The 115343-nt window shown below is 42.0% G+C and carries 89 protein-coding genes and 1 pseudogene (1 of these 90 only partly in view); 18 read left to right on the top strand and 72 right to left on the bottom strand.

The window, feature by feature from the left end; all coding sequences use genetic code 11:
* Positions 1–27: 27 nt before the first annotated feature.
* The 4 genes from FPZ44_RS00705 to FPZ44_RS00690 all read right to left on the bottom strand — a co-directional run bounded on the left by FPZ44_RS00705 (position 28) and on the right by FPZ44_RS00690 (position 5406).
* Positions 28–1854 carry a HEAT repeat domain-containing protein gene (locus FPZ44_RS00705; protein ID WP_144986463.1) on the bottom strand — a complete coding sequence of 609 codons (1827 nt, stop codon included), beginning with the start codon at positions 1852–1854 and terminating at the stop codon, positions 28–30.
* A 12-nt stretch (positions 1855–1866) separates the two neighbouring features.
* Positions 1867–3312 carry an SWIM zinc finger family protein gene (locus tag FPZ44_RS00700; RefSeq protein WP_144986461.1) on the bottom strand — a complete coding sequence of 482 codons (1446 nt, stop codon included), beginning with the start codon at positions 3310–3312 and terminating at the stop codon, positions 1867–1869.
* 281 nt (positions 3313–3593) lie between these two features.
* On the bottom strand, positions 3594–4526 hold the full coding sequence (locus FPZ44_RS00695; protein WP_144986459.1) for a manganese-dependent inorganic pyrophosphatase: 933 nt from the start codon (positions 4524–4526) through the stop codon (positions 3594–3596).
* 160 nt (positions 4527–4686) lie between these two features.
* Positions 4687–5406 carry an MOSC domain-containing protein gene (locus FPZ44_RS00690; protein WP_144986457.1) on the bottom strand — a complete coding sequence of 240 codons (720 nt, stop codon included), beginning with the start codon at positions 5404–5406 and terminating at the stop codon, positions 4687–4689.
* 190 nt (positions 5407–5596) lie between these two features.
* Between FPZ44_RS00690 and FPZ44_RS00685 the strand changes: the two genes are divergently transcribed.
* Both FPZ44_RS00685 and FPZ44_RS00680 read left to right on the top strand, forming a co-directional pair.
* Entirely contained in the window at positions 5597–5911 is a 315-nt protein-coding gene (locus tag FPZ44_RS00685) for a hypothetical protein (RefSeq protein ID WP_144986455.1), read from the top strand.
* 147 nt (positions 5912–6058) lie between these two features.
* Positions 6059–6361: a hypothetical protein gene (locus FPZ44_RS00680; RefSeq protein ID WP_144986453.1), complete on the top strand. Its 303-nt coding sequence runs from the start codon at positions 6059–6061 to the stop codon at positions 6359–6361.
* A 38-nt stretch (positions 6362–6399) separates the two neighbouring features.
* Here the strand turns inward: FPZ44_RS00680 and FPZ44_RS00675 are convergent, their stop codons facing one another.
* Together FPZ44_RS00675 and FPZ44_RS00670 are read right to left on the bottom strand one after the other, a co-directional pair.
* Complete coding sequence (locus FPZ44_RS00675; RefSeq protein WP_144986451.1) at positions 6400–6738, bottom strand: hypothetical protein; 339 nt, start codon at positions 6736–6738, stop codon at positions 6400–6402.
* Positions 6739–6752: 14 nt separating this feature from the next.
* Complete coding sequence (locus FPZ44_RS00670) at positions 6753–7367, bottom strand: HAD-IA family hydrolase (RefSeq protein WP_144986449.1); 615 nt, start codon at positions 7365–7367, stop codon at positions 6753–6755.
* Between the two features lie 158 nt (positions 7368–7525).
* On the opposite strand from FPZ44_RS00670, the gene FPZ44_RS00665 reads away from it, so the two are divergent.
* A complete protein-coding gene (locus FPZ44_RS00665) occupies positions 7526–8500 on the top strand; it encodes an aldo/keto reductase (protein WP_186785861.1) in 975 nt (324 codons plus the stop codon).
* Positions 8501–8678: 178 nt separating this feature from the next.
* Here FPZ44_RS00665 and FPZ44_RS00660 read toward each other — a convergent pair whose 3' ends face one another.
* The 4 genes from FPZ44_RS00660 to FPZ44_RS00645 form a co-directional block, all read right to left on the bottom strand.
* Positions 8679–9461 (bottom strand): thioesterase II family protein, encoded by a 783-nt coding sequence (locus FPZ44_RS00660; RefSeq protein ID WP_144986447.1) that lies wholly within the window; start codon positions 9459–9461, stop codon positions 8679–8681.
* A gap of 181 nt (positions 9462–9642) precedes the next feature.
* Complete coding sequence (locus tag FPZ44_RS00655) at positions 9643–10821, bottom strand: NAD(P)/FAD-dependent oxidoreductase (protein WP_144986445.1); 1179 nt, start codon at positions 10819–10821, stop codon at positions 9643–9645.
* A gap of 64 nt (positions 10822–10885) precedes the next feature.
* On the bottom strand, positions 10886–11320 hold the full coding sequence (locus tag FPZ44_RS00650) for a DUF1641 domain-containing protein (RefSeq protein WP_144986443.1): 435 nt from the start codon (positions 11318–11320) through the stop codon (positions 10886–10888).
* Between the two features lie 219 nt (positions 11321–11539).
* Positions 11540–11722: a hypothetical protein gene (locus FPZ44_RS00645; protein ID WP_144986441.1), complete on the bottom strand. Its 183-nt coding sequence runs from the start codon at positions 11720–11722 to the stop codon at positions 11540–11542.
* Between the two features lie 316 nt (positions 11723–12038).
* Here FPZ44_RS00645 and FPZ44_RS00640 point away from each other — a divergent pair, with 316 nt between their 5' ends.
* The gene (locus FPZ44_RS00640; protein WP_144986439.1) at positions 12039–13034 is read left to right on the top strand and encodes a phosphotransferase; all 996 of its coding nucleotides are present in this window, start codon (positions 12039–12041) and stop codon (positions 13032–13034) included.
* A 98-nt stretch (positions 13035–13132) separates the two neighbouring features.
* On the opposite strand, the gene FPZ44_RS00635 is transcribed toward FPZ44_RS00640, so the two are convergent.
* From FPZ44_RS00635 to FPZ44_RS00590, 10 genes are all read right to left on the bottom strand, one after another.
* Positions 13133–16936: an S-layer homology domain-containing protein gene (locus FPZ44_RS00635; RefSeq protein ID WP_144986437.1), complete on the bottom strand. Its 3804-nt coding sequence runs from the start codon at positions 16934–16936 to the stop codon at positions 13133–13135.
* 253 nt (positions 16937–17189) lie between these two features.
* Positions 17190–18389, bottom strand: a complete 1200-nt coding sequence (locus FPZ44_RS00630; RefSeq protein ID WP_144986436.1) for a response regulator — start codon at positions 18387–18389, stop codon at positions 17190–17192.
* Entirely contained in the window at positions 18386–21535 is a 3150-nt protein-coding gene (locus FPZ44_RS00625) for an ATP-binding protein (protein ID WP_186785860.1), read from the bottom strand. Before FPZ44_RS00625 ends, FPZ44_RS00630 begins: the two co-directional genes overlap by 4 nt.
* 533 nt (positions 21536–22068) lie before the next feature.
* Complete coding sequence (locus FPZ44_RS00620) at positions 22069–22875, bottom strand: VOC family protein (RefSeq protein ID WP_144986432.1); 807 nt, start codon at positions 22873–22875, stop codon at positions 22069–22071.
* Positions 22876–23091: 216 nt separating this feature from the next.
* Positions 23092–23793 (bottom strand): hypothetical protein, encoded by a 702-nt coding sequence (locus FPZ44_RS00615; RefSeq protein WP_144986429.1) that lies wholly within the window; start codon positions 23791–23793, stop codon positions 23092–23094.
* Positions 23794–23972: 179 nt separating this feature from the next.
* A complete protein-coding gene (locus tag FPZ44_RS00610) occupies positions 23973–25046 on the bottom strand; it encodes a hypothetical protein (protein WP_144986427.1) in 1074 nt (357 codons plus the stop codon).
* Between the two features lie 93 nt (positions 25047–25139).
* Positions 25140–25667 carry an RNA polymerase sigma factor gene (locus tag FPZ44_RS00605; RefSeq protein ID WP_144986423.1) on the bottom strand — a complete coding sequence of 176 codons (528 nt, stop codon included), beginning with the start codon at positions 25665–25667 and terminating at the stop codon, positions 25140–25142.
* A 201-nt stretch (positions 25668–25868) separates the two neighbouring features.
* Entirely contained in the window at positions 25869–26804 is a 936-nt protein-coding gene (locus tag FPZ44_RS00600; protein ID WP_186785859.1) for an MBL fold metallo-hydrolase, read from the bottom strand.
* Positions 26767–27399 (bottom strand): hypothetical protein, encoded by a 633-nt coding sequence (locus FPZ44_RS00595; protein WP_144986421.1) that lies wholly within the window; start codon positions 27397–27399, stop codon positions 26767–26769. The genes FPZ44_RS00600 and FPZ44_RS00595 overlap by 38 nt, the downstream gene beginning before the upstream one ends.
* 15 nt (positions 27400–27414) lie before the next feature.
* Entirely contained in the window at positions 27415–27786 is a 372-nt protein-coding gene (locus FPZ44_RS00590; RefSeq protein ID WP_144986419.1) for an alpha-helical endospore appendage domain-containing protein, read from the bottom strand.
* Between the two features lie 286 nt (positions 27787–28072).
* Between FPZ44_RS00590 and FPZ44_RS00585 the strand changes: the two genes are divergently transcribed.
* Together FPZ44_RS00585 and FPZ44_RS00580 are read left to right on the top strand one after the other, a co-directional pair.
* Complete coding sequence (locus FPZ44_RS00585) at positions 28073–28564, top strand: cation:proton antiporter regulatory subunit (RefSeq protein ID WP_186785858.1); 492 nt, start codon at positions 28073–28075, stop codon at positions 28562–28564.
* Positions 28565–28566: 2 nt separating this feature from the next.
* On the top strand, positions 28567–29793 hold the full coding sequence (locus tag FPZ44_RS00580) for a cation:proton antiporter (protein WP_144986417.1): 1227 nt from the start codon (positions 28567–28569) through the stop codon (positions 29791–29793).
* 85 nt (positions 29794–29878) lie between these two features.
* Here the strand turns inward: FPZ44_RS00580 and FPZ44_RS00575 are convergent, their stop codons facing one another.
* The 20 genes from FPZ44_RS00575 to FPZ44_RS00480 all read right to left on the bottom strand — a co-directional run bounded on the left by FPZ44_RS00575 (position 29879) and on the right by FPZ44_RS00480 (position 69625).
* Entirely contained in the window at positions 29879–31780 is a 1902-nt protein-coding gene (locus FPZ44_RS00575; protein ID WP_144986416.1) for a stalk domain-containing protein, read from the bottom strand.
* A 149-nt stretch (positions 31781–31929) separates the two neighbouring features.
* Positions 31930–32862 (bottom strand): EamA family transporter RarD, encoded by a 933-nt coding sequence (gene rarD / locus FPZ44_RS00570; RefSeq protein WP_144986414.1) that lies wholly within the window; start codon positions 32860–32862, stop codon positions 31930–31932.
* A gap of 162 nt (positions 32863–33024) precedes the next feature.
* Positions 33025–34335, bottom strand: a complete 1311-nt coding sequence (locus FPZ44_RS00565; protein ID WP_144986412.1) for an MFS transporter — start codon at positions 34333–34335, stop codon at positions 33025–33027.
* Between the two features lie 224 nt (positions 34336–34559).
* Positions 34560–35330 (bottom strand): ABC transporter ATP-binding protein, encoded by a 771-nt coding sequence (locus FPZ44_RS00560; RefSeq protein WP_144986410.1) that lies wholly within the window; start codon positions 35328–35330, stop codon positions 34560–34562.
* Positions 35331–35341: 11 nt separating this feature from the next.
* The gene (locus tag FPZ44_RS00555; RefSeq protein WP_144986408.1) at positions 35342–37681 is read right to left on the bottom strand and encodes an ABC transporter permease; all 2340 of its coding nucleotides are present in this window, start codon (positions 37679–37681) and stop codon (positions 35342–35344) included.
* Between the two features lie 33 nt (positions 37682–37714).
* Complete coding sequence (locus FPZ44_RS00550) at positions 37715–38461, bottom strand: thioesterase II family protein (RefSeq protein WP_186785857.1); 747 nt, start codon at positions 38459–38461, stop codon at positions 37715–37717.
* A gap of 202 nt (positions 38462–38663) precedes the next feature.
* On the bottom strand, positions 38664–39503 hold the full coding sequence (locus FPZ44_RS26280; protein WP_186785856.1) for a hypothetical protein: 840 nt from the start codon (positions 39501–39503) through the stop codon (positions 38664–38666).
* Positions 39500–39763 (bottom strand): acyl carrier protein, encoded by a 264-nt coding sequence (locus tag FPZ44_RS00540; protein WP_144986404.1) that lies wholly within the window; start codon positions 39761–39763, stop codon positions 39500–39502. Before FPZ44_RS00540 ends, FPZ44_RS26280 begins: the two co-directional genes overlap by 4 nt.
* A gap of 24 nt (positions 39764–39787) precedes the next feature.
* Positions 39788–40825, bottom strand: coding sequence for an HAD-IIIC family phosphatase (locus FPZ44_RS00535; RefSeq protein WP_144986402.1), 1038 nt, complete (start codon positions 40823–40825; stop codon positions 39788–39790).
* Positions 40826–40863: 38 nt separating this feature from the next.
* Positions 40864–41715 carry a 3-hydroxyacyl-CoA dehydrogenase family protein gene (locus FPZ44_RS00530; protein ID WP_144986400.1) on the bottom strand — a complete coding sequence of 284 codons (852 nt, stop codon included), beginning with the start codon at positions 41713–41715 and terminating at the stop codon, positions 40864–40866.
* Positions 41716–41735: 20 nt separating this feature from the next.
* Positions 41736–43073 carry an aspartate aminotransferase family protein gene (locus FPZ44_RS00525; protein ID WP_144986398.1) on the bottom strand — a complete coding sequence of 446 codons (1338 nt, stop codon included), beginning with the start codon at positions 43071–43073 and terminating at the stop codon, positions 41736–41738.
* Positions 43073–44032, bottom strand: a complete 960-nt coding sequence (locus FPZ44_RS00520; protein ID WP_144986396.1) for an ACP S-malonyltransferase — start codon at positions 44030–44032, stop codon at positions 43073–43075. The genes FPZ44_RS00525 and FPZ44_RS00520 overlap by 1 nt, the downstream gene beginning before the upstream one ends.
* Positions 44029–45180, bottom strand: coding sequence for an acyl-CoA dehydrogenase family protein (locus tag FPZ44_RS00515; RefSeq protein ID WP_144986394.1), 1152 nt, complete (start codon positions 45178–45180; stop codon positions 44029–44031). Before FPZ44_RS00515 ends, FPZ44_RS00520 begins: the two co-directional genes overlap by 4 nt.
* Positions 45181–45432 carry an acyl carrier protein gene (locus FPZ44_RS00510; protein ID WP_144986392.1) on the bottom strand — a complete coding sequence of 84 codons (252 nt, stop codon included), beginning with the start codon at positions 45430–45432 and terminating at the stop codon, positions 45181–45183. It abuts the gene before it with no gap.
* A gap of 2 nt (positions 45433–45434) precedes the next feature.
* A complete protein-coding gene (locus FPZ44_RS00505) occupies positions 45435–49778 on the bottom strand; it encodes a beta-ketoacyl synthase N-terminal-like domain-containing protein (RefSeq protein WP_144986389.1) in 4344 nt (1447 codons plus the stop codon).
* Positions 49771–66519, bottom strand: coding sequence for a non-ribosomal peptide synthetase/type I polyketide synthase (locus tag FPZ44_RS00500; RefSeq protein ID WP_144986387.1), 16749 nt, complete (start codon positions 66517–66519; stop codon positions 49771–49773). Before FPZ44_RS00500 ends, FPZ44_RS00505 begins: the two co-directional genes overlap by 8 nt.
* 32 nt (positions 66520–66551) lie before the next feature.
* Positions 66552–67031 (bottom strand): DUF6790 family protein, encoded by a 480-nt coding sequence (locus tag FPZ44_RS00495; RefSeq protein WP_186785855.1) that lies wholly within the window; start codon positions 67029–67031, stop codon positions 66552–66554.
* A 1142-nt stretch (positions 67032–68173) separates the two neighbouring features.
* Positions 68174–68488 (bottom strand): DMT family transporter, encoded by a 315-nt coding sequence (locus tag FPZ44_RS00490; RefSeq protein ID WP_144986385.1) that lies wholly within the window; start codon positions 68486–68488, stop codon positions 68174–68176.
* 4 nt (positions 68489–68492) lie between these two features.
* On the bottom strand, positions 68493–68849 hold the full coding sequence (locus FPZ44_RS00485) for a DMT family transporter (RefSeq protein ID WP_144986383.1): 357 nt from the start codon (positions 68847–68849) through the stop codon (positions 68493–68495).
* The gene (locus FPZ44_RS00480) at positions 68846–69625 is read right to left on the bottom strand and encodes a MerR family transcriptional regulator (RefSeq protein ID WP_144986381.1); all 780 of its coding nucleotides are present in this window, start codon (positions 69623–69625) and stop codon (positions 68846–68848) included. Before FPZ44_RS00480 ends, FPZ44_RS00485 begins: the two co-directional genes overlap by 4 nt.
* 190 nt (positions 69626–69815) lie before the next feature.
* On the opposite strand from FPZ44_RS00480, the gene FPZ44_RS00475 reads away from it, so the two are divergent.
* On the top strand, positions 69816–70679 hold the full coding sequence (locus FPZ44_RS00475) for a D-alanyl-D-alanine carboxypeptidase family protein (RefSeq protein WP_144986379.1): 864 nt from the start codon (positions 69816–69818) through the stop codon (positions 70677–70679).
* Between the two features lie 150 nt (positions 70680–70829).
* Here FPZ44_RS00475 and FPZ44_RS00470 read toward each other — a convergent pair whose 3' ends face one another.
* From FPZ44_RS00470 to FPZ44_RS00450, 5 genes are all read right to left on the bottom strand, one after another.
* A complete protein-coding gene (locus tag FPZ44_RS00470) occupies positions 70830–71843 on the bottom strand; it encodes a glutaminase (RefSeq protein WP_418789110.1) in 1014 nt (337 codons plus the stop codon).
* 129 nt (positions 71844–71972) lie between these two features.
* Positions 71973–73409, bottom strand: a complete 1437-nt coding sequence (locus FPZ44_RS00465) for a M20 family metallopeptidase (RefSeq protein WP_186785854.1) — start codon at positions 73407–73409, stop codon at positions 71973–71975.
* A gap of 86 nt (positions 73410–73495) precedes the next feature.
* Positions 73496–74752, bottom strand: a complete 1257-nt coding sequence (locus FPZ44_RS00460) for an MFS transporter (RefSeq protein ID WP_144991608.1) — start codon at positions 74750–74752, stop codon at positions 73496–73498.
* 142 nt (positions 74753–74894) lie between these two features.
* Positions 74895–76196 carry a hypothetical protein gene (locus tag FPZ44_RS00455; RefSeq protein ID WP_144986375.1) on the bottom strand — a complete coding sequence of 434 codons (1302 nt, stop codon included), beginning with the start codon at positions 76194–76196 and terminating at the stop codon, positions 74895–74897.
* Positions 76197–76467: 271 nt separating this feature from the next.
* Positions 76468–76878: a hypothetical protein gene (locus FPZ44_RS00450; RefSeq protein ID WP_144986373.1), complete on the bottom strand. Its 411-nt coding sequence runs from the start codon at positions 76876–76878 to the stop codon at positions 76468–76470.
* A 344-nt stretch (positions 76879–77222) separates the two neighbouring features.
* On the opposite strand from FPZ44_RS00450, the gene FPZ44_RS00445 reads away from it, so the two are divergent.
* The 4 genes from FPZ44_RS00445 (at position 77223) to FPZ44_RS00430 (ending at position 81004) form a co-directional block, all read left to right on the top strand.
* A complete protein-coding gene (locus tag FPZ44_RS00445; RefSeq protein ID WP_144986371.1) occupies positions 77223–79214 on the top strand; it encodes a bifunctional 2',3'-cyclic-nucleotide 2'-phosphodiesterase/3'-nucleotidase in 1992 nt (663 codons plus the stop codon).
* A gap of 219 nt (positions 79215–79433) precedes the next feature.
* Positions 79434–79967 carry a matrixin family metalloprotease gene (locus FPZ44_RS00440; RefSeq protein WP_144986369.1) on the top strand — a complete coding sequence of 178 codons (534 nt, stop codon included), beginning with the start codon at positions 79434–79436 and terminating at the stop codon, positions 79965–79967.
* 24 nt (positions 79968–79991) lie between these two features.
* The gene (locus tag FPZ44_RS00435) at positions 79992–80330 is read left to right on the top strand and encodes a HEAT repeat domain-containing protein (RefSeq protein ID WP_144986367.1); all 339 of its coding nucleotides are present in this window, start codon (positions 79992–79994) and stop codon (positions 80328–80330) included.
* 227 nt (positions 80331–80557) lie between these two features.
* Positions 80558–81004, top strand: a complete 447-nt coding sequence (locus tag FPZ44_RS00430) for an NUDIX hydrolase (RefSeq protein WP_144986365.1) — start codon at positions 80558–80560, stop codon at positions 81002–81004.
* 312 nt (positions 81005–81316) lie between these two features.
* Here FPZ44_RS00430 and FPZ44_RS00425 read toward each other — a convergent pair whose 3' ends face one another.
* From FPZ44_RS00425 to FPZ44_RS00405, 5 genes are all read right to left on the bottom strand, one after another.
* Entirely contained in the window at positions 81317–82054 is a 738-nt protein-coding gene (locus FPZ44_RS00425) for a TatD family hydrolase (RefSeq protein ID WP_144986363.1), read from the bottom strand.
* Complete coding sequence (qatC, locus tag FPZ44_RS00420) at positions 82047–83474, bottom strand: Qat anti-phage system QueC-like protein QatC (protein WP_144986361.1); 1428 nt, start codon at positions 83472–83474, stop codon at positions 82047–82049. Before qatC ends, FPZ44_RS00425 begins: the two co-directional genes overlap by 8 nt.
* Positions 83467–84180, bottom strand: a complete 714-nt coding sequence (locus FPZ44_RS00415) for a hypothetical protein (protein WP_144986359.1) — start codon at positions 84178–84180, stop codon at positions 83467–83469. The genes qatC and FPZ44_RS00415 overlap by 8 nt, the downstream gene beginning before the upstream one ends.
* A gap of 4 nt (positions 84181–84184) precedes the next feature.
* Positions 84185–86065 (bottom strand): KAP family P-loop NTPase fold protein, encoded by a 1881-nt coding sequence (locus FPZ44_RS00410; RefSeq protein WP_144986357.1) that lies wholly within the window; start codon positions 86063–86065, stop codon positions 84185–84187.
* A 436-nt stretch (positions 86066–86501) separates the two neighbouring features.
* Positions 86502–87062 (bottom strand): DNA-3-methyladenine glycosylase I, encoded by a 561-nt coding sequence (locus FPZ44_RS00405; protein WP_222429806.1) that lies wholly within the window; start codon positions 87060–87062, stop codon positions 86502–86504.
* Between the two features lie 229 nt (positions 87063–87291).
* Here FPZ44_RS00405 and FPZ44_RS00400 point away from each other — a divergent pair, with 229 nt between their 5' ends.
* Positions 87292–88821: an FAD-dependent oxidoreductase gene (locus FPZ44_RS00400; RefSeq protein ID WP_418789157.1), complete on the top strand. Its 1530-nt coding sequence runs from the start codon at positions 87292–87294 to the stop codon at positions 88819–88821.
* Between the two features lie 88 nt (positions 88822–88909).
* Here FPZ44_RS00400 and FPZ44_RS00395 read toward each other — a convergent pair whose 3' ends face one another.
* The gene (locus FPZ44_RS00395; protein ID WP_144986352.1) at positions 88910–89815 is read right to left on the bottom strand and encodes a DMT family transporter; all 906 of its coding nucleotides are present in this window, start codon (positions 89813–89815) and stop codon (positions 88910–88912) included.
* Positions 89816–89830: 15 nt separating this feature from the next.
* Positions 89831–90841: a serine hydrolase domain-containing protein gene (locus tag FPZ44_RS00390; RefSeq protein ID WP_144986350.1), complete on the bottom strand. Its 1011-nt coding sequence runs from the start codon at positions 90839–90841 to the stop codon at positions 89831–89833.
* Between the two features lie 198 nt (positions 90842–91039).
* On the opposite strand from FPZ44_RS00390, the gene FPZ44_RS00385 reads away from it, so the two are divergent.
* Positions 91040–91831, top strand: coding sequence for an AAC(3) family N-acetyltransferase (locus tag FPZ44_RS00385; protein ID WP_144986348.1), 792 nt, complete (start codon positions 91040–91042; stop codon positions 91829–91831).
* A 150-nt stretch (positions 91832–91981) separates the two neighbouring features.
* On the opposite strand, the gene FPZ44_RS00380 is transcribed toward FPZ44_RS00385, so the two are convergent.
* From FPZ44_RS00380 to FPZ44_RS00370, 3 genes are all read right to left on the bottom strand, one after another.
* The gene (locus tag FPZ44_RS00380; protein WP_144986346.1) at positions 91982–92296 is read right to left on the bottom strand and encodes a DMT family transporter; all 315 of its coding nucleotides are present in this window, start codon (positions 92294–92296) and stop codon (positions 91982–91984) included.
* A gap of 2 nt (positions 92297–92298) precedes the next feature.
* Positions 92299–92649, bottom strand: a complete 351-nt coding sequence (locus tag FPZ44_RS00375) for a DMT family transporter (RefSeq protein WP_186786080.1) — start codon at positions 92647–92649, stop codon at positions 92299–92301.
* A 321-nt stretch (positions 92650–92970) separates the two neighbouring features.
* The gene (locus FPZ44_RS00370; protein ID WP_144986342.1) at positions 92971–93558 is read right to left on the bottom strand and encodes an NAD(P)H-dependent oxidoreductase; all 588 of its coding nucleotides are present in this window, start codon (positions 93556–93558) and stop codon (positions 92971–92973) included.
* A gap of 123 nt (positions 93559–93681) precedes the next feature.
* Here FPZ44_RS00370 and FPZ44_RS00365 point away from each other — a divergent pair, with 123 nt between their 5' ends.
* Positions 93682–94119: a MarR family winged helix-turn-helix transcriptional regulator gene (locus FPZ44_RS00365; protein WP_144986340.1), complete on the top strand. Its 438-nt coding sequence runs from the start codon at positions 93682–93684 to the stop codon at positions 94117–94119.
* A 99-nt stretch (positions 94120–94218) separates the two neighbouring features.
* On the opposite strand, the gene FPZ44_RS00360 is transcribed toward FPZ44_RS00365, so the two are convergent.
* The 6 genes from FPZ44_RS00360 to FPZ44_RS00335 all read right to left on the bottom strand — a co-directional run bounded on the left by FPZ44_RS00360 (position 94219) and on the right by FPZ44_RS00335 (position 99178).
* Entirely contained in the window at positions 94219–94716 is a 498-nt protein-coding gene (locus FPZ44_RS00360) for an SRPBCC family protein (protein ID WP_144986338.1), read from the bottom strand.
* A gap of 88 nt (positions 94717–94804) precedes the next feature.
* Complete coding sequence (locus FPZ44_RS00355) at positions 94805–95380, bottom strand: GNAT family N-acetyltransferase (protein WP_144986336.1); 576 nt, start codon at positions 95378–95380, stop codon at positions 94805–94807.
* A 313-nt stretch (positions 95381–95693) separates the two neighbouring features.
* Entirely contained in the window at positions 95694–96035 is a 342-nt protein-coding gene (locus FPZ44_RS00350) for a DUF1801 domain-containing protein (protein WP_144986334.1), read from the bottom strand.
* Between the two features lie 187 nt (positions 96036–96222).
* The gene (ahpF, locus tag FPZ44_RS00345) at positions 96223–97752 is read right to left on the bottom strand and encodes an alkyl hydroperoxide reductase subunit F (RefSeq protein WP_144986332.1); all 1530 of its coding nucleotides are present in this window, start codon (positions 97750–97752) and stop codon (positions 96223–96225) included.
* Between the two features lie 117 nt (positions 97753–97869).
* Positions 97870–98433: an alkyl hydroperoxide reductase subunit C gene (ahpC, locus tag FPZ44_RS00340; protein ID WP_144986330.1), complete on the bottom strand. Its 564-nt coding sequence runs from the start codon at positions 98431–98433 to the stop codon at positions 97870–97872.
* A gap of 292 nt (positions 98434–98725) precedes the next feature.
* Entirely contained in the window at positions 98726–99178 is a 453-nt protein-coding gene (locus FPZ44_RS00335; RefSeq protein ID WP_144986328.1) for a DUF1036 domain-containing protein, read from the bottom strand.
* A 246-nt stretch (positions 99179–99424) separates the two neighbouring features.
* Between FPZ44_RS00335 and FPZ44_RS00330 the strand changes: the two genes are divergently transcribed.
* Entirely contained in the window at positions 99425–99955 is a 531-nt protein-coding gene (locus FPZ44_RS00330; RefSeq protein ID WP_144991606.1) for an isochorismatase family protein, read from the top strand.
* Positions 99956–100006: 51 nt separating this feature from the next.
* Here FPZ44_RS00330 and FPZ44_RS00325 read toward each other — a convergent pair.
* Positions 100007–100666: pseudogene (locus tag FPZ44_RS00325) on the bottom strand (HAD-IA family hydrolase); the annotation flags it as partial.
* Between the two features lie 223 nt (positions 100667–100889).
* On the opposite strand from FPZ44_RS00325, the gene FPZ44_RS00320 reads away from it, so the two are divergent.
* Positions 100890–101360, top strand: a complete 471-nt coding sequence (locus FPZ44_RS00320; RefSeq protein ID WP_144986324.1) for a DinB family protein — start codon at positions 100890–100892, stop codon at positions 101358–101360.
* A gap of 80 nt (positions 101361–101440) precedes the next feature.
* Here FPZ44_RS00320 and FPZ44_RS00315 read toward each other — a convergent pair whose 3' ends face one another.
* The 3 genes from FPZ44_RS00315 to FPZ44_RS00305 are packed head-to-tail and all read right to left on the bottom strand — an operon-like array spanning position 101441 to position 103410.
* On the bottom strand, positions 101441–102160 hold the full coding sequence (locus FPZ44_RS00315) for a hypothetical protein (protein WP_144986321.1): 720 nt from the start codon (positions 102158–102160) through the stop codon (positions 101441–101443).
* Complete coding sequence (locus FPZ44_RS00310; RefSeq protein WP_144986319.1) at positions 102157–103032, bottom strand: ATP-binding cassette domain-containing protein; 876 nt, start codon at positions 103030–103032, stop codon at positions 102157–102159. Before FPZ44_RS00310 ends, FPZ44_RS00315 begins: the two co-directional genes overlap by 4 nt.
* Before the next feature lie 3 nt (positions 103033–103035).
* A complete protein-coding gene (locus FPZ44_RS00305) occupies positions 103036–103410 on the bottom strand; it encodes a GntR family transcriptional regulator (RefSeq protein ID WP_144986317.1) in 375 nt (124 codons plus the stop codon).
* Between the two features lie 216 nt (positions 103411–103626).
* Between FPZ44_RS00305 and FPZ44_RS00300 the strand changes: the two genes are divergently transcribed.
* Positions 103627–104910, top strand: a complete 1284-nt coding sequence (locus tag FPZ44_RS00300; protein WP_261378154.1) for an agmatine deiminase family protein — start codon at positions 103627–103629, stop codon at positions 104908–104910.
* Between the two features lie 403 nt (positions 104911–105313).
* Here the strand turns inward: FPZ44_RS00300 and FPZ44_RS00290 are convergent, their stop codons facing one another.
* Complete coding sequence (locus tag FPZ44_RS00290) at positions 105314–106219, bottom strand: alpha/beta hydrolase (RefSeq protein ID WP_144986315.1); 906 nt, start codon at positions 106217–106219, stop codon at positions 105314–105316.
* A gap of 429 nt (positions 106220–106648) precedes the next feature.
* Between FPZ44_RS00290 and FPZ44_RS00285 the strand changes: the two genes are divergently transcribed.
* Positions 106649–107530 (top strand): LysR family transcriptional regulator, encoded by an 882-nt coding sequence (locus FPZ44_RS00285; RefSeq protein WP_144986313.1) that lies wholly within the window; start codon positions 106649–106651, stop codon positions 107528–107530.
* 203 nt (positions 107531–107733) lie between these two features.
* On the opposite strand, the gene FPZ44_RS00280 is transcribed toward FPZ44_RS00285, so the two are convergent.
* The 6 genes in view from FPZ44_RS00280 to FPZ44_RS00255 are tightly spaced (at most 39 nt apart) and all read right to left on the bottom strand, a layout consistent with a single transcriptional unit that may run on beyond the window.
* On the bottom strand, positions 107734–109122 hold the full coding sequence (locus FPZ44_RS00280; protein ID WP_144986311.1) for a glycosyltransferase family 2 protein: 1389 nt from the start codon (positions 109120–109122) through the stop codon (positions 107734–107736).
* 17 nt (positions 109123–109139) lie between these two features.
* The gene (locus FPZ44_RS00275) at positions 109140–110237 is read right to left on the bottom strand and encodes a cysteine peptidase family C39 domain-containing protein (protein WP_144986309.1); all 1098 of its coding nucleotides are present in this window, start codon (positions 110235–110237) and stop codon (positions 109140–109142) included.
* A gap of 39 nt (positions 110238–110276) precedes the next feature.
* A complete protein-coding gene (locus FPZ44_RS00270; protein WP_144986307.1) occupies positions 110277–111419 on the bottom strand; it encodes a radical SAM/SPASM domain-containing protein in 1143 nt (380 codons plus the stop codon).
* 24 nt (positions 111420–111443) lie between these two features.
* The gene (locus tag FPZ44_RS00265) at positions 111444–111710 is read right to left on the bottom strand and encodes an acyl carrier protein (protein ID WP_144986305.1); all 267 of its coding nucleotides are present in this window, start codon (positions 111708–111710) and stop codon (positions 111444–111446) included.
* A 15-nt stretch (positions 111711–111725) separates the two neighbouring features.
* Entirely contained in the window at positions 111726–115214 is a 3489-nt protein-coding gene (locus tag FPZ44_RS00260) for a DUF1839 family protein (RefSeq protein WP_144986303.1), read from the bottom strand.
* Positions 115207–115343: the 3' portion of a type I polyketide synthase gene (locus tag FPZ44_RS00255; RefSeq protein ID WP_186785853.1), read on the bottom strand. It continues 4036 nt past the right edge of the window; 137 of the gene's 4173 nt are visible here — the last part of the coding sequence; the start codon falls outside the window, past its right edge; the stop codon is at positions 115207–115209. The genes FPZ44_RS00260 and FPZ44_RS00255 overlap by 8 nt, the downstream gene beginning before the upstream one ends.

The following is a 115343-nucleotide window of genomic DNA, read 5'->3' as shown; positions in this document are numbered from 1 at the left end:
GTTCTTTAGGTAATAGGTTGGTGTTCACTAGACTTCCGCTTGCGCACCCGTAGCGCTCTTCATCTGATCTTGCGTATATAAAAGCGCATCAAGAATAGGGCGTCTGTAATTTGGTAGCACCGCAACCAAACGATCATGATACGTCACTGGCAATTGATAAAGCTGCTCCAGTACATATGGATCATGCAAATCACATTTCGTCGTTTCAATTAATTTCATCAACGCTTCCTGGAGCAGCTCATCATTCTCTCCTAATCGTCGAAGCCCCCTCAGTAATGTCCCTGCAAAATCTTCACTTTGTTTAGGAGGCTTTGCTAACGTGTCTAGCAAAAACTGTTTGGCAGCAGGGTGACCAGGGCGTGCAAATACACATACAAGCGTAAATTCCCGCTGTGCAACAACCCAATCCAACCACCGTTCATCCCATTCTTGTGCAATTTGATCTGTGGACAGCATCGAGGTAAAAGTCATATATAATTCTTTCTTGCCCCAAGGAACCTGGTAATCTCCGTACTCTTCCTTTACCACTACTTTCTTAATAAGCTCAATAATTTCATTCTGGCGTCTTTTCACATTTTTCTTTACCTTCACGGCTTCTGACCATATTGCATATCGTTCATAAAATTGTGAAGGAGAGAGCTGAGGAAGAGCATTATCAAAAGCATACTTCGTATAGCTAGTATCATGAATTTCCAATTCATGAAGTTTGTTCAATGCCACTTCCGTATTACTCCCTACTAGATATTGAGCAGCATGATAGAATAAATCCACCTCGTTTAAACTCTTGTAGGAAACATAGCTAGAAATTAGAGACACATACAAGTCATACAGGGAATCGCTCTGTTTCCTACCAAGTGCATTCAAGATACATTCAATCTTTTTGTACGAAGATTCTTGCAGCTTTTTGTCTTCTACTATTTCAATTACCTGCTTCAATTCACGCTCTAAATCTTGAACAAGCCACTCAATAAGTTCACTGTCTTCACAAGTGTAAATTGCGTCTCTCGCAACTTCCATGTCACTACCAGAGAATGCCTCATAGATCCGGGCAGCAGCTAATTTACTCCCTATTCTCGCTAATGCTGAATAGGCAGCTCGTCGAATTCCCAACCTTTGTTCTTTAGAAAAAATCAGTAGCTCCGACTCGTAATGTTTGAATTTCCATAAGTGTTGAATTGCCACCTCTCTTACTTCGTTTGAACCGTGCTGTGCTGCATGAAGCAAACACTCCTCTACTTCTGCTCCGCCTACTTCCGCAATAACGTTAAGCTTCCTCACGTGTAACTTTCCTCCTGATGCGTCAAACGATGACAGTAAATGCGGTACAATTTGCGAGCCATAAGAAGGGAGGATTTTCCTTTCTACCAAATCAGCAATGAATTGATCTTCGAGAGCTGCAATTGCATACGGTAAAAGTCGCAAATCTTTGAACATTCCCTCTTCGACTGATTGACTCAGGATAACATAACGATAATAATTACCTGCTGGAGAAAAGGCTTCTAATACATTAACTAACTTTCGAAAAGACTGCTTCGTCGTTAAAGTATTGGGATAGCTCTTCACAGCCGTCAGTTCTCCTTCTACCGAAGTCGTCCCTAAGGTTCGAAGCACCGAACTTAACAACAATCCCAAATCATTCAGCTTCTCCGCTGACGTATTCGTCTCTTGAGCTTCAGGCGCAATAACCTCCGAAATGCCTTCTGCTAACTTCTTAAAAACAGGTGAACGCTCACCAAGCTGTTCAAACTGAGGCAGCAAACGCTTCAAACGAAAATCTCCTTGTGCTAAATCGCTGCCCGCAATATATAGCCGTCTTACTTCTTGATGAAGCTCTTGTAACAATGCTGTACTCATCTTCATTCCCCCTTAGTACAAAAGGCGGGTGATATCCGCACCTTTGATAATCGTTAACGGTTGTGCAACAAGACGTCCAGTATCCAGATGATGCTCAAACATAACGAGCATGCTCACATCGTGCAAATTCTCCTCCGAAACGTACGACAGCAATGACACCGTCTTATATCCGATAGGGGACAGATCATCAAGCAACAACTGATGCCCCGCTTCATCCAAAATAACAAATTGACCTTGCTCCAACTGACGCACATCAACAACATGAAGCAGCATGACAGGATTACGATCTCCGAGTGGATTTTTAAGCTGATTTTTCACTAACTTTATAGCATCCGCGTAGGAACGATGAGCCTTCGCATGAACAGGCTCTAAATCTTGTGGAGTAAGCGGGCGTGAAGTCATTTTCTCCCAGCGTACTCTTCGATTTATGTCGCCTGGATAAAGATAAAGCTCGCTCACAAGCGCAACGTCGAAGAAGCTATCTTCCTCTTTTATGTATTTGCTAGCCTTATAGGGACGATATTGGATAGTACGATGAACCTCTCCACTTTCCTTATCCAACCAATATCCTCGATCCATATATTCCTCTCGTCCCTGATCGATATAACCGGCAAAAGCAAGCTGAATAAGCTCCACCTTTTCGCTCATTAAACCAAATTCCTTCAACTCTGAGAGCTGCCAAGCGTGACCAAGCCATTCTTCAATCGTCGATTCGGGATCAAGCTTCAGCTCAGGATCATTCAACTTCGCCGTTAAATGAGCACGACCTTTTTTTATTAAGGCATGAATAAGTGTTAACTGCTCCATGATAGATGTGTAGGCTGTTTCACGATTGTCTTCATCATCTAGTAGGACTACTAAGCGACGCAGTTCCGACTGTGCCCCTGTCAAATAATAATTTCCCAGTTGCTTCACGTGCTCTTGAATCATCTTCAATGTTTTAGAATCAATCGTCCCCAAACCACCACGAATCAGCGAAAGAGTCAGCTTTTCCAGCAGATCAAGTCCTTCTAGCTGCGCTTGAATTTTTTTCTTCAAGGCAGATTTATTCACCTTTTTCACCTTAGGCTTTGTATCTTCCCCTACGGTGACCTGCTCCGCCTTCTTCTGTTCACGCTTCTCAGCTTTCTCTCGCTTTGTCGTAATATCTTCTGGTACGTCTGCTTGCTCAAATGTTTCGCCACCTACATAGGCATACAATAATCCCAACGTATGCTTGCAAGGAAACTGTCTGCTTGGACACGAGCATCTCATCACCGGCTTCTCCGGTTCTATAAAATCGGCAGAGCAGGCATAATTAGACTTGCCGCTGCCAGAGCATTCACCAAATAACAGCTTACCGTCCTCTGATTTGTTTAGTTGAACGAAGCTGCGCTTTTTAACAAGCCCCTGGGCATTTTTAATGGCAGAGGCATTTAATGCTAATGAATCGACATAGCCTTCTGTTAGTTCGATCACACAATTTCCCTCCTAATCCCTTCTATGTACAAAGTGGAACTGCGATCTATGCAAGCAACTCAGAATTTGAAGTAAAGTTAAACTATTTATTCTTCGTTGTGAGATATCGATAAACAATTCCATGTTTCTCCTTCTACAATCGAACGTCTGTTTCCTTCCTGTTTTTACAATTTTATATGTAAATATGAAAAAGGCTGACTCCTGAACAGATCAGAAATCAGCCTTTACCTTTTGAATCATTTATTTAAAGAAGATGCTAGAGATAAATAGCTCTCTTACTTCTAGAGACTGTTGAACGCCTCAGTCAACACAGGTACGATTTGAGACTTACGGGATACAACACCTTTAAGAACGGCTTTGTTGTCATCCAATGAAACATTGTAAGCTTTCTCTACTGCGTGTGCAGCTTGTCCAACCGCAAGACCAACGGAATCATTGTTCAAAATGTCCGTAACTACGAACAAGAACAAGTCCAAGCCTTTGTCAGCAACGATTTTGTTAAGAACCGCTTCTACTTCTGCTTGACGGCCCAATACATCGTTCACGTCTACTGCGTTTACTTGTGCGATTTCAACTTTAGCGCTGCCCATCGTGAACTCTTTGGAGTCGATCGATACAAGCTGCTCGATTGTTTTGTCGCTTAGATCCGCACCAGCTTTCAACATTTCCAAGCCGTATTGCTCAGCATCTACACCAGCGATCGCTGCAAGCTCACGAGCTGCATCGATATCTTCTTGCGTGCAAGTTGGAGATTTGAACAAGAGAGAGTCGGAGATGATAGCGGAAAGCATCAAGCCTGCTACTTCTTTACGAACAGCCACACCTTTCTCTTTGTAGATCTTCAACAAAATTGTCGCTGTGCAGCCAACTGGCTCTGCACGGTAGTACAATGGTGCAGCTGTTTCGAAGTTCGCGATACGGTGGTGGTCGATAACTTCCAACACTTGAACTTGATCGATATCGTTAGCGCTTTGTTGACGCTCATTGTGGTCTACCAAAATAACTTGCTTCGCTTCGCTAGCAACAGCTTCAACAAGTCGAGGTGCTTCTACATTAAAGTGCTTCAATGCGTAAGCTGTCTCACCGCTTACCTCACCAAGACGAATAGCTTCTACGTTCAAGCCCAATTCTTTTTTCAATTCAGCGTATGCGATAGCGGAGCAGATTGTGTCCGTGTCTGGGTTTTTGTGTCCGAAAACTAGAATTTTGTCCATAACTAAACTCCCTTTTTAGTCGATTTTAGCGATGTAAGTATACCTTAGATCTTAATAACCAATCAAGATTATACCTTGAATCTTTGTTTATTCCTATACCTTTAGTAGGATTTATTTTCCTATAACAAGAACTTTTTATCAAAATGAGTAAAACACAGCGTTATACACTGGACACATACAGCTTATCGCCTTCTTGGATATGCCCTTCCTTCTTAACGGAGGCATATACGCCAAAGTTCATATTCATTTCTGCGTTTAAAGTTTTCAACAAAGAGGAATCACGTTCCAATGTAACTGGATCAAGTGTAGTAATCGCACAGCGAGAGCATTCCTCATCCACTTGCAGCTCTACATCCCCTACCGTAAGACGTTTACCAATCCACTCTATTTCTGATTCAATACCTTCCTCGACCGCGACAACGATGTTGGCACGGAATCTGCGATGATCGACAGGCTTGCCCCATAAAGCTTCAAGCTTACGCAAAGTCACATTCGTTACAATAAGGATACTGGCCGCATCGACAGACATCAGCTCCGGATCAGTGGGATTCGGTGCTCGATAGCTTGTCATCGACATTTTTTTCTTCGAATAAGATTGAATCTCTTGCAGTAATTGTTCATCCCATCCAAAAGTCCTTCCATCTGGCCCAGTGACTACAATTCCGTCATCGACATGTTTGGCTTGGTAGGCAAGCATATTTGGAATTTGACGCGCAGTAAAGAAACTATTCCAGCCCTGCTTCGTCTCATCATAAAAGGCACAAAATCGATCCCCATACAAACCATATGATTCGACTTGGCACGATTCCAAGCGTTCGCCACCAAATGATTTAATAGGATATCGGTTAATTTCGATAATTTTCCCTACGCAAGTAGTCAAAGTTCTCTTGCCCCTCTCTGTATAGACATGATGCTTTAACAAATTGAAAAATGAATTATGTTCAACCTCACATGACTGCCTTACATATTTCGAAATGGATGTAACAAAAGAACGGAATAGCCTACTTCTATTATATGGGTGCAAGGAAACTTCGTACAACGTAATATCACATACAAAGGAGAGCCGCATTATGAATTATGAAATGATTTTTGAGCACAAACCACTATTACTTCGTATCTATCAGCTTATTAAGAGATTGAATGATTCAGAACAAAGTATCACTGATAGCTTATTAGAAGAAGAGCTAAAGACCATTCTCGAACATCAAAATAGAGAGACCTTAATAATAATCAAAACGATTACAATAATCGGTCGCCGTGAGCGCGGATATGTATACACAAATGTTAACGATGATGGTAGTGCTTTCGAAAATATGATCAAAATAAAAATATCCGAGCCTCCTGAGCAATTATTTCAAAAAATATGGGAAATATCTTATCTATGATAAAAAAGAAGACATAATCTCTCTGTTGGTTAGGAGATGGATTCAGCCATCTTTTATCGAGGGTATGCATATTTTGAAACTTACGTAACACAGAATTCGATCATTCGATGCTACCGGAACTTTGAATCTATATGAGGAGGAAACAAGTTGATCGTAGAAATTAATTTTACCCACCATTCCAATTTTATGGAGATCAGAGATGGCCTCCATATAAGCGCTCGTGAGCTGCAGCGCGAATTCGATGACTTCATGTCCAAACTGAAAGGCAATAACTTCTTTAGGGAATTTCATGTCTTCGCAGATCCCAATGGGGAACCTCATTCCGGTTATGTAGGCGTATTTGGAGCAGAGCATTTTATAGCGTGGATAAACGTAGAGAAATATGGCGAGCAAGTAGCTTGGTCGATCAATAAGCCTGAGCGTGAGCCGGATGAGATCATTTATTTTTAAGACTCTGTGATGTTTAAATGTTAAATGATATATGGTGATTAAGGGGCTTGCCTCTCTTTTTCCATCTCCAGAAAATAATCACATATAGGCTTACATATATTTTGAACAGACATCCGCATTAATAATTCTTTTACAGAAATTTTGTTATCTGTATAGTTTTGAATCGCCGCTGTAAACACCGCATAATCTGTATAATCCTTGTTTGCATCAAGATTAGCCTTAGGAAATTGTCGATTGAAGGACTGGCACATTACTTCTAATTTATCAGGACTTACTTTGATCATAGAAACATTTGGAATGAAAGTGATAAGAAAATCAATTTCATTCGAACTTATTGGCTGCTCTTCTAGCCATTCTAGTATTGTTAAATCATCCATTCTGTTCTACCTCTCTAAACTATCCTCTTCAATGATTCAGGAGAATGACAAATCAGATCTGCATCTTTTAGCAAATCAACAGAATCATATCCCCATGTAACAGCGACTATTTTCACCCCAATTTTCTTACATGCCTGAACATCTCGAAGTTCATCCCCAACATATCGTATATGCTGCAAATCTATATGATACTTCCGAGCAACATGCCTAATTGCATGATGCTTTCCAAATAAATTGGTGACGGAATGTACGAAATCAAATACGTTCAATTGGTGCACTTCTAAGAATGATTGAATAATATCCTGTCTATTTGAGGAGAGTAAGCCAAGCGAATACCCTCTTTGTTTTAAAGAGTACAGAACTGAAGGGATACCCTCAACTGGTTGAAGTTCTGTAGCTAATTTTCTATATTCCTTTTTGCCTTCTATAAGAAGAGTCGGCAATCTATACATGGGGATATTCAAGACACGCATTCGATCAGGGATAGACATTTCTGACAAATGGTCAATTTCATCACTAATTATTGTACGTCCACCATATTTCACTGCTAGCTTATTCAAAACATGGATAGCTAACTCTTTAGATTGGACAAGCGTTCCATCAAAGTCAAAAATCAAATATGGTTTCATATCTCCCCTCCTCATTTCATAATATTAGCATAAATATACTTTTTGGTAACAATAGTTTGAATCTCGCCCAAGTCCATAGTATCGTAAAAGAGTAAAAAGATTAAATGTTAGCAGCATCTTAAGTACCGAGAGTTCTATGAGATAAGGAGAGATTTCCGTTGCCAAACATCCCGTTAAATCGCCGTAACATCCCTGCCAGTCAGCTTGTATTAGGCTGCATGGGGCTAGGCGGAGCTTGGAATCATGACCCGATTACGACTGAGCATGTAAAGCAAGCGCATGAAGCAGTTGACGCAGCGCTTTCGATTGGCATCAATATGTTCGATCATGCTGATATTTACACAAAAGGTAAAGCAGAGCAAGTATTCGGTCAAGTATTGAAAGAAGACCCTTCCTTGAGAGAGCAAATGATCATCCAGTCCAAATGCTGTATTCGACCTAGCGAAGCACCTGGTATGCCAGGAAGATACGATGCCTCTGAATCTCATATTACTCATAGCGTAGATGGGATATTGCAGCGCCTAGGGCTTGAATATATCGATATCTTACTGCTGCACCGTCCAGATCCGCTGATGGACCCAGAAGAGGTTGCGCGCACGCTCGATAACCTTCATACAGCAGGCAAAGTACGCTGGTTCGGTGTATCCAACATGAGCGCAGGACAAATTCGTTTGCTGCAAGCTTACAGCAAGCATCCATTTATTGTGAATCAGTTGGAAATGAGCCTAGCGAAGATTGGCTGGTTGAATCAAGGCGTACAGGTGAATACGGACGCTGCTGCTCAAGATACGTTCCCAGAAGGCACGCTTGAATACTGCCGTCTTGAAAATATTCAGCTGCAAGCATGGGGACCACTCGCTCAAGGCGTATTCTCTGGACGCAGCTTGGATGGCCAGCCTGACAACATTGTTGCTACGTCAAAACTTGTACAGCACATGGCTGCTGACAAAAATACTACGCCTGAAGCCATCGTATTGGCATGGCTTATGTTCCACCCTGCTAGTATTCAACCAGTAATCGGTACGGTTAATCCTGACCGTATTCGCGCTTGTAAAGATGCAGGAAGCGTTGTGCTTACGAGAGAGGAATGGTATTCCCTGTACGTCAGCTCTCGCGGAGTGCCTCTGCCGTAATTCATATGTTAGGTACAATTTTATAATAAAAATGGTGCTGCCCTCATTTAAATACCTAAGGGCAGCACCATCTTATTTATAAGCCTGAAGCAGTCACCGCTTCATCTACTTAGAGTTCTAATTCCGCTTATCATTACGTGTTGCATTGTATTGGATGAGTGGAGTCGTTATTCATTATTTATAACTTCACCACTTGCCCACTTGTATAGGAGAGCTGGAGCTGTTGTTGAATAACAGATGCGAGTCGATTCATACTATGGTGAATATAGAAATGATCACCTTCCATTTCTACTAAATCAAAGGTGCTCTCTGTCACCTCTCCCCACTGTGCCATCTCTTCAACAGAAACCATAGGGTCATTCGCACCCGCAAATGCCGTAATAGGAACGTCTAACTTCCCCTTATCTTGATAGCAATACGTCTCGCATAACTCCAAATCCCCACGAATGATAGGCAGTGCCATATTCATCAATTCTTCGTTATGTAATACCCATTCGGGCGTGCCATTCCAGTTCTTTATGGTATCTTTCAACTGCTGATCACCCAACTTATGACGTTCGGTCTTCTCTCTTCTAGGCGTATGCGGGCTGCTTCGTGCAGAAACAAATAAATGTTCAGGCCGCAAACCGTATTGCTCTTGCAAATGACGGGTCATTTCAAAAGAGATTAATGCACCCATACTATGTCCAAAAAAAGCAAATGGCATCTCGCCTAGAACGCGAATCAACCCTTGCGAAATACAAGTAACGAGTATATCAATTTGAGTAATAGGCGGTTCCATCAATCGTGCACCTCTCCCCGGAAGGTGAACGGAAACAACCTCAACACTTGAATCAAAAGCATCTGACCAACTACGGTACAAAGAGGGGCTTCCACCTGCATATGGAAAGCAAATCAATCGGACCGCTGCGTTGCTTTTTCGTGTCGTGCGATACAACCATGGATTTCCCCAATGTGCCATGATTTTATTTTCCTTTCCATTTTCTCAGTCTTTGTAATTCGAGATCTTACACGATTTAGTGTTTTTTGTCATTGATAGATTTTGTCGATCGATTTGCGAAAAAACAAATAAGCTAGTAATCGCACGAAACGAAATTCGTCGATTCCTAGCTTTGTTGAATATAGTCGAAAAAGAACTTCTATTAATAAGCATATGCGAATAATGCTCGAATATGTGCGAGGTATCTCGTTTTACTTGCCTCTTTCATCAAAGATGCAGGCAAGCCCGTTAACAAAACTCCGCTGGCTCCAACCGATGCAATGGCATCCTTTCTCCCTAAGCTGGCTATTTTTCCAGAGAAAGTAGGCTCAAAAATTTGCATCGTGCCATTGTTTAAATAAGCAAACACATTGTATCCGGCTGTTTCCCCCATTTGCCAAGCTAATTGTGCAGATGGAGGATAAGGATGCCCTTCTTCGTTACTAATAATTGCACTGTCTCCCACTACGAAAATAGCCGAATTGGAAGTAGATTGTAAATAGGAATTAACGGTTGCACGGCCTCGTTCTACTTCAATACCACAATTCGCTACGATTGTATTGCCTTGTATTCCTCCAGTCCAGACTAGCGTATTCGCTTGAAGCGACTGGCCGTCTTTTAGCAGCACCTTATTCCCTTGAACCTCAATAACAGGCGCTCCATTTATAAAATGAACACCACGCTTCTTCAGACTTGTTTGCGCTCTGTTCACCAGCTCGGCCTCAAAGCCTTGTAAAATGGTTGGAGACGATTCGATATTATATAATTGTACATCCTGGGAATTTACACCCATACTGCCGCACCATCTGGGCAGCATATCTGCCAATTCTCCTACTAACTCCACACCAGTAAGGCCGCCTCCACCGACGACAATCGTCATGTCTGCCAGATCTCTCGTATTTCGATAAGCTTCGATACGGTCTTTAATATGATTGCGAATCCGGTTCGCATCTTCTACCGACTTGAGTGTAAAGCTATTCTCCCTAAGCCCCGGAATTCCGTAGAAGGCTGTTTCACTGCCGAGTGCAATCACGAGCGCGTCATATGCATGTGTTGTACCGCTTGCCAGCTTAACTTGATTGCGATCAGGCTTAATGGATACGACCGTATCGATACATATATCGATCTGCTTGCCCTGCAGCAATCTTTTCAAAGGAAGTGCTATCGCTTTTTCGGAAATATTATCAGCAGCAAGTCGATGAAGCTCTGTCATAATTTGATGTGTTGGATAACGATTAACAACGATAATTGAAGCTTCCTCTGCTGTCATATACTTTCGCAGTGTAAGAGCGCTAAGCAAGCCGCCATAGCCTGCGCCTAGAATAAGTACCTTTTTCATCAAGAGTACCTCCATCTCCTAGTAAAGTGAACTTACATGAGTCATCGTTCTTCCAACGAGCCGGACTTTAGCGACGCTGATGCCGTTGTTCTGTCAGTTCTAGAAAGACCTTTGAGAAACGAAGCATATGCTGGATTTGGGGGTCTTTCAACATCTGGATTAAACCGAAAATTCCTATTGTCGATGTCTGCTGCTTCGCCCGTTCATTGGCCTCCATCGCAGTTGATGTGATTGTTTTCGCTTTCACTTGTAAAGGATCAACAATATCTTCTAAACTGCTTTTCATATCTGCAAGAAATTGTCTATCTTTAGACAATTTCTGTACAACCTCATATGTTTCAGTTGCTGCTTTTGTGATTTCGACTAATTTGGGCAAATGATTCAAGAGAACTAGCAGGGATTGCTGTACTTCAGGCTTAGCTAGCTGTTGCAGCAAAATGGTTAGATCCACTACTGTCTGTTCTTCAGTTACATGGCTGCGCTCCTTACAGGTTGCTTCCATTACGAACACTCCTCTGCTCTTAACAAATATTTTGCACATAATACTCGCTGCTAATTTTTCAAAATAACTTTGTGATCCTTTTCACTTTGAACATTGTGTGAACTTTCACTTACAGTAAATCATATCCATCTTCAATTGTAAATAGTTGTTTGTGATTTTTTTCTCAATTTTAAACAAAAAAGCAGGGCAGGCATATCACTCCTACCCTGCTTGCTCTATTTACAACGGATCTGCATGTTTCACCGCATGTTCCCAGCTAGGGAAGTAGAACAATGCACTTCTCATCAACTCGGGGTCACTTTGCTTTACTTGCTTTTTACTCACCGAACCTCCACTCGATACGCGTTGACGTATTCGGGCGATCACCTCGTCAGGCTGTAGGGAAATATCCAACAGACTCACCTCCTCCTGCACTTCGTTATTCCCAATTGTACCCAACACGGCAGTAAGCTATACGAAATGGACCCCATCTATACAAGAAGAACCGAAGGCAGTATCAAGTGATTGCCACTTGATACTGCCCTCGGTTCCAGCCTTTAAATAGCTATATGTCAGCAACGTTATCAACATCGCTATAATTCCATGAATTGTAAAATATATTTAGAAAATACCCTATTCAACATCATATCTTAACGGAAAGAAATAGTCTATATTTTTTCATTTCTTTTCCTTATAGTAAGGGGGCCGGCACAATACAAAAGACGGAGTGTTGCTAACGATGATGGCCTACCAATGTCACCTTGATCCAAGCGATCTACAAACGCATGTTAAGAACATTTTTGGCACGGAATATGTGGTCGCAAATGTTGTAAATATACAAGGCGGTGCCCAAAAGGCAGTCTACAAAATTAACTGCACGAATCAGTTTAGCTTTGTACTCTACGTTTGGGATCAGACTATTAATTATTTTCAACAAGAAAGAGAGGAAGAGCAGCAGCGATCAGAGCAGTACTGCGGCAGTCAGTTATTTGCACAGAATTATCACTTTTTGCGACAGCTCAATGTTCGAATCCCTACTGTATATCATCTAAATCAAGATAGATCGCATGATTCATTCGACTTTGCGTTTGTTGAATATATAGATGGTCTCCCTTCAGATGCCTATTTCCAAGCTAGTCGTGATGTGCAACATAAAATATTTACGAAGTCAAACGACATGCTTGCAGCCATTCATACTAATCAAAACAGTACTTATGGAAAATTAGACGAGCTTGGAATGAACAACGAGCCTTGTCACCTATCGATTATGAAAAACGCACACAAGCAGCTTTCTTTTACTGCCCAATATATAAACTATATAGATGAACAGCAAGCACAACTATTTGATGTTATTCACGAACTAGAATTGCGAATTAAGCCGCGTCAGACGTACCATTTCATCCATGGTGAGCTTGGCCCTAACCATATTGTCATCGACAAGCAGCTTGAGCCATGCTTCATTGACATCGATGGCGCCATGTTTTTTGATCTTGAGTTTGAGCACAGCTTCATGGCGTTTCGCTTTGATGAACAGTATCGCTATTTCAAAAATAATGCCTTGGATCGCAATCGAATGCTGTTTTATAAGCTGCATCATCATATTTCCTATACTGCAGGTGGTCTAAAGCTGCTGCAAAGAAATTTTCCTGACCGTCAGCTGGCTGAAAGCATCGTTTCATTTAATTCCAGATGTGTACTTGAATTTCTTGCAGGCACGGAACATATGAAGTTCTAATTCATTCGAAAAAATAAACCCGCAAAAGAGCCAGTGCCATTGGCTGTTTGCGGGTTCCTTTACCACTTACTTTTTAAATATAACGATTGCAATGCAACTTACTTGGAAATAAATTTTTCACCTTTTGCAGGTACGACTTCAGCTGTATGTGCTTGCGATGCTTCCTCGATATCACCATAAGCCCAATGAGTCGTTAACACATCACGCCATGTCGGCTTAGTCACTTCCAACAAAGGACCGCGCTCCAACAATCTGTTCACCAGCTTAACCGCTTCTGCTCTTGTAATCGAAGCATCAGGGCGATAGCTGCCATCTTTGTATCCATGAGCCGCTCCTGCTTCTACAAGCGCGGTAATATGCTTCTGAGCCCAATGCCCTTGTACATCTTTAAAGCTGCTTGGCTTTGTAGACACTAGCTGTTTCCAACGAGCAGCAGTTGCTGCCATCTCAGCTCTCGTAAGCGGACGGTTCGGTTCGAATGAATCTTCACCAACACCAATCATGATTCCTTTCGCACTTAACGATTGGATAGCCGCAAATGCCCAGTGGCTCGTTTGAACATCCTTGAAACTAGGTTCAGATACTGAAGTTGATGCCGCTTTACCCTCGCTGAGTTTCCACAACATTACAGCTAGTTCTGCACGAGTAATGGATTTCTCAGGACGGAATGTGCCGTCTTTAAATCCTTTTATATATGGCTTATGCTGAACGGACTTCACACTTTGATTATCTTTATTTGGATCTTTGTCCTTATCTGTTTCTTTCGTTCCTCCCGTTGTCGGAGGTACTATGCCGCCTGTGGAACCACTACCATTAGTTACCGCGTCCATTTTTACAATCGTAAATGTACTGAACTTATTAATGACGATGGACAATCCGATAACGTTGCCAGCAGTATCGCGCTCGATAACTCCTTGCTTCAAATCTTTACTGCCATCACTATGTTGAATATACACATACAAAGACTTGAAATAAGCAGTTTGTGCGGCAGAATCTGCCGGAGCTTGCAGTCTGTCTAATGGGAATACAAGCTTTGTCTCACGATCCGAGTAGTTCGTTTCAATAATCATCGGTGTACCAACAAGCTTTACTTGTTTTGTTCCTGCTGTTTGTTTCACTAACGCATCATTTTTAGCCTGATCCGTTAACGTCTTCTTCTGTTGCTCTCCACGAATCGGTACAAAACGGAAGAACAGATCATTGCCGTCTTGCTGAAGTTGATTCAACGTTCCTTTTGCCAGTACAATATGCGCTCCAGCCGTCTCGATAATCAAATCCAATCCATTCGCAAGTGGAGAATAAGCCGCAATCGGCACCTCTACTGCTACTTCATCTGCTGGATCAGTTGGAAGATCAGCTGCGATAAGACGGATGGAAGATTGATTATTCGCTTGTGCCTTCACACGTGCTGATTCCGTCTTAGCCGGATCAACGACCACTTTGTCTATTTTCGTTCCATCTGACATGGTCTTACGCGTAATGACGTTATTCTCTACATTTTCAGCAACGTTTCCTGCCTGAATAGGTACCGTTCTAGAGCTATCTTCTTTCACAATTTGCAACGAGCTCTTTTTCACAATAACGAGGAACGTACGCGGCGCTTTTACGCCATCTTTCTCAACAGTAGCGGTCATCCATACAGTTGTATCTTTATCTGGAGAAGGGGTGACTTCTCCCTTTTCGTTCAACACAGACGGGTCACTCGATGTCCACTTCACCGCTGTATTGTATTTGCCTTCTGTCGGCAATATTACATTTTTCGTTACACTTTCCCAGCTATCCCCGTTTGCATAGCCGATGGACAGTTCTTTTAACGCCTGAGCTACTTCGCTTTCTTTCGATTGACGTGTCGCTTTAATGGTATATACCGTTTGAGTAAGTCCATCTTCTGCCGTCACAACTACCTTTAATTCGTTAACACCAACTTGCAATGGGAATGTATATCCACCCGTTAACGGATTGTATGTCGCCCCAATTACCGAGATATTGGAATTTGGACTATACACAAGATCCGTGACGGACAACTGATCAATTTCATGCCCGACATTCACTTCGTATTCCGTTACACTGCTAGAAAATACAGGGCTCATCGTCGCCGGTGACACTGCTGCATGCAGCAGCTGTGCATTTCGGCTCGGCTGCTTGTTCACATTTATCGTATACGTTTTCTTCGTCGTGCCATCTGGCGCTGTGACTTCAACTTGTATGACATTGTCTCCCGTCTTCAACGGAATAAGGTCAGTCGGTTGATTGCTGTTTACTTTTACGCCATTTACTGTCAATGTAGAACGGGGATTGTAGACAGCCCCCGTTACCGTAATGTTGTATACATCTTCGGTAACCGACACCGTGTAATCGGTAATATCTTTATTAAACGCAGGGCTTAATGTGCCTGGTGTTGTAAAAATACTAAGAAGATCCGCGTTGTTACTTTCTGTCACATCAAACTTCGTCGAACTGTGGACTGCACTTACTCCATCCACTTTTACTTTGATGTAATAGCTCGCTTTATTTAACACAGCTGTCACTGGCAATGTTACAGTCGCATTGTTATTTGTTACTGATCCACTTGCCGTTATAGCAGGGGACAGAGACCGTTTATTTTCGTCTACCAATTCCACTTGTACAGCAGCACCGTCAGCAACATTTGCTGTTTGAATCTCAACAGGTACGTTTATTGCAGTGCCCACTGCCACTTTATTAGAAGCAGCTGTCACACTAGAGATGACAGGTAGTGTCGCATTTATCGTCGTAGTCGCGCTTCCGACATTAGTAATCGTTTGATCCTTTTGCGATGTTCCCGTCAGTGTAATCGTATCTGTTCCTACTGCCCCCGCGGGAACCTGTACTTCAACTGTTACCGTTTTGATTGCTCCATTACCAGGGACGCTAACACTTGTGCCTTCAACAATGCTTACATTCCATCCATTAGATGATGTTGCATATAAGTCGAACATACCTGCATCCTTTTCGAAATTTTGAAGCTTAAATTGATAAGCTACTGTACTGTTAGGAGCAGTCGTTTGTGAAGGAGGCGCTATAATTTGCAAGGAGCCAGCAGTGGTCCACATTTCTGTCGATTGAATGACCCATTTTTCATTAGCGCCCAATGTTTGACGATTCCATTGCAATTGATAGCCGGCATCGAGATAGGCCGAATTGGATGTATTCGACAATTGCCCATTACTAGCCTCTGTGTTCCCATTATTATATTGGCCGCTAAAATAACGGTCAGCAGGAGATGTGTTCTTCCCAGCAAAGCCCATTAACCCAAAAAGATTCATATCCTTATTTTTCACATAAACCATGTTCAACAGTGGGTCCCAGTAGGACATTGCACTATCTTCTCCACCAAACGTTGCATCTCCACCATGGAATAATTTAAGATTGCTGTATGTTTTAGTAGCTGATTTATTTTCAATGGACCATTCTTTCTCGATGTATCTTTCATTTTCAGGATAATAGATTGTCTGCTTCAATTCCAAGTTCCCTGAGTCAAGCTGCCATGTTACTACAATTGTATGTTCATCAGGTCTGGTAATTACACCTTCGCCTAGTGGTGCATTTTTTCCAGTTGATTGATTACCAGCAAAGTAAGGGGAGAAATGCCTCGTAACTGCACCTGATTCTGTGAAAAACAGATTCGTTCCCCAATCGAAGTCTCTAAAATATTGCCCTACATAACTCGTCCCTTGCCATAAGTAAGCTGCAAGTGATCCATCATTTTTTACGGTAACCTTCAATGGCTCCTGTACACCATTTAAAAGTTTTCCTCCAATGGTATGCTGCTCTACAGCAGCTTCCACCTTCGTTGCAAAAGGTGCTAATACAATTGAACTGATCATCACTATAGCTAACATAAATGCATATATTCGTCTTGGATTATGTTTTTTAAATGCCAATTTTCATACCCCTTCGCCCTTATTTTTTAGGTACATATACCTAATCCTTATGAATCATCATAGTAATAGTCACTGAACAAACACTGAAAAAGAGTGTTTATTCGCTTTTTCTCGACAAGCTTTCAATGTGACACGTGACGACTTTATTTTTCATGAAACGCAAGAATGTAAAGGTACCTTATAAAAAAACTGCCTACCTATTGGCAGACAGTTCTTTATGTATCTGTTATTCCTTTTATATGGGTCAACCATTTTACAAATTAACTTCATAATCTTCTTTAAGCAGCTTCGCAACATAATCATACCATTCAATAGGCAGTGATTCTCCCAGCTCACTTTCGAACTGCTCCTTGTATTCCTGTATAAAACTTTTTGCTTTCGCTTTTTCTCCAACCGCAATATAGCATTCTACCATTTGAATCGCGTAATCTTCATTCCACGGCTCAAAATTAAGCAACTTGCGTGCATAGATAATTGCTTTCCGATAATCCCCTTGCTTCTTTAAATGGCTAACTGCATCTTCCATCAGCCATATAAATCGCTCCCGCAGCTCTTCACGATGGACAGACATCCAAAGATTATCCAACCCTTCGCACCAATCGCCACGATACAACGTCAATTTCTCTTCCCATTTCTCAATATTAGTTAGCAGAGATGGAAGATTCATAAGCTCGTCCCTATCATGCCATATATCTGTTAACACTAACCGATACATCCGATCACGAAACGAAACGTGAATATGCTCCTGCAGCTCTTTCTCTGCTACAGCGCGGCGGAGCTGGTATACACAGGTATGTACATATTGTTTTGCTTTGTCAGGGTCAGAGTTAGGAAATATATCCGTAATAATCTGGTCTAAACTGACCGCATCCTTATACAGCAAATAAGCAAACAATTCTTCGACCTTAAGCGTACGCCACTTTACAAGACCAGCATGGGATTGTATTTTCAAACGTCCCAAGCTATAAATACGGGGTACACTCGATTCCATTAGTGCTGCGCTCGGTATGGATGACGGCTCAGAAGTGTGCTGCTCATGCACGCGCCCCATTGATGTCGCTTGCTCATTCTCAATGTTCGTTTTTCCTGATCTTCGACGATGAATGCGGCTTAATGATAGCTGCAATCGCTCGGGCTTGACGGGCTTTAGTATATAATCGATCGCACTTAATTCGAATGCCTGGATTGCGTATTGATTATAAGCTGTTACGAATACGACTTCTATCATAGGCTTTTGCTCTAGAAGCTGTTCCGCAAATGCCAAGCCATTGATGCCTGGCATCTGTATATCCAGCAGAACGATGTCTGGTTCATGTTGAAGCGCCCACTCCAGCGCTTGCTGCGCATGTGAAAATAAAGTGATTTCCCCTGCTAATGGTTCTTCTCCCAACATATCTTCCATCTCACCTAGTGCAGGCAGTTCATCATCTACAACAAGTATACGATAGGTCATATGCTCCCCTTCTCTGCACGTATTTTCATCGTTATAACCGTACCTCCGCTTTCAAGACGACGAATGTCTAAATATGTTCCATACATACTTCTCAAACGGCCATTAATATTAGCTAGTCCGATTCCCTTTCGTTTCCCGTCAATTGGCGGCGCGGCTGCCGTTACGTCCAACTTAATCTCGTCCAACGAAATTCCTACCCCATCATCCGATACAGACAATTCAATCCAGTCCCCAACTTTACGGGAGGAAATAATAACCGTACCACCTTCTACTTTTTCCATAAGTCCGTGGCGAACTGCATTTTCCACGATTGGCTGCAACAATAGCGGTGGCATATGGAAGTCCTTCATTTCAAAACTATATTCCACATTTAAACGGTCGCCGAAACGTGCTTTTTCCAGCGATAAGTAAGCTTTAATGAGCGCAACCTCTTCTGAAAACGGAATTACATCTGCCTCATTGTCAAAGTCGAAGCTCCCCCGCAAGAAATCACTTAACGCATGCAATAGCCTTCTCGTTGCATCCGAGTCTCGTTTACTCATCCACGATATCGTATTAATCGAGTTGAATAAAAAATGCGGCTTAATTTGAGCACGCAGCATGTCCCGCTCCGAATGAACTAACTGAACAGCTGTTTCTTTTAGCTGAATTAATGTTTTTACGCGTCCTTTCAAATCGGTCCAATCAAAAGGCTTATGGATAAAATCATTAGCTCCTGCTTCAAATCCAGCCAAGTTCATTTCGGTATTCGAACCAGCTGTAGCCATCAATATTGGCAGCTCTAAGGAGTGATATTGCTGGCGGATTTCACGGCACAGTTCAAAGCCAGACATTTTCGGCATCATGACATCCATAATGCACAAGTTGAAGCGATTGCCATCTTGCAGCAGCTTCAAGGCAGCTTCACCGCTCCTTGCCGATTCACAAATATACCCTTCGATCTCCAGCAAATTAATAAGTGCCTTCAAGCTCGCATAACTGTCATCGACGAGCAAAATACGAGCCTTACGGTTCCTAGCATCCGTCGATGATGCAGCTGTTAGTTCACTTGCTTGATGCAATTCTATAGAAGCAGCCTGTTCTTGAACATGTGCCGCCGTATAGGATGAAATATGGTCTACGGAATACGAGTCCTTTAATAGGTCATTATGATCTACTATGTGCTGACTGGAATCTGCAGCAGGAAGTGTAAAAGTAAAGGCACTGCCTTCTCCAAATACAGAACGAACGGAAATTCGCCCTCCTTGCAGTTCAATTAACTGCTTCGTAATGGAAAGCCCTATTCCGATCCCTGTCGTATCGACATACCCTTTTCGCTCCAACTGTTGGTATTCCATAAAAATTCGCTCCAACTGGCTTGATTCCATCCCAACTCCTGTATCCGTTACCGTAATCGATTCCCAACTGCCTTGACGAACACATGACACGGTAATAGATCCGAACGATGTGTGCTTAAGTGCATTATCCAACAGGTTATATAAACTCTGAAGAACTCGATTTTCATCGGCAATGACATAGTGCTTACCGGGCTCAACGTGATTTCGCAACTCCACTTCATCGTTATGATTCAGCCGATTAAATATATCTAACACGACCCAGACCAATCGATAAATATCAACCGGCTCAGTATGCAGTCGAATTCGGCCGTTCTTCACTTGCTCATGATCCAAAATATCTTTCACTAGATAGCTTAATCGCTGCGCTGTACCATTTACGAGACGCAAATCGGACTGCTGCGCAGCATTCAATTGACCGCCTGAACCACGGATCATCGATTGACTAATATTAATAATCGCATTCAGCGGCGACTTCAATTCATGAGAAGTACGAACTAAAAATTGCTCCTGGTCTTTCATCTGCCTCGCCAGCTGCTCCGACAATTGCTTAATCCGATTAAAGGCAGTCGTAAATCGACTGGAAAAGAACAAACCTTGCGACAGCACGAAAATGGGGACACCGACGGGCAGCATGTATGTAAGCGTTCCGACCCATACCACTTTAAATACCATCAATAAAATGACCTGCAAGACAGCCAACATACTAACAAGCATATACATGGAACCTGCTAATTTGTGCTGCACAGCCCTCACAGATACAACCATCATATATACAACGACAACGTTAAGAACGAGTAACAACAAATACGTAAATCTAGAAAAAAAGCTCATAGGAGTAAATAGCGCTACCAATGTGATGAGCAGCGTTAACCAACCTATTACTTTAGCAACCTTAACGGATGCATGCGGTTGAAATTGATGACAAATATGTGCGGTGAAAAAATAACCTGCGGCAGCACCAGATATAAGCTGGATCTTCACATTCACTTCGAATGATAAATACGGCAAAAATTCCAAGAGCACTTTTTCACCATGTGAAGCCACATAAAGGGCACTAAAAAAACAAAACAGTGGGTAAAAGATACCTGCTTTCCCTTCGCGCCTATGGAAACTTTCTCCGGATAAGTAAACGGTCATAAATAATAGGCAGACAATAATGGACACATCCACATAGCCCCTACGCTTTTCCAATGCATGTATTCCTTCTGGTGTACCGATATAGATCGGCTCAGAAACACCTTGGTTCGCATAAAAATCAAAGTTGGATGCTTGCAGCACCAGCTCAACTTCCCCTTGATCTGTGGAGAAATAACCATTATACGGTCGGTTATCAGGCGTTGAAGTATCCGAACTGCTGCCAACTTGCCCTGTCGATCCAATAAGCTGGCCATCTGCATACATTCTGCTAGCCGTCTTTACATTCGTTACCCTTATCGCATAATTATTTTGGTTCGACGGCAGCTTGAGCTTTATACGATACGTTGCAACATACACGTCATCATTGAGAAAAGGTTTCCATCCATTAGGGTTCCATTGATGAGGGAGCCTAACAAATGCAGCATGTTCAGGTTTAACATACTCGGATAAGTGCAGTTGATGGGGGATATACTCCCACATTCCGTCAATTGGGATCGCTCCCTCGTCCTCCATACTGCATAATGAGAAATTCATAATTCCCTGCTCGCTCACCGCGCATTTTTCAGTACGAATATCAAATAACGGTACTATAAATAAGACGAATAATAGCATAATCCATAAACATATGATGGCTGCTGGTATGCGGCGTAGTTTATTCCACACGGATGTCATAAGATGTGAGACTCCCATTCTTCTAGGCAGTAATATAATGTACTTCTGGAATAATACTACTGCTTACAAGAATTGTTGTACAAGCAAAAAATACGGATTTATTTATCTAAGCCTTCTAAAGACTCTGAGTGCAAATGCGGTATGTAAAGCACGGCTTGAGAAAACGAAGCAGCAAGCGATGGACTTCACAACAAGCTTGTGGACAAAGGGCGAGGTTAAAAGGGAATTCCTCTATTCAAATTGGCTACACAAATAAAGGCAGGATCAACTCCATAGAAATAACCGAACACGCATAACAGATAGATTTATATATAGTTTTAAAGTGAATGACAATTGTGCAGTTATTTAATCTACAAATATGCTTATTAGGGCGATTATCCGCAAAAATGCATTTAATTTTGCCGATTTCCTTCGAATAGCCCATAATCGTTGAAAATAACTGCACTTTTGTCCTAATTGGTCTCAAAATGCTGATTTCTACTTAAAATAACTGCATTTTTGTCCATATAAGGATTCCGCCTCATTCAGACGAGTTACAAATTCTCATTATTTGAATATCCTGCACGACTGCTGGATGTCATTCTCAGTTCTATTCTTAGTTCCTGAAGTCGTTCTATAAATTCCGCAACATTTTCTTTTTCATCTACAGTTAAATCAATATGTTCAGCTTCTTGTAATGCCTCATTCGCCTTATCCTCTTGTTCTAACAAAACATAAATTTCGGTTTGCAGCACTTTAGCTTTAAATAGGAATTCATTCGGCACATCAACTTTAAACTTGAGAAGAGCTACCTCTATTGTATTTCTAGCAGCTAAAAAATCTTCTTTCGAAAAAGCAAAGCGATAAGCCTGCACGTATAATTTTTCAAATTTAGATTCTAGTGCTTTCACTCTTTCATCCTCTGTCTTCATTAAGCTTTTTGAGTCCCCTAGGCTTTCACCTATGATAATCGTATTTCCAGCGGGATCTGTAATGTTTACTCTCCAATCTTCGGCTGTTTGATTCAACCGTGAAAACCTTGGCGTCCCTTTAGATGGAATTTTTCCAAAGTACGACTTTAAGTTTGCTTTCAGTTCGTCATAAATGGCCCGGATATTGGGTACTACCACATAACAACCACTTATATTTCCTTCCTCTTCGAACTTTTTAACACCGTAAAAACTAAATTCTCCAACTCCCTCTTTTTGTACAGAAGCAAAACGATAAGGAGACTTTTGATAATAACTCATCTCGAATCCCATAGCGGTGTAAAACTCCAAGTGTTTATCAAATAAATCGTAATCACAATTAAAAATCGGAATTGTTCGATTTCGGTTTAATTCTTGCAGCTGTTTGTCCATAAACAATCATCCTTTCTATCGGGGTAGAAAGCCATTTTACCAACTCAGAAAAATTATTTCCTATTATTTTTTATGGAAATCACTATCAAAATATGAATTACATTCAGTACATCAGCTGTCGGCTAACAATTGACCTCACTGAACATAGATACATAGAAAAAAGAAACGACAAAGCGTAATCAGCCCTATCGTTTCCTTGCTTTGTTCCCTTACTTATTAAACGCTCTCTGGAAGCGAAGCAATTAACGTTCCTGGTGAAATTTCCAAACTATATTCAAACGGCAAACCCTTATGAGGATATTTGGAAGTAGGAGATGGCCAGTGCACTTCAGCACTAGATTGGCCTGACCCATGTGGTGTTGGTGGGGTTGAGTTGCTTGCTGTACAAGTAATCCAGCTGCCGGCAGAGTCTCTATATTGAAACTCACTGCAAGTAACAGCGCTGTGGGTGGTCGCCCAATCTGGCAACGGATCCGGAACGCGACCAGCAGGGAAGTTTTGATCACAAGCCCCCACAACGAGTCGCACACTCGTTAATGTGCTATAAGTTCCTGGAAATGATTTTACGACGGCTCCATTTACAATGTAGTCCAACGCTGTCTTATCTGCGTTAATGGATAATTCAATCGGAACGACCTGACCTGGTCTAAAGCTCCAAGTATCGTCCCCACCGCTTCCATTACGAGCCCACGTATAAAACCAATGCCACTTATCACCTTGATGCTTAAAACTTGTCGAGATACCACACTCAACATGATGCCCAGAACCATCTGCGGATAAATAAAAGTTAATAAACCCATTGCCATTCCTGGCTAAAATAGCAGCAGCAGTTGGAATAGTCATCGTTGTTTTTACCCCTGTAACACCATCAGAAGGTGTATACCATCTGGCCAATTTTGCATATTCCGTCGTACTCATATTTAAACCTCCTTTATTTTGAAACTCAGAGTTTCGGGGAGAACATCTGGCGAAGACGTTCCTTCTTCTTATTACCCAGATGGAAACTCTGAATCATGCAACAAAGCGAGATGTACGAAGCGAACAACTACCCTTGAAATAAAAATATATTTGTACAGCATGCATAAAGCAAATAACTTCTAAACCAGTCGCTGCATACTAATAAGATTGCCATACTTATCAAATCTAGCGAGGATAGATTCTTCGCCCTTGCTACTAAACGTATAAACTTTCTTAGAGCTCGATACTTTTACTTTGTATGTAGATAAGTCTTTACCGAACATTTTCTGAGCCGCAGGGATCGCTATTTCAACAGCCTGTTCCTGTGTCAATTGGACTTGTTTCTGATTGTGCGTCTTAGGCGATACATCGGCAGAAAAGAGCTTCCCCGTCTTACCATCAATATAAACTTGAGATTCAATCGCATATGCTTTATTCCCATTCTCGCCTATCTCTACATGTTCATATTTTGCAATATCGGCCCTTTTAATTTCAACCTTCCTTTTAAACTCCCATATATCTACTACCCCTTTACTCTGAGAGTTTCGGCGAATATAGGTAAAAGACGCAAATTTACCGTCTCTTAAGCACTTTACAGCCTGCTCCGCTGTCCGCATAATCTTTCCATCCACATTAGAAGCTTTGAATTTGAAGCTATAGTAAGATGGTTTGCACGTCTTCAAGTCAAGTTCTATAGATTGTTCGTCCTTCGTAATAAAGGTAATCGACTGTCTATTCCTCCATTCATTAATCGAAAAATCTACACGCTCCCCTGTAAAGACGGCCTCTGCCTTAACTTGCTTGACAACTGCGTTCGCTGCCTCCAATTGCTTCTTGTACTTCCCTTTCATCTCTGACATCGTAAGTAAAAGTGAAAGGTCAATTACTTTTCCGGAAGCGGCATCCACATTTATAACTGCACTCCGATCTTTATTTTCAATTCGCCAGCCCTCGGCCTTATTTTTACCTCTGAAAATTTCCATTTTGATGGCAGTCTCTAGCTTAACTCTTTTCCCATCCGCATAATGATTGATTGCTTGTTCTACTGTTTTCTTTATCGCAGAGTCCAATTCCTTATACGGAATCATTTTCGGCTCAATTGTAAGTTCCATACTTTTATGCTCAATGCCTTTGCTAGCCGGAATCGCTAGAATGGACGCGGGTGCAAAAAGGCTGCATACCAATAGTAAAAGGATGATTTTATTCTTTTTCATCCTTGATATCCCCAAACGTATTATTGAATTTGTTAGCACTATTCTATCTTTCCTTTCCATGTTCCTACTACTTGCAAAATAGAGTGCATAGCGTTATGAAACTTCACCTCTCATCAGCTTTTTCCGCAGCTTTCCCAGCCCGCGATACAGTATCGTTTTCGTTGATCCCAAAGGAAGTTCTAGCAAATCTGAAATCGCTTGGATCGTATATCCTTTATAAAATTTTAGCGTAATGACACTCTTCTCCGTCATATTTAACTCATCCAACAATTGCTCTAGCGTTACAGCAAGGGGAACATCCTCTTCCGATACAAATCCACTATTGTGCTCCGTAAACTCAGGTGGAAATGGAATAATCTTCTTTCGCTGATTTAATATATAAATGGATTGGTTAATGGCAATTTTCATCATCCACGTCTTCACATATTGCGGCTCTCTTAAGGTGTCGATAGACCTAAATGCATGATAAGCAGTCTCTTGCACGACATCCAACGTATCATCTTTATTTTTCACATACATATAGGCAATACGGTAAATAGCCTCCTCATAATGTTGAAATAATTCCAAGAAGGCCTTCTTATTTCCCTTCTGTGCCTTTTTCACGAGGTTATGTATATCCATGTAGTCGGTATCTCCCTTCCCACTTCTAATTAGATCACAATTGGTGGAATTTGGATTTACAATTACTTAATTTTCTTGAAAATCCCCTCCATTTATACGCAAACATTCACATATCCCTGCACACAAAAAAACGCCGTTTTGAATTCGGCGCCCGCAAGATATTTATATGTAATTTTCTCTTCATCGATGAACCATAACCTATCACGACTTAGCAGTACGAGCTACCGATTCATTTGCTTGTGAACCCTTTATAAATAAAAGTCCAGTCTCGACATAACAATCAATTCGCCTTAAACGTTTCAACTCCGTTAAGAGAGTCCTTACGATAGCGCATACTGCCGCATAAGCCACATGGTTATCCTCTATTTCATAGTAAAGCTGTACTTCGCTCACAATCTGCTCATACGTCTTAGGCTTCTCACGAACCAATTCCTCTATATGCTGCAGACCCTGTTCCAACCGCTCTATATGCTCTTCAATTAATGGCGAGACATCTGTATATATGCCACCGTGATTTAAAACAAAGGCGGAAACATCATATTTGCGCAATTTATTAAATGTAGCTCGCGTACTTTTTATATCATTGAAGTATAGAAGCTTCTGACGCTCTAACGTCTGATGACCAAATAAAGCATCACTGCAATACATCACATTATCAGGCGTAATGATCCCTATCATGCCTGTACAATGTCCTGGCAAGGTTACAATCATAAATGCATTCCCATTAATATCAACTGGGCCATCTTCATAGGAAAATATGTCGGTTACCGTTCGTTTTCCTGCCTCATGCTCATCTAGTAAAATAGCTTCCCCAGCCGCACATTGTCTCTCAAGCCAAGGATATTGCACGAATGGCGCTGCTAGCTCTGAACTATAAATTCGAATATTCGGATACCTATCTTGAAAGTATTCATTTCCCCCGCACTGCTGAGCATGTCCATGCGTGTTAACAATGGCACCTACGCTATATCCTTGATTCGTAATCATTTGATCAAGAGCTTTAGCAAATGCTGCGTTCGGTCCGCTATCAATCAAAACAGCACTATTATTTGTTCTATTCAAGTAAACACCCACTGACCATTTCCCAGACAAATAATAACTAGATCCGCCTGCGTTCAATAGCTGTAACTTGGCCATCTTGTTTAACACTCCTTCCTTGATGTGCATGACTATCATTTAACTTTTTTACCGACGTCCAGCTGCCGATTTTAGTCAAAATGTAATTGTCGTCCGGATTGGAAGTTGGCCGAGTACCTTGCTCGTGATTGAAAGAATGAATGTCCGCTCCAACAGCCAGTTTTTGTTCCCATGAGGCTTGCTCACTCGTAGTATTGCCAATAATGAATTCGTCATCATGCGCCAGCTGATCTGAATAATAGCTTTGCAGCTCGTAAAGTCGCTTCATCACTTGTCTTCCTATTAGCGGATTGTCGAACGGCCAACTTTGAAGCATAGTAATGGCATAATTGATGTCCTGCATAAATTTCTCTGCATAATCACCAGTACTTCTCGTGCAATCTCCTTCTCCAAAGCCTTGTATTTCTGCAATGGATAAGTCACTCCAGCTCAAATATTTGTGAAGGTCAGAACCGATATGTACCATCATCGCCAAATCATAATCAACCAGCCGCCGCTCACTAGGTTTCATAGATGCTCTTTTACTTTTAAGCGCCCGCAATAATTGAAATAATGCTGCTAATAAAGTTGCTGCCGCTTCGGTTCTCCTTTTCATAACACATCTCCTCTATTAAAAATCAAAGCCTTGATCATCGTTTTCTAATAATTCCGCTTCATTATTATCTTCATCATTGAGGGATGCGGATTGGATGTTTTTTTCGTGCAGAGTTAGATGAACAGCCTTGGTTAACTTCTTGAATAGAACACTCTCAGCATTAAGGAAAGATTCCATAACTTGAACGCAGGACTGATTGAATTGAATAATCTCTGCTGAAGACGGATTACTGGGAAAATCTCGCTTTCGTCCAATAAAAGCAAGCATCTTATCCGCCTCAAACTGCATTAGATTGGAAAGCGTCTTCTCTTCCAACGCAATTGATTCAAACTGTTTTTCAAGAGTATCCGTTTTAGTAGAAAGACTAGCCATAGATGGAATCTTCATTTCGCTCCTTCTCCTCTCATCTTGCCCATTTTATTGTATGACTGACACTCTACCAATTATTACTACCTTTCATAGAAGAGACTATCATTTGCATACCAAAAAGGTACTATTATTCTGTTTCTACTAATAAATGCGTTCTATCTCCTCACTAAACCTATTTAAAGCATCGCAGACGAATTTTTAGGGTAAGTTTGAATCCCCCTACATTAAATGTTTATCTCACCCCTATAATAGGTTATAATGTTTATGGCAATATCATTTTTTTTCGACAGGAGGTTTAAAAAGGGTGAACATTAGAGAAACGGATCTACCAGGAATCGGCAGAAAGTACCAAATGGAATCTAGAAGCGGGGATAAGTTCGTCGTCATTATTCATGATGATGGGCGTCGTGAGTTGTATCATTTTGATTACGACGATCCGGATGAGAGTATTTCCATGGTTACGCTCGAAGATGAAGAAGCTCGTCAAATGGCAGCTATTATCGGGGGCATGACGTACAAACCGAAAGCATTAGAGACGATTGAGGTTGCTCTAGATGATTTGACAATTGAATGGTACCGCATTGAGCCTCATGCGTCCTGCATCGGTAAAACAATCGGCGAAGCCAATGTTCGTCAATCGACAGGAACGACGATCATTGCAGCTATTGAGAAAGAAACGAAACACATTAATCCTGGTCCTGAGTACGTCTTCAAAGCTGACACAATGCTTGTTATTGCTGGGGAACGCAAGCAGATGAAAGCCTTAAAAGCTATGTTACAGAACGGGAGTCGGTAATTATGGATCACCTGGTTCTTGAAGTTGGACTAGCCATCATTCTCATTGCCCTAGCAGGTTTATTGGCAGCCAAAATTCGCTTCTCCGTCATTCCTTTCTATATTTTAGTCGGTATGGCTGTAGGGCCTCATGCTCCACAACTCGGTGTGCTTGATTTTAGATTTATAGAAAGCGCAGAGACGATTCACTTTTTAGGACGTTTAGGTGTACTATTTTTACTCTTCTATTTAGGATTAGAATTCTCTGTTGGACGACTGATCAAGTCAGGGAAATCGATTGCGGTCGGTGGAACGATCTACATTGCAATTAACTTTACGCTTGGACTTGCGTTTGGCTTTCTTGCCGGGTTTCCATTTGCTGAAACAATGGTATTGGCAGGAATCACGACGATATCGTCTAGTGCAATCGTAGCGAAAGTACTTGTAGATTTGAAACGGACGGCTAACCCCGAGACCGAAATGATACTAGGCATCATTATGTATGAGGATATTTTCCTCGCAGTTTATCTCTCTGTTCTCTCGGGTCTTGTTCTAAGCGATGAGTCCTCCTTGCTTGGTGTAGTGCTCTCTGCTTCTTACGCACTTGGATTTATGCTTCTATTCCTCGTCGTAGGTAGAAAAGCTGCACCACTACTGAACAAGCTATTGGATATAAGATCGAATGAGCTCTTTATCCTTCTTATTTTCGGATTGTTGTTCTTTGTGGCTGGACTAGGAGAAACGATTCATGTAGCTGAGGCGATTGGTGCATTGCTGTTCGGTCTTGTACTGGCAGAAACTACGCACATGAAGCGTATCGAGCACATGATTTTACCGTTCCGTGATTTCTTTGGGGCATTGTTCTTCTTCAGCTTCGGACTAACGATTGAACCTAGCACGTTAGGTGGAGCAGTAGGACTTACACTTGGTGCAGTTGCGCTTACGTTGTTCGGTAACTTCCTTGCAGGCATGCTCGCAGGAAAAAGTGCTGGATTGTCCAGAAAAGCTTCTGCTAATATTGGACTAACGATTGTATCACGTGGTGAATTCTCCATCATCGTTGCGAATATTGGTATCGCGGCTTCCTTGAGCCCTACAATCCAACCATTTGCCGCTCTGTATGTATTGATCTTGGCCGTACTTGGACCTCTCTTAACGAAAGAATCCAAATTAATCTATAAAGGATTAAATGCCATCTTCCGTTGGGAAAAACCAAAAGAAGCTAAAGAACGACGTACATCCAAGAGTTAAATGCAGTACCATAGGATAGACAGAGGGTGTCCCAAGGGCCATGTAAAATGACTTTTGGGACACCCCCTTTTCATTTTTTTTATGGTTACTGATATATGCCTGTCACTTTACCATTTGTAAATGTAATAATGCTAAGACTTGACCCGCTTCCATATCCCCAAGACTCCACCGTAATATTTCCGCCCGTAATATAGGAAGTGTTTCTTGGCTGTCCCCAAGACATGAGCACCTGCTCCTTGGTCATCCCTGTAGATACTTTTTCATTTTTGATTTTTTCCCATACTGACTTCGACCATTTATAACGTTTATACGGATCATAGTTCATAAAATAATAGGAATCTGTAAGCAGCTGTTCCACTTTACTAGCAGACATTTCGTAACTTTGGAGCGTCTTGCCATTGGCATGCTTAAACACAATAATAAAGTGCGAATCAATAGGAACAATATCCGTTATCGTTACTTTATTAAACCGTTCCCAGCTTTGGAAATGATTAATCCAATAACTCTTGCCAATATACTTTACGAGGTCTCCAAGTTGTTCTCTCTTTTCGATTTTAGCCGTCTCATCAGATTGAACGATCATTTTTGCACTACCGAACTTAATCGTTACCTCTTTCCAACCATTATCCCATGAAATATTCGCTTGTAAAATGTGCTTCAGCAGCTCCGCAGGGAAAACCGTTGTTCCTCCAGCCGTTTGCACCACACCTTTCATGGTGTATGCCTTTCCGTCGACCGTTGCTACCTTACTACCCGATTTCAGCTTGATTTTTTTGGAACCTAATTGAATATGATGTTCCTTCGTACTAGGGTTGGAAGTTACTTTACCACCGATAGTCTGGAATACAGACTTTAATGGAAGGTAAACAACACCGTCTTTTTGAATTGCATTTTGCAAAGGCTCATCTAGACTGACCGATATCTTCGCTTGGCTGCTCAACCCATGAGCTGTTATTTTCACACCAGTTTCGCCAACACCACGAACTTTAAATTTATTGTCAGGAACCCTTTCGATTAGCTGTGGTTGATCGATAACAAGTTCATCCTTGTTTGGATATCGCTTATGCGTATAACCATTTGTGTACTGCTCTTCTACTGCAATTAGAAAGTGATCGCCCACCTTAGGTGTTGTTCTCGTAACGATTAGCTTCAATGCCTTGACTTCGGGAACTTTTATTTCTTTGATGCCGTCGTATATACTATAACTGAACCAAGAGCCGTTCTTATTTTGCAAGAAGGCGAGATTTTCGGATTTGGAACTATACATCTTCACGATATCCTTCATATCTTGAATTTGCTTCATTTGAAATCCAAGTGATTGATCAGCTACCCATACCGATCCATCTTTTTTTGTAATTAATAGTTGTCTAGACCCAAACCACATAACGTCGACCGCATCCGTAGTAACCGTTAATGGCTCCTTATTAAGGAAGAAATGATGCGTCACCGTCCCCTCTTTATCCACCACAATGGTATCATCCATATAGACATGTGCGGACACTGCGTTGGGTATAGTAACGACTAAATTAGGGCTTCCCGCTTCAATCGAATAAACATCCCCATTGCTAGAAAGGGCAGCATTACCATTTATATACGTAATATTAGATAGACCCTCGATTTTCTCGTCAAAGTTCCACACGGTCCCATCTTTTTTAAGCCACCAGCCGTCTCTGCTTAACTGGGCAACATCCGTCATATAGGGATATTCTGCCTTTCCGCTACTATAATTCCAGCTAATCACTTTGCCGTTATCGGTTAAGCCCCATCCGGCCATCCCACTGCCTTCTATGGTGACAAAACTAGAACGATTTTTTCGTAACCCATGGTGGTCTGTCTTCCAAAACGTACCGTCATCCAACAAAAAAGTACCGCTATCAATGACAGATACAATCTTCGGTTTACTTGCTGGCGAACTTGCGGAAACGATGCCAGCCGTGCAAAGTGTCAATAAAAGCGCGACGACAGTTAGACTAAGTAATCTCTTCATTTACAATCTCCCCTATTTGTATGTAAATAGACAACTTCCAGATTATATCAGACGCTGTCGATTCAAAGTAGGATAATAATAGGAAATAAAGAAAGGAGAGGATAATCTCCTCTCCTAATGAAATGTACTTTATGTGAGCTAGTTAATACCTACTTCTTGTGAGCAGCAAGCTGCAGCTCATGCTTTCTTTGAAGCAGCATTTCCTTGGAACGAGAATATGTAAATAAAATAAGTGCTATCCAGATCATCATAAACGCAAGTAATTGTGGAGTGCTAAACGGTTCATCGAATAGGAATAACCCTAGTCCAAGCATAATCGTTGGCGCAATATACTGAAGAAACCCTACCAAAGTAAACGATATACGCTTCGTTCCCGCAGCAAATAATAACAACGGAACAGCAGTTACGGCACCAGCGCCTATTAACAAAAATACAGTCGTTACATCCCTATTCCAGAACGAAGGCGAACTTTCAAAGCTGAACAGGAAAACAAGAGCAAACGGCACCATAATCAGCGTTTCAATCGTTAATCCTGCCCAAGCACTAATCGGGACTGTCTTTTTCATAAGCCCATAAAAGCTGAAGGTCGTAGCCAATATTAAAGCAGCCCATGGGAAGTATCCATAGTACAATACGAGCCCCAGCACCCCTGCGCCTGCAATAGCTACAGATAACCACTCCAGCTTTTTCAGACGTTCTTTTAAGAAAATAGTCGCAAGAAAAATGTTGAAGAGCGGATTCATGTAATAACCTAAACTTGCTTCAATTACCCTATCACTTTCTACGGCAAATATGTAAACAAGCCAATTAATACTAATCACGACAGCAGCAAGGATGATCCTGATCGCTTGCTTTTTATCGGTAAACACCTGTTTGATCTCCTGGATGATCACCCTCAGCTTACCAAGCAGCAACAGAACAATGATCATAAACACCAAGGACCAAATAATACGATGCGCTAACACTTCCCCCGCTGGAACGGAACCAATTGCCTTCCAATAGATAGGAAGAACTCCCCACAAGATGTAGGACACTACGGCTGCCAGCACACCTAAAGCATACGGGTTCTGTTTTGTTTCCATGCTAATCCTCCACTCTATCCAATCATTTATCTAATTTTGTATATTACTATATCAAAGTTTATATATTAAATGGTGGAGAAATTATATTTTTATACCAGCTAAATAGGAAAAGACCTGCTGGCATTAACGCAAGCGGGTCTTCTCTGTTATCAGACATATCAATTACATACTATGACTCGCAGCATCCTGATTCGTATCTAGCTCACGGATTGATTTGATTCTGGACGTGATTACAGCTACGACAACTACGAGGATGCCAGCAATAATAAATAGCAAGCCAATTCCTCGACCAGGCCCCGTACCAATGAATTGTCCTAACGTTGGAGCAAACAGTCCCCCTTCTTGCAATAGAGGGTTAAACACATGATCCGCCAGAAAACCAGCTAGACTGTACGCGATAATAAAACCGAGCTGAGAGAGAATACCGATGATGCCCCATACTCTACCTTGTTTCTCATTATCAATATTTCTTCGTACGAGTACATCGCAACTCATATTGATAAACGGCAACGTTGTTAGAAAAACAAAACCAGCAGCTGTCAAAAAGAACATATTCGTTGTAACGCCGTGCAAGGAAAAGGCAATTCCAGCGATCACCAACCCTATGATCAACATCGGTACATACTGTTTCGTTACTTTGAATAGACCAATTACGATACTGCCAAGCAGCATCCCAATTGCACTCACCGATTGGAACATGCCCAGCGTCTGTGCATCTGCGAATGAAAGTATCATTGGACCGATTAATGTCTGCAAGAAGCCAAGGTAGAACGTAATAATCGAGATAATAATAACGAGCAGCAGCACACCTTTATTAGAAGTGACTGACTGCCATCCCTCAGCCAGTTCTTTTACAAAGGATTGAGAAGCAGATTCCTTGGTTGCAACTTGCAGCCCTCGCTTAATGACCAGCACCGCAAGAACCGCAACGAGAAAAGTAGCAATATTAATAACGAGAATGGTACTAATTGTCGTAATGCTTAATAAGAAACCCGCAATAATCGGAGAAAATAGTAACTTAGCCGATTCGGCCAGCTGCAGTAGCCCGCTTCCCTTCGAATATTCCTCCTCCGTTAGCAGATCGGTGGCAGATGCCTTGTAAGCCGGGCTCTGAAGCGCTGTAAATATAGCACTGACCGTAACGCCAACATAGATAATCCAGAGCGAAATGTGGCCGTTCAACATCATCATTAACAAAATAAAGATGAGTCCTGCGGCTGCACCCAAGTCACCAATAATCATCATTAATCGCCGATCAAAGCGATCCGCCAACACGCCACCGATTGGCCGTAACAATATATTAGGCAGGAACGAGCATAAAGCAACAAGCGCAACGCTGGTGGCCGTATTTGTCTGTTCAAACGCATACACACCCAATGAAAAAGCAGTTAACCCGGCTCCGATCGAGGCGATTAACTGGCCCATCCACACAATTAGAAACTTATTGAACGACTTGTTCTGTACGCGTTCCATATGTATCCCCTTTCGTCGAGCCAACCTTTGAATGACACATTGGACTTGAAATAGCGCTGTGAGAGCAGATCATTCCTCCGATCGCTGTCGTAGTCGAATTTTTTATTCATTTATCTCAAGGTTAAAATTCGACTACAAAGGCGACCACTTCGTTTCTCCAGAACGATTCTACTCCCTTTTGCTAAGGTAAGTCATATTCATTCAAGATCTTAACAATGACAAATTTAAAAGCCCATTTCCATTAGCCAGCGAGCCAATTTAGTTTCCCTTGCTTTAATATCGTCGCCCCCCCCCCTTGTATATTTACCAAGTCGCTGTTCTGCTACGATATTTCCATCCAGCATAAACAAAATGCGCTCGCTTTTCGCTGCGACCTTCACATCATGAGTAACAAGAAGAATCGTCGTTCCCTCGTCGTTGATATCCGCTAAAATATCCATAATTTCCGACGCGGACTTGGAATTCAATGCCCCAGTCGGTTCATCTCCAAATACAATTTCCGGCTTATTGATCAACGCCCTGCAAATGGCGACGCGCTGCAGCTGACCGCCAGATGCTTGCGTAATATCGTTATTCGCTAGTTCTGCAATTCCTGTGCGCTTCATGAGCTGCAGCGCTCGTTCATTAACTTGCGCACGGCTGGTGCTATTGTTCATGTAAGCTGAAAGCACGATATTGTCGATAATATTCAAGTTCTTTAGCAAGTGAATATGCTGAAAAATGAAGCCCATTTTTTTCAGTCTTACATCTGCCAACTCTTGTTCCGAAAGTGCCGAAATTTCTTGCCCGTTCAATACAACACTGCCTGATGTCATACGGTCCATACCGCTGATGTTATAAAGTAAAGTGGATTTGCCCGAACCAGATGGGCCCATTACACTTACAAACTCACCCTTTTCAATCGTCAGGTTTACACTTTTAAGAATATGATTCTCCTGACTATTACTGACCACAAATGTTTTGCTTAATTCCTTCGACTCTAACAGAATACTCATCGTCTTCCTCCTTATTCGGCAATCAGCGAAGCTACGCTGGATTTCTTAATAGACAAGATGCTCAACAATGTTGTAATCGTGACAACGAGGATAAGAATAAGCGGGCTAAGCAAGTATGCTTTGACAGGATCAACGATGAACTCAATCTGAGAAGCGCCGAAAGAGGACATCAATGTGCTGACCAACATCGGGCCTACCGTATTGGATATAACCGTGCCGAGCAATATACCGATTATTAATACGGATAATGACATCGTCACATATTTCACCCGAACTTCTTTTAACCCGAACCCAATGCTTCTCATAATAGCAATTTGCGCATTGTCTTTGGCAATAACCATTTTAATAAACAACGAAGTTATGAGAATCGATACAAGCACCGCAATCAAAGTAGCGACCACGGTAATAAGCCTGATCTGCTCAATCGTCGTACCTAGCGTTTGATCAATATAACCTTTTAGATCCGTTACTTTTGCTGGATAGAATGCTTTTTCATACTCCGCCATCTTCTGCTGCATGAGCTGCGGAGATTTTAAATCAAGACTGACGACATACCACAACACATTATCTTTGTTAAATGGCAGCAGTGCTTTCGCGGTCTTTCCGCCATTTGTTACATCCTGATAAATACCGCTGACGACCATTTTTTTCTCTTGACCATCTACGATAAAACGAAGCTCATCGCCAATATCTTTCTTAAGTCCGCTGCTGTTCGCATAGGAAAGAGCAATTTCATTTTCCTTAGTCGGCGCATTTCCTTTTACATAATCAAGAGGGAATATTGAAAAGTCACCTGTTTCTACACTAATGTTCTCCTCGACGCCCTCGCTATTGATCAGCTTGAACTGACTTGTAACAAGTGGAGAGAACCGCGTAACATCTTCATCGTTCTGGATTACTTCCAGCATGTTTGCATACCTTGCTATCATGTCATCGGATTGCCTTAAATCGATACGAATGTCGCTTTGGCCAATTCCCATATAAGACGTGAACGTTGGAGACTGAATCGTATTCAAGAAGTTAATCGGCACGACAATCATAAAGGAGCTAACTAAAAAGACTACGAGCAGCAAGCGGAACATTTTAAACCGCTGCAGAACGTCCTTTATACCGAGAAAGACAGGAACGGCAAGCAATTTGCTCTTATTTAGAGAAGGAGAGAATCTATGCATTTTCGCATCACCGATACTGCCTGAACGCAGCGCTTCGACGGTCGAAATTTTATTGAATCTGCGCAGCACTAATCTACAGAAGAAGATAACCATGAAGAAGATAACCGCAACGGCTGCAATAGAAATCGCATAGTCTACAATGCCTTTCGGCGCAGACCCGATGTACAACAAAATATTTGCCGTGAAAAATTGATTAAGGAATAACGAGGTGACATAGCCGGCAACTGCTGCAATCGCAGCCAAGACCACATACTTTGTTAAATATATTTTTTTAATATATCGCGAGCTAATTCCTATCGCTTTCAATACACCAATTTCTCGATAATCCTCTTCAATCGTCGCAAGCAGCGTAAACCGAATACAGAGAATGGCGATGATATTAAGGAGTATACTCACAAATATAATGACTGCCGCTACTGCACCATCTGTTAGTGCATTTAATGTTTTGAACAAGGTTAGGTCAATGGCGGGGCCTTTCTTTGGTAACTGGGAAGCCTGATAAGCTTGGGAGAATTCATTCAATGTACTAAAATCGTGGAGTTGGAATTCAATTAGGTATTCGAGTTCACCATAGTTTTGTTTGACGAAGTCGTAATCAGATGGATGGATGACGAAGCGTTTGGAGTGGATAATCGATGGGTTCATCTGCACATCTCTTACAAAATCAACAACTGTAAATACCTTTTCAAACGGTGGAGCCGATATTTTTACTTGATCACCAATCTTCATATCATTTTGCTGCTTATAATAGATCGGTACGGCAATTTCGCCTTCTGATACTTGAATCACTTTACTTTCTAAATTGAGCAGTAAGTCAAAGGATTTGTTTTGCGTAACGACACTTATATCCATGACACTGTTCTTCTCAGATTCACCCTTGCTTCCTAAAAACAAGTTGGAACCGTCAATATTGATCATTTCTACCGTTTGTTGTTCTTTCACCAGCTTGTTCGTGGATGACCACGTATCAATAGCTGACTGATCAATATCACCCGCATGCATTTGTACAAAGTGCGGTGCCTTAGACTGGGTAAATAAATGGGTTAAGGAATTCGATAGCTCAACGATCATATTGGAACCTGCGGATACGAGCACAGCAGACAGCCATATAAACAAAAATAATACGATCGTGATACTCTTTTTCCTAGCGAAATCTTTCTTCAGCATTTTCAATAACATCTTTTCTATTCCAACCCCTTCCATTTAGAAAACTTATTGTTCCTCCCTGAAAATGATTTGCTCCATTTGATGAGCAACGACATCTGCATGTGCTGAGATAAACATATGTGAACCATTTTCGATCGGAATCACCTGTAATTCATTATCGAAATAACTCAGCCATGAAGTAATGGAGTCCACTGGAACGATGCTGTCGTTCTCTCCCCAGAAATAGTAGGTAGGTATACGAATAGGCTGTATTTCAAGCGTAGAAGCAGTCTCCAACACTCCATAATCAGCACGAATGGTAGGCAGGAGAAACTCCAAAATATTTTTTTCATGTATAAGCTCTTCAGGCACTCCACCATAAGAGATGAGATGTTCAATTAGCTTATCATTCGTTAAGCTCGTATATTTGTTCATTTCATATTCATTAGGGGGATTGCAAGCAGATAAGACTAGCTTCATCTGAGCTAAATCATAATCCCTAGTGTTATGTAATTTCTGTGCTAGCAAATAGGCAATGATTCCGCCCATGCTGTGACCAAACAGAATCGCCTGCGGCTTTATTATCGTAATCAATTGTTCGAAATATAAATCTAATAAAGTATGTATATCTGCTATCAGCGCATTGGTATCTCCTCCATGTCCCGGTGGATTCACTGCCCACACTTCAACATCATCATGCAGTGAATTCGCAAATTGATTATAAGCGTACACATTCCCCCCTAAGTAAGGAAAACAGATCACTTGATTGTTGCCATTTCCCGGTTTTATTAGTTGAAATAGGTTGTTTTTCATATGACCCTCTATCCCCTCCATAACCCTTCAAGGTTATATAAAAATGATCAATATCGTTCACAAGCCTATATGTCACCTTCAAGAGATGCAGAATCCCTCCAAGCAGCTGTGACATCCTGTTCAGAGGGATTAAGCATTTATGTGTATTCTACACAATGAATAAATATCCTTTTTCTTCTAACTTGTGCAAAGGTTACTCTGCCTAATTTGCTCCAGAGCTAATGAATTCTGGGAACGTTTGAAGTTTAGGATTAATCTTTTTCGCTTTAAACACCAAATGGATAATGATCGCTGCAAGTGTGAAGTACGTAATTTGCATAATTTGTACTTGTGGATTAAAGAAGTACAGTTGAATTTGACTGCCTGTAGCTGCAAGCCAAAATGCAACGAGGTAGAACAGAAGGTTTCCTTTTGTTGCATTAAAGATATAGCTTATAAATACAACAAAGACCATCAATTGAATGACGTAGTAGATATACGTAGTTGACGTTCCGAATGAAGAAATAACATAACCAGGTAGAACCCATAATCCGAAGAACAATCCTGTCAAAAGACCACTCACAATATTACTCTTAAATTTCGCTTGCAAAGCTGGAAGCAAAAATCCAATCCATCCTAGCACGCCACCAATTAATCCTGTTTCCTTAATCAAGTTAAATAGAGCAGCACCGATCATTTCTGGTACAGTAAATGTAATTTCAGGTACTGGGATGCCGAACAATCTTGAACCAAAGTGCATCGTTGCTGCGAACAAGAAGAATACCACGATAATAATAGGGAACCAGTACAAATCCTGCTTTCTTGGGATAAACTTCGCCAGTACTCCTTTCACTGCACTGCTGCCGCCAACCATATAATAAGCAATCAAGCCAGCAATCGATGGGGAATACAAAGTCACGATGGTAATTGGATGCATTAACGTAAGCTCCCCTGTAATCGGAACTAATACATCAGGGAAAAATAGATAAGCAACCGTCACTCCATAAGAAGCACCAAAAGCTATAGCCAAGTAAACGAATAAGTACTTATTAATGTTAATCATGATACCACTCCTTTGCATGCTATTTTGCTATCAATAAGCGCAACAAGATTATTAACGGTACTAAAATTCTCCAAACCCAACTCATCATTTTCGATCGTAAGATTAAACTTTTGCTCCACAAAATCTACGAGCTGCATAGCAAAAAGCGAATTTACAAATCTCAGTTCAAAATAGTTGTCGTCATCTGAAATGGTCATATCATCATTATCCAGAGAAATATTTTGACCAATAAAATTTCTTATTTCTGCACGATAATCCATAGTATCCTCCCTTACAAATACGTTCTAAGCATGACAGCGAACGTCTATATAATCCGGATAACTCATAATCTTTTCCAAGTCATGCTCAAATACATAATTACCTTGGTCATCTGACGAATGCTCTTTAAATCCCGAGAATCGGAAACTAACATTCATCATCCGATTCCTTCCTGTGTCTCGGAAGTCTGCCAACAGCTTTTTGTTATGCTTCTTCGCTTCGTTCATAATGTAGCTGAGCAGCACGGTGCCTACTCCCCTAGAGATGACTCGGCATGACATTAACATCATCTCAAGCCTCCAGTGATCAGCATTTTGTTCGATTAGGGCTAAGCCTATCTTTCCATACGAACCGTACTTATCTTCCAGCTCACACACGAGTAACTGATGGGCATCAGATTGTCTGAATTGATCCAATTCCTCGTAATTGAATGTCTTGCCAGTCGCATTTAATTGATTCGTTCTTACCGTCAGCTCTTCAGCCCGCTTCAAATCTTCTTGTCCTGCATATGCAATCGAAAATTTCATATTTAGCGTTGCTAAAAATTGCTCAGATGGCCCACGATATTCCGTTTCTGCCTGCTTCCGTATGATGTCATCTTGATACATTTTTCGTCTGCGTACCGAATCGATTGTAATGAACCTTGGATTCAGTCTTGGATGATCCAATAACGTTTCATATAAGCTCGAGTTCACGCAATCTACGGTTTTATGAGTGTTTTTCACCTCCTCCAACTCGAACTCCTGATCATCTACAAACAGAATGCTGTCCATCCCGATGTTAATATTTTTTTGAATTTGCTCTATCGAGTAAGACTTAGCATTCCAATGAATCTCAGGGTAAATAAAATAGTGATCAAGACCGAACTCTTTCAACTTTTCCATCGCGAGATCATGATCATTTTTACTCGCAATCGATTGGAGAATGCCCCGCTTGTCCAGCGTGTCAATGAGCTGCACAATTCCAGGCTTTAGAGACACATCATTGGACTCGATCAGCACGCCGTCCCAAATCGTATGGTCTAAATCCCACACGACACATTTCACTTCGACTTGTTTCCCCATTAGCACCCCTCTTTTCAAATCGTGCGTGTGAACATCCTCTAATAGGCATAAAAACCTTTACCGCTTTTGCGACCAAGATGCCCTGCATCGACCATCTTTTTTAGCAGTGGACTGCATCTATACTTGGAATCCTGATAGCTGTCGTACAACACCTCCAACGAATCAACAACCGTATCCAATCCGATAAGGTCCGCTGTTTCTAACGGTCCCATTTTATGATTGAATCCTAGCTTAATAATGCTATCTATTTGCTCTGGAGTAGCAATTCCATCTTGTACGATAAGTGCAGCTTCATTCATAAATAAGTGGGAGAGCCTATTCGAGACGAAGCCTGGAAAATCTTCAATAATGATCGCTTTTTTGTGCAGTGTCTTTAAAAAGGCGACGATGTCATGCTTCGTCTGTTCAGAGGTGTGATAGCCTTTAATCACTTCAACCATTTCTTTGAGGGGGACTGGATTCATAAGGTGGATGCCGATGGCTCTCGATGGATCAGGTAAGTAAGAAGCAAGCTTCGTAATGGAAATGCAGCTTGTATTAAGTGCAAACAAGGCATCTTGCTTGCATATATCCGCTAGTACTAGGTATTCCGATGTTTTGCTTTCTACATGCTCACTTATGTTCTCTATGACAATATCCGCATGTTCAATGCCCTTATAGTCAAGCTGGAAAGAGATTCGTTCCAAGATCGAATGAAGACTTTCCTCCCCATACGCCTTGTTAAACATGCACGCTGAACGGTACTCCTTCTTGATGTGATTAGGGGCTTGTTCGATGGCAGCAGCGGAAATATCCTTGAGAATGACGTTATAGCCATATCTAGCAGCATCTAGCGCTGTAGCACACCCCATAACGCCAGCGCCAATAATCGCAATGGTTTGGTGTTGCATACTTATAATCTCCAATCGGATTAATTTATCGATTCAAATACTTCGTCAAAGATTTCTTTTGTCTCGACAAACGCTTTGCCGATTCGTTCACGTAAAAAAGAAATGTCTTCTGTACTGAGCGATATGTTAGGGTATAATCTTGAAATCGTAGATACGAGAATGCCGTGTTTCGCTAGGCTGGTATGAAGCATAATATCGAGGGACATAATGTCGAACGTATAGTCAGACGTATTTTTAAGAACCTCGTTGCAGCAATGATAGGATGCGCAAGCAGTAGGACCTTGAATAACGAAAGGTAGTCCAACTGCCGCAGCCTCCGCTTTCATCAACTCGTGAATGTGAAGCATGTTATTGTTCATACTCGTTAAGGCTTCACCATTGTTTCTGCTCAAAATTTCAAGTGTTGCTTTGACTGCCGCCGTGCCCAATGGATAACCGTTAAACGTACCTGCATGAATGACTTTCTTATCCACGAGCAGCTGCATAATTTCCTTCCTGCCCACAAGCGCAGCAACTGGCACACCGCCACCAGCAATCGCTTTACCCAAAGTCGTAAGGTCTGGCTTCACATCGAAATACGTTTGAGCACCGCCTAACCCCATACGGACCCCTGTAATGATTTCATCAAAAATGAGTACGACATTATGATCATCACACAGCTGTCTCACTTTCTTCAGATAGCCCTCTGCCGGCATAACGCCTCCGCCATTTACACAAACTGGCTCCATAATAATAGCGGCAATCTCATCACCATTTTTCAGCAGCAGCTCTTCTAATACTTCTGCATCATTCCAAGGCACAAGATAGGATTGGCTCTCTAGCACATCTTTTGCTCGACCAGCCGTACCTTTCAAATCGCCGAAATACTCGGTAGGAATCGGAGCATCACCTTTCTTCTGCACCTTACCACCCATAATATTGTCGGCATTGCCATGATAATGGCCTTCGAAGCGCACAAAGCGATTTTTCCCTGTCCACGCACGCGCTAATCGCAGCGCGTTCTGAACAATCTCCGTGCCAGATACGCCGAAGCGGATCATTTCCGCAGAAGGAACATATTTGCTAATCAGCTCTAATGCTTCTGCATCGAGATCGCAGTGGCTTACTGAAAGCACGCGATCAATCATTTCTTTTAAACTCTCACTGTATTCCTCATTCCCATGCCCGATAATTAGAGAACCAAATCTAGCATAGAAGTCCAAATACTCATTGCCATTCATATCCCATAATCTACTGTTGCGAGCCTTCACAAAATGAATCGGCGTCTCTTCCCATGGCATATGGAAATTATAATGCACGCCGCCCGGCAACTTTGCCTTTACACGCTGGTTGTACAGCTGCATGTTGCTTAACGCCATTACGTGAGCGCCTCCTTTTTTAATAAGCTCAGAATTTGTATCCGATCTTCTTCATCATCAAATGAGAAGCAAACAGGAAGCAATGCGTTCTCCTTCACGAGGTGCCTCGTAATTTGCTGTGGCCCGATATCGATGAACGATTGCACGCCTGCATCACTCATCTTGGTGAGAACTTGGTTCCACTTCACAGGTAGAATGAGCTGATTGCTTAGTATTGTAGGAATCGAATCGGTTGGCTCAATGATTTTACCTGTTACAGTAGACCACACATCCAGCTTCGTCTGTGCAAATGAAACACAAGCTAATGCCTCTTCCAGCTCTGGCTTCAAATAAGCCATCAGCGCACTATGGTAAGGTGCATCCGCCTTCATTGGCATCATGCGGAAAGGGATAAAGTCCCCTCCCAGCTTGCTTACTTCCTCATCCAACTTTCGAAGTGCCGTCTGATTGCCAGCGACGATAAATTGATTGGGCGAATTATATCCGGATATGGCCACATAATCATTGCCTTGAATCGACTCAATAATGTTGTCGAGCACCTCTTCTTTCATATCTACAACAATACCGGCTCTGCCCTTATTCTCCTGAATGACGCGCTGCATAATAGCCCCTCTCTTCCTTGCATAAGAGACGCCGTTAGCAAAGGATAGAGCTTCAGCAGCAATAAGCGCAGATATTTCCCCTAAACTATGGCCAGCCATACAATCTGGTGCTGCTCCTACTTGCTCCTGGAACACTCGAAATAAAGCATAGCTTGCAGCGACTACCGCTGGTTGCGCATGGTCAGATTGAGTGAGCTCTTTCAAATTGCCGTTAAGAATGAGAGAGCGGATATCCATGTTCAATGCATCGTTTGCTTCTTCAAACACGCCAGCCGCAACCGGGTATTGCTCTATGAGATCTTTGCACATGCCGATATACTGGCTTCCTTGACCTGGGAACAACAGCGCATACCTCATCGTTTTTTGCTCCTCTTGTAATACTGTCTTAAACCGTAATGAGAAATGATTTCCTGCTGCATTTGGGAGGAGCCCTCAATAATTTCTAACACTTTCGCTTCGCGGTACAAGCGTTCTACTGGATACTGATTCGTGAATCCATTCGCACCATGAACTTGCAAGGCGTTGTTCGTTATATCTACGGCCACTTTTGAGGTAAAATACTTAGCCATTGTCGTTTCCATCGTCGCTTTACTGTCTCTGGCTTTCCGTAATTCCCCTGCCCGCAAACATAGCGCTCTCGCCGCATGCACCTGCGTCACACTATCTCCAATCATGCCTCGAATTAGCTGGAAATCACTCAACTTCTGGTCAAATTGAATCCGATTCCGAGCATAGGTCACCATTGCGTCGACTGCTTCTTGTGCAATTCCAACTCCTGCCCATGCAATGCTGTAACGTCCATTATCCAGTGCAGTAGAAACAATATACTCAAAGCCAAAATTCACCTTCCCTAATACATTTTCTTTCGGTACTTCGACGCTATCCAAATGTACTTCCGCAAGGTAAGTAGCACGCCCTGCCATCAATCCTTCGATTCGTTTCGTCGTGACGCCTGGGAAAGAGCGCTCCACGATAAAAGCAGTGCTCTTGCCTTGATTCGATGCAATAACAACAAATACATCAGCAATGTCGCCAAACGTAATCCATTTTTTAACGCCATCCAGCACATAGTGTTCAGCTTCTTCTCGCCACACTGTTTTAATGCTTTTCGCATCCGAACCTACATCAGGTTCAGACAAGCCAAATGCTGCAATCACTTCTCCACTTGCTAATTTGGGGAGCCACTTGTCTTTTTGTGCCTCCGTTCCAAATCGCAGCAACGTCTCACTCACCAGCGAAGTGTGTACCGTAATCAAACTTCTCGTAGCAGGACAAGCCTTGCCAAACACTTCCGTAAATTGACCATACGAGACTGGATCCAATCCCAAGCCGCCATATTGATAAGGAAGAGGAGCGGCTAAGTAACCTTTAGCCGCCATTTTGCGAATAAGCTCCAACGGTATCCCTGACTGTTCCTCGAATTGATTCACATAGGGACGGATTTCCTCGTCCACAAACTGTTCCACTTCTTGAATGACATTCTGCTGTATCGTCTCCGTACTCACCTAGACCACCTTCTCACTCATGCATTCATGCAAATAGCCAGAGAATTCGGCAATCGTTTTGTACTCGAACAGCGCAACAGGGCTAATGTCGATGTCCAGCTTTTTTCTAGCACGATTAATAATTTTCAACGCCTGGATCGAAGAAACACCAATTTTCAGAAAGTTTACGTCCTCATCAATTTCACTATGATCTTGCTCTAGCACTGCAGCGATCTCCATTTTAAGAAATAGAATAATGTCGTCTTTCGTCATCGTTATTCTCCTCTCCATTCATGAATCCAGTGTGATTTGCGCTCGAATGGATATGACGGCAAATGCACAAGTTTACCCGAACCATCAGGATAAATCTGCTCCCAGTCTACATTCGCACCTGCAATATACAATTCACTCAATACGGATAACAGATGAGCTTCCAACGAACTGTCACCTTCCGGATCTATCGCAATAACTTGTCCTTTACAAGCATCGGATAGCGCTTTTGGTACCGTTCCGATCAAGAGGACAACGTCAGCTTTTATAGGACTAAGTTCATTTTGTTCGCTGCTAACACTGCTGTTGCAGCGGCCATATTGCACATAGCGATCCACGACTTGAGGCAAATCTATCGCGTCATTCAAATAATCCGCGAGAACTTGACCGGACTGGGCGCCGCTAATTCCCTTCATTTTGACTCCCATTTGCTCCAGTTGTGAGATGAAAGTGTGCCAGTACGATACATAGGCCAATTCATTCGTCTGAGCATCTGCCTGTACTTCAATATCAGATACCGTACTGCTCACTTCTACGTCATGTAGTTGATGGAAGCCAGAATTGTTCGATTGATTAGTAACATAGTCGTACCCGCCTGCTAGACTTCTTTCGCCGATAAGCAGACTTACTCTCGCTTTCCGATGTCGGAATGCTAGTCCTTTCTTTAATGCCGTTAAGGAATTGGTTCCACCACTAGTAGCTATGAGACAGGCAGCGCGATATTCATAATGCTTTCTATACCGATTGCGAGTAAAGCAGAGATTAGCTATGTCTTCAGGTGAAGAACTCGTTAGTAATCGATTCGTCTCGGTAATCATTTGCTCGAGCGCCGATTCCGTTTTCGCTGAGAAGGTTAGCAAATGATAAGACTGCTGCGGTTCTGAAGCTTCCGTTACCGCCTTAGGAGCTGTCCACTCCTCCAGCACAATATGCGCATTTGTCCCGCCTAATCCAAACGAACTGATTCCCGCTTTGCGCGTTTGCTTCTCTTCCACCGACCAATCTTCTACATTTTTCACAATATAGAAAGGTGTCTTTTCCAGCTGCAGGGCAGGATTAACCTCCTTCATATGCAAGCTAGGAGCAAGCTTCTTATGCTTCATACTAAGCAGCACTTTAGCTAGACTTGCGCCGCTTGATGCAGGGAATAGATGTCCAATATTCGTTTTGACAGAGCCGATTCCGATACGTGGTGCTTTCTCTTCTTTTTTTGTTGAAAATAGTTTCGTCAACGCATTGATCTCGATCGGGTCACCTATCGTTGTACCTGAACCATGCGCCTCAATATAGCTAACTTCCTCAGGTGCAAGATTAGCATCGCGATAGGCCTTCGTCAGAACTTGATGCTGCCCCTTCGGATTCGGGGCCATAATGCTGAGTGAATAGCCATCGTTGTTCACTGCCGTGCCGCGAATGACACCATATATATTTTTATTTGCCTGAACAGCTTGCGTAAGTGGCTCCAAATAAACGACAACTGCACCTTCTCCGATAATCGAGCCGTCCGCTTCCTTATCGAATACTTTCGTATGATTGGTAGTCGAGCATATTCCTGCTCTGCGGGATAACAAATGTACACTAGGAGTCGTCAAGATATTGGCGCCGCCAACGACTGCACCGGACACTTCGTTGTGTCTAATTGCAGCTACTGCATGATGCAGCGCTGACAAGAAGGAGGAGCACGCCGTATCGATCGCTAAGGCAGGACCGGTGAAATTGTACAAATGAGCAATGATAGCTGCTCCAATATTCGGCATATTGCCAACCATCGCATTTTGATGAATGTGGTTAAGTTCCACTTTGCCCAATGAATCGATAAGCTGGTCAAAATACGTGCTCACATTGCTAGCGACGTATACGCCGATATTGCGCTCATCGGATTCATCCGTAATGATGCCCGCATCCTCAAGCGCTTCATAGGAAGTTTCTATGAGGAGTCGCTGCTGAGGGTCCATAAACTTGGCTTCTTCGTCGGAAATATCAAAGAAGTCATTATCGAATTCATCAATATGTTCAAGCTCACCGATCCAATCATCCCAATCTGGTCTGTTGGCCTGCCTTTTGCGCTTCGCGCTAATTTTGATAATGCTGTCTCTCTTCGAACAAAGATTGGCCCAAAATTCCTCTTGGGATGAAGCGTTAGGCAGTCTTAAGGCTAAGCCTGTAATGGCAACTGTTCTATTACTATTTAGTTGATGATTGTGCTGAGAGTTATCCCTTTGTTCAACGTTTGATGGTTGAGTAGAGTGTTGATCCACCGTTGAGGTTGATTGGTCGTTTAATTGCTCACGATACAGCTGCTCATTCCTCGTCGATTCAACAGCTTTATTTGCAGATGACTTTGCAGGCAATGACTGTAGGTACTCAGCCGTCTCCCCTATCGTCTTACAGCGAACTAACACTTCAGGTCCAATCTCTCGGCCCACATATTGCTCAATAGCACCCAGCAACTGATAGGCTTTAACCGAGTTTCCGCCTAACGATAGGAACGAGTCGTCGATTGAAATTTTGGGAGCAGCAATATTCAGCACTTCCGACCATGATTGATGAAGGAAAATTTCGAGCTCATTGCGCGGCAGCTGAATAACTCGCTCATTGGATTGGCTCTTGCCAAGCCCTGCTTCGATATCACGCAGCACGTCATCATATTCACCATTTTCATAGTCATTTCTTAGCTGGTAGCGCTGTACTTTGCCACTTGAAGTTTTGGGAATCAATTTAATCGGGATAACATGCGTCGTCTCAATGCCTAATGATTCATTAAGCTGTCGAATAACTTGCTCACGTATGGACAAGAACTTCTCCACACTGGACTTGTATTTGATAAACACTAGTAATTCTTCCTGCTCGGTTTTACCATTCGTAAGACCCACGACGGTAGCATTCCCGCGTGCAATCTCCTCTATTTCATAGACGACTTCTTCCAAATCATGCGCAAAGAAGTTTTTACCGCGAACGAAAATAATATCTTTCATTCTTCCACTCACAACTAATGAACCATCGACCATAAAGCCAAGATCGCCCGTACGCAGCCATCCGTCTACAAACAGTTCCTGTGATAGATCTTCGCGGTTATAGTAGCCCGATGTGACCGAATCACCTTGCACTTGAATCTCGCCTACACAATATTCATCGAGTACATTCCCCTGCTCGTCGGCAATTCTGAGGCTAATGCTGTCCAAGGGATACCCTTCATGCGCTAATGCAATGCCTTCTTCACCGCCGCTAGCATCAACAGGAACAGCCATTTGATCATTAATTAATTTTGCGCGATCGACCTTTTCAAACCTTGGTTCTGCACCTATTGTCGACATCGCAATCCCAACGGTCGCTTCGGCCATTCCGTAAGCAGGAAACATCATATTGGACTTATAGCCGCATACCGCAAATTTCTCAGCGAACCTCTGAACGACGGCGGAGGAAATCGGCTCCGCCCCGTTCAATGCCAGTCGTAAAGAAGACAAATCTAATGTTGCCAGTTTCGATTCAGGTACTTTTTGCGTCATCCATTCATAGCCAAAGTTTGTGCAGCAGAACCAAGTTCCCTTGTGCTCCGTAATTTTTTTCAAGAAGAGATACGGTGTGCGTACAAAGCTGTAAGGAGTAAGTACAACAAGCTTCGTGCCACTTAAAATTGGCGTTAGGTGCTGGCAAAATAGTCCCATATCATGCGTGTGAGGAATCCAGGTGAAGGAGACGTCATCCTCTACGAGACCTAAACCATTTTTGCATCCGATATTGTTCGAAATAATGTTGCGGTGGGTAAGCTGGACGCCTTTCGGAATGCCTGTACTACCCGATGAAAATTGCAGCACAGCTAAATCATCTGGCTCTGATTGATATTTATCTGCTAGCTCATCGGTTTGCAGCTCAGCTGTAGATATATACCGAAGCCCAGAAAAGATAAAGCTATCTTGGAGCTGCTTGTACTGATCACGAAGCTGTTCTTCTACGATAACGAGTGGTTGGTTTAAGGTCTCCCACACTTTCGTGAACTTGAGCATCCCTCTGGAATCAGGTGCCCAAGATGTTGGTTTACTCACAGGTGCAGCAATGATCCCGCCAAACATACATGCCCAGAACGCCCTGTAAAATTCTTTTGGGTTATCAATTTCTAAAATGGCAACGTCTCTTGGCTTCAGCCCTTGGAGGCGGAGTGCCGTAAGATATTTGCGAGCTTGCTCCACCAACGCTGGATACGACTCAAAATCCTCATTTCCGTTGGAATCCACATACGTAATCCCTTTATGCGGATGTCGATTTGCAATATAGACAAGCATGTCAGCGAGCGTGTTGTATTGTTCAGGAAGCGTAACCTTGTTGCCATGTCGGATCGCTTTCTTACCCATTTTCCACCTCCGCAAATTTGTCAGTGCTCAGCCTTTCTGAATGCGCAAGCAATTTCGTTTCCATAATGTCATTAAGTAAATCCGTATCGATCCCGCTTGAGCAATCTATCGAGATTCGTAAATACTCCTCATCATAATTCACCGTAACCATGCATGCTGCCAATCGATCACCATCTCTTTCTCCTAGCGCCTGTTCAAAAGCATGCCGCTCCTGTTTAGAAACAAAACCTTGGAAGTTGAACAATACGAGCTGCTTGAGCTGCTCATTGCTCTGATAGGCCGATAGAAGCAAGGAGACTACGTCAGGGAACTTCTCAGCTAACTTGGCATCATAAAGTAATGAAAGGAAATTAATCGCATGATCGCGGCAATATTGCATGCGTTCCAGACTGTTGGACCTTGGTTGTTCTTCCCCAATAACGAGCGGAATCATATCCAGGAACTCACCAACACAGTTGTAGAAGTCTGTGTCCTGATAGCTTCTGCCATAGTTCACAATCGCTAGCGGGATATCACGGACACCTGTATATGCTCTGAGCAATTGAACCACTAGTTCAAAGGAGAACCACCACAAATCCTCGCCATCTACATGAAGCAATGGAATATTCAAGTGAACTTCTTTGTCATTGCGATGTCTCATCGCTGCCAATTTCTCCATTACTAGATGATTGTTATCATTCCATGCATCGAGAGCGAAGCGTGCGATAATGTCCGTCTCCTGAATCCCTTGCGGCCCAGCTTGCAGCAGCGATACATAATCCTTATATTTCTGTGGAGACTCAGACTCACCCGACTGCTGAACATGTTCATCACCAGTAGCTTCGATTTGAATGTGATGACGAATGACTTCAGCGCTCATTCCGTCGAAAGCAGCATGATCGAATCCCCATATTACATAATGGGATTGTTGGCTTACGCGAACACAGCATAGTCGCCAAGGAAGTGCTCCTATTTGATAATCTTGTGACAATAAGGCTGAACCTAATTGCTCGATGACAAGATCCCTTGTTTGCTGCGTATATTCGCGCAAGTCTAGATAAGGAATATGCTTCTCAAGTAACAATTGAACCCCCGAAATATCACATTCACTCCACACAAGCGACCTAGTGGAATCGGTTAAAGCGATTGATTCCGTCGACACTGCTTCCTTCATAGCACAATGAAGCAACTGATGATCGCAGATCACTTTTCGCAGTATTTGTTTGAGCTGCTGCTCCTCCAAATCCCCATCCACATAAGTGGTAAATCCACTTCCACTCGACCCTAGTGTCGTATGAACGAGCTGCACAGGTGATAATGGGAATTCCGCTATACGTGCGGAGGAAGTAAGCAGTGACGAAACCATGGAACATGTACGCGACACATGTTCGACTAGTAAACGCTGCTGCTGTTCATTCAACGTAGCAAAGCCTTCGACGATCACAGATTTGGATCGTTTCATTGCGGATTCCACAGGGTGAGCGAACCGTTGTTTCACACTAGGTAATGCAGCAAGCCCTTCTACCGTTGGGTATTGGAAGATTTCATTTACCATCACGGTAATGTCCAATTTCGCCAAAGCCTGAACGAGAGCAATTGCCTTGATCGACTGTCCACCCGAGCGGAAGAAGTCATCTTTAATGCCAATTTGGCTATTATCGAGAACCTGCTGCATTTGCGATAGAATAATCTGTTCCGCTTCATTGCGCGCTGCATCTTGAGCATGAGCTAACGAACGCCCTATCTGTTGTTCAATCTCAGGCAGCGCACGGCGATCAATTTTTCCATTTAACGTTAGAGGCAAGCGCTCCATTCTCTTGATTCTTGCAGGAATCATATAGTCTGGAATCGTATCTGCCAGAAGCGATCGGATTTGAACTGGCTCTACATGTACACCCTCATCTAGTGTGTAGTAAGCAGCAATGTAGAGGCTGCCTGCTTTGTCCTTCTGAGCAATCACGATGACTTCTTGCACGCCTGCAATGTTTTTGATGTGATTCTCAATTTCGCCAAGCTCGACCCGGAAGCCGCGAATTTTAATTTGGAAATCCACTCGTTCGATAAACCCGATCTCGCCTGATGGCATACGCCATACCCGATCTCCTGTGCGATACAGCTTGCCACCGTCTTCAAACGGATTGTCGATAAACTTCTGCTCGGTCAGCTCATTTCTGTTCAAATATCCTTTACCTACACCGTCACCGCCAATATAAAGTTCTCCAGGAACATTTGAAGGAGTTAGCTGACCCTCTTCGTCCAAAATGTACAAGGTCGTATTCGCCAACGGATAACCAATAGGGACAGATTGCACATCATCGGCAATGTAATCAATTGGATAATAGGTCGCGAAGAACGTGCTCTCGGTTGGTCCGTAGCCATTAACAATTCGACCCGGACCCAAAGCATTCAGCGCTTTTTTCACATGGCTCAAGGATGCAGCTTCTCCACCGATTAAAACTTTACGAACATCGTTGAGGCATGTAACGTCCCAATCCACTAGCATATTGAACAGTGCCGTTGTTACAAAGAAGGTAGTAATCCCTTTCTCCTCAATAAACGCAGCCAGTTTTGAAATTTCAATTGCATCCTGCTTCGAAATAAGAACGAGACTCGCTCCATTAAGCAGCGCTCCGAAAATATCAAACACCGAGCCATCAAATGCATAATTGGATAGTTGAAGTAATCGATCCGTCGGCAGTACTGTTGCAAAGTTCGTTTCCTTCACTACACGGATGACGTTGCGATGTGTAATAATCGTTCCTTTCGGCATTCCAGTTGAACCTGATGTGTACATCACATAGACCGTATCTTCGGCATAACCACAAGGGAAAGTACCATTCCTAGAGTCCTGTTTATCTTCATTCGTCTCGGACAGATGTTCGTTGTCATCCAACAATAGGCGAGGAGTAGTAGACGTGGTGCTCGATACAAATGCAGACTCCGTCAACAGCAAGCATGCAGCGCTGTCCTGTAGAATAAAGTTGATACGCGCCTCTGGAGATTCCGGATCTATCGGTACATAGGTCCCGCCGCATTTCAAAACAGCAAGAATACTAATTATTTGCAAAGGACCGCGCTCTAGCAAAATAGCCACATAGTCACCATGCTTTACTTGCTTCTTAGCTAGCTGATAGGCTAGTAGATTCGCTCTTTCATTTAACTCCGAGTAGCTAATCTCTTCATCGTCCCAGAGCAAGGCGGTTCGTTGACCATGAAGCTCCACCTGCTCCTCGAAGAGCTGCACAATCGATTGATTGCGCGGATAATCAGTCGCTGTTTGATTAAGATCATGCAGCAGCCACTGTCGCTCCGTTGGACTAACAATCGATAGTTCCGTTACTTTCTTATCAGACTGAGCGGTAATCGCTGATAAAATAAGCAGCAGTCTATGGCCAAATGATTCAATCGTCTCGTGCTTAAATAAGGTGGACTTATACTCCAGCTCCAGCTCAAACCTGCCATCCTTGTCTAAAATGGTCCACGTCATATCGAACTTACTGTCGATGTCATCCAGCTCCCACGGAGTAAGCACCGCATTGTTGATCGACAGTTCCTCCGTGCCCATGTTGATATAGTTCAGCACGACATCGAATAATGGATTTCGCGACAAGTCTTTTGGAAGATCTAGTAGTTCAACCAACATCTCGTATTGGCAGTCTTGATTGTCATACGCCTTAATCATCTTCTGCTTCACATCGTGCACATACTCGGCCATTGTGAGCTCTTTGTTAATTTGCGAGCGTATCGCCAACGTGTTCACGAACATGCCGACGACCATATCCAGATCAGCATGACGACGTCCCGAAATGCCTGTTCCAACTACCAAATCGGTCTGTCCTGTACTCTTCCATAAGAGCAGCTTCAACCCCGCCATAAAGATCATATATGGGGTTACGCCCTGCTCCTTACTCCATTGATGGATGTGCGCACTCTGTTCTTCACCAATGTCGAACGTCATGCTTTTTCCCTCATAGGATTGAATGCGCGGTCTTCTAAAGTCTGTAATTAGGTCCAGCTTTGGAATTTCACCGCTAAACTCACCTTTCCAATATGCGATTTGCTGTTCATGTTCTTTGCCAGCAAAAGATTGATTTTGCCACGCTGCAAAGTCTTTATATTGGATCGAGATTTCTGGTAGGGCTTGTCCGCTGTACAACGCAGCGATTTCCTTCAGCAATATTGCGATTGAACTTTGGTCGGTAATAATATGATGCATATCAATGAACAGCACATGCTTCTCTTCACTGAGGCTTGTTAATCTCACTCGCATTAATGGCGCCTGCGATAGATCAAACGGAACGACATAGCTTTGCAGTTCCGCATGAATCTGCTCTTCCGTAGAGGTGCCAAACTCAACGATGGAAGGAACCTCATCTTCAATAATTTGCACTGCCTCTCCATCGATCATAATGAATCTTGTGCGAAGCGCTTCGTGCCTGCGTACCAGTTCGTCTATTACGCTCTTGAATTGTTCTTTGTCTACTAAGCCCTCAACCAGATAGATGGAAGCGAGATTGTATGGCACCGCTTCGCCAACCATTTCATTCACCACATACATACGCTTCTGAGCCGAAGAAACTGCATAGTAATCCTTCTTTTCAATCGCAGTAATCGTGGTTGAATGCTGTTCTGCTCTGTTATTGAGCAGCCATTCTACCATTTGCTGAAAACGTGGACGATTGAAAATATCGGTCAATGGCATGTCCACTGAGAAAGACTTCTGAATTTGCGCAGCTAACGTGATAGCTTTCAAGGAGTGTCCGCCAAGGATAAAGAAGTCATCTTCTGGACGAACCTCATCACAGCCTAACGTTTCTTGCCAAATACGAGCTAACAATTGAGTAGTTGCTTCTTCTCGATCCAGCTCACCTGCGGGCACAAGCCCAACAGTGCTGACATTTGGGTTGTTCTGATGCTGACCGCCGCCACTCATCTGGAACAGTGAAACATCATGATCATGATATTTCTTGTCAAATACGTACGTTGGCAGCGGAATACGCCTTCTAATGGCATCTCCTTTTAATGCCTGCCAATCGATATCGATTCCGTAACACCATATGCTGCCCAGTACCTGATTGAAATGGACAACATCGCTGCTACTTACCGATTCTTTCGACTCTTTAGAGTGCTCGATCAGATGCAGCGACTTATGCACTTCTGCCGAATACACGCCTTCCAGGTCGCCCGCTGTTAGAAGGCTAGGCGCACCTAACGTGATCAACAGCGCCTTCTGATCAGCTAATGTTTCTTCCAATCGTTCAGCCGAAGTGATTAACGTTGTGCGAGGCAGTCTTCTGTCGGATAATTCGCCATTCAAGCTAGCGGCAATCTCATCCATTTGATGAACATGATGCACACGATGACTTTTGAGCTGCGCAATCGCCTCTTCAAGGCTCAACACGCCTGCCACCGCCATCGCGGATAATTGCCCGATACGCTGACCATATGAGAACCCAGGCATAACACCTACGTGAATCAGTGTCTTCGCCAGTGCATATCCGATAGCAAACACAGCTAAATGACGATTTATCGTATTGTCCTCGTTTATATACCGCTCATCACCGCGGAGCACTTGCTTCAACACTTCGCGTTCCTCTCTCGGCAGCCGCGAGAGAACTTGATCTACATAAGATTTATATATTTCGGAGCCTTTACTGTTATAGGCCGACACGTATAAGTCTCTACCCATGCCGAAGGAATAGCTGTCCTCATCTGGATATATAAATACGACCGTTCTCGTAATATCATCCAGCTTAGCAGTTGGACTGCTGACAAAATCGGCTATCGCTTCGTCATTATGTCTGCGAAGCGAATCTTTCACGACGAGTACTTTTCTGTATTCGAATGCTTTACGACCTACTTGCAGGGTCCACGCTGCATCTGAAAGATTCAGCGCATCAGTTTCCTGTAAATAGCTCACAACCTCTTGACTCGTAACAGACAACGCAGTCTCTGTTCGTGCCGAGAATGGCAAAATATTGATCGTTTCTGACAAACTGTTCTTATGCTCCAGTGGAGGCTGTTCGACAATAACGTGCACATTCGTTCCACCGATACCAAACGAGCTGACACCTGCTCGCAGCGTTTGCTCCGAAGCCTTCAAACTCTTCGCTTCTGTCGATATGTAGAACGGACTATTCTCCATATCGATCATCGGATTCGTCTTGTTGAAATGAATTTGTGGAGGAATTGTCCGATGATGGAGCATCAACACTGTTTTAATAAATCCAGCTACACCCGCAGCAGCATCCAGATGGCCAATATTCGCCTTCACAGAGCCAATTGCACAGTAATTGCGTTTATTCGTATGCCAAGCTTGCTTCAATGCTTCGATCTCAATCGGATCGCCCAACTTCGTCCCTGTTCCGTGAGCTTCCAGATAGCATATATCCTCAGCAGGTACGCCTGCATGACGGAGTGAAGCATCAATGACATGAGCTTGTCCCGTTACACTCGGCGCAGTATAGCCAATCTTCTCGGTTCCATCATTGTTAATGGCTGAGCCTTTTATCACCGCATAAATCGCATCTCCATCTCGCTTCGCTGCATCAAGCGGCTTCAACAGGACGAGACCGCACCCATTGCCAGAAACGGTACCCGATGAATCATCAGAGAACGGTCTGCAATGCCCGTCCTTAGAAAGAATCATCCCTTCATGCCACAAGTACCCTTCTTTTCTCGGATAGGAAATGGATACACCACCTGCAATCGCCATATCGGACTCTCCGTTGATGAGCGACTGGATGGCCTGATGGATGGCCACCAATGAAGTAGAGCATGCCGTTTGGATATTGAAGCTCGGCCCTTTCAAATTCAGCTTGTAGGATACTCGTGTCGTTAAATAGTCCTTTTCATTCAGCGTCAACGCTTCAAACGCGCTTAGGAAATCATGCTGACGCCCTAAAAATCGCGTCATCCACGGCAAACTTGAACCACTGCCAGCAAACAAGCCAATCTTGCCAGCATACGTAGAAGAATTGTAGCCGCCATGCTCCAACGCTTCCCATACGCACTGATGAAGAATGCGAATTTGCGGGTCCATCATATTCGATTCCTGGTACGGATAGTCAAAAAAGTCTGAGTCAAAATATTCAATGCCGTCCAAGTAGCCTTTTGCCCGTACATATTTTGGATTCGATAATGTGTCGGCATCAATTCCAGATTGCAATAGCTCTTCATCTGTAAAGTTCGTGATCGACTCCACGCCGTTGAGAATATTGTGCCAGAACTCTTCCGTATTGTTCGCGCCTGGGAACTTGCAGGCCATTCCGATAACAGCAATGTCTCGCGAGGCAGTTTTCTTGTATGGCGTTGAAGCTGAAGCATGGGTAATTATCTCGTCACTTATGCTTGGCCCTGTACCCACACCTGCGCTCACGTTTGTATTTGTATTTGTATTTGCACTTGCACTTGCACTAGTACTTGAACTTACATTTGTACTAGTAGTCGTATCAAGTATTTCCGTTTCCTTAAGACTTTTCACCAAGGATTCAATCGTCGGATATTGGAACATCTGCAATAATGGAATGGAGCGCCCCAATATAGAAGTCAGCTTATTGTTGACGAGTATTAAGCCTAACGAATTGCCGCCCACGTCAAAGAAATTATCTCGAATACTGATTTGATTCAAGTTAAGTACTTCTTTCCAGCAAGCCAACAACTCGCGCTCCAAGTTGGACGATGGCAAGATGACTTCTTTTTCTACGGATACACTTTGTTCGACTGGTATTTGCAGCGCATTTTTATTGATTTTTCCGTTAGGCAGCACTGGCATTTCTTCTAGATGTGAATAGTAGGAAGGTATCATGTAGTGTGGCAATTGTTCTTTCAACCATAGTTTCAGCCACGAGCTGTCTTCATTTGAAGAAGCCCCTGCATCTCTTGTGCAATAGTGAAGGACAAGATGCTTATTGCCTAGCTTGTCATCCATCACCGTCACAACGGCTTGTCGAATACGGCTATGGCTCAGGATCACTTTTTCGATTTCTGCCAGTTCAATGCGGTAGCCTCGAATTTTGATCTGAGTATCCAATCTGCCCAGCAGCTCAATCTCGCCTTTTTCGTTCATTCTAGCCCGATCGCCCGTACGATAAAGACGTGTATGTGGAAGTTCGGACACGGTAACAAATTTATGATTCGTCTCTTCTTCGTTATTTAAATAACCACGCGCAAGTCCATTACCGGCAATATACAATTCACCAAACACACCGATAGGCTGCAGCTTACCCGCCGGATTCATAATATAAGCTTGCGTGTTGGCAATTGGCATGCCGATATTAATCGAATCGGCATGTGTAAGTTCCTTCGTAGTCGACCAAATCGTCGTCTCCGTCGGTCCGTACATATTAAACAGCTTCGCCTGAGATCGCTGCTGCAGCTCTTGCAGCAAGGCAAGCGGATAGTTCTCCCCGCCGCTCAAAATACATCTCAGCTGTTTCAAAGCCTGCGCAAACTCTGGATTCTCTACGAAAGCTTTGATCCGTGAAACGGTGCTTAAAATATGTGTCACGTTATGCTCAACAATTTTTTGATTCGCTAACGCAGGGTCCATCTGTTCGAGTTCATCCGCCAAATAAATCGAATGACCCGTGCATAATGGGACGAGTGACTCAAATCCAAAAATATCGAACGACAATGTCGTTACACAAATAACACGATCATCTTCATGCTCGAAAATATTTCGATGCAAAATATCCTGAATAAAGTTGACCATAGAGCCTTCGTTAACCATGACTCCTTTAGGTTTTCCTGTAGAGCCGGACGTAAAGATTACACAAGCTAATCGCCCTTTATCTACTAGCGGTGTTGGATTGCTGCTGTTGTTATGGTAAATACCCTGACTCGTATAATCGACGATTGTACCGTCATATTCGAGGGACTCCTGCAATGCATTCGACGTAATCAACACGTTTATATCGCTTGCTGACAGCATGTAATTGATTCGTTCTTTTGGAAAATTCGGATCAATCGGCACATAGGCGCCCCCAGCCTTCAACACAGCCAAAATCGCGATTAATAAGTGCTCATCTCGTTCCGGCATAATGCCGACAACGGAATCGGCTTGTACACCAAGCTGGATCAAATGCCAAGCCAATGCATTCGCCTTTTCATTTAATGCCTGATACGTAAACTGCCCTCCGCCAGCAGTCAACAACGCTACTTTGTCAGGATGGTTGGTTACATTGCGTTCAAACATTTGTTGAATCGACAGTGAAGGATTATACTCCAACGCCGTGTCGTTAAGGTCATGTATCATTATCTGCTTCGCTTCTGGAGAGACGAGGTTAATATGCCACAACAATGCTTCCTGATCCTCCATCACATGCTGAAGGATGCATTTGAAGCTCTCAATCATTCGTTCCGCAGTTGCCTTGGCAAAAATACTAGAGGAATACTCAAGGAATCCGCCAATGATTTGATTCTTCTTGTCCTCTTGGCAAGTCATGACCAAGTCATAGGCAGCTGTTTTTGTATCAAATGGAATGGGCGTGAACCGAATGTTATCAACTTCGAGATCATGCAGCTCCATATTTTGAAAATCAAAGCTTACATCAAATAAAGCATTACGATTTAATTCCCGCTTCAGCTGCAGCTGCTCAACCAAGTCATCGAATTGATAACTTTGATGCTCGTAAGCACGCAATGCATTTCCTTTCACCTCATGCAGGAAGCTGATAAATGTCTTATCGTGCTGCGGGAAGTTCCTCATCGCCAACATATTGATAAACATGCCGACCGTGTCTTTTACTTCATCTTGTGTTCTGCCAGTGACTGGAGTGCCCACAATAACATCCTCTTGCCCAGAATATCTGGACAACAGCACGTTCCAAGCGCTCAGCAGCACCATAAATAAGGTCGATTCAGTAGCCTGCGCGAATTCGATCAGCTTGGCACTTAGCTGCTTGTCCAAGCCGAAATGAATTCTACCGCCTACAAACTCCTTCACAGCAGGTCGCTTGTAATCAAGCGGCAGCTCTAAGGTAGGCAGATCATCTCCTAGCTGGTCGAGCCAATAATCTCGATGCTGCTTCATTTCTTGAGACTTCAAGTAATCCTGCTGCCACACGGCATAATCCTTATATTGCAGCATCGTTGGAAGTTCTCCACCGAAGTACAGCTGATTAAAGTCCCTCGTAATCGTTTCAACAGACGTACCGTCCGCAATAATATGATGCAGATCAAACAATAACAAGGAATGATCTTCCCCGATATTCACCAACTCAATTCTAAACAATGGCCTTTGCTCAAGATCAAAGGGTTGTATAAACGAATGGACGAGTGGATAAATGTCGTTATCGCTGGACACCTCTTTACTTGAATAAGCAATAGGAACATCAGCTGTCGGATGAATAATCTGAACAGGCTGATTGTCTTGAATATGGAATGAGGTCCGCAGCGACTCATGTCGTTGTATCAGCTTCGCAAACGTCTGCTCCAACCGCTCCTTATCCAAGCGACCCTTAATTCTCGTTACAGACGGAAGATTGTACGCGACACTGTCTTTATCCAGCAAAGACAAAGCAAACATGCGGCTCTGTGCCGATGAAAGCGGATAGTAGTCTCGTTTGTCCGCCGTACGAATACGCATCGCATTCGAAGTCTGCACGGTGCTCGTATTCAAATAAGAAGCTAATGCACCTGGAGATGGATATTTAAATAAATCGCCTACATCCACTTTGACGCCAATGTAATGCTTGATGGATGACGATAGGCTGACTGCTTTTAAGGAGTCTCCGCCTAGCGCGAAAAAGTTCTGTTCAGCCTGAATGGAATCAAATCCAAATACCGACTTGTAAGCCTCTGTTACCAGATCGAGAATATCGCCTTTATTCTCCCTTATAGGTGAAATCCCAGCTGCGGCTATATATCGATTTGGCAGTTCAATCGGTTCTTGTGCCAATACGAGAGGTGCAGATGCAGTTTGAATATTGATTGGGAAAGACATCTTCTCAAAGGCGTAAGTCGGGAGTGAAACTCTTCTGCGCACAGCCGATCCTTTACACGCATACCAGTCAATTTCAACACCTGCGGACCAAATATCACCGAGTTTCTTATTGATATATTCCACATCGTTGTCTACTTCTTGTGGATGACGGATCAAATTGATAAAGCTATGTTTTCCGGCCGCATGCTGCTCATGCTGTCTTGCAAATGTGCTCAGTGTACGTCCTGCTCCTACTTCAATACCGACAATCCGTTCCTGTTTCAGCACTTCCGATAAATTTTTTGCGAACTGAACCGGCTCTAAAATATGCTTCGACCAATACTCAACGCTCGTCATTTCCAGTGGCTGAACCCATGTACCTGTCGTATTCGAAACGATAGGTATTTTAGGCTCCTGCAAGCTGTACGTTGCCAGCTTAGCCTGAAACTCCCGTGCGGCATCTGCCATCATTGGCGTATGGAAAGCATGCGAGGTTTTCACGCGCATACACTTCCAGCCCAGCTTCTCTAGTTGTTTCTCGCAGCGTGAAATTGCTTCTTCACTGCCACCAACTACGCAGCTATTCGTTGTATTTTCCAGAGCTAGCGACACATCTGCTTCCAGCACAGGCTTAACCACTTGCGCATCAGCCATAACCGCAAGCATGACGCCTGGTGGCTGCTTCTGCATCACTTGTCCACGGAATCTGACGATGTCCACTGCATCTTTGAGCTCAAATACACCAGCGACCGTCGCAGCCGTCACTTCCCCGATACTGTGGCCAAGCATACCCGCTGGCTGAATGCCAATATCCATCAAAGATTTGGCCAGTGCATAGCTCGTAGCAAATAAAGCAAATTGACTATATTCCGTCTGGTTGATCAGCTGCGGATTCTGATCTCCATAAATAATCTCGATAAACGCCGCTCGTTCAGCATCCGCCAAGCAGCTGTAAACGTGATCGATATGACGCTTAAACAAACTAGAAATAGCGCTGCGCTCTGCTGAATAATAGAGATCGCGTCCCATCCCTTGATATTGGCTGCCTTGACCAGAGAACATAAAATAAACGGGACCATTACCTAATGCCGCCTCTGTTACGACACTCTCTCCTAGAGCTTGGAGAACATGGTTCGGATCGCTATAAAAGCTTTCATTCACAACTAACGATTTGCGGTACGTAAATGGCTGTCTTCCAACTTGCAACGTCCAAGCTGCATCCGACAAGCTCGTTTCTTTGGCATGCAATAAATAGTTAACGACGTTATTAGAAGTAGCTGCGAGGGATGAAGTACTCTTTGCTGAGAATAGAAGCAAATTCACTTTGTCATCAGGACTGCTATCCCCTGTCGTAGGAGCCTGCTCAAGCACCATATGTGCATTCGTTCCCCCTACACCAAAGGAGTTAATGCCAGCACGAATGATATTTTGTTTCATCTCCATATCTCCCCATGCAAGCCCATGATTCGTTACAGAAAAAGGCGTGTTCGCGAAATCAATCTTCGGATTCGGTTCGTTATAATTCACCGTGCCAGGAATATATTGATGCTTCATGCTGAGCGCTACCTTGGCAAGACCAACAACGCCAGCTGCTGTATCGGTATGCCCTACATTTCCTTTTACAGAGCCTAATAAGCAAAATTGCTTCTTGTCCGATGCGAATGCCTTCGTTAACGACTCTACTTCGATCGGGTCACCGAGCGATGTCCCTGTACCATGCGCTTCCACGTAACTAACCGTCTCAGGATCAATTCCTGCTACACGATAAGCCTGCTGTATAACATCTGCTTGTCCTTCTACACTCGGCGCCAAAAATCCAATTTTATGATTGCCATCATTGTTAATTGCTGAGCCTTTAATGACCGCATAGATTTGATCGCCGTCAGCCAACGCTTCATCCAGTCTTTTCAGCACGACGAGCCCCATACCGTTGGAGAACATCGTACCTTGTGCTTTAGCGTCAAATGGTCGGCAGTGTCCATCTGGGGAGAACATCATGCCATCTTCATAGAAATATCCGCCTTCATTCGGCAGCTCGATCGTAATGCCCCCTGCCACAGCTAGATCACATTCGCCCAAAATAAGCGATTGGCACGCCAAATGCGGCGTCACCAATGTCGTCGAGCAGCCTGTAAGCGCCGAGTACACCGGTCCTTTAATGTTCAATTTGTAGGCAATTCGCGTCGCTAAAAAGTGATTCGTGCTCAGCGTAAATGCCTGATATTTTTCACTATAGTCATTGTCTGCAAACAGCACGTTGCGATACCATTCAAAATCATCGGAGCCACCGATAAACATCCCGATTCTGGATGAAGTGGACCCCGGATAATAACCTGCATCCTCAAGTGCTTCCCATGTCCCTTGATAGAGATGACGCAGCTGCGGCGACATCATACGAACCTCACCAGGTGTATAATCAAAGAACGGCGCATCGAAGTTATCGATGTCGTTTATCCGTCCTTTTGCCTTCACATAATTAGGAGATTGGATCACATCCACAGGAATACCTAGATCCTTCAATTCTTCATCGGTATAGAAATGAATGCTCTCTTTGTCATTTTTCAAATTGTCCCAAAACTCATGTACGCTGTCTGCTCCAGGCACATGTACCGATATACCAATAATGGCGATATCTTTACGAACGATCTTGTCATCCCTTGTAAAATGAGATTCGCGGTTCGTAATCGTCTCGGTTTCTTCTTTGGTAAAATGCTCGGCTAGCAAACGAATCGTTGGATGTTGGAAAAACAACGTGATAGAGAAATCAACGCTCAAACGTTTCCTAAGCTTGTTATGCAGTTGAATCAAGGTCAGTGAATTGCCACCGATATCAAAAAAGTTATCATCGAGGCTAACTTGAGGAATAGACAGCGTCTCTTGCCACGCAGCAGCAATTACACTCTCCATTTCGGTTGTTGGCGGAATATAGTCAGCATGCGAATCGGCGGCCAGAAATTGTACATCTTTTTTCAGTGCATTGCGATCAATTTTGCCGCTGTTGTTGTGAGGAAGCTCTGTCTTATGAACGAAATACGTAGGAATCATATAGGATGGCAACTGCTTGGACAAATGTGCTTTTAGCTCCGTAACCGGGATTTCTTGCTCAGAAAGATAATAAGCACATAACATGGCTGGATTATTGCCTTGCTTTTTTACAACGACAACAGCTTGAATAATGCCCTCATACTCGGACATGACGTTCTCAATCTCTGTCACCTCAAGCCGAACACCGCGGACTTTTACTTGGAAATCAATTCGTCCCAAATATTCAATCGTCCCGCTAGGAAGCCAGCGTACTTGATCGCCTGTGCGATACATATAGCGATAGCAGTCCTGATCGATTCCTTCTCGGAAGAATGGGTTAAGAACGAACTTTTCTTTCGTCAGCTCTTCTAAATTCAAATAGCCTCTTGCCAGACCTACACCACTCAAGCACAATTCCCCTGGGATGCCGATGGGCTGCAAATTATCGTGTTTCCCAACGACGTACCAGCGAGACTCATTCAAAGGCTGGCCGATCGGTATGTTGGCTGAACCTGTATAGTCTTGCAACGAATAATGGGATACCCATATCGTACATTCGGTAGGCCCATACACATTTTCGAGTTTAATATTGGTGTTAAGTGCGTAGAATTTCTGCAAAATATCTGGAGTAACCGCTTCTCCACCAACAAATATCCATTTCAGTGATTGAAGCATGGCAACATTAGCATCGATATCAAATAACTCTAAGAAGAGGCGGAACATCGTAGGAACAAAGTTGATATGCGTAACTTGATGGTTGTAGATCTCATTCAGAATCAGCTGAGGATTCTTTTCTCCCTCAGGCTCTAAAATAAGTAACGAGCCTTCTCCCATAAACCAGCCGAAAAGCTCTGTAATCGATACATCAAATGTAAATGCCGTCTTTAATAGAAAAACATCGCCCTTCTGTACGGGGAAACGTCTTTCCAAATCCAGCAAGGTATTGACGACACTATGATTTTCTACCATAACGCCCTTCGGCTTACCGGTAGATCCAGACGTGTACATAATGTATGCCAAGCTAAATGGATCTAATGGCTCTACTAGATTGCTATCATCCCCGCTAAATGTCTGTGCATCATTGAGGAATATATAATCTACCTTCCAATTCGAGTCCGTTGGCAGTTGGTCTGTCGTTAACAGCAAAGAAATCGAAGCATCTTCGAAAATATATTCTTTTCTAGCTGCTGGGTAAGCAGGATCAATCGGAACATAGGTGCAGCCCGCTTTTAGAATCGCCAAAATACTAATGACCAACTCCATAGAGCGTTGGCACTGCACGCCTACTGACTCATTTTCTTTACTTTTATACTTTAAAATGGCACGTGCCAATTGGTTGGCCTTTGCATTTACTTCTGCATAAGATAGCTTTCTCTGGCCTTCAATCAATGCGATATTGCTAGGGTTCTTCACTACTCTAGACTCAAATAGCTGGATCGCATGCTGCGGCTCATATGGGAAGTAAACGGTTTGATTGAAATCGGACAAAATGTTTTCTTCTTCGTTCTCTAGCAACAAATGGATATCTTTGATCGTTATATGTACATCGGCAACCAATACTTCTAATAGCTTCAGGAATCGTTGGCCGAACAACTCCATGGAGTGCTCCGAGAACATATCCGGTTTGTACTGAACTTTGATCAGATCATGTTCCGGTGTTTTATTCCATACAACCATCATGCTGCCTGGAAATGTCACAACATCTTGATCCACGATGGAAACGTCAAGATGCTCCCCTTCTACTTCCTCGTAAATATCGTACACGAAAGAAACATCCAGGATCGAAGGCGATCCTGGCATCGGTATTAACTGGCTGTCACGCATAATCAAATTGTTCGGGTAGCCGATATTTTTATATACTTGGATAAATTCCTTTGAAACTTGTTCAAGGATTGACGAGAATGTACCTTCGCTCGCGATGTTGAAACGCATGGGCAGCATTGACACGAAGCAGCCTATCGTTTCTTCCACATCTAAGTTAGGACGATGCGAGAATGGTGATGCAAATACGACATCCTCATTTTGTGTGTATTGATTCATAAGTACACTGAAAGATGCAAGCAAAAACATGAACGGTGTAACTTCTTGCTGCATCGAATGCTCGTTGATTTGTTTCATCATAGAAGCTGGGATTTCAAACCGCTTCTCTTTACCTATGTCTTGTTGTTTATTCCGCGCGGGATAGTCGGGTTGGAGTGCCAACGGTTCAGCGCCCTCCATTTTATCCAACCAATATTGTTTCTGCTTGCTGTACCCTCCGCTAGTGAGCTTCGTATTCTCTTTACTTATGTAAGCAGAATAGCTCGTATCTCGCTTGTACACGAACGGCTCTTTTTTCACCAATTTGTTATAGTAATCAATCAGCTTCTTCTTCAACATCTCTAACGATAATCCGTCAGCGACAATATGATGGATGCAAATGATGAATAAATGCTTATTCGATTCAAACTTGATAAGCTTCACTCGAAATAATGGGGCTGCCGTCAAATCAAATTTCGTTGCCAGCTCTTCTTCGAACATACCGCGTAACAGTTCCTCTTTCTGACCTGCCGCAGCCGATATATCCGCTTTCACAAGCGGAACGCTTGCTTCGTTATGTATCACCAACAAGGGATAATCATTGACGATCTCCAAATGGCTTCGCAGTGCTTCTTGCTCACCGATCACCAATTTCAATGCATTTTCGAAATGCTTCTCATGTAAATTTTCGATTACGATCGTTGCAGAAATGTTGTAGGAAAGGGGATTATCGACTAAACAGTCGAAGTAAATCCCCTTCTGAGTTTCTGTGAGTTCAACACTATTCATTTTCATGATCAAACACCTCGATTCTCAACATCAGTACTCTAATTAACAAATACCCAGATGCCGCCTGCCAAGATGGACAATACCGTAATAAACGTCTGGTACACGATATCCATAATAATGTTGCACACACTGTCCGCATCCGCTTTGCGGTTCTTTATCATGACATAGGAATGAGACCACAAGCCGCTCAAACCGTAGATATACATCGTAACAAGCACCCCTACCCAGAAATTCCCCTGGAACCAAATAGCCATGATTCCCATAATCCCTAAGCCAACTTGAGAGAAGCCATATTTCACTTGGAACGGTCCACCAGGCCAGCCTAACATCTTCGCCGTTTGATCTGCCTTCCAAATGTTCACAACATAACCGATAACGCCAACAAGTCCAAATGTGACGACAAATTGATGCAGGAGCAGGATTCTACTAATCTCACTTGTAGCACTTGGGAAATCTAGAGTATACAAATGTACAACCGCTGAAACAATTCCTAAAAACCATAGCAATAAGAACCACATATTTATTCCTCCCATGTAACTCCGAATATTTTCCTGTAATTAATTACTCGATATGATGTTATTTGGTAATTGAAAGCGACAATAACTCTATGCTGCTTGCAACAAACAACAGCTATGTATGATACACTCCGTCTTTGACATCCCTCCTAAATTTAATTGAATATGTAATGATGGATATAATACCAAAATTACTATTAAACTTTAATAATAAGCTAAATATGCTAATTAATAGCATTAAATAAGTGCAAAAATGGGCCGTCCTAGTTAGGCACTAAGACAAGTCATTAACGATATAAAGTAAATGAAATCGTTAAAAAGTTTAGGAAAATATAGTGGAGTCGAGTTTCTAGTGCTGCAAATTAGTTAAGTGGATTAAGAAGTAATACTGAGGTGATGGAATGTTGTTTTTTGATAAAATGGTGTCTTAACTGAAGAGGGAATTTCACTAGATTATTTCTAATTTGGAGATAAAATTCATAAGTGGATGCAAACCTTAAATTTCTTTAAGCAAAATCATATTCCTTTAGGTAAGTTCTGTCAACCGATAAATTTCGATGGTTTTGTGTCGTAAAAAAGTGCTCATTGACTAGAATGATCCACGTTTACGAGCAACGCGAAATTCAATAAAAACCGAAACCATCCAAGCATTTTAGCTGTGATCAATCGCATTGCCATTCCAATATTGGAAGACGACACCTAATCATTCCAATCAACTTTGAGTCTTTGTTTTAAATGACATAGTATCAAAAATTATTTTTAAAATTAATCTAATTTATGTAAAATCCATTTTGAAAGTAACCTTTAAGTACTTGCCACTCTAACAAAATATCACATGACTTGTAAGATACCCCTACTGTTTTTTATACAGTTTTATATAATCAAATCTCATAATTTATCGCTAACGTTTCACAAATAAAACCTTCGTTTTACTATGTCATACCTACTAGAAACAGGAGTTATTCCTATCGACAAACAGTGGTCAATTTCCTTGCTAGTGGTCATTGAGCCTCCAATACATAAAGGATATCGGTCACTATTAAATGTTGGAATTTATACAAAAATAAAATAGGCTGGCTCCGTAACGGGTGAACCGCCTATTCGCTCGCTCTTCGCCTTCTCTAATTTTTAACATGCATTCTATATTACATGGTTAAACGTAAGGCAATAATTGTTGCTACGATGCCCGTCAATGCCGTAATTCGCATCAGCGAAGCAGACTCCTTATACATCCATATACCTATAACAGCCGCACCTAGTGTACCAATTCCTGCCCACACCGAGTACGCAACTCCTAACGGAATCGTGTTCAGCGCTAAGGATAAAAAGAACAAGCTGATAGCAAACGAGCCCATCATAAGAATAAAGTTCGGCCACGTATCACGGGCAGCAGACCGTTTCAAACCGATAAAACCAACCATTTCACAACAGCCCGCTACAATTAAATAAATCCATTCCATGTTATCAACCTACTTTCCTCTCAATGTCACTTGATCGTTTCAACATTATAATGAAGAAAATAAGCAACATTACCAAACCGATCCTACCTATTTGAAGTTCCTCATCGAACAGTACGATATCGAGCACAAATGTCCCAACTGCGCCTATGCCTGTAAACGCGGCATACACCGTTCCGACGGGCAATTTTTGGGCTGCTTTCATCAGAAAATGAAAACTAAAAACGAATGTAAGCAAAAGTGGTCCAGCCAGCAAATTCATTTTCAACAGTCCTGCCCATACGATTTCTAATGCGCCTCCAAGCAGTAAATATCTCCATCCTGAATGAGATGATTCTGTGAAATCTTTACCTGTACGACTCATTGCTCCTCCGCCCCCATTCGCTTCAAAAATACATCCATCATCCGGTTCACATAAGCAACTAACTCTTTATCGTGTCCGTAGACCGGTGAGTCTTCTTCCTGTTTGGGTGCCAAGTTAGCCCAGTACTTCTCCAACAGTTGCGTGTTCCCTTGGAATAACAGCAGCAGCCAATTCCATAGCCTCTTTGCTAAGTACTGCACAGTATCTGATTCTGGAGGTTCCGACATATAGAGACGAATGTGCTCCAATAGCTCAATATACTCTTGTATTCGTGAATCCTCACTCCCCATAACAGGCAGGGACGACAGAATGCTTAACTCCTCAGGCGTATAGGTATCGCTGTTGAATTGAGGCTTATTGGCGTTCATTACCTCCTTCGATTCCAGTGCCTTAAGCAGCTGTTGCAGCTCCGGGGCGTTTACTTTCCCGCTAGTACCAACTGCATGAATCATTGATTTTAGCAAATAACGTTTGCGCTGCAGCTTCTCCTGCTCTTCATCTACCCAAGCGATTTGCTGTTCGAGTGAATGTACCCACGCTTCTTTTCCATTCTGCGGTAAAGTTTGCCCGCTTAGCAGTTCAGCAACCTGAGATAACGTATAACCAAGTGATTTCAACAACAAAATTTGTTGCAGTCGAATCAGGTTCTGTTCACTGTAGATGCGGTAACCATTATCGTCCACGACCTCGGGAGTTAATAGCCCGATCTGATCGTAGTAATACAACGTTCTTCTGCTAATTCCTGATAAGTGTATCATTTCTTTCATGCTATACATCGTATCTCACCCAACATTACTATAAGGTATAACGTATACGTTATAGTCAAGAAGAATCTTTTGTTGTTTTACTTTCTTTCACTTGGCAAATAATTAAAGCACTTTATAAAAACTTTATTTTTTCTTTCCTCTCATTTAAACAATCAAGTCTAATCTTAGATTAGACTTACCTAACTACGGAGGTTAGAAAATGAAACGTGCTAAAAAAACGATGATCTTTATCCTTATCCTTCTTCTTGTATATATTGCTTTTCCATTCATCGCAAAGCCAGATATCGATGCGAAGGCTGCCATTCTTATGGACGCTGAATCAGGGAAAATACTTTATAGCATAAATGAAGATACACCTCTTGCCCCAGCAAGCATGTCCAAAATCATGACGGAGTACATCGTGTTGGAGCAAATTTATACGGGCGCATTGAAGTGGAATGACACGATCATGATTAATGCAACGACTGTTGATAGCGAAGGCGTAAAAATCGATGTGGAAGTTGGCGATCGCCTATCGGTTAAAGATCTGTTTTATGCGATGGTCGTTTCATCCGCGAATAATGCAGCGGTCGCACTAGCTGAACATATTGCTGGCAGTGAGGACCAATTCACTCAACTGATGAATGAAATGGCGAAGCAACTGGAATTATCTCCCCAGACTTACTTTGTAAATGCAACTGGACTCGCCGATGAGAACAATGAAGAATCCAGAATGACTGCGCTGGACGTAGCTAAAATATCGCAGCAGCTATTAGAAAAGTTCCCAGACGTAGTCTCCATTACGAAGCTTGAATCGTACACATTAGAGTATGACGGTACCGTACTGACAGCAACGAATAAAATGCTGGATCCGAATGATCAAGGGCTATATTTTGAAAGCGTTGACGGATTAAAGACGGGTTTTACAAACTTAGCTGGCTACAGCTTTGCAGGAACTGCTGAAGAAGGCAATAAGCGGCTAATATCGGTAGTTATGGGTACCGGTAGCGATGCAGATCGATTTAGGGAGACCAAGAAATTGTTATCTTTCGGGTTTAATAAGTTTTATATTCCTTTTATTTAGTGGGTCGTGTAGTGAATCATGTAATAAATTAATAGTTGTACGTTAAACGAAATCTAAAGTAAAAAGAGCTGCATGCAGCTCTTTTTTTTGTACCATCTATTTAGCAAATTGATGATTGGATTAATTTCAAGCAAGTCCGTTAGCTATCACTTAAAAAATATTAAAGTCCCATTCTTTAGCAATATGCTTCAATAACATGCCTCCGGCTACACTATTGCCGTACTCATCAATCGCTGGACCATATATCCCTATCCCACATCCCGCTGGAAATGGAGCGCCCGGGGAACTTGCATGGCTCGGAACAGCAGCCATAATGCCGCCAGAAACACCGCTTTTCGCAGGGACGCCAATAAATGCAGCGAATTTGCCAGAGGCGTTGTACATGCCGCATGTGACCATAAGTGCCTTCGCTAACTTGGCGACTTCCTTAGGGAATAACTGTTCTTTACGGAGCGGATGATATCCGTCATGGGCTAGCACCAATCCAATCATCGCGATATCCTGCGTATTTACTTCAATGGAACATTCCTTTAAATACACTTCTAAGGCGTCCTCTACCGAGCTTTCCAGGAATCCTGTCCCCTTCAAATAATAAGCGAGCGAGCGATTGCGGTCAGCTGTCTGCCATTCAGATTGATATACTTCTTCATTTATACTGACGCGTCTTCCTACCATTTTCTCAATGAAGGCCAAGATTGAGTCTATTTTTTGCTGAGGTGACTTGCCTCCGAGTAAAGAGGAGACGGTAATGGCACCCGCATTAATCATCGGATTAAAAGGCTTACCTGGTTTATGTACTTCTAAACGAACGATGGAATTAAAGGCATCTCCAGTCGGTTCCACATCTACTCGTTCCAACACATAGGCAGACCCATGCTCCACACAAGCAGCTATGAAGCCAATCACTTTTGATACACTTTGCAAAGTAAATAGGGCGTCGCAATCGCCTGACTTTGCGAGCTTCCCATCTGGTCCAATTATCGTAACCCCTAGCTGCGAGGGATCGACTTGTGCCAATGCTGGGATATAGGCGGCGCATCGTCCATTCGTTGTATAGGGGCGATAGTGCTCCAACCATGTATGTAGAATCGTATCCGTTTCGTTTGAATCAGCTTCCGTTTGAATAGCTTGACCTAGCTGGATGTTCTCGTTTGCCATAGACATGCCCCCTTTTTCCTCTATCCAAGAAAAATAAAGATGAGAATCAAATCGATTCTCATCGTATTAGAACTCTAGCGAATTAGCAAGCATTTCACACGTAAGTTTTCACAGGCTGACCACCAACACTATAGTCTACGCTTGAACGCTTCCTCTGCGAGGCGGCATCACATGCTCAGGAATAAGCGATGTGTATACCTCTCCATCCAAGCGCTCCTGCCATTCCGCACGAGCTTGCTCGATAATGTCTTGATTGAGCATCGCATCAATGGCCGTACATGCAAGGACCTTACCTGCTTGCAGCATACCTTTATGAGCGATTGGCATCGTCCCTTGCGAGACGACCTGCCACGTATGGAATGGCGTACCCAATGCCCAGCATGTTGTCATGCACTGCATCGTTGGAACGATCCAGCTCACATCGCCAACATCGGTTGATGCGGCTAATGCTCCTTCATCGCCGTGGGGTGGGATGAAATCCACAATGTCTTTGTCTTTCAATGCCTTCACTACAGCTCGATCCCAGCCAGCATAGGCAGCTTGCCGATCTTCTTGCGATAGAGAAGCCCGAATGTCCTTCGCAAACTGATAGTCAGCCTCATCATAAGCAGGAGCACCGACAGCAGCTAAATGCTTGTACATCACATTTGCCAACGTCGTATTTGGAATTAAGTTGGAGGCAGCACCTTCAAACTCCACTTCCATCGTCGTCCCCGTCATTAGAGCAGCACCTTTAGCGATGTTACGTACTCGTTCATAAAGCTCCTCAACTTGCTGCTTTTTCGGAGCACGAATCAAATAGATGACTTCCGCGTGCGGCTGGACCACATTTGGCGAAATCCCACCTGTGTCTGTAATCGCATAATGCACGCGCGCTTCTGGAATCATATGCTCGCGCAAATAATTGACGCCTACGTTCATCAACTCTACTGCATCTAAGGCACTCCGTCCTAAATGTGGAGCAGCCGCAGCATGCGCGCTTTTTCCGTCGAACTTAAACGTTGCGGAGTAGTTTGCAAGCGAGCTATCGTTCATAATGCGCGGTGCCGTAAATGGATGCCAAGAAAATGCTAGGTCAACATTATCAAAAAGTCCCGCACGAGCGATATAGGCTTTGCCTGAGCCACTTTCTTCAGCTGGACAGCCATAATATCGAACCGTCCCTTGCAGGCCCGCTTGCTGCATATAGTCTTTAATCGCAACTGCAGCAGCGAATGCACCCGCCCCTAGCAAGTTATGGCCGCAGCCATGCCCATGGCCGCCAGCAACAACCGGATCATGTTGAATATCACCTTTCTTCTGGCTTAACCCTGCTAACGCATCATACTCTCCTAAAATCGCAACAATCGGTTTACCTTCTCCATAGCTGCCAATAAATCCGGTTGGTAGTCCAGCTATCTCACGCTCGACCTGAAAACCTTCCGATTCCAATGCTTTGCACACATATTCAGCAGAGTGATGCTCTTCGAAATAAATTTCAGGACAATCCCAAATGCTGTCGCTTAGCTCAATTGTCTTGTCTCTTTTTTGCTCAACTAGATCAGATATGATTGCATGCAAGTCCAATCCCATACACCAATCTCTCCTCTCGATTTCAAAAATTCCGGTAATACACGTCAACTCGCCGAATCACGTATTATAAATTTCTATGTTCTCATTTACGAATAAGCCTCTTCCTTACTTTGCTTAAATAGATCGCCTTTTTTGTCATTCATCGTCATCAATGCACCAATGCAGACAACAGAGAACCCGATCAGCATCCAGAAAGCAGCGTCGAACGAACCGTTAAATGCATCAACCATAAATCCAATCGCCATAGGTGTAATAAAGCCTGCCAACTGACCACCTGTGTTCGCGATTCCCATTGCTGTACCTGTTACAGCAGTAGGCAATTGCTTCAGTACGATTGCCGGCAATAGCGTAACGACAAAGGCAATAAATAAGTTAACCGTCGTTTGATACGCGATAAACGCAGATACACTTGAAGCCGTAAACATAAGATAGAGCAGCACGCCAATACAAGCACAGGACACACTTCCGAGCAGTCTTTCTTTGCCTTTTGGAAGCTTATCGATAACATATCCACTAATAAAAATACCTACAATTGTTGTGACAGCTGGAATCGTTTGCGCCCAACCAACGGAAACAAGATCAAGACCACGACTCTTAACTAAATAAGTCGGCAACCAAGCTGACAATCCCCAGTTGACGGCATAAATACTAAAATAGGCGACAAGCAAATTCCAGATGATCGGCGTTTTAAGCAGTGCTTTAAACATCCCTTTGTTTTGCTGCGGATTCGTAGTAGATGTAGTGATCCTCGTTGGAACGATTTCCTCTTCCAGTGGATGATTAGGAATCTTAATGAAGAACCAATATAGAGCGGCAATAACAGCACCAGCAAGTCCAAAAATAACAAACATCATGCGCCAGCCGATCGTTTCCAACATTCCTGCTGCCGCTAGTGGAATAAAAAGCGATATAATTCCGCTTGAAGATAGAATAACGGACATCGCCCGTGCACGCTCTGCTTTCGGGAATGTTAGCGATAAAATTTTAGAACTGGCAGGTTGGAATCCACCTTCTCCGATACCAAATAAAAAGCGAATCACTATCATCGAGGTCAGTGACCAAGCTACAGCGGTCAACCCCGTAAATATCGACCATATAACAACAGCAGATAGAAGAACCTTTCTCGGACCAAATCGGTCTGCAAGCCATCCACCCGGCATTTGCATCAAGGCATAACCAGCGAAGAAGCTGCTCAGCAATATACCCGTAGAAGACGAGCTTAAGTTCAAATCCTCCGTAATCGCTAACACAGCATAATTCATAATATAACGATCCAAATTACCTAACGACCAACCAAGAAAAAGCAGCGCTAAAATCCAATTCCTTGTGCGTTTAGCTGTCATCATGTTCACCCCGCATCTTTATTTTACGAATATATAACGACATTTTCGTTTTATAGATATTTTACGGATATCAGCTGTACAACTCCAATAAATCTTTTTTATATCCATTAAATAAAAAAATAAGCACCCACTAGGTGGATGCTTATTTCAAACGATACATTTTAATGGGTCTCCCTCTTGTATGGTGCGATTCCTCACCGATGCACTCCGCAAGATCTACGTCACATAAATCAGCCATAATCCGCTGTGCATTGCGTTCACTCATCTGTAAGTTAACAGCCAAATCTTTCGTCGTAAAATGGCTCCAGCTCATTTTTTGAATCAAGGCATCTATTTTTTTAAATGTCTTTACACTAATATTTCCGCGCTTTAATTTCTCTAAAAAATCTTTATCGTCCGTACGATAGGAGTATGTGAGCTCTTCTTCCTGTCCTGCCGATTCCACAATCGTTCCATCATCTTGGAAAATAACAATCGCTTGTTCCGCTTTTTCCTTCGACTGTCGTAAAGCACGTTGAGCATTCATTTCTGCTGAAAATACCGTCTGTTCAAATCCAATCCCAACAGCTGTCGGCATATCCACTTCAAGCGATAACTGCTGTACCTTTTCCTGCAGCGCATGAATTTCTCTTTCAATCGCGCCGCGCGAACTGAAGATCGTGTAACGCCCGTTTCCTTGTTCAATGAGAGAGCCATCCAGCTTCTCGCACAGTTGAATCAACGTCTCTTTCATACGCAGCTCTAAATACTGAATCTGATACGTATTTTTCAATTTCTCTTTCACCGAGTCGAACTCTTTCACTTCCATCATGACGACACCGATTTGTGTGTCTTTATAGTATGAAGTTTTTACTTTCTCCAGGAAAATGCGTATCGTTTGAAAAATTTCAACCCGAGTTGGAGACATCCAATACGAAGGAATTCCTGCTTCTTTCAACGCCTCATGGACAGTTGGATAGCAGGTCAACGCACCCTCTGTCTTGTTCTGCTGCCACAACTCCAAATGAAACTGCAACAAATCCTCAGGATCTATATCTACATCAAATGTTTTCACATACAGCTCAGCTACCGTATTTTTCAGCTGCTGCAAGCCTTCCCCCTCGACTTCATATGCGGTCGGTATCATGTCGATGCTTACCCGATTCAACAACTTGCCTTGAGCATATACTAAATCCATAAAGCCCTTGTAAATCGTCGATTCTGTAGAAAATATATAAACGAGTTTATCGTCCGAAGGCAATGTTTTGGTCGCCATACGATAAGGGATATATCCTGAAAACAGCCAGAAGTCCACTTGATGATTATGCTCAGCAACGATGCCAGCTACTTCCTTTGCCTCTTTATAGACATAAGGAATAAACTTCATCTCTTGTTCCATTTCATTTGCCAGCTTAAGAATTCGATTAACGGATAAACTCGGCCCAACAACGCCGATTCGATACATGATCGCTTCCTACTTTCTTAACACGGATATGTCTATCTATTTTAACGCTAGCGGCTGCGTAAATCCATTCCTAAGTCTGATCATTACACACGGTTTATCGTTATATCCGCAAGCTTTTAGTAAGGCTCTAAACCGAGGGGTACCTCGTCGACAGCTACGCTGGTATTACCCCAAAATTAAACGGCCTTAGTCCAATGGAATTCAGGACTAAGGCCGTTTAAGGAGTTTAATGTTTATGCTGTCTACTTGACGAGGTGCAGTTCAATCACGACTAAGCCCCAAGCCCTTTTTCCCACTCGCTTTTTAAGTCGTGGCCAAACTGTCGGACTTCATCATCGGCTACAATCAACGTAAAGTCTTGTTGAGATCCAAAAAAATGGAGCTTATGCGTATTGCCCTTTTCTAGCTTCGTCCATTCCAAACGATATAGATGGTTTTCGAAAGAGGTGTACAAATTATTCAATATAAAATTGTTTAATTGCTCAAGTGGAAAATTCGAAGTCACTTCAACATAATTTTTAATCGTCAGATTCGTCCAACCGAAGTTCAGCTCATCAACTATACTGTTTCCCTTGTAGTGTTTGAAATGAAGCTGACATCCTTCGTAATCGCCGGGTATGCACTTTAAAAAAGAGAATTCAACATAAGTTCCATTTTCCTGTATATCTCGCAGTGTCGCCATTCCATTACTCCTTTAATTTGTAGAGCTAGTTTTTAGTAGTATGTTGTATTCCAACATGAAATGATTACAGTTTCCAAAGCGATTTACTTTGATGAACTTCTGCATCGAAACATCGCTTCTTTGGTATAATATGTATGTATTCTCATCTAGCAGAATAATACTGTTTCTTCAAATACAGGTCAAGATTGATTTTACAAATCGCCATATTTGTTTTTACAAAATGACCTTTGTTCAATAATTGTGTTAAATTTCCCACTAAACTCTATCTAAATCCCGATTCTAATGATAGAATGAACTCGGTTGAAATATTATCTATCACCTACTCATTAGGAGGAATATCCAGCATGAAACTTTCAACAAGGCAGAAGATCACAAGTCTTGTACTCTCGGCGTCTCTTGTATTGGGAACGCTTTCATTCACGCTTTCTCCCGTTAATGCAGACACAAGTACCTCTTCCGATTCTGTACTGAAACTGCGTCTGATGGAAACAACCGATTTACACACGAATATGGTGAACTACGATTACTACCAAGACAAATTAACAGATGAGTATGGTTTAGCAAAAACAGCAACGTTGATCAAACAATCACGCGAAGAAGTAAAAAATAGTATGTTGTTTGACAATGGTGACCTCCTTCAAGGTAATCCGCTTGGCGATTATGTTGCAAAAGTACAACCTTTGAAAGATGGCGAAACTCACCCTGTTTATAAAGCAATGAACGAATTGCAATACGATGCAGCAAACATCGGCAACCACGAATTCAACTTCGGACTAGAGCATCTGGACCGCAGCTTGAAAGGCGCAAAGTTCCCTTACGTGAACTCCAACGTGTATGTTGATGACAAAGATAAAGATCCAAGCAACGATAAAAATAGATTCGATCCCTATGTCATCCTAGATCGCACGTTCAAAGATGAAACTGGTAAAGATGTTAAGCTTAAAGTCGGCGTAATCGGCTTCGTACCACCGCAAATTATGAACTGGGATGAAGCTCATCTTAGCGGCAAAGTAATTGCGAAAGATATGGTAGCGTCCGCGAAGAAATTTGTGCCTGAAATGAAGCAAAAAGGTGCAGACATCATTGTTGCGATTCCTCACGCTGGTATTAGTACAGCAGGCAACGATTCCGAAAATGCAAACTTGGAATTGAGTAAAATCGACGGAATCGATGCGATTCTATTCGGCCACTCACATGCTGTTTTCCCTGGCAAAGGGTTTGAAAATATTAAAGGCGTAGATGCAAAAAAAGGTCTAATCAACGGAGTTCCAGCTGTAATGCCTGGATTCTGGGGTGACAACCTTGGTGTTATTGATTTGGAATTGAAGCAAGTAAACGGCAAATGGGACGTAGTTGATTCTACATCTAAAGCAGTACCTGTATTTGATAAAGAAAACAAAAAAGCACTTGTTGATGCAGATAAAACGATTGTTGATGCTGTAAAAGAAGATCACGACAAAACAGTGAAATGGGTTCGTTCCGCAGTAGGTAAGACGACGGCTCCTATTCACAGCTACTTCGCGCTTGTACAAGATGACCCGTCTGTACAAATCGTGACGAATGCTCAGAAATGGTACACAGAGAAAGCAGTTAAAGGCACAGAACTTGAAGGAATTCCAGTACTATCTGCTGGAGCACCATTCAAAGCAGGCGGACGTCAAGGGGTTAACTACTACACGAACATCCCTGCTGGAACATTGGCAATCAAAAACGTTGCTGACTTGTATGTATATCCGAACACAGTAAAAGTGGTGAAAATTAACGGTACACAAGTACAAGAATGGTTGGAGCGTTCTGCTGGACAATTCAATCAAATCGATCCGAAGAAAAAAGGTGAACAAGCTCTTATTAACGAGCAGTTCCGTACGTACAACTTCGACATTTTGGACGGCGTTACTTACCAAATTGACGTAACACAGCCTTCCAAGTACGATGCTGACGGTAAGCTTATTAACAAGAACGCGAAGCGTATCAAAAACTTGTCTTACAAAGGCAAGCCAGTTAAAGCAACGGACAAGTTCCTAGTTGTAACTAACAACTACCGTGCAACAGGCGGCGGCAGCTTCCCAGGTCTTGATGGCTCTAACATTGTCATCGATTCTCAAGAAGAGACTCGCCAAGTTGTAATTAACTACATTTTAGAGAAGAAGACGATCAACCCTACAGCGGATAAGAACTGGTCGTTCGTTCCGTTGAAGAACAAAGCAAATGTAACGTTCGTAACTTCTCCAAATGCAAAAGAATTTGCGAAGAAACAGCCTCACATGAAGTACCAATCTACATTGGACACAGGCTTCGCGAAATTCAGCATTGATTTGAGCAAGAAGACGAAGTAATTTCAACTATCCCTAAATAAAAGGCAGTGGTACTTAGGACGCAAAAAACGCACCTATGCAACCACTGCCTTTCAATTTTATGTTCCACTTTAACGTCTAAGGCTGCTATATCACTTTACTACCTACTTGTAGAAGGTTCTCAGCTGAATAATTTTGTGTTATTAGTCAACTATATATTAGCGCACCATCAATAGACTGTATTTGGAGGGGTAATTACTTATGTCAGATCGTGTAAGTGATGAGCATAATCAGCAATCTGTTCGTTTGCATTTTAAAATATTGCACGAGCCGATAGTACCTGTAGATGAAATGGTGAATGCGATGAAAGGGGTTTACGCCTCTGCTGGATTTCAAGTTGATGTAGTTAGTACAGAGCACTTAGATTTACCGCTCCTTATGGATATTGATGTTGGTCAGTGTGTAGCAAACAGTGCTACAGAAGAACAAGAAGAGCTATACGCGCACCGAAATCATGTCGGTGATAATGAGTTGACTGTTTATTTTGTTCGCTCTACAGTTCCATCCTATAATGGTTGCGCCGCGCATCCAATTGGCCGTCCAGGAGCAGTTGTTGCTAGAGTCGCAAGCGTTTGGACACTTGGACATGAAGTTGGTCATGTATTAGGGCTTCCGCATACTGCGAATCGAGATAGTCTGATGTACGGCGGAGGAACTAATAATATTACGAATCCACCACCAGACCTAAGCAGCTCAGAGATAAATATGATGGAAAATAGTCCATATACGATTTAACTATAAAAGGAGATAATAGTGATTATGTCAAAAGAAAAGCTGATTGAATTATTAGATCGAGAAGAACCCGATTACAAAGCCGCAGCTGCTTTGGGTCCTGAAATTATTCCTGTATTATTGGATTTGACCAAGAGAGGTGATCCTAGAATCGCCCCTCGGGCAGTGTATACTGCTGGTCTACTTCAGGATGCAAATGCAATCGAGGTCCTAAAAGAGGGTGCAAATAGCAGCCTTGCGGATATACGCGTAGCGGCAGCAGCTACTCTACGCAAAGTGACTGGTATGGGTGACTCGGATTTATTAAACACCTTGTTGAATGATTCTGATCCTGGCGTTAGAAAAGTAGCATCAAAGGGGTTATGAGTAAATAATGTTTAGCAGTAAGCAGCCCCGATGAAAACAGATCATCAGGGCTGCTTCGTTCAATGTTTATCTCCCTAGTAGAAACAAACCCTAAAAGAAGTCGAGAAATGAAATAGATAAAGTTAAGTTGAGTATGTATTTTTCACTACCTATGCTATCATCTTTTTTTGGGAAAATATAACTCAAAATGTGTAGGGGGTCTTACATTTCGAGAATATATAAGAGAGATGCGCAAATTGGTAGGCACACGACCATTATTATTATGTGGGGCAAGTGTAGTTGTGTTCAACGAAATAGGGCACATCCTTATGATGCGGAGAACCGATAATGATAGCTGGTGCTTCCCAGGCAGGGCGATCGAACTGGGAGAAGAAGTTCGCGAAGCCGCAGCCCGCGAGTTGTTGGAAGAAACGGGACTGCATGCAGAACAGTTAGACATATTCGATGTCTTTTCAGGCGAGCGGCTTTACTACAAATATCCTCACGGCGATGAAGTATACAATGTCGATATCGTATTTAAGACGAAGCAGTGTAGCGGTGAGCTAACCATTAATCATGAAAGCAAAGATGCTCGCTTCTTCCCTCTTGATGAACTTCCATCCCAGATCAGCCCACCAGTTATTCCGATTGTAGAAGCCTTGCAGAAAGTCTCCGCCGAAGGAGTTTTCAATTGATTAACTGTAGGATACTCCACAATGAGGTTATACATTTTAAGAAAATATTATTAGGAATATGTATTTGAAATTTATATGTATTTTTCAATGCATCAAATCATACTAAAAACACTCAGCTCAATTTATACACATTAACATTAAATATGCACTTCATATCCTTCCCTCATTTTTAAAACCTCTATAATAAACTTGAGCCGACCTACTTACTAGGTCGGCTCAATACATAGATAAAATTATTAATATTACCCGCATTTCAATTTGACTAATGATTTAAAGAAGCAATATAACAGCATTCCATACACCAGATAACCCCTATAATTGATTTTGTTGTTCCACTAATAATCTTTTCAAATTACTCAATACAATAGATCTAAAGTTTTTAACTTTGAGCTTCTCTTCGAACTCCTCGTAAATTAAGGGTAAATTATAAGTTCTACCCCCTAGATTACTTTTCCCAAAAGGAGCATCTGTTTCAATGAGTAATCTTTCTAAGGGAATTGAAGTTATTATGTTAAAACCTTTTGCTGTAGATAGCATGGAATAATTCACCGAGAAATAATATCCTCTTCTAACTATCTCTTCCACAAGGTGTTCACTTCCTGAATACCAATGAAATACAGCAAATCGCACTTTATTTTCTTTTAAAATATCTAAAATATCTTGCTCAGCTCTTTTCGAATGTATCGACATTATCTTATTTGCTTTTCCCGACTTCATACAAATATGTTGAAATGCCTTTTGTTGTTTTATTTTATATTCAATAAAGTCTTTTGAATAATCTAAACCTACTTCCCCAATATATTTTGTATGGGGAAGCCAATTATCAAATAGCGCTCTATTAAAATCATGGGTTATAGCTAACTGAGGGTTATACCCCATACCTATCTTTACATATTTAGATTCAGGAAATTCTCGTTTACACTGTTCAAATACTTCAGGTAAATTTGTAACAAATAATGCATATGTCTTAGTTTGTAAGAAGTAATTAAACATTTCTTTATAATTTTTGTAATAATCTATATGAATATGAAAATCAACAAAGTTAGACATATTCCATTTCCTTCATGCTTGAATAATCTAATAATCCTCCCCCATTTCGAAGATCTTCAGACTTGATCATTTCCCATAATTCATTCATAGATTTATGATATAAACGCTCATATGCAATAATTTCAGCTACAGACAATGTACCATGACTTATTAAGAGCGTTCTAATATAGTCTTTATCGTCTTTGTGCATGAAATACCTTCTTAAACTATAGAGCACCGCTCTTAAATCACTAGCTTTTCCTTGAAGATTACTATACTTGTAAATAAACTCAGCATTCAGTTGGTAATTTTCATTATATGTTGTGTTATCATTTCTAATATAAAAAAATGAGGCTCTTCTAATCAGACATGGATAACAATAACCACAGTTGCAAGGAGGTTTAACTTTATCATACCTCGATAAGCATGGATGTGAGCATGAAAGGGTTTTATGTGCATTATCTTGAAAAATAAGTTTTTCTTTATGTTCAGCAACAATTTCTCCTTTGGATTTATCCCAGTAAAAATTCGAGATTGTGTGATTTAAGCCAACTAATTCGAGGATACGATTTAGTGATTTTAAGAAGATAGGGTGAGTAGTTCTAGTACTACAACTACTATTTCTACTAGTAGTCAAAGGTACGTTCACTCCAATAAAACCGTTTTCTGGTATATAAACGGGTGTCCCCTCTCCAATGACTGATGCAACTGCAATTGCTCCAGCTAAAAATAAAAACGACCTGCTCCTACTGGAACTTTCTGCACCGAGTGTTGCTTTTTCTCTATTTTTTTGTTGAGGAGCTGATGGGTTTGCATTAAATAAAATGAGTTCTTTTTTTACAGTAGGATATGCTTCGTCGATCTCATTAAAAAGCTCATTTTGTCTGCTTGTTAGAAGATTGTACTCTCTAAAACCAACATAACAAGTATGCATTAGCTTATCGGACAAAGTTAAAGCTCCGCAGAAAGAATCTAATCCACCCGAAAATAGACTAACTGAATTAAACTCTTTACTGTTAATTAACTTGAACTTTTCATTTTTCTTTTTGGCCCTAAACTTACTTTCAGACTTTCTGAATTCAAATCTCCATTCATCTCCACTTAAAAATCCAAGCATTTTCTCCAAATCGTCTTTTACATTTATCCATTTCTCTATCTCCAATACAGGTAAATGTATTGTGATGCTTCTTGTCCAATTGTCAGTAGATTTCTTCCGAGGTATTCTTTTATCTGCCGAGAAAACACTTACAGCTAAAATCAATAAATCTTCACTTATATTAGAAAGAGATTGATATCCGAACCTTCTCCAAAGTTGCTCCATATCAGTCTTAACATTAGATTTGTTGTTTTTATCAAAAAGATTAAATATAAGTAGGCTTTCAACTTGGTTTACATTCCCTATTAAATCATCACTCTGCTTGTTAATCCATATGTTAAACAAGTGTCTCACTCCAAACAGATAATATTTCAAAAGCTTTGTTGCATTTTTCTTTAATAATTTTATAACCTTCTATCCCGTTCCAATCTACTTTCTGGATGTTCTCTATTGTAAACTCACTTTCTATAGTTGATCGGATATATGTCTTAACGCTTTTTTCAGCGATATCATACTTGTTTAACTTATCAAACATTGCAAGTATCTTTTCTGCAAAGTTTGCGAAAAAACAATTTTGTATAAACTTTATAATGAATTCTCTAATAAATTCTCCAGTATCAATTGAACCCAGTATTGTATTGTATTCCTCTTCATCTTTTACACTTTTAAATAGTTCACGCATAAATTCACTCATACTTTGTTGAGCAATATTCCCGTAGAAATCGTTTCTACCATCGTTAAAATACTCTATAATACCAATTCTCAGTTCTTCTGGTGACTTGTTAATTAAGTGCGACAAACCTATCTTTTCTAATGCTTCATTGAATCCAAAATTCTTAACTGCCTCTATAAAATTTACTGCCTTTGCTCCAACCCTAGAAGCTGAATTCAGAAATTGTTTATCTCCACCACTCATAGCTTTTGAAAAACTTGAAATGGATCGCTCTATGGAAGAAGGAGTAAAATCACTTTTTACCATATTTGTAATATCTCTTTTCGCTTCAGGCCATAAATAGCCTGTAGGTGGTAAATATCCTTTTGACGTACCCATTCTTCTATCCCCCTACTTCCCATAAGCGTTTTGGAACTTTCCGTTCATTTATATAGAAATCTTTTAATCTTTCATAGTTCTCTATATCTAATTGTTTGAAAAGAATTGCTTCACTTGGAGTAAAAGCACTCTTCTTAATCTTTTTAAATTCTTCAAAAATTTTTTGATTGAATTGCGGAAACATTTTGTAAATTTGTATTAAAACCCATAAATGATCTTGGTCTTGATTATATTTAGAGATTACTCCTTTAACTATTTCATTACGAGTAACCTCATCTAGTTCATTTAGTTCCTCTATTTTTTTCTTTCTAATTACTTCTGAGATTGATGAGTTACAAATTTGATTAATAAATCTTCTTTCTTCTTGGTTTAGGTTTGTAGAAATAAGTTTTTTATCTGAAACGGAGTCACGTGCTAAGTAGAAATATTGTGATAAATCAATTGCTGACAGGTTACTAGGCTCAACTCCAATCCATCTTTTTATTTTTTCCCCATACCAAGCTTTATTCTTGGCCTCCACACTTGCTTTTCCGCTTTTCTCCTCGCCTAAACTTTCATTTAATACTTGATTCTCGATTTCTCCTAGCTGCTTTGGAATACCATCATTCTCAAATTGCCATTGATAAAGCTCTCTAAATAAGTCTCTATCTATGTATTCTAGTACCATCAACTTTGCCAAAACTGCTAGATTTAGTTTTATGTTTTGTATCTCAGCAAGTCGTTTTCTCATATAAAATGTATTTAAGAACCGTTTTGTTTGTCGTGGATTACCTTTTAGGGTAGCTGCAATTATACTGCCTATACTATTGAAAATTTGGATTTGCTCTTCAAAATCCGCTTGGCTGTATCCCTGCTTATATTTATCTACGTCATTGATTGCTGATTCACTTATGATTTCAATTATCTCTTTTCCGGTTATAATCTCTCCTTTAATAAAAATCCCCTTTTCCTTTAGTTTATTTATTAATTGATTTAACGTACTATCGGCTAAATACATTTCGCTTATCAAAAGTAGCATGTAATTCTTAATATCTGTCTCTGCCAATTCTGCGATTCTTATTGGAAGTTGAACTATTTTTTCTATATAGTCAATGGAAACATCCAAATCTACATCATCCAATTGAGGATATTTACTCTTCACAGAGTATGTAATAATATTTTCATCCATAGCAATTATAAAAGTTGTCTTCTCTACAGCAAGAAACAATTTAATCGCTTCGAGTGTTTCAATTATCCTATCGGGATTACATCTATCTAAATCATCAATCATAATTATTAGGTTATCAATTTGGGATGCACGGATTATATTATTAAAGTCCTCCCTAAATCTTCTTACATTTTCAATTATGTTTTCCTGCTGATCAGTCTTAAGATGATCTTTCCCCATTTGAGAAATAGCATCGAATTCTTTAGATACTTCTTCTTCTGTATCAAAGTTTTCTGCTCTAAGGCCCCCCATTAGCAATGGAGCAGGGCTCCCCATTAATAAACTAAGGCCTATAGGTATACTCTTTTTTACAGCTGTACTTCCTACTCTAATCCAATCAACCCTTTTGACTAAATTTTTTATCATATCGGTAGATTTTTCAAAATATGTTTTATTTTCCTGAAGGCTCAGTAAAATAGCCTCCATTAAAGCAGTTTTTGCATCATCATATCCTTCAAACATCCAGGCATTTACCTTAACCACAGCAATCTTTTTTCCAGTTTGAATAGTTGTGTTTTTTTCGATTAAATGAAGCAATGTTGATTTACCACTTCCCCAATTTCCGAACAAACCAATAGTTAAAGGGTTCATTCTTTCACTAGTTGCAATCTCACTTATTAAACTTGCATAAGGTTCGTAAGCCAGCATATCAATTTTAGAAGCATCATCAGCCCACATAGATCAAACCTCCTCTTTTTATAACTATAAGCATAAAAATAATGATTTGTTGTAATAGAAAACTATTAAAAATACCATAAACCAAATAGGTATATATTTCAAATGAATTAAAAACAAATATTTGTAATTCCCAGCAACCACTTTTGTCCAAACAACTCTTTCAAGGAATACATAATTATGAAACCCAAACTAACGGAGGTAGAACTGCAATGATGAAAAGAAGCTCTTTCATGCTAACGATATATCCCAATTTTCTAAGCATTATTGGCAACACTCGTTAATTGAACATAGTCAGACTGAAATTGTGGTCGTGAAAGATGGGTTTATAAAATTATTTAGTTATTAAAAATCCCTTCTTCACAACAAAAAAAACAATCCTGCTGTTGTTCTTCAGGATTGTTTTCTTGCTCATCGGATTCCTAAGCCAAAAAAATCTTCATCGATTCCTTGGATGACAGGAACAGTCCAGCGTATGGTCATTCACCATACCTACTGCTTGCATATAAGAATAGCAAATCGTGCTTCCTACAAACTTGAACCCGTCTTTCTTCAACCTTTTGCTCATTCGATCACTAATTTCAGTAGAAACAGGTACTTCTTTTACTGTTGGCCATTGATTCACGATCGGCTTATCACCGACAAATCTCCAAATGTAGTTGGAGAAAGAGCCAAATTCTTTTTGAATTTTCAAAAAAGCTTCGGCATTTGTGACGACGCTTTTAATTTTCAGCTTATTTCGCACAATTCCTGAATCTTCGAGTAGAGACTGTAATTTCTCATCTGTATATTGAACAATTTTCTCCGCATCAAAATGATCGAAAGCTTTGCGGTAATTGTCCCTCTTCTGCAAAATAGTCCACCAGCTAAGCCCCGCCTGTGCGCCTTCTAGGCATATCATCTCGAATAAGATCCGATCATCATATACGGGAACTCCCCATTCTTTGTCGTGATACTCCATATATAAGGGCTCTTGATTTACCCATGCACAGCGTTTCAACATTCGTACAATCATCCTCTCATCTGGATTTCTCATGCTTGTATTTCTTCTACACACCGAACAACCTTACATCTATTAATCCCATAATAACAAACGTATGTTCTTATGTAAACAACTGCGGAACTAACGATATATCGATCCCCATTGATTAAAGCAATTGCTGCAAGGAAATGAATATCAAGAGAGACCAAATGCAGGAGGAATTACAACGATTATGAATAAGGAACCTTTGAACCCACAAGATATGCCCCAATTTCCTGAGTCTTACTGGTGGGACTCAACCACCCTTCCCTCCTTCCCAAAGCTCAGTGAATCTAGTACAGCTGAGATTGTAGTAGTCGGCGGCGGAATTACAGGAATTACAGCTGCTTATTTGTTGGCCAAAGAAGGCCTCAACGTTGTACTCGTAGAAGCAGGCCGTCTGCTTAGTGGCACAACTGGAAATACAACGGCTAAAGTAACGGCACAGCATGACTTAATTTATGACGAGCTAATCCATAACTTTGGTCAAGAAAAAGCGCAGCTCTATTACAAAGCGAATCACGATGCCATGCAATTCATGAAGCACATCATCCATGAACACGAAATTGAATGTGATTTCACCGAGCAGGATGCTTTTATTTATACAAACTCAGATAAATACATAAAGAAGCTGGAGAAAGAACTTGCCGCCTATGAGAAGCTTGGTATTCACGGTGAATTAGTCGATCAAATTGCACTGCCAATACCGATCAAATCGGCGCTTGTGATGCACAAACAAGCTCAATTTCATCCATTGAAATATGCAGGCAAGCTTGTTCAATTGTTTATTCAATCAGGCGGAACGATCTATGAGCAGACAACAGTGGAGACCGTTGAAACAGATGAACAGCCTGTAGTAGTCACTACCGACGGACATAAAATAGCCTGTAAGCATGTCGTCTCCTGCTCACACTTCCCCATCATTGACGGAATGGGCTTTTATTTTGCAAGAATGCATGCGGAACGCTCCTATGTCATCGGTGTAAAAAGTGAAAAACGATATTTAGGGGGCATGTACCTAAGTGCAGATGAGCCGAAGCGCTCCATTCGGTCTGCCACTTTGGGTAACGGGGAAAATCTAATCCTCATTGGGGGAGAAAGTCACACGACTGGGCAAGGCATATGTACCATCAAGCATTATGAAGCACTGCAAGCTTTTGCCCACAGCACATTTGGCATCCAAGAGTTCGGATACCGTTGGTCGGCCCAAGATTTTGTAACGTTGGATAACCTGCCTTACATCGGGCATATTTCATCCTCAACCCCTGACGTTTATGTAGCAACCGGTTATCGAAAATGGGGAATGAGTACAGGAACGGCTGCCGCTCTGCTGCTGCGGGACATGATCATCGGCAAAGAAAATGCGTACCAAGAGCTGTATACACCATCCAGATTCCATGCCACACCTGACGTAAAAAACTTTATCGTTCAGAACGTGGATGTTGCTAAACACCTAATTGGAGGCAAACTCCAAATCATTCGCAAAAAGCCTGAAAGCTTATCGAATGATGAAGGGGCAGTTGTGTCCGTCAATGGCAAAAGAGCTGGTGCTTATCGAGATCAAAAAGGAAATTTGCATATCGTTGATACGACCTGTACGCATCTGGGATGCGAAGTAGAGTGGAATGAGGGGGATCGAAGCTGGGATTGCCCTTGTCACGGCTCTAGATTTTCGTATGATGGCGATGTATTAGAAGGTCCTGCATCACAGCCGTTAAAGAAAATTCAACAATCCTGAAGCTTAAGCTTCAGGATTGTTTTGTCTTATATTTCATCGTGACTATTATCGTAGATAGCATCCTAGCTATCGTTATACCTATCATTGCTTACTTGTGAGCTTCATTTACTTCAGACATTTGATGGCTGCTGTTGTTCGTTTGCTTCACTGTTTTATTAACCAGATAAATACCAACAATAATTAGCAAACCGCCAACGATCAAGGAAGGATACAACGGCTCCCCTAATAGTAGCCAACCTGTTAGCACGCCGAAGAATGGAGCTAAAAATAAAAAGGAGCTCGTTTTGCCAGGATCGCCATTTTGCAATAAATAATACCAGCCCGCAAATTGAACAATAGAAGACATAATACTTAACCACATTAACAAGATGAATGATTCACCATTTAAAATAAAGAACGGCTTTTCAAACATAAAGCTGCACGCAAGCAGAATAACTCCACCAAACAGCATCTGGTAAGCCGACAGCACCCATGTATCTAGAGCTTCGCCCCACTTTTTCGCCAATAAAGTTGCAAACGCCCAAAAGACAGCAGAAAGAATCCCATAGATGATACCAATCTTTAAATCTACTTTGGCCCCCATCGTAATGACGACTCCTGCTAAGCCTAAAACGACACCGATCCACTGATAAAGCTTATAGCGCGTTTGTAGAAATATTGTGCCGAAAATAACGACAAACAACGGATTCGTAAACGTTAAAATCGAAGTTTCACTAGCTGTAATCGTAAGCAAGCTTAAAAAAATACATCCCATTACGCCCGCCGTTTGGAGCGAGCCGATGACGAACATCTTCATCCAGTTGCTCTTCGTCGTAGGATGCGGCCGTTTTACAGCGTACACGATCATCCCCATAATAACGCCTGCTAGTAAAAAACGTAATGCCGCTAATAATAATGGTGATGAATAGGGCAAGCCTATTTTCACGACAGCAAAGGAAGAGCCCATCAGGAACGTAGTTAGCAGCATGATGGCAGTAAATTTAAATGTACTCATGGATAGATTATCTCCTTATTTCAAACAGTCCATCACACAGTCGCCAAATCCTTTAATATCGGGCAAATACTCGTATCCTGGAGCCGATCCCCAACTATTGAACATACGAACGACTACTGTGTCATATTCGGGAATTACGAGTAAGGCAACATTAGAGTAACCTAATATTTGATAAGAGCCTTTTGGAACTAAATCTCCGATTTCACTACGTTTCGCTGGAAGATCCTTCACGAACCATAGGAAGCCATTTTGCGGCAAATCCTTATCGTTAAATGTAGGACTTTGAAGTGTCGTTGCCAGCTCGATAATTCCTTGAGGAACGACTTGTCTTCCACACGCATTTCCTTGTTTCAGATGCAAGTAACCCCAATAGGCCAGCTCTCGTGCCGAAACATACATATTCATTTTATCGCCATCCGTCGTATCGAACGTGTTCCAATGCGGATTATTCGGATCTCTCATTACTTCAACAAAGTTGTCCTGCGGTGCTGCGTACCATCCCGTTTCTTTAAAGCCGAGCGGCTCAAATACTTCCTTCGCTAATATTTGGGCAACTGTAAGTCCTGTCTTCTCATATATAATTCTGCACAATAACTCAATGCCGATTATGCGATATGACCAGCTTGTACCTGACTCGAAATCCCGACCAAGACCATCATCTGTCAGCCCATGAGTATGCGTTACTAAATGTCTAATCGTAGTCTCCTTAAAGACATCATCATCTAAGTCAGAAATATAATGAGTCACCAGATCATCTAGGGATGATATGTATCCATGATACACGGCATAAGCAGCCGCAAATCCAATATACGTTTTTCGAACAGAAGCAACATGAAATTGTGTATCCTCCTGTATCGTCCTTGCATCTTCAACATTAGACTGGTGTCCCCAATACGTTTCTGCAACAACATTGTCCTGATGAATCACCATAACAGCAGCGCCAGAGCAATGATTAGCAAGATAGGTTTGATGTACATGCTCAATTACCGGATCGAACTGATTAGAAATTTCTCTAGTGAATGGCATTGGATCAGCCCCCTTGGATGGTAACATTTAACTAATACCTCACCAATAATAGAACGTACGTTTTTATTTGTAAATATAAAAATTTTCATATCAATAAAAATCACTATGTTACATGTGTTATATTATTTCCATCAACTATTTTCCAGTTTATAAAGCTAAAAACATGAGTTAAAACGCAGCTTGGGGAGAGGATACTTCATGACACAAGAACAATTGATTACAAAAGATAGAATACAATCAGACTTAAAAAAGTTAGGTGTTACTGAAGGTATGACGGTGATTGTCCATTCTTCCTTGAAGTCAATTGGGCGAGTCGTAGGCGGAGCCGTATCCGTTATTCTCGCCTTAGAAGAAGCTATTGGTGATTCTGGTAGTCTTGTGATGCCGACCCAAACCGAGCAGCTTTGTGATCCTACTGTATATGGAAGTGGATATACCGAAGAAGAATTACGAATCATCCGGGATGGTATGCCTATTTTCCATCCAGATTTAACCCCTACCTCGTACATGGGTTTTATACCGGAGACCTTCCGGAAGCAAAATGGAGTACAGCGAAGCGCTCATTCACATGTATCCTTTGCAGCTTGGGGCAAGTATGCAGCGTATATTACGGACAATCATCAATTGAATTACGCCTTAAGTGAACAATCGCCCTTGGGAAAAATTTATGAGCTGGATGGTTATATTTTATTGCTCGGTGCTCCTACCAACTCCAATTCTTCCTTACACTTAGCAGAATACAAGCAGCAGAACACATTTAGAAAAGAAATAATATGGGATGTAAAGATATCTGTTAACGGTGAAGAGAAATGGACAACTTATCAGGATATTAATAACGACTCCGATGATTTCGGTAACCTATTCGATGATTTTAAGAAAGAAACAAACTACGTAGTAGATGGAAAAGTTGGGCAAGCCACCAGCTACTTGATACCGATGAGGAGTATGGTAGATTACGCGCTGAGCTGGATGAATAACAATCGAGCTTAACAGGCCGATCGCTAATTGCGAAACGTATATGTGAGCTAACCTACAGCCAAATTAACTAAAGACATAAGCTTCACTACTTTTCACAGGAAGCTTATGTCTTCGTTTTTGTTCCACTAGCTAGACGTTTATCTATTTCTTGCTCAGTGTTCATTAAGAGACCGCTTTTAGTCCAGTCACACCAACGACAATGATGATGAGACTAATAATGCGTCCTATACTCTTCGATTCATTGAAAAAGAGCATATTGACCAGTACCGCGCCAGCTGTCCCTACACCAATCCAAACCGCGTAAGCTACACTCAACTGTAAATAGTTAAGAGCGGAGTAAAGGAACACAAATGAGGTACCAAACCCACCAAAGAATAAAAGGGTATTAACCAAGGATTTTCGCTCACTAAACTTTTTCAAGCCTATGACACCGATAAGTTCAAATATGGATGCCAACAATACGAATAACCAACCCATTATTAAGCAGCTCCTTTCACTTGTGCTTCATCGCTTTTATTGTCAGCAAGTTTTAATGCAATGACACCAACGACGAGAAGTCCCATAAATATACCTTTTGCAACGCTGAATTCCCCACCGAAAATATAAATGTCCATTAGGGCTGTCCCCACTGTACCTGCTGCCGCGAACACCGCATAAACGGTACCGGTTGGCAACGTTTCACACGCCTTGGATAATAAATAAAAGTCCGTAATAATAATGATGATAACGATAGCCCAGTGCCAAACGGTTGATGCCACGTTGAATCCATACACCCATAACAATTCAAACAAACAAGTTAACCCTACATAAATCCAACCCTTATTCATAATTAATCATCTCCTTTTAAAATGAATGACTATCATTCATTATTGGTGAAAAAAAGAGTGCACCTCTGCACCCATTTTCTTGATAAATAATCAAAAGTCTTTTCAAAATGGGTTCCCGTTGCCTTACACATCCTTCACTTACCCTTTTGATTCTTGAATACTCAAAAATTTCACTACTCCCTCATTATGACTGACTGTCATTCATTTTTCAAGTGTTTTATTATTAATAAGGGGACATCCCCTTATTAATAGCGCATAAAAAGACTGCCATTAGCATTTCATTATGGCAGTCCTTAATTATTTTCCGCGTTCTATTTTCCCTCGTTAATAAGCCAACGTTTTAAAATATTGAAATACTTTATTTAATTTTTTCTCCTGCTTCCCTTTCGGACTTTCCATATTGCCAAATTCAAAAAACTTCACTTTTTTAATACCGACGTATTGAAGCAACGCCTTTCTCATCAAAATTTTATGAGCATTCCCCAACCAAAATAACGGATAAAAAGTAGGTCCCTTCATCATAGAAATACAGACGGCCGACTTCCCTTTTAGCAGTCCTTCAGGCAGCAGACCTCCTGTATCTCGATAGGCAAAATTAGAAGAAAACATTTGATCGATGTAACCTAACAGCATCGCTGGCGGCCGCCCCCACCAGATCGGGTATACAAAGACAAGTTTGTCCGCCCACATCAGTTGTTCCCGATATTTGGCTAGCTCAGGGTCTTTATGCATATCTCTTCTTCGCTTTGTTTCATTGAACACTAGTAAAGGATCAAACTGCTCTTCATACAAATCAAGCACCTGCATATTGGGCTTATGCGTATTTTCACTGATTCCTTGAATGACTTTTTGTAAAAAGGCATAACTAAGACTCTTATGATTCGGGTGTGTATATACAACCAATATGTTCATTGCTTCGCCCTCCCATTACTTATCATTTGATAACCAAAAGATAACACATCGTTGTTTTAGTTGTCAATTGATAATTATAATAAGATAATCAATTTGATATCATGTCAGAAGAGGTGATCTGTAATGGACAAAGAAGCTCTGTTTCAACAATTTGTGGCCTTTACGACTTCCGTACACGAAGTAACCTTTGAATTAACGAAAGATGTTAAGCCAGAGGACATTACTCCTCTTCAATATAGTATTTTGGAGTATATTGCGGTCAGCCAACCTGTGACGTTAAGCCAAATTAGCGAATGTAAACATATTTCAATGCCTAACACGAGCCGTGAACTTAGAAAATTAACGGAGAAACAACTGTGTGAGAAATTTGAGGTACCGGATGATAGACGCAAACAATTGATTCGACTGTCTGAATCCGGGCAGGCCATGATGAATAAGGCATTTGATCAAATTGGAGCGAGATTTTTCGAACGAATCCAAGACTTATCAACTGAAGAGTTGAAGGGCATTCATCACGCGATAACGATTCTTCAATCGAAAGTGTTTGATGAGAATAAATAGTTTGTATATGCAGCCCCACATTAACATTCTGTACTCATTTATTTGCAGCACACAAAAAAAGAAGGAGCAACAATCGCTCCTTCTTCCGTATCTATAATCTTAGCCTGTATAGCTGATCCTGCCCGTTTCCACTAATTGTTTCAGTCCCATGAACATTAAATTCCATCCATGCTCGCTGCCATCATGATATTCCGTCACCGCTTTTTGAATATCTGCCTCTGTCCAATTCGGTTCATAGCGAACATTAATATGTTGGGTAAACGTCATGTCGCAGCCTTGCTGTGTTTCCGTTAGCTCTACGACAATCGTATCTTCATCTTCACTAAACTGCGGCATTTTAAAAGTAAACACCAGCTTGTGTGGGGTATCTATTTCACGGTACGTACCAATCGCTCGATAATCTACACCGCCTCGATGGTCAACAATTTCCCACTCCCCACCTACTTCAGGGTTGTTGCGTGCTACCTTATTTGTTCCTTCCAGTGTAAAAAGCCATTTTCTCATCTGCTCAGCGTTCACCCATGCCCCAAACACTTTCGCAGGGGGCACATCGAAACTTCGCTTCATCGTTAATGTCGTTATTGAGTATTGACTCATATTAGACCTCCGCTATGCCAGATATATGTTAGTTAAATTCCATTTTTTTAAAAGGATGCCCTACGGCACTCCCTAACCTTCTACATTACTATTCCCTTTGAAGCTTGTAGTAATGATGCTCCTCACTTTCAATTATCACATCACGCTGAAATTGAAAACCACACTTCTGGATCACTTTGTTGGACGAGACGTTGCGGATGTGCGCGATAGCGATAAGCTGTTCGACTTGTGTATTTTCGAATAAATACGTTATCAACCCTCGCACTGCCTGCGTCGTATATCCTTTATTCTGATATTGTTCGGAGATTCCATAAAAAACTTCTCGATTCGGCTGTGATAGTTCATCCTTAATACCTGTCCCACAAATACCGATAAATTCCCCGGTTTCCTTCAGTATAACCCCTAGTCGCAGCCGATACTGCTCAGGATTTCCTGTTCTCGCAATCGCCTCAAGGAAACGCTCGTTTTCTGGTATTTCATAATTCGCAAACCACTCTTCCCGCTGCTCCTTGGGTACATTCCATCCCGTCAAAAATTCATGAAAGTGTGGCTGCCAAGTAAGCTTGTGCAGCGCATCTACATCCTCAATTTGATACTCCCGTAAAATGATATCTTTGCACGCTATCGTTAATTTACTATTGCTTCTATTTTGTAAATGACTCATTGTCATCCTCCTACTATATAGAAGGTATACAAAGCAGCTAATTTCAAACAGGATCATCACAGAAACATGCAGCAATCCACAAGGATTCACCGCATAAAGTGATGGATAACACTATGCTTTGCATCCTTATAATCGTTAAATGATTGAATATTCGATTTAATCCATTAAAAAGTTGTTGGCATAATGTTAATCCTCCTCGTTATCAAATACTAGTAGATTGTAACAGATCGTTCGATTGGCTTCACACCGAACTGCTTATATACAAAAAAAAGAGCAATGCTTGACGTTCTCGCATCACTCTTTATTCACTCTACTAAAGCGAGCTCGAAGCTTGCTTTAGCCATAAAGTTAACTGCTCGGAATCATAGGCATTGCCTTTGCGAAGTTTCAACGTTTTCCTTTCAGGTGGACCATCAAACATGCCTTCTGGAAGCTCCAAGCCTGTAGCATTAAAAATAGTGAAGCTAACAGCATCTTTCGATGTAGAGATAGCCGCGGCGTATTTTCCATTTTTCAAAAAATGTGGTTTCTTATACTGAATCCGTTCCGTTACTTCCGGTATAGCCTGATGGACAACTTCACGCAAGTTCGCAGATAGTTCCACCTGCCATGGCTCTTTTATTGCAGCGATAAAATCGATCACTTCTTGATTCATTTGCTCTCTCCTTAAATTAAGATTCAATAGAGGATACACCATTTGTTCGACGAGAGAGAGTAATTTCCTTCTATTTATTTACTGCATTACATATAAAAATAGCCCCCACTTCAAAGAAGTGAGGGCTACTCTATTAGCAGTAAGTTGTCTTAGATAGGCTGCAAATTATTTTTCTACACGAAATACATTAGTTACGGATAAGATAATCGAATGCACCTAAAGCTGCCGTTGCACCAGATCCCATCGAAATGATGATTTGCTTGTACGCACTATTTGTACAGTCACCAGCAGCAAATACACCTGGGATACTTGTTGCGCCATGGCTATCAACGATAATTTCACCCATACGATTGCGTTCAACCGTATCAGCCAACCAGTCCGTGTTCGGTACAAGACCGATTTGTACGAATACACCTTGCAGCTCGACATGCTTCTCTTCGCCTGTTGCACGATCGATGTACGTAAGGCCTTCAAGCTTGTCCGTACCAGTCAATTCTTTCGTTTGCACATTTTTCAGAACCGTAACGTTCGGCAAGCTGTAAAGACGGTCTTGCAATACAGAATCTGCTTTAAGTTCAGGAGAGAACTCAAGAACCGTTACATGCTTAACGATACCAGCAAGATCAATCGCTGCCTCAATACCGGAGTTACCGCCGCCTACAACTGCAACATCTTTGCCTGTGAACAAAGGACCGTCACAATGCGGGCAGTAAGCTACGCCTTTGTTTTTGAATTCCGCTTCACCTGGAACACCCATATTTCTCCAACGTGCACCAGTAGAAATGATAACCGTCTTACTCTTCAATACTGCACCATTTTCAAGCTCAATCTCGATGAACTCGTTTTTATCTAGACGCTTCGCACGCTGTGTTTTCATCACATCAATACCGTACTCTTTTACTTGCTCTTCGATGCTAGCAACAAGTTTAGGACCTTCTGTATACTTCACGCTGATGAAGTTCTCGATGCCCATAGTATCATTTACTTGACCGCCGAAACGCTCTGCAACGATACCTGTACGAATTCCTTTACGAGCCGCGTAAATCGCCGCACTTGCACCGGATGGACCGCCACCGACAACAAGTACATCATAAGGAGCTTTGTTATCAAGCTCAGACGCATCAGGACCAGTACCCAATTTAGCAAGAATATCTTCAATTGTTGTACGACCGCTTTCGAAGAACTCACCGTTGAGGTATACGCTTGGCACAGCCATTACGTTTTTGCTTTCTACCTCGTCTTTGAATACAGCACCATCAATCATCGTATGGGAAATACCAGGATTGAAAATACTCATCAAGTTCAATGCTTGCACCACATCCGGACAGTTATGGCAGCTCAAGCTGATATAGGACTCAAATGTGTATTCGCCTTTAATGCTCTTAATTTGATCGATTACACTTTGATCCACTTTAGGAGCTCTGCCGCTTACTTGAAGCAATGCAAGTACAAGGGAAGTGAATTCATGTCCAAGCGGTGTACCTGCGAACACAACACCTGTGTCTTCGCCAACACGGTTTACGCTGAAGCTTGGTGTTCTATCCAAGTCTGCTTTTTCTACCGAAATCATAGCAGACATGCTAGCAAGCTCATCTACAAGAGACATCATCTCTGTAGATGCAGCATCATCACCTGCGCTCACTTTAATGACGATGTTGCCTTCCAATAGTTGAAGATATTGCTCTAATTGTTGTTTGATATCCTGATCCAATGCCATTTGATAATCCTCCTTAAAATGTTCGATAATGACGCTGCTTCGCATGGTCTAGTCATGGTGCTGAACAAACGCTTTTATATCAATGCCGACGACTTCGGCGATTTTATTAATGAATGTTTAGATTTTTCCTACAAGGTCAAGGTTTGGCTTCAATGTTTCGCCGCCTTCTTGCCATTTCGCTGGGCAAACTTCACCTGGATTGTTGCGAACATATTGTGCTGCTTTAATTTTGCTAATTAGCGCACTTGCATCACGACCGATACCGCCAGCTGTAATTTCAACCGTTTGGATAACTCCGTCTGGGTCGATGATGAACGTACCGCGATCAGCAAGACCTTCGGACTCTACCAATACATCGAAGTTACGGGAGATAACATGAGATGGATCGCCGATCATGATGTACTCTACTTTACCGATTGCAGGCGAGCTTGCATGCCATGCTTTATGCGTGAAATGAGTATCTGTAGATACGGAATATACTTCAACGCCAAGTTGTTTCAACTCTGCGTATTGATTTTGCAAATCTTCAAGCTCTGTTGGACACACGAATGTGAAGTCTGCTGGATAGAAGCAAACGACGCTCCATTGACCTTTGAAGTTTTGTTCTGTTACATCTAGGAATTTCCCGTTTTGAAATGCAGTTGCTTGGAATGGTTGTACCTCTGTACCGATAAGTGACATATATAAAATCTCCTTTACTAGATGGTTTCTAAGTTGTTTAAAAAGCTAATTCAGAATGCCTGAGCAGTGTGTGCTGTTCATTCCGCATCGCTCTTTATAATGATTATTATTTACTATGAACTATAAACTGTCAAGCTTTTTTATAATCATTCTAAAATGAGAACCTTTTTCAGTGACGAAATGATGACAGCTAATCATTTGCGATTGTATGTAAAAACCGAGCGTGTTCAGATAAATATCTGAACACGCTCGGCTTCTTGTCTACCTTTATTGATATGTTGTTACTTACTACTTATTTAGCTTTTACTTTTTTTGAAGGTAATGCTGCCACAACATCTTTCAAATTTGTTTGTCTCTGTGAGCTGCTGGTAATAAAATTGACAGTATAGTTCACTAGACCTGGCTGAATATCTAGCGTTCTAAATCTGACTCTTCTACAATTTTCGCATAAATCTCTATCTGGAAAAGACCAACCCCAGCAACCACTGAATGTATAATTAGGTACAAGTCCGAGGAAATTTCCTGACCATACACGAGTTCTTGCTATATTTTCGGCATAATAATTTATTGTTCTACCTCCGATAGAACCTCTAACAATTTCTCTTGTTTGACCAGGCTCTAAACGATACCAACCAGATAATATACCTCTAGCCCCTACTATCGGTATTCCACATTTATTAATATCTGTGTAAAATATTACTAAACGCACGGCAGAATTCGTGCTGTTACGAAAATAAAGACTCATGATGCCACTCTCCTTTAACCTGTTGAACAATTTATTATATGTAAATCTTCAAAACAGGACGTGGACAAACATCGAGTGGTACTTCTTATTTTCAAAAATTAAGCTATCCCCATTACCATTAAACTAGCAATAGAAGAGTAACAAATGACGATATTATGCTTGATCTTCACAGAAAAATTATCCTTCATTGGAAAATAATTTTAACCCTTGCTACAATGAAAAAGAAACGAAAGGAAGTGTTACTTGATGAAACAGGCACTCGTTGTCATTGATATGCAAGAGATCTTCTTTAACTATCCTCAAAAATATTTATTACATAATATTGAACAAGTCGTTGAAAACATAAACGAGCTGATTACTCAGGCTCACGACAAACAAATTCCTGTTATCTTCATTCAGCATACGAGTCAAGACAAGCAGCACCTTATGTCTGAGGGGAACGAAGATTGGAAGCTTCATAAGAACTTACTCGTCTCACCTACCGATAAAGTGATTCAAAAGTCAATATTCGATTCGTTCTATCAAACGGAACTGTTAGACTACTTAAAATCCAATGAAATCGAGCAGCTTATTTTTGCAGGTGCACAAACAGAATTTTGTCTCGATACAACGATTAGAGCTGCACTCAGTTTAGGCTATCAACATAATCTACTCTATAAAGGGACACATAGTACAATCAATGGAGCGGTTCTACAGGCTAGTGACATTATTAATCATCATGAGGCGATGTGGCATAATCGGTTCTTAACAGTCATTGATGGGGAAATTAAATTATAAGCTTCAACTTAAAGAGCGGCTAGCTGCCGTTCTTTTTACTGCTCCTATATATCAACGTCTAGCACTCCCTAACGATATCGTTTTTAGCTCATCCAAACGATTAATAACGATGTCTGCTTGAGACAGCTCATCTTCTTGGGCAAAATCAAAATTACATCCTATTGCTATCAAGCCATTCTCTTTCGCTGCCTTAATATCGGATAGTCGATCTCCTACTACAATAGCGTCCTTAATTTTATACTTTTCCAAAATAGAGCGTACCAAATCCGTTTTATTTTGCGACTTTATATACTGTATACTACATGTTTCTGTAACCCATTTGTCTAACATATAGTAATTTACTATCGCATTTAAATATTCAATTTCTCCATTACTTGCTATGTATATCGAATAATTTCTCTCTTTAAAGTATTGTAAAACTTCCTCTACATAAGGATACAGAGCGCCGTTTCCACAATTAATATGGGCAATCAATTTCTCACGGAACCATACATTGGCTTGTTGTCTGATTTCATCATCATGCTCAGGCAGCAAAGTTTCCCACACTACTGGTAAAGGAACGCCCATAATGGCACGGTACTTTTCTATCGGAGTTTCAGTTTCATCCCCCCATAACTGTAATGATCGTAAATGATCAAATGTGTCACGAAGAGAAATCTCTAAAATTTTATCAGTTTGAAATAAGGTACCATCCATATCAAAAATTACGGATAAAGACATTGTGCTCCCTCCTATATGATTAGTATTTTTCGTACAAAGAGTAAATTCCCAATTGAGTATACCATGTTCACTCATACAAAAATTGTAATATAACTTCAGATTAAGGTAGTGAATCAACTCGAAACGGTTACTTATCAATACATATGCTATTTGATACTTAACGTCCAATTTACTAAAATAGAATGTAGGCTTTAACTATTGGAGGTATTTGCTTATGTATCGTAAATCAGAAGATTTTATTGAGGATTGGATTGCTTCTTCTGCCGGAACTCTTTCCGTCATGAAGGCAATTACAGATGATAAAATGGATTATTCCATTGTTGAAGGACATAATTCCTTAGGATGGCTTGCTTGGCATTTGGTCGGTACTGGTGGATTTTTCGGGCAACTTGCAGGCTTGCAAATTCCTGCTGCAGCTCCAGGTACATCGATGCCGAGTTCAATGACAGCTATCGTAGAAAAATACGAGGAAGTCATTGAAGCTTACAAAAACGAAGCGTTAACATTAACGGATGAAAAACTAACCGAAGAAGTAAATGGATTTATGGGTCCAATTGCAAGAGGTAAGTTGCTGCGAATTCTAATTGATCATCAAACCCATCATCGTGGGCAAATGACAGTACTACTCCGTCAAGCAGGTTTACCTGTACCTGGTGTTATGGGGCCAACAAAAGAAATGCAATAAACCTACGCAAGTAAAAACGGCTTACATCGTCCTTAAGGATGGTGTAAGCCGTTTTTGTTTTCTCTTGCATTTTATATAGTTTAATCTTTAATACGTACTTCTTTCGTTAATAACCGTATAACAACACTTACACCAACAATCATTAACAAACTAATTAAAATAGCAATCCATATTGAAACTTCGTAAATATTCATAAGTTTAAACAGTGGAATCGGTACGCTCTCCCCCCATATTCCACTCTGTACGAAGGCAAGCAATACTGCAATGGCTATACATACGAATCCAAACCAAACATGTAAACGATAAAATCCAGCTGCTATAAACCAACCAACTAAATAAAACAAAATGACATCTAATACAATTTTCAAATAAAATACAAGGGGTACATGTATGTTTGTTTCAATTCCCATCATATTAATAATTAAAACTTCGAGTCCGAATAATAAAGCTGCGACTGCAGTAAAGCTCAATGACAAATAAAAAATAGATTGTATTATACCCTTAAAGTAATCGAGTCTTGTTACCCCATTAGATACATAATATTTAATAACCGCTCCCATGGAGAGCAAACCACAGACTAAGAAAAAACCTTTGGAGGTGGTTAAAGCAGTATTTAAAATAGACCAGCCCGCTTCTCCATTTATCAGTGCAGACTGCGACAAATTCAACTCTATACCTGTATAACTTGTTGCTGTACTTGCTATATGCAAAACTACGAGAATACCTGTATACCACATCATCCAAGACCCTATCGTTTGAAACATCGATAAGCCAACAACGGTAGTCTTATTTTTCCTCATTGTTTATCCTCCTTCGTCAAATGAATAAACAATTCTTGAAGCGTAATCGGTCCTAAGGTCAACTTCAAAGCTTTAGCTTCTTCTATTTCCTGTTCTGACAATTGACCATAAATCATGGCCAGCTTAGTACCTCCAAGCACCTGCTCCTTCAAAATATGCTTCCCATTTACAAAAAGATCGACCTGCTCTACTGCCCCTGTTACAGATACACCGCTATCACGTAAAGTCTCCGCATCTTCATGCATAATCATCTGTCCTTGATCGATAATCAGCACTTCTTCAAACATGGACTCCATCTCAGAAATTAAATGAGTAGAAAGAATGATCGTCCTCGGGTGCTCCATAAAATCATTCAATACTTCCTCATAAAAAATTTCTCTAGCCGGAGCATCCATCCCAAGATAAGCTTCATCGAAAATCGTAATCGGACAGCGACTCGCTAATCCAATAATGGCATGAAGGGCTGACTGCATGCCTCGCGATAATTTAGACACTTCCGTATCTGTTGGAAGCTTAAAGCGTTGAATGAGTCTTTCCGCATAGTCCATATCAAAATTCGGACGGAAAATGGATAGATCCTTCATATATTTTTTCGCCTTACCATTCTCATCATCCATTTTTACATCTCTAATAAAAACAATTTGCTCCATCACATTTGCATTTTCAAAAACATGTTCTCCATCAACCGCAATACTGCCACTTGTCGGCTTCACAAAAGCTGCTAAAACAGACAGCAAAGATGTTTTTCCCGCACCATTCCGTCCGAGTAAACCGTAAATTTTTTCACCTTCTAATTCGAAGGAGATGTTAGTTAAAACTTGCTTATTTTGAAATTGAAGTGACACTTTGTCAGCTTTAATTTTATGTGGCATTCGTTATCCCTGCCTTTCTTTCATAGAATCGATCATGTTTTTTATTTCCTCTACTGAAATACCGAGCTTTTCTGCCTCGTGCATCATACTCCATACATACTGTTCTTGAAATGCTTGCTTTCTTTGTTCCCGTAGCATCTGATATGCTCCCGCAGCAACAAACATGCCGACACCTCTCTTCTTATAAAGGATCCCTGCATCTACTAGCTGATTAAATCCCTTTAATACAGTTGCTGGATTTATCTTGTAATAAGCAACAAGTTGATTGGTGGATGGTGCCTGATCCTCCTCTTTCAAGTTCCCGTTCACAATGTCATCCTCAATCATTTCCCTAATCTGCTGAAAAATCGGTTTATTCTCATCTAATGACGAACGCATAGTCAGCCTCCTTTCGTTCCTCACTTGAATGTTAGTCTTATAGTTAGTTAGTTATGTAGTTAACTATAGATCCAATTATATGTGAAGTCAAGAGGTGTTTGGATTAATGTTTGAATGCCTATTCCAACTTGAACATAGCTAATTCAACCTGTATGATCAGATCGCAATAACCGAATTTCGTTTTTAAATTGATGAAATCGAGAGGATGGATGTGCAATGACGATGATCAACATGAGCAACAAACCGATGGTGGATACGCTTCGCTTTAGGGTGCCTGGGGAGTTCGAATGGCAAGACAGTGTCATGCTCTGCTGGTCTGATGTTGAAAGCCCTTGCGAAGGCTATGACGTAGACGCAGTAAGTGTAGAAATCGTGAAAGCTATGCTCGACCATGTTGATTTAGTCATCGTGAACACATCAAATGAGCAAGTTACACAGCGCGCCAAAGAGAAATTAGAACAGCAGCACGTTGATACGAGCCGCATCCAATTTTCAAACATCGATGGCTTTATTGTATTCCCGCGCGATTTTGGCGCAGAGATCATGATCGATGATACTGGCTGTCGCAAGCTCGTCGATTTTGATTTTGATATGTATGGAATGCTGAACAAAGATATCCGGTTTGTCAGATTGATGGAAGCTTTCGATCGCGAGCATGCTAAATTGCTAGGCATTGAAGACACGGTATTTACCCGTTTGTTTGGCGAGGGTGGAGACCGCGAATTTAATGGACAAGGTGTTATGATGACCATTGAAGCCACTGAGGTTAACGATCGAAATCAGGGCATGACTCGTGAAGAGGTGGAGGCCGAATTCAAACGTATATTCAACTTAAAACAAGTCATCTGGCTGCCACGCGCGACTTTTGATGACGAGCATATTATGAGTGGTCCTGTGCCAGGGCCCGATAATGCTGCACTTGCATATCGCTCAGCATCAGCCAACGGTCATATCGATGAAATGTGCCGCTTCGTCGATGAGCGGACAATTGTGCTCGCGGAAGTAACTGCCGAAGAAGCTGCCGAACATAAGCTTGCCGCCATCAACAAAGAGAGGCTGGACCAAGCGTACGATGTCCTGAAAAATTGCCTTCATACTGATGGGGAACCGTTCCGCATCGTTCGCATTCCAATGCCCGATCCGATATATGTGCAGGTAAAGCAAGAAGAAGCGTTATACCAAACGTGGCACTCTTTTAAAGAGATGCTTGGTTTAACTAGCATGTTTGACGGCTCCCCATTTCCGACTGGAGAGATGACGATGCTGCCTGCATTAAGCTATTGCAACTTTTTAATTTTGAACGGTATCGTAATCGGGCAAAAATATTGGAAGGAAGGATTGCCGCAGCGTATGAAAGAGAAAGACGAGGAAGCTGAGCGTGTGCTCAAGAGCTTATTTCAGGATAGAGAAGTCGTGCTTCTTGATACGATAGCACTCAATTTATTGGGCGGCGGAGTCCATTGTCATACCCGCAATGTTCCTGCTGCATGTAACGATTAGGGTTATTCAGTTGCAACGTGCATATTTTACATGATTGTACACAAAAAGGACCTGGATATCATATTCCAGGTCCTTTGATCCTTTCAAATAGCTTGTACCTATTACAATATCAATTTATCGATTCGATTCGTCCTTATCCAAAATATTAAATTTGATCATTCTCTCAAGTAAGGAAAAATCAACGGGACTTTCCCAGCCTGCACAATTTCTTTAGAAAACTGATTAATATCTGCAGCTTCAAAGGCAATTAGACAGTGCGAATCTGATACGACGAGGATACTGATACAAATGAAGCAGTCTGCATAACCACAATTGGCTATCTCCCGTTGTTATGGAATTTGAAGTAGCATCATCAAAAATGACCCGCAAGATGGTCACTTTTTAAAAATGTCCAACTTGAGGGTCATCGTTCATTATTTTTTTTTGCAAATACGTCCTTTAAATAATTCGAAACTTGAGAACGTGCTTGGACTGCTTTATCCATAATCCCTCCCAACCAAAAGAAACCATGAATCATTCCTTCATAGCACTTGTATTCTACGGGAATCCCAGCTTCCTCTAAACGCTTGGCATATGTCGCACCATCATCTCTTAAAGGATCGTATTCTGCTGTAATTATAAGTGTCGGTGGTAAATTCTCTAAGTCATTATTCAATAAAGCTGAAGCAAATACATTGTACCTGTTAATGTCGTTACCTAAATAGTTTTGAGCTGCCCAGAAAACTGCCTGCGTCGTAAGCAAATAACCTTCGGCATTTTCACGGTATGACTGTGCCTTGTTGAAAGTCAAAGTAAGATCGAGGTTTGGATAAATTAATACTTGAGCAACTAATGAGAGATTGTTGAACTTTTGTGCCATAGTGGCAACTCCAGCAGCAAGATTTCCACCTGCGCTGTCCCCACCAATTGCTATTTTTGTTTTATCTCCATTCAGCATAGAACAATTTTCAGCTACCCATTTGGTAGCTTCATAACAATCCTCTAGAGGAACCGGGAATTTATGTGTAAAAGCTTTGCGATACCCTACCGAAACAACGATGCACTCAGCTTCATTTGCTATGTTTCGGCATAAAGTATCCACTTCATTAATGTCTCCTGCCACCCATCCACCACCATGCAAATAAACAAAAACAGGTAATGAACCTCTTTCATTTGGAGTATAGACTCGAACCGTGATTTCACCATTCTTTACAGGGATTTGAAAGTCTTCTACTCTCGATACAGATTTTGCTTCCCCATGCTCTCCACGAAGGGAAGTAACATTATTCACTCTTGTAAGATACAATTTAGCTTGTGGATCTAAGGTCATAAAAATAATCCTCCCTAAACTCTTTTATCAAACCTTGATCTGAAAATAACGACGAGCAGCTTCTGCAATCTCGCGTTCTTCCAGGTTCCCATAACCCTTTTCCTACATATATAGTTGCATGAACAATTTTTTTGATAAAGATCTTCTTCACGTAAAGATAGAGTTCTTTACAAGAATATCAAGATTCTCGAAGTAACGTTGCGTACATATTGTTTTTGAAGATGAGACAAATAAGCGAGACTTAGCTCCTTTCAGCCTAAATACGTTGTGTCTATTTAACATTCACCTCGGTTTTTATTTTTCTTTCTTAATCAAATGAAATGTATGTTTTGTTCACTTACAGTATAAAATTGATTATTAATAAATAAAAATATAAGATTACATATAAATTAATAACTCTAGATATATTAATAAAAGGTGGAAACGTACATGGAATTACTTCAACTCAAGTACTTTCAGACCGTCGCTCGTACGGAACATATGACAAAAGCAGCAAAGGAACTCCATGTATCCCAGCCTGCCTTAAGTGTTACCATCGCTCGACTGGAGGAAGAATTAGGAGTTCCCTTATTTGATCGGGTTGGACGTCAAATCCGCCTGAATTTCTTAGGAAAAGCTTTTCTCAAGAAGGTGGATACCGCTCTTGGGGCGTTAGAAGTAGGAAAGCGAGAAGTTGCAGACTTGGCTGGATTGGAACGCGGGAGTGTTTTGTTAGCCACTACGACCTTGAATCGCATAGCTGAATTAATAACACCTTTTCTAGCCGAATATCCTCATATCAACTTTCGCATAACCCAAGCATCCACAGAGGAAATGAAAGTTGAATTACTCGAAAAAGGGGAAATCGACTTTTGTCTCACCTCTTCATTTATTGATCGACAAGGAATCGGTAATTTAGCATTAATGACTGAAGAAATCGTACTAGCTGTGCCAAGTACACATCGTCTCAAAGACCGCCAACGTATCCACCTCAGCGAAGTAGCAAATGATCCGTTTATTTCGCTAAAACCAGGATACAGTTTCCGCAAAATTACGGATGATTTCTGTCGAAAGGCTGGTTTTATACCCAATATCATCTGTGAAGGTGACGAACCTGCTGCGATCAGTGGCTTGGTACGCGCTGGCCTTGGAGTTGCTTTTTTACCTATCGCCGCCAAAAAGGAATTACCGTCGCTTACTCTCCTTCATATTGAGGAACCGATTTGCCAATGGACTCCTCATGTGGCCTGGAATGAAAATCAGTACTTGTCACTCGCTGCACAGACTTTTCGCGATTTTGTTGAACGTTATGACTATGAAGCGAAACCGTAAATGTATATTCAGCTAGATCCTGAGATTGACAGTCCCATCGGCTCATTGTGGAGCACTTTGTTGATTTTACGGAATTATCTGCGTCAATTGATAAACACAATCGGCAAACTCCTGTTTATTCCTATCCCCTTATTCATGAATCCCGACACAGAAAAGCAGAAAAACTCCATCCCACTAAGGGACGGAGTTCCTCCTTGTATCAGCTACACGCGAGCAGCCACATTTGCTTTATCCAGCTCAAATATTTTACAATCACCAACTTGCTGCTCCGTATGAGAGACGAGTTGATTCCGGCTGAACAGCTGTTCAAGCTCTTGTCTGCTATGCCACATCCATCCGGCTGTTGTAGCGAGATAAGACACATAAGTATCGTTGTACAAAAATACAACTCTTTTCGCAATGCGATATAATTCCTTGAGCATCAGACTGATTAACGGTTCGTTAAACATTCTGAAATAATCAGTTACGATGATGACATCAAAGTGCTTAGATGAATAATGCGTGTCTACCCCTAGTAAATAGACGATCTCTTTGTCAGGCCACGTCTGTTGATAGCGGTTGATCAGATGTTTATTTTGTAAAAATACATGGGAGACCTGTAAGGAAGAGAGCACCGCATGGCTGTCTGCGCCAAGTACTGCCGTGCGTTCGGCCCCCTGTAAATAATCTGTGTTCAGAAGCTCAATAAGCTGACCACTATACGCAGGCACATAATAATGGATTAACAGCCGATTAAACTTGGCGATAATCTGATCGTAGTGCATATCCGCCGAATACGGATACAGCTCCGTATCGAAAGTTCGCTGCTTGAGATGCATCTTTTTACGATTGAGGAAGCTGGATTTGATCTTCAGATCAATCTTATCATCAGATGGATGCGGTAAATGCAGTGCGCTAATATCGGCCGTAGCATACATAACCGCACCATGTTTGTGCAGCATATACGCAAAGTCCGTATCTTCCGCCCCCCATCCTTTGAGCGTCTCATCGAATCCCCCTGATAGAAGCACGACGTCACGCGAAGCACTGACTGCTCCGCCCCAGCCCATCGTCCAAGGCACATCCATTCGGTTAAGATCATGTTCGACCAGTTCAAAATGAGAGGTTCGCATATCTTCCCAGCCAGGGTGATACTTTAGCTGCTCACACACGTCCGCAAGATTAGTGGGATCAATACCTTCGATCGCAGACAGATCCTCCTGCTCCGGATCTGTTAGTGCGCCCATAATATAATGATACAGAGCCATATTAGTGCTGACGCCTATCCGATTGATGACACGTTCTAAGAAGAAATCAGGTATCACTATCCCACAGTCAAGGAAGACCAATATGTTCCCCTTACTCTCCTTAATCCCGATATTGCGAGTACGAGCACGTCCGGAGTGTTTATCACGAGCGATATGCAAATACTTGAGATTCGCAATACGTTCTGCAAAAGAATCGACAATCGTTTGAATCGGCTGAGTTGATCCATCATCAACGACGATCACCTCTACAGTGGCGTCAGACACCGTCTGATGTGCTATAAAATATAAACTGCGCTCCAACTGCTCCATCTTATTGTATACAGGAATAATGATCGATACGTCCACCGTGCACCTCCTTTTGGCTACGAGTTATTTTTCTGGAGCTCTTCAATCAGTTGTGTGATTGCTAACTTTTCTGCATCCTGCATACCTTGCAAAGATTCATTAATGGATTGCAGTATCTTTCTATCATCAATCATTTGACCTTTGATTACTTTGTTACGCTGCGCATATGCACGTTTCTCCAACCACTCAAACTCCGCCAATAGAGGTGTGTCCACACTCAAATGGCCTAACTGCTGCAAATATTTAATTCTTGCGATCATCATCATCTTATGTTCCCACAAAATATGAAACGGCCGCACATCAAAGTATTTAATGCCGTCAATCATGTTAGTCGTGAATTCTTGCAGTAGAGGGTAAACATCCATACCGAAAGTTCCTTCTAATGGATGCTGCTGAATCTTAAGTCGCTCCGTAGAATTTTTCCCCTCCAAGTAGTCTTGCAGCGTATCAATAATAAGCTGCAAGTCAAATTCAAATCTCGCCAATCCTGCTCCAAATTTACTACCCTCATAATCGGCAGGCTCCAATCTTTTGAAGGAATTGATCAGAGAGTGAACACCAGAATCCGCGGAGTACGCTTGTTCAAATTGTTCAAAGCTAACTTCCTGCATAGAGAACTGGCGATTTTTATCAAAGATCGCAACATGATAGATTTGCCGCTCCAAGTCATACCCATAGATGAAAATATCATGGATAAAGTGATACTGCTGGTAGCAGCCAGTGTTGCCAATGTAGTACTCATCCACATACGTAATGACATACATTTCACGCTCTAATTGTGTAATCAAGTACTTATGAATATCTACTCCGAGCTGCTTCAATATCTTCTTGTCGCTATGCTTGTACTCCAACCACGGCAAATTTCGATAAGCAATCATTAAGTCTGGATAGAAATCCAACCGATACTCCCCAAGGTCGTTCAAGTAGTGCTTCGAAAAAAATAATTGAATATAGCTACTATGAATCCAAGGCTGTGCATATTCATATGGTTGCAAAACGCCTAACACATAGGCATGACCTAAAAATCCATATACTTTAGGTTTCTCAAATGGAAGTATTACAACCTTCTTGGAATTATCAATAATTGCTGTGTCTACTTCTAACATATCTATCATGCGGTTGACCTCCATTTATTTAGGTAGGAGCTCTGTCTATTAAAAAGATTGAGGATCAGCGAACAACCTTGTGCAGCGATTGCACATCATGAGATTGGTCGTTTGGAGATAATCGCGGAATCGGGTCGCACGCTCCCCTTCCCACATTTCGGCAAAGCTATTCTCGTAAATGTTGCCATACTTATAGTCCGGCAGATCCACACATGGGTACACATCGCCTGTACGGCGTATAACCAGTTCATGCCACGGTGCCACACATTTCGTACGACCGAACACATTATCAATATCTGAATAATAGTCATGAATATCAACGTAATCAGAGGAGTCGATACCTTCTGAAGCCCACAACTCTTCTAACTCCTTTTTCAACAATACCGTATCCATCGGTATCGACTCTTCTACAAATCCTTGCCATGCAGGCGACACATCGCAATCCAAATCGTGCTTCATCTGCGTCGCATAGGCACGACCTCGTTCTGGTGTTGTGAACAAGAGCGGTGCCAAGTTGACAGACAAATCACGACGCGACCCAAATGGGTTACGCGGATTGTGCAGCTCTATTGTGGCGTCACTAAATCGCTCGCGCAGCGCACTCATAAATTGCTTGATGCTAAGATAATTCGATGGAGAAAGAACCATCGTAATATGGATAAATGGGAACCTCTTCTTACGTCTGCGTTTCTCCGCAATAAGTGCTTCAATGTTCTCACATATCTTTTGATAACTTCCTTTACCTCGAATCGCATCATGGAACTCTTCGGGTCCATCGATGGAAATGTTCATTCCCACGATATTTTCCATGATGAACTCAATACGGTTTTTAATTAATGATCCGTTCGTTAACAAGAAAATATTCGCTTTTCGCTTCCGAAGATGCTCCACTAATTCTGTAAAATGCTTGTACAACATAGGTTCGCCGCCAGTAATAAGAACTCCAAGATTTTTGTTCACAGCCGTGACTTCATCTAGAAACTTCTTCAATACCTCAATATCCAACTGCTCGCGAATCGCACGCTGCGGCTCTTTAAGCGCCCATCCTGTATCCCCCCAAATATGGCAGAAGTTGCAGCGATAATTGCATAACTCTGATGGGTATAGCGTAAGCTGCTTAATTTCTGGTTTTAAGTTTTGGACATGCTCGATTAGAGCTGTGCCTCCAAGTTTCCCTGCTTTTGTTAACATGACAATCCCCCCTCATCCTTTGTCTTATTCCTGGCCCTGGTTCAAGCTGATATAATTCATAATTTGGTTAATCGTGCTGAAGTTACGGAAGTCGAGATCCTCGTCGTTCCATGCCACCCCGAATTCCATCTCTGTCGCGATAACCAGCTTAATAAAAGTCATGGAGTTAATGCCAAGGGAAGATAGATCATCATCTGGATCAATGCTCTCAAGCATTTGTGGATCATCCACGTTATCCTTCAAAATTTCGATTACTTTCGCTCTTAGTTCGTCCATCGTTTCGATTGTCATTATAATTCCTCCTAATTAGTTAGGTAATAATGTGCATTCAAGTTGATTTATGAATGTCGACAAAAATTGCTGTTCAGCTTCCCATAATCGTTCCAATCTGGCATGCATGGCCTCGATCCTATCCACTTGATAAGTTGGTACGTACAAAAAGCGTACGCTCCCTTTCCGAATCGTTTCCCACTGCTCCACACATGCTTGATGAGCTGCAACAACAGCGGCATCAGCCCCGTAAAGAGCCGTTAGCCGGTAGCCTTCTACTTGCTTGGCGTTCAATATTTGATTCAATGTCTCAACGATCACTTCAATCTGCTGCTTGTAAAGGTCTTCTGAAGAACTGATTGCTTTGACCCACCCTACAAACTGATGCAGCACCGCCATACTTTCGTCCAGAAGACAACGATTCTGAAGCTGGTTGTTGGCAAACAACTGTTGAAGCTCTGCCAACTCAGGCTTCCATTGACTGGCACCGTGATTGTATTCCGTGATGTAATAAGCAACTCGCTCTTCCCGTTGTTGAAAATGATCTTGGAATCCTCGGCACGCGCGCACGAGATCCTCATAGTCGATCAAGCATGGCTTGTACGTAAGGTTTTCACGTCGATCATGCTCGAAAATATGGAACTTCTGACTGTGCTCATCGCAGCCGTAAATGAGAAGCGTATGATCCACATGCTGCTTCTGATACGCATCTTTACGAAATGGCACATAGTAGCTGTCTATCCACACAATAACGGGATGTCCTTGACGGATACGCTGTGTAATCTCTTCTGTAATGTTCGTGAATTCGCTGCCCGTGTGCACCGTTAGATGGAATTGTGAAAATAAAGTCTCAATCGGTTGAACTTCTTGGTAGCGAAGCTCGTATCCACCAGCACTTTCTGTATGCTCGCTGTGATGAAATCCGATTACATCATTAAGGAGAAATGGCAGTATGCTGCCTCCAAAATGGTTAACTACAGGGAAAAAGGAATTGTAGAAACAATTGCGATAGTATAAATCGTTAAATGGCTCCATGTCTGGCAATATAAACGTCTCCGAGTTGTAAATTGAATCTAAATTAGCTTCCTCCACGAACAAAGAGCTGCTAGATCGTTCGCTTGCTGCGGCATCATCTGTCATGGCCAATCGCTCGCTCATCACCTGCTGTACCGATTCATCCACATTCGCTGGCATGGCTTTACCTGTCTGTTGCTCCAAGCAAGCCGCCGCTTCACGGATCGTGGAATATTGGTATAGCTGCTCCGAGCTAAACGCCAATCCTGCTTGCTCTAACTCCACTTCCAAGCGTATCGCTAAAATTGAATTGCCTCCGAGCTCGAAGAAATCATCATCTACATTAATATCTACAACGCCTAGCAGTTGTTCCCACAATTGGGCTAGCTTTATTTCTGTTGGGGTGTACTGTCCGTCCGTCTTTCCATGTAAACGAGGTGTAAGTGCCATGGAAGTGTGAGTAGAAGACAAAGACGGAATTGAACTCTTTTCTTTACTGCATCCGGCTGAATTCACTTCAGTGGCGGACCAAGACTTATATGTGTCAGCGGCTGGATCAATCCAGCATCTTGATGGTTCAAAATTGTATACAGGAAGGTGCAGCTTCCTACGATTTCGCCCTTCGTAGGACCGTTCCCAGTCCACTTCAGCACCCTGTACAATGTGCTGAGCAAGCTGTTTTAGTTGACTGAGCGCCAGTATGCCACTGTCAGCAGCTTGTACTATTAGTTCCTGTGCAGCCTCACTGAGGACCCTCCATTCATCAGAAGTCCGCTCCGTATGCTGCCGTACTTCTCTACGTCCGCTTGCAATTCGATGCTCATCGTAATAGATGTCTTTCTTCACATTGTGCTGCAAGCCATGTTCCGCTATCGATTGCAGCTTGTTCTGCAAGTCGGACTTGCTGCTCGCAATAACGGCCAACCTACAGCTGTAATGTCCTCTGCCTGTATTCGCTGTGTAGCAAATATCTTCAAAGCTCCCATCTAGCTTAGGCAACTCAGTGACATAGGACAAAATAAGACGTTCTAATGACGCTTTGGTTTTGGCTGACAAGATGAGCAATCTATCGACTCCATCATCATTCGTATGGCCATGAACAGTTTCATCGATCCTCACAGGCGCTTCTTCCAAGACGAGATGACAGTTCGTCCCACTGAACCCAAATGAACTCACGCCGCATCTTCGCGGAGCACCCTCATCTGTCTCCCAATCTGCCAAGCGATCATTCACATAGAGCGGTGAACGTTCAAAGGGAATATTTCGGTTCGGTTTCGTAAAATGCAGCGTAGACGGCAGCTTCTTATACTTGAGTGCAGCGATAGCTTTCGCTAGTCCTGCAACACCTGATGCCGCGTCTAGATGGCCAATGTTGGTCTTAACTGAACCGATGGCGCAAAATTGTCTGCGGCTCGTATAGGTGCTGAACGCTCTTCCAATCCCGTCTGCTTCAATCGGATCGCCTAGCTTCGTTCCGGTCCCATGAGCTTCGATATAGCCGATCGTCTCTGGATGGACGCCTGCATCCTCCCAAGCTCGAATGAGCAATTTTTCCTGCGAAGCTGCATTAGGTGCCGTCAGACCAACGGACATGCCATCTTGATTCGTAGCACTGCCTCGAATGACAGCATGGATCGGATCACGATCCCGTACGGCTTGATCCAGCGGCTTAAGCAGCACAGCAACCGTTCCTTCTCCCCATACCGTGCCGTCAGAACTGTCATCGAACGCACTCGTCTTTTGATTCGAAGATTCAATCCCAATTTCGAACAAGCCGTCTACAGGCATCAGCATGACCTTGACTCCGCCTGCGATTGCCATATCGCACTCCCCATTGCGTATCGCTGTACATGCAAGATGAACAGCTACTAAGGAAGAGGAGCATGCCGTGTCCACGAGCAGCGCAGGACCTTGCAAATCAAGCAAATAAGCAATCCGGCCAACCATAATCGAAGGCGTATTTCCCGTACTCGCCATCGGAATATGGGATGGCTGATGCTTCGTAATATACTGGCCATATACAGGCCAATCCGCATATCCGAGATAAATCCCTGTCTTGCTGCCTTGAATGCGTCTGCCGCCATAGCCAGCATCTTCAATCGCTTCCCATGCTGTTTGCAAAAATAACCGCTGGTTGGGATCCATTAAAGCAGCTTCCTTAGGAGATAGATTGAAAAATCCGTAATCGAACTTATCGACATCTTCCATATAGCCGCCATAACTAAAGCGTACTTCCTCTTCACTTAACGACGTAAACGCTCGAATGAATGCTAGACTATCTCGCTGCCTTGACGAAGGCAGTGGTCCGATGAAGTCACGGCCTTGCTCCAGGTTGTCCCAAAATTGCTCGATGTTACTCGCACCAGGCATTTTTAAGGAGAGCCCAATAATCGCAATGTCCTTCGTTCCTGAAGCTTCTTGCTTGAGCGTCCGAAGCAACTGCAACGCTACTTCTTCATCCAATCGTCCCGCTCCAACTTGCTCGAATATTTGGCTCGCTAGATTATTCATTAGCTACCTCCAGCTCACGAAATCGTCGAACTGCATCCTTGCTCGATAATTCGCCGCGTTTCATTCGACCAAACATATCTAGAATCACCTCGTTAAACGGGTCCTGCTGGCTAGATTTCAACCCTCGCA

The sequence above is a fragment of the Paenibacillus agilis genome (assembly GCF_007786455.1).
Lineage (GTDB): Bacteria > Bacillota > Bacilli > Paenibacillales > Paenibacillaceae > Paenibacillus_B > Paenibacillus_B agilis.
The sequence above is the reverse complement of the archived record's forward strand: the minus strand, read 5'-3'. Positions and strand labels throughout refer to the sequence as shown.

Coding starts and splice junctions, on each gene's coding strand:
- FPZ44_RS00705 (WP_144986463.1), bottom strand. CDS start 1,854: ATGAGTACAGCATTGTTACAAGAGCTTCATCAAGAAGTAAGACGGCTA.
- FPZ44_RS00695 (WP_144986459.1), bottom strand. CDS start 4,526: ATGGACAAAATTCTAGTTTTCGGACACAAAAACCCAGACACGGACACA.
- FPZ44_RS00685 (WP_144986455.1), top strand. CDS start 5,597: ATGAATTATGAAATGATTTTTGAGCACAAACCACTATTACTTCGTATC.
- FPZ44_RS00675 (WP_144986451.1), bottom strand. CDS start 6,738: ATGGATGATTTAACAATACTAGAATGGCTAGAAGAGCAGCCAATAAGT.
- FPZ44_RS00670 (WP_144986449.1), bottom strand. CDS start 7,367: ATGAAACCATATTTGATTTTTGACTTTGATGGAACGCTTGTCCAATCT.
- FPZ44_RS00660 (WP_144986447.1), bottom strand. CDS start 9,461: ATGGCACATTGGGGAAATCCATGGTTGTATCGCACGACACGAAAAAGC.
- FPZ44_RS00650 (WP_144986443.1), bottom strand. CDS start 11,320: ATGGAAGCAACCTGTAAGGAGCGCAGCCATGTAACTGAAGAACAGACA.
- FPZ44_RS00640 (WP_144986439.1), top strand. CDS start 12,039: ATGATGGCCTACCAATGTCACCTTGATCCAAGCGATCTACAAACGCAT.
- FPZ44_RS00630 (WP_144986436.1), bottom strand. CDS start 18,389: ATGACCTATCGTATACTTGTTGTAGATGATGAACTGCCTGCACTAGGT.
- FPZ44_RS00625 (WP_186785860.1), bottom strand. CDS start 21,535: ATGACATCCGTGTGGAATAAACTACGCCGCATACCAGCAGCCATCATA.
- FPZ44_RS00620 (WP_144986432.1), bottom strand. CDS start 22,875: ATGGACAAACAGCTGCAAGAATTAAACCGAAATCGAACAATTCCGATT.
- FPZ44_RS00615 (WP_144986429.1), bottom strand. CDS start 23,793: ATGAGTACGACGGAATATGCAAAATTGGCCAGATGGTATACACCTTCT.
- FPZ44_RS00610 (WP_144986427.1), bottom strand. CDS start 25,046: ATGAAAAAGAATAAAATCATCCTTTTACTATTGGTATGCAGCCTTTTT.
- FPZ44_RS00605 (WP_144986423.1), bottom strand. CDS start 25,667: ATGGATATACATAACCTCGTGAAAAAGGCACAGAAGGGAAATAAGAAG.
- FPZ44_RS00600 (WP_186785859.1), bottom strand. CDS start 26,804: ATGGCCAAGTTACAGCTATTGAACGCAGGCGGATCTAGTTATTATTTG.
- FPZ44_RS00595 (WP_144986421.1), bottom strand. CDS start 27,399: ATGAAAAGGAGAACCGAAGCGGCAGCAACTTTATTAGCAGCATTATTT.
- FPZ44_RS00590 (WP_144986419.1), bottom strand. CDS start 27,786: ATGAAGATTCCATCTATGGCTAGTCTTTCTACTAAAACGGATACTCTT.
- FPZ44_RS00580 (WP_144986417.1), top strand. CDS start 28,567: ATGGATCACCTGGTTCTTGAAGTTGGACTAGCCATCATTCTCATTGCC.
- FPZ44_RS00575 (WP_144986416.1), bottom strand. CDS start 31,780: ATGAAGAGATTACTTAGTCTAACTGTCGTCGCGCTTTTATTGACACTT.
- rarD (WP_144986414.1), bottom strand. CDS start 32,862: ATGGAAACAAAACAGAACCCGTATGCTTTAGGTGTGCTGGCAGCCGTA.
- FPZ44_RS00565 (WP_144986412.1), bottom strand. CDS start 34,335: ATGGAACGCGTACAGAACAAGTCGTTCAATAAGTTTCTAATTGTGTGG.
- FPZ44_RS00560 (WP_144986410.1), bottom strand. CDS start 35,330: ATGAGTATTCTGTTAGAGTCGAAGGAATTAAGCAAAACATTTGTGGTC.
- FPZ44_RS00555 (WP_144986408.1), bottom strand. CDS start 37,681: ATGTTATTGAAAATGCTGAAGAAAGATTTCGCTAGGAAAAAGAGTATC.
- FPZ44_RS00550 (WP_186785857.1), bottom strand. CDS start 38,461: ATGAAAAACAACCTATTTCAACTAATAAAACCGGGAAATGGCAACAAT.
- FPZ44_RS26280 (WP_186785856.1), bottom strand. CDS start 39,503: ATGATTAACATTAATAAGTACTTATTCGTTTACTTGGCTATAGCTTTT.
- FPZ44_RS00540 (WP_144986404.1), bottom strand. CDS start 39,763: ATGGATTATCGTGCAGAAATAAGAAATTTTATTGGTCAAAATATTTCT.
- FPZ44_RS00535 (WP_144986402.1), bottom strand. CDS start 40,825: ATGGGGAAACAAGTCGAAGTGAAATGTGTCGTGTGGGATTTAGACCAT.
- FPZ44_RS00530 (WP_144986400.1), bottom strand. CDS start 41,715: ATGCAACACCAAACCATTGCGATTATTGGCGCTGGCGTTATGGGGTGT.
- FPZ44_RS00525 (WP_144986398.1), bottom strand. CDS start 43,073: ATGGCGTTAAGCAACATGCAGCTGTACAACCAGCGTGTAAAGGCAAAG.
- FPZ44_RS00520 (WP_144986396.1), bottom strand. CDS start 44,032: ATGAGGTATGCGCTGTTGTTCCCAGGTCAAGGAAGCCAGTATATCGGC.
- FPZ44_RS00510 (WP_144986392.1), bottom strand. CDS start 45,432: ATGACGAAAGACGACATTATTCTATTTCTTAAAATGGAGATCGCTGCA.
- FPZ44_RS00505 (WP_144986389.1), bottom strand. CDS start 49,778: ATGGGTAAGAAAGCGATCCGACATGGCAACAAGGTTACGCTTCCTGAA.
- FPZ44_RS00500 (WP_144986387.1), bottom strand. CDS start 66,519: ATGAAAATGAATAGTGTTGAACTCACAGAAACTCAGAAGGGGATTTAC.
- FPZ44_RS00495 (WP_186785855.1), bottom strand. CDS start 67,031: ATGTGGTTCTTATTGCTATGGTTTTTAGGAATTGTTTCAGCGGTTGTA.
- FPZ44_RS00490 (WP_144986385.1), bottom strand. CDS start 68,488: ATGGAATGGATTTATTTAATTGTAGCGGGCTGTTGTGAAATGGTTGGT.
- FPZ44_RS00485 (WP_144986383.1), bottom strand. CDS start 68,849: ATGAGTCGTACAGGTAAAGATTTCACAGAATCATCTCATTCAGGATGG.
- FPZ44_RS00480 (WP_144986381.1), bottom strand. CDS start 69,625: ATGTATAGCATGAAAGAAATGATACACTTATCAGGAATTAGCAGAAGA.
- FPZ44_RS00475 (WP_144986379.1), top strand. CDS start 69,816: ATGAAACGTGCTAAAAAAACGATGATCTTTATCCTTATCCTTCTTCTT.
- FPZ44_RS00470 (WP_418789110.1), bottom strand. CDS start 71,843: ATGTCTATGGCAAACGAGAACATCCAGCTAGGTCAAGCTATTCAAACG.
- FPZ44_RS00465 (WP_186785854.1), bottom strand. CDS start 73,409: ATGGGATTGGACTTGCATGCAATCATATCTGATCTAGTTGAGCAAAAA.
- FPZ44_RS00460 (WP_144991608.1), bottom strand. CDS start 74,752: ATGACAGCTAAACGCACAAGGAATTGGATTTTAGCGCTGCTTTTTCTT.
- FPZ44_RS00455 (WP_144986375.1), bottom strand. CDS start 76,196: ATGTATCGAATCGGCGTTGTTGGGCCGAGTTTATCCGTTAATCGAATT.
- FPZ44_RS00450 (WP_144986373.1), bottom strand. CDS start 76,878: ATGGCGACACTGCGAGATATACAGGAAAATGGAACTTATGTTGAATTC.
- FPZ44_RS00445 (WP_144986371.1), top strand. CDS start 77,223: ATGAAACTTTCAACAAGGCAGAAGATCACAAGTCTTGTACTCTCGGCG.
- FPZ44_RS00440 (WP_144986369.1), top strand. CDS start 79,434: ATGTCAGATCGTGTAAGTGATGAGCATAATCAGCAATCTGTTCGTTTG.
- FPZ44_RS00435 (WP_144986367.1), top strand. CDS start 79,992: ATGTCAAAAGAAAAGCTGATTGAATTATTAGATCGAGAAGAACCCGAT.
- FPZ44_RS00430 (WP_144986365.1), top strand. CDS start 80,558: ATGCGCAAATTGGTAGGCACACGACCATTATTATTATGTGGGGCAAGT.
- FPZ44_RS00425 (WP_144986363.1), bottom strand. CDS start 82,054: ATGTCTAACTTTGTTGATTTTCATATTCATATAGATTATTACAAAAAT.
- FPZ44_RS00415 (WP_144986359.1), bottom strand. CDS start 84,180: ATGGGTACGTCAAAAGGATATTTACCACCTACAGGCTATTTATGGCCT.
- FPZ44_RS00410 (WP_144986357.1), bottom strand. CDS start 86,065: ATGTGGGCTGATGATGCTTCTAAAATTGATATGCTGGCTTACGAACCT.
- FPZ44_RS00395 (WP_144986352.1), bottom strand. CDS start 89,815: ATGAGTACATTTAAATTTACTGCCATCATGCTGCTAACTACGTTCCTG.
- FPZ44_RS00390 (WP_144986350.1), bottom strand. CDS start 90,841: ATGCCATTCACTAGAGAAATTTCTAATCAGTTCGATCCGGTAATTGAG.
- FPZ44_RS00385 (WP_144986348.1), top strand. CDS start 91,040: ATGACACAAGAACAATTGATTACAAAAGATAGAATACAATCAGACTTA.
- FPZ44_RS00380 (WP_144986346.1), bottom strand. CDS start 92,296: ATGGGTTGGTTATTCGTATTGTTGGCATCCATATTTGAACTTATCGGT.
- FPZ44_RS00370 (WP_144986342.1), bottom strand. CDS start 93,558: ATGAACATATTGGTTGTATATACACACCCGAATCATAAGAGTCTTAGT.
- FPZ44_RS00365 (WP_144986340.1), top strand. CDS start 93,682: ATGGACAAAGAAGCTCTGTTTCAACAATTTGTGGCCTTTACGACTTCC.
- FPZ44_RS00360 (WP_144986338.1), bottom strand. CDS start 94,716: ATGAGTCAATACTCAATAACGACATTAACGATGAAGCGAAGTTTCGAT.
- FPZ44_RS00355 (WP_144986336.1), bottom strand. CDS start 95,380: ATGAGTCATTTACAAAATAGAAGCAATAGTAAATTAACGATAGCGTGC.
- FPZ44_RS00350 (WP_144986334.1), bottom strand. CDS start 96,035: ATGAATCAAGAAGTGATCGATTTTATCGCTGCAATAAAAGAGCCATGG.
- ahpF (WP_144986332.1), bottom strand. CDS start 97,752: ATGGCATTGGATCAGGATATCAAACAACAATTAGAGCAATATCTTCAA.
- ahpC (WP_144986330.1), bottom strand. CDS start 98,433: ATGTCACTTATCGGTACAGAGGTACAACCATTCCAAGCAACTGCATTT.
- FPZ44_RS00335 (WP_144986328.1), bottom strand. CDS start 99,178: ATGAGTCTTTATTTTCGTAACAGCACGAATTCTGCCGTGCGTTTAGTA.
- FPZ44_RS00330 (WP_144991606.1), top strand. CDS start 99,425: ATGAAACAGGCACTCGTTGTCATTGATATGCAAGAGATCTTCTTTAAC.
- FPZ44_RS00320 (WP_144986324.1), top strand. CDS start 100,890: ATGTATCGTAAATCAGAAGATTTTATTGAGGATTGGATTGCTTCTTCT.
- FPZ44_RS00315 (WP_144986321.1), bottom strand. CDS start 102,160: ATGAGGAAAAATAAGACTACCGTTGTTGGCTTATCGATGTTTCAAACG.
- FPZ44_RS00310 (WP_144986319.1), bottom strand. CDS start 103,032: ATGCCACATAAAATTAAAGCTGACAAAGTGTCACTTCAATTTCAAAAT.
- FPZ44_RS00305 (WP_144986317.1), bottom strand. CDS start 103,410: ATGCGTTCGTCATTAGATGAGAATAAACCGATTTTTCAGCAGATTAGG.
- FPZ44_RS00300 (WP_261378154.1), top strand. CDS start 103,627: ATGACGATGATCAACATGAGCAACAAACCGATGGTGGATACGCTTCGC.
- FPZ44_RS00290 (WP_144986315.1), bottom strand. CDS start 106,219: ATGACCTTAGATCCACAAGCTAAATTGTATCTTACAAGAGTGAATAAT.
- FPZ44_RS00285 (WP_144986313.1), top strand. CDS start 106,649: ATGGAATTACTTCAACTCAAGTACTTTCAGACCGTCGCTCGTACGGAA.
- FPZ44_RS00275 (WP_144986309.1), bottom strand. CDS start 110,237: ATGATAGATATGTTAGAAGTAGACACAGCAATTATTGATAATTCCAAG.
- FPZ44_RS00270 (WP_144986307.1), bottom strand. CDS start 111,419: ATGTTAACAAAAGCAGGGAAACTTGGAGGCACAGCTCTAATCGAGCAT.
- FPZ44_RS00265 (WP_144986305.1), bottom strand. CDS start 111,710: ATGACAATCGAAACGATGGACGAACTAAGAGCGAAAGTAATCGAAATT.
- FPZ44_RS00260 (WP_144986303.1), bottom strand. CDS start 115,214: ATGAATAATCTAGCGAGCCAAATATTCGAGCAAGTTGGAGCGGGACGA.